Genomic DNA, 115,343 nt, shown 5'->3' with positions numbered 1-115,343 from the left:
CTGCTGCCCGGCGAGCGCGCCCTGGCCCTGGAGGAATGGAACGACACCGCCGCGCCGGTCGAAGGGCCGTCCCTGGTGGACCTGTTCGAGGAGCAGGCCGCCCGGACCCCGGACGCCGAGGCCGTCGTCTTCGAGGGCGAGCGCCTCACCTACGGGCAGCTGAACGCGCGGGTGAACCGGCTGGCGCGGGCACTGCGCCGCCGGGGCGCGGGCCCCGAGACGCGGGTGGCGGTCCTGCTGCCGCGCTCGGTGGACCTCGTCGTGGCGCTGTGGGCGGTGCTCAAGGCAGGCGCCGCCTACGTCCCCGTCGACCCCGGCCACCCGGCCGAGCGGATCGCCTACACCCTCACCGACTCCGGTGCGACCCTGCTGATCTCCGATCGGGACGTCGAGGGGTTCGAGCGGATCGGTCCCGACGCCGGGGCCGGCGAAGCGCCGGACAACCCCGAGGTCGCCGTCCACGACGACAACGCGGCCTACCTCATCTACACCTCCGGGTCCACCGGCCGGCCCAAGGGCACCGTCGTCACCCGGGCCGGGATCGCCCACACCCTCGCCTGGATGCAGGCCGACCACCGCCTCACCCCGGCGGACCGGGTCGTGCACAAGGCGCCCATCGGGTTCGACGTGTCGGTGCGGGAGATCTTCTGGCCCCTCACCCGCGGCGCGACGCTCGTCGTCGCCCGCCCGGACGGCCACCGCGACCCGGCCTACGTCGCCCGGCTGGTCCACGAGGAGCGTGTCACCGTCCTGTGCTTCGTGCCGGCCCTGCTCGGCCCGTTCCTGGACGAGTACCGGCCCGCCGGGTCACTGCGCCTGGTGATGTGCGGCGGCGAGGCACTGCCCGCCGCCCTGGCCGCCCGCTTCCACCGCGAGTGCGGCGCCCGGCTCGTCAACTCCTACGGCCCGACCGAGTTCTCCGTGACCGCGACCACCTGGGCCGTCGTCCCCGGCGAACCCGTACGGATCGGCGGCCCCGGCCCCCACACCCGCGCCTATGTGCTGGACGCGTGGCTGTCCCCGGTGGCGCCGGGAGTGGCGGGCGAGTTGTATCTCACGGGCGTCCAGACGGCGCGCGGCTACGCCGCCCGGCCCGCTCCGACCGCCGAACGCTTCGTCGCCGACCCCTACGGGCCGCCCGGAGCCCGGATGTACCGCACCGGCGACATCGTGCGCCGGACGCCGGACGGGGAGCTGGAGTTCCTCGGCCGCGCCGACGACCAGGTGAAGATGCGGGGCTTCCGGATCGAGCTGGGCGAGGTCGAGGGGGCCCTCGCGGACCATCCGGCGGTCGCCCAGGCCGCCGCGGCCGTGCACGGGCAGCGGCTGGTGGGCTACGTCGTCCCCGCCGGGGACCTCGACGACGAGGAGCTGCGGGCCCGGCTCGCCGGGCGGCTGCCCGAGTACATGGTTCCGGCGCGGCTGGTCCGGCTGGCGGAGCTGCCGTTGACGCCCAGCGGCAAGGTGGACCGCAGGGCCCTGCCGGCGCCCGACACCGCCCCGTCGGCGGGCAGGGCACCCCGGACGGTGCGGGAGGAGATCCTGTGCTCCCTGTTCGCCGAGGTGCTGGGCCTGCCCGCCGTCTCGATCGACGACGACTTCTTCGAACGGGGCGGGCACTCCCTGCTGGTGGCCCGGCTGGGCAACCGGATCCGGGCCGTGCTCGGGGTCGAGATCGAACTGTCGGCGCTGTTCGAGGCCACCACCGTGGCGAAGCTCTCGGCCCGGCTGGGATCGGCGCCCGCGCGGCGCGCCGAGATCGTGGCCCTCCCGCGCGGCGAGCGCGTCCCGCTGTCGTACGCGCAGCGGCGCCTGTGGTTCCTGCACCGTTTCGAGGGCCCGTCGGCCGCCTACAACATCCCGCACGCCCTCAGGCTGACCGGACCGCTGGACACCACCGCGCTCTCGGCCGCGCTGACCGATGTCGTCGCCCGGCACGAGATCCTGCGCACGGTGTTCGCCGAGGACGAGGACAGCGCGTACCAGGTCGTCCTCCCGGCCGACACCATCACGGTGCCGGTGACGGAGCACCGCACCGCCCCTGACGAACTGGACACCCGGCTCGCGGACGCGGCGGCGTACGCCTTCGATCTCACCACCGAGATCCCCATACGGGCCTGGGTGTTCCGGCAGGCGGCGGACGAGGCCGTCCTGCTGCTGCTCGTCCACCACATCGCCGGGGACGCGGAATCCATGCACCCGTTCACCGCCGACCTGGCCGGCGCCTACCGCGCCCGCCTCGCGGGCGAGGCACCCCAATGGGCACCTCTGAAGATCCAGTACGCCGACTACGCCCTGTGGCAGAACCAGGTCCTCGGAGACGCCGACGACCCCGGCAGCCGCGGCGGCAGTCAGCTCCAGTACTGGCGGAAGGCGCTCGAAGGGGCCCCCGAGGAGCTGAACCTGCCCACCGACCGGCCGCGCACCGCGTCCGCCGGGAACCGGGGCGCCGCGGTGCCCCTGGAGATCGGCCCCGAACTGCACCAGCGGCTCGCCGAGGTCGCCAAGGCCCAGGGCGCCACCGTGTTCATGGCGCTCCAGGCCGGTCTCGCCACGCTGCTCACCCGGCTCGGCGCGGGCACCGACCTGCCCATCGGCATCCCCGTCGCCGGCCGCGGCGACGAGGCCCTGGACGGGCTGGTCGGGTTCTTCCTCAACACCCTGGTCCTGCGGACCGACACCTCGGGCGACCCGAGCTTCACCGAACTCCTCGGCCGGGTACGCCGTACCGACCTGGACGCCTACGACCACCAGGAGCTGCCGTTCGAGCGGCTCGTGGAGGCGGTGAACCCCACCAGGTCCCCGGCCCGGCACCCGCTGTTCCAGGTGATGCTGTCGTTCCGCAACAACGCGGAGGCCCGCTTCGAACTGCCCGGCCTGACCGTGCGGCACCTCCCGGCGGGCCTGCCGTCCGCCAAGTTCGACCTGTCCTTCAGTCTCACCGAGTCGGTGGACGCGCAGGGCGCCCCGGCCGGAGTGCGCGGCGAGATCCAGTACGCCACCGCGCTGTTCGACGAGGAGACCGTCGCCCGCCTCGGCGAGCGGCTGCTGCTCCTGCTGGACGGGGCGGTGCGCCGACCGGGCACGCCGATCGGCGAGTTGGAGGTGCTGCTGCCGCAGGAGCGGCATGCGCTGCTCCTCGACCGGAACGCCACCCGCGTCGAGGAGCCGCCGGCCACGCTGGCGAGCCTGTTCGAGAGCGCGGTCGCCGCCCGCCCGGACGCCGTCGCGGTGATCGCCGGGGACATCTCGGTGACCTACGCCGAACTCAACCGCCGTGCCAACCAGTTGGCGCACCTGCTCATCGGTGGGGGGATCGGCCCCGAGTCGGTCGTGGCCCTGGCCCTGCCACGCTCCCTCGACCTGCTGATCGCCGCGCACGCGGTGACCAAGGCGGGCGCCGCCTACACCCCCCTCGACCCGGACAACCCGCCCCGGCGGACCGCCGGGATGCTGGAGGACGCCGAGGTGGCCGCGGTGATCACCACGGCGGGGCACGCCCCGGACCTTCCACCAGGAACCCCCCTGGTGGTCCTGGACGACCCGGCGACCGCCGCCCTCGTCGCCGCCGCCCGGGACACCGACCCGACCGACACCGACCGGCTCGCCCCGCTGCGGCAGGACAACGCCGCCTACGTCATGTTCACCTCCGGCTCGACCGGGCGGCCCAAGGGCGTGGTCGTCTCGCAGGCGTCGGTCGTCAATCACCTGCGCTGGCTTCAGCGCGCGTACGGGCTGACGCCCGACGACCGGGTGCTGCAGAAGACGCCCATCGCCTTCACGGTGTCCGTGTGGGAGCTGTTCTGGCCCTTCCAGGCCGGGGCGACCACCGTCGTGGCCGACCCGGACGGGCACCGCGACCCGGACTACCTGGCCCGCACGATCGCCCGGCACTCCGTCACGACGGTGCACTTCGTGCCGTCGATGCTGGAGATCCTCCTCGCCGAGGGCCGCCGGGAGGAGTTCGCGAGCCTGCGCCGGATCTTCGTCGGCGGCGAGGCCCTCTCCCGTGACCTGTACGAGCGGTGCACGGCCGCGTGGGGTGTCCCGCTGCACTACAAGTACGGCTCCACCGAGGTGACCTGCGACGCCACTGTGTGGGACCCGCGGACCGACCCCGGGAGCCGGCCCCTGGTGACCATCGGCCGCCCGATCGACAACACCCGTGCCTACGTTCTCGACGCGGCGCTCCGGCCCGTACCGCCCGGCGTACCCGGTGAGCTGTACATCGCCGGCCACCAGGTCACCCGCGGCTACGCGGGCCAACCGGTGCTGACCGCCGAGCGGTTCGTGCCGAACCCGTACGAGACCGGCGCCCGGATGTACCGCACCGGTGACCTGGTCATGTGGGACCGCGAGGGCCGGCTGCACTTCGTCAGCCGCGCGGACCAGCAGCTGAAGGTGCGCGGCATCCGCGTCGAGCCGGGCGAGATCGAGACGGTGCTCACCGAACAGCCGGGCGTACGCCGGGCCGTGGTCGTCCTGCGCGACGACACCCTGGTCGCCTACGTGACCGGCGAGGCGGACCGCCTCGACCCCGCCGAACTGCGCCGCCGGCTCGCGGCCCGGCTGCCCGCCCACCTGGTACCGGCGTTCGTCGTGCCGCTGCCGGAGCTGCCGTACAACTCCAGCGGAAAGGTGGACCGTGCCGCCCTGCCCGCCCCGGACCGGACACCTGCGGGTGCGGGCCGCGCCCCGGCCACGGAGGAAGAGCACGTCCTGTGCGGCCTGTTCGCGGACGCGCTCGGCCTGCCCGAGGTCGGGGTCGACGACGACTTCTTCGCCCTCGGCGGTCATTCACTGCTGGCCACCCGGCTCATCACCCGGGTGGCGCGGAAGCTCGGCGTCCATCTGACGGTACGGGCCCTGTTCGAGGCGCCCACCGTCGCGTCCCTGGCCGCGCGGCTGCGCTCCGGGGGCGGGGCGGAGCACGATCCGCTGGCGATGCTGCTGCCGCTGCGCACGGGCGGCACCGGCACCCCGGTGTTCTGCACTCACCCCCTGGGCGGGCTCAGCTGGATCTACGCCAACCTCGCCCGGCACCTCGACGACCGCCACCCGGTCTACGGCCTCCAGGCCGCCGGTCTCGACGGGCACGGCGAGCGGGCCCGCAGCATCCCCGACATGGCGGCGCAGTACGTGGCCCGGATCCGCGAGGTGCGACCGCACGGCCCGTACCGCCTGGTGGGGTGGTCGTTCGGCGGACTCGTCACCCAGGAGATGGCGGTCCAGCTCCAGGAGGCAGGGGAGGACGTCGAACTGCTCATGCTGCTCGACACCTACCCGAGGGACCTGGAGGCGCCGGGACGCACCGAGGCGGAACTCCTCGACGGCGTGACCCCGCCGGAGGAGCTGGCGACGCTCACCCCCGAGCAACTCCACTCGGTGCGGGCGGCGTTGGTGAACAACGACCGCATCGCCGCCCGCCATGTGCCCCGCGCCTTCCGGGGTGACCTCGTCTTCTGCCGGGCCCTGCGCCTGGAGGACGGCGAGACCCGGCGGGAGCCGGACCTGTGGCGGCCCCACGTCACCGGCCGCATCGACGTCCACCCGGTCGACGCCACCCACAACGGCATGCTCGCCGACCGCCCGGCCGCACGGATCGGGCGCCTGCTGAGGGACCTGCTCCGCACGGCCGACGACACCGACTGACGGGCCGACCGACCGGCCGACGACACCGACTGACGGGCCGACCGACCGGCCGACGACACCGACTGACGGGCCGACCGACCGGCCGACCGACCCGACCGGCCCACTGACCGACCCGCCGACCAGACCCACCAACCACACCCACCGACCGTACCGATCCAACCGCATCGACCCGGCAGGCCCGCCGAACGGGCCTGCCCACCCGAGAGGAAACAGCGATGACCAACCCCTTCGAGAACCCCGACGGCATCTACCGGGTCCTGACCAACGACGAGGGCCAGCACTCCCTGTGGCCCGACTTCGCCGACGTGCCCGCGGGCTGGACCACCGCCTTCGGCCCGGACGGACGGGCCGCCTGCCTGGAGTACATCGAGCGCGAGTGGACCGACCTGCGCCCGAAGAGCCTCGTCGAAGCCATGGGCGAGTGACGCGGGCGACGGCACGAGAGCAGAGGGAACACGCACGTGAGCAGCGTCGAAGTGATGCCGTCGGCGGCCGGCGCGGAACCGTCGTACGGCGAGGGGGACGGGGCGGTCCGCCTCGGCACCCATGAGTCGGCCGCGCTGGACCTGGTGACGCGGGGTCTGCTGGCCCGGGCGGGAGACCGGGTCGACGACCCCGAGTGGGTGGCCCGGGCCCGGCACGCCTGGGAGGACGCACCCGCCGAAGTACGCCGGTCGATACGGGAGTTCCGCAGGCACTCCGGCCCGGACGGCGCCCTGGTCCTGCGCGGGCTCCCCATCGGCGCCCCGGACCTGCCGCCCACCCCCATGGTGAAGGGCTCGGTGCAGCGGGTGCCGTCACTTCCGGCGGCGACCCTGCTGCTGTTCGCGGCCGGGCTCGGCGACCCGGCCGCGTTCGCCGCGGAGAAGTCCGGTGCCCTGGTCCAGGACGTCGTACCGGTGCCGGGCCAGGAGCAGGTGCAGGGCAACGTCGGCTCCGTGGAACTCACCTTCCACACCGAGAACGCGTTTCACCCCCACCGCCCCGACCATGTGCTGCTGCTGTGCCTGCGGTCCGACCACGAGGGCGTCGCGGAGCTGCGCACCAGCTGCGTACGCCGTCTCCTGCCGCTGCTCACGCCGGGCACCCGGGAGGCCCTCACCCGGCCCGAGTACGTCACGGACGCACCCCCGTCCTTCGGCCCGGCCGGCCAGGGCACCGCGCACGCGGTCCTCACCGGTGACCCGGAGGATCCGGATCTGCGCTACGACGAGGCGGCCACCCGGGCCGTGACCGACGCGGGCCGTGCCGCCCTCGCTGAGCTGAGCGAGGTCGCGCACAGGACGTACACCGGGGTGCTGCTGCGCCCCGGCGACCTGGCGATCGTCGACAACCGGGTGACGCTGCACGGGCGTTCGGCCTTCATGCCCCGCTACGACGGCCGGGACCGCTGGCTCCAGCGGACGTTCGCCTTCTCGGACCTGCGCCGCTCCCGCGACCACCGCCCCGGCGACGGAACGGTCCTGGTCAAGTGAGCGCCGGGGCGGGCGCGGACGAGTGCGGATGAATGACGGATGAGTGCCGACTACGAAAGGTACGTGCTGACATGACCGAGGCCGAGCGGGCCCGGCTCGCGGTGTGCGAGCGTCGTGAGTCGAACGTACGCAGCTACTGCCGCAACTTCCCGGTGGTGTTCGAGCGCGCGGCCGGGCACCACCTGTGGGACGTCTCCGGGCGCCGCTATGTGGACCTGCTGTGCGGGGCCGGCGCGCTGAACTACGGTCACAACCCGCCGGAGATCGTCGAACGGGTGACGGCCTATCTCGCGGCCGGCGGCCCCGTGCAGTCCCTCGACCTGCACACCGCGGCCAAGGCCGAGTTCCTCGAACGGTTCACGGAGGTGGTGCTGGAACCGAGGGGGTTCGGCGACCACGTGGTGCAGTTCCCCGGCCCGGCGGGGACACTCGCGGTCGAGGCGGCCCTCAAGCTGGCCCGCAAGGTCACCGGGCGCACGCGGGTGATCGCCTTCACGGGCGGCTTCCACGGAGCGTCGCTGGGCGCGCTGGCAGCGACCTCCTCCCCGCTGCTGCGCGGCGGGGCGGGGGTGCCCCTGCGGGACGTGACGATCCTGCCCTACGGGGACGCCCCGGACGCGATGACCGCGCTGGAGGAGGCGCTGGCCCCCGGCTCCGAGGTCCCCGCGCCCGCCGCGATCCTGCTGGAGACGGTCCAGGGCGAGGGCGGCCTCCATGTGGCGCCGGGCCCATGGCTGAGGCGGATCCGTGAACTGGCCGACGCGGTGGGCGCGTTGGTCGTGGTCGACGACATCCAGGCCGGCTGCGGCCGCACCGGCACCTTCTTCAGCTTCGAGGACACCCCCGGCCTGGATCCGGACCTGGTGTGCCTGTCGAAGTCGCTGAGCGGCATGGGCCTGCCCATGGCGGCCCTGCTGATCCGCCGTACCTACGACCGGTGGGCGCCCGGCGAGCACAACGGCACCTTCCGCGGGAACAACCTCGCCCTCGTCGGCGCCTGTGCCGCCCTCGACCTCTGGACGGACCCGCACTTCACCGCCCACGCCGCCGAGCTGACCGAGGCGATCCGCACGGGGCTCGAGTCCGTCACCGCCGCCCTACCGGCCCCGGCCGCGGAGGTCGTCGGCAAGGGTGCGATGAGCGGTCTGCGCTTCGAGGATCCCGCCCACGCCGCCCGGGTGCAGATGTCGCTGTACCGCGAGGGAGTCATCGCGGAGACCTCCGGCCACGGCCACGTCCTCAAGCTCCTCCCCCCGCTGACCATGCCCCTGCCCGACTGGAAGGAGGCCCTGGACATCCTCGCGACCGCGCTAGAAGAACACCCCCAGCGCACCACCTGATCACCGGACCGGAAAGCCGCCTGCACCCCGACGGGTGGGCATGCACGAACACATGCCCGCCCGTGGCGTCATCCCTCTCCTCCTCCGGCCGGTACACCGGGCTGCCCGCGCTTCCTGTCCCGTGGCCGTGATGGTGCTGCTCGGGCGGCAGGTCAGCCGCCGGAGGGGACTACGGGATGCCCGGCGCAGCGGTGACATCAGCAACGACTCGTCGCCGGGTTTCACCTCGTGCACATCGGCGTCCGCCCCCGGGCGCCTGCCGGGCCGCGGCTCAGGCGTCGATGATGACGGGGATGATGAGGGGCTTGCGACGGTAGGTACGGAACGCCCAGTTCGCCACGGCGCGGGCGATGAGCTGTTCGAGCTGGCGCGCGTCCCCGACGCCTTCCTCGGCCGCGCCGGCCAGGGTCTTCTCGATGACGGGGATGACCGGTTCGAAGGTGCTGTCGTCGTGCACGAAGCCCCGGGCCAGGAAGTCGGGGGCCTCGGCGAGGGCACCGGTGTCCGCGTCGACGATCGCCACCACCGTCACCACGCCTTCCTCCGCGAGGGTGAGGCGGTCCTTGAGGGACGCTTCTGTGGCGCCGCCGACTTCCATGCCGTCCACATAGACGTTGCCGGCGGGGACCTTGCCGGTGATGGATGCGCGTCCGTCGACCAGGTCGACGACGACCCCGTCCTCGGCGATGACGACCCGGTCGGGGTCGACGCCGGTACGGATCGCGAGGTCGGCGTTTGCCCGCAGGTGGCGCCATTCGCCGTGCACCGGCATGACGTTGCGGGGTTTGACGATGTTGTAGCAGTAGACGAGCTCGCCCGCGCTGGCATGCCCGGAGACGTGCACCTTGGCGTTGCCCTTGTGGACCACGTGGGCGCCCCACCGGGTGAGCCCGTTGATCACCCGGTAGATGGCGTTCTCGTTGCCGGGGATGAGGGAACTGGCGAGCAGGACGGTGTCGCCCTTGCCGATGCGGATCAGGTGGTCGCGGGTAGCCATCCGTGACAGCGCGGCCATCGGTTCGCCCTGGGAGCCGGTGCACACCAGCGTGACCTTGTGGTCCGGGAGCTTCTCCAGCTCCTTCGTGCTCACGACCAGACCGGAGGGGACCTGCAGGTAGCCCAGGTCACGGGCGATGCCCATGTTGCGGACCATCGACCTGCCGACGAAGGCGACCTTGCGGCCGTACTGGTGCGCGGCGTCCAGGACCTGCTGGATGCGGTGCACATGGCTGGCGAAGCTGGAGACGATGACCCGGCGCGGCGCGGTGCGCATCACCTGCTCGATCGCCGGGTTCAGCTCACGCTCAGATGTGGTGAAGCCGGGCACCTCGGCGTTGGTGGAGTCGGTGAGGAACAGGTCCACGCCCTCCTCGCCGAGGCGGGCGAAGGCGCGCAGATCGGTGATGCGGTCGTCGAGAGGGAACTGGTCCATCTTGAAGTCGCCGGTGTGCAGCACCAGACCGGCCCGGGTGCGGATCGCGACCGCGAGACTGTCGGGGATGGAGTGGTTGACCGCCACGAACTCGCAGTCGAAGGGACCGAAGCCGCGCCGGTCGCCCTCCCGCACCCGCACCGTGCGCGGCCGGATGCCGTGTTCCTTGAGCTTGGCCTCCAGGAACGCCAGCGTCAGCTTGGAGCCGACGACGGGAATGTCGGACCGCTCGCGCAACAGGTACGGCACGCCGCCGATGTGGTCCTCGTGGCCATGGGTGAGTACCAGGGCCACGATGTCGTCCAGCCGGTCCCGGATCGAGGTGAAGTCCGGCAGGATCACGTCCACGCCGGGCTGGGTCTCCTCGGGGAAGAGCACGCCGCAGTCGACGATGAGCAGCTTGCCCGCGTGCTCGAAGACGGTCATGTTGCGGCCGATCTCGCCCAAGCCGCCCAGGGCGGTGACCCGCAGCCCTCCTTCGGGAAGGGGCGGGGCGGCTTTCAGCTCGGGGTGCGGATGACTCATGCCCTGACGGTACCCGGAGAGCGGGACGGGATGATCCATTGCCTGTGTGATCTCTTCTTCCCGACGGAGCGGGGCACCGGCAGCGGCCGCTCCGGGATGACCGGGTGACGCCGGCGGCCGGACAGGGAGGGGTCAAGGCGGCGCCGCCTTCGGTGGAATTCCCCACCTGATCGCCGCCTCCCCTGCGCGGGCAGCCTCTTAGCATGATCGGATGATTGCCGATGATGCCCAGAAGAACGAGACAGGACGGGAAGCTGTTTCCGGGGACGCCGTAGCCGGTCTCCCCGGCGGATCACATCATGGCAATGCCGCGGAGGAGTTCCACCCGGTCGCCGACCTGGTCGAGTGGGCGGCCGACATGGTCGAGCCGGTCAAGCCGAAGCTGCGTGGCTGGCTCCATGCCGCGATGGTGCCTGCCTCGCTGAGCGTCGGCATCGTCCTCATCTGCCTGGCCCGGACCCAGCAGGCGGCCCTGGCCTGCACCGTGTACTCCGTCACCGCCTGGCTGCTGTTCGGGACGAGCGCCGTCTACCACCTGGGTACCTGGGGGCCGATGGGTGAGGCCGTCCTGCGTCGCTCGACCACGCCAACATCTTCCTGATCATCGCCGGGACCTGCACCCCTCTGGCCGTGCTCCTCCTCCCTCCTGACCGGCGCGACCTGCTGCTCGGGATCGTATGGACGGGCGCGCTGACCGGTATTGCCTTCCGCGTGCTGTGGATCAACGCTCCCCGCTGGCTGTACACCCCCTGCTACCTGGCCCTGGGATGGGCACCGGTGCGCTACCTGCCCGACTTCCTGCACACCGGCGGTACGGCCGTGGTCACCCTGACAGTGACCGGCGGTCTCCTCTACAGCGCGGGCGCGGTGGTCTACGCCGTCCAACGCCCCGACCCCTCGCCCCGCTGGTTCGGCTTCCACGAGGTGTTCCACGCCTTGACCGTGGCGGCCTTCACCGCGCACTACATCGCCATCGCCCTCACCGTCTACTGACCACGACAGCAGGCGCCTCCGCCTCCGGCACGGTCCTCTCGCCGGCACTCGCGGCTCGATCAACGGCTGGGGCCGTGTGGGGGGATGCCTGGAGGCGCGGCGGCGCCCGGGTAGTGAGCGTGCCAGCCGCCTCACCCGTTGCGGCGGCGCCGCGAGCGGGCCGGAGGTGAGCGGCATGCCGGTGGAGCCGTTCGGACACGAGCACCATCTCTCCGCGCAACCGCGGTCCTGCTCACGGCGGCCCCTCGTCACTTCGGGCACCCGGTCCGGTCGTCAGTCCCGTCGCCGTCGCACAGCAACCTGGCTTCGAAACTCCACGACCGTACCGTCATACGTGGACTGCGGCCCGGCAGTTCGGGTCTGCCGGGCCTGGCTCGATCCAGAACCGCCCGCGGAGCTTCCCGTGACGGCGCCGACCGGCGCGGCGCGCCGACCGCGCCCCTCCCTCCGGCGAGCACGACGGCTCGGGGGATCGGCGGGGCACAGGGTCGGGTGGGCAAGGGCCGGGCATGGACATGGACGATTCGCAGGCGAGCATGCCCCTGGCTCGCAGCCGCCGCACATATGCACCCCTGACCGGTGACGCGGCACCAGGCGAGCCGTATGCGCCCGTCTCGCCCGGTTGCACCACCGCTGCACTCCCGGGCGGTCCGGTGCATAGAATCTGATCCCATGTCGAAGCCTGACGAGCTGCTCGTTGCGATAGCGGCCCTCGTGGAGTCCGGACAGAGCAATCAGATGTCCCTGACCGCGGTCACCAGCGGTGCTGTCATCACCGGCCGGCTGGCCCCGGAAGCCATGTGGAGGCAGAGGGTGTCGGAGGTGCTGACGGACTCCGCCGACCTGCGCCAGTTCTCCGCCGCCTTCGACGCACCCGCGAGGAAGGACGGGCCGCCGACGCATCTGCATTTCCACGTCGCTCGGATCCTGCAGGGCACGGTGGGGATCCCGGAGACAGGCGGGATGTACCGCGTCGCGATCGACGACGTCAGTGCCTGGACCGTGGGCGACTTCAGCTACTCCGACCACTGACCCACCGGCCCACCGAACACACCGGTGGGGCTTCACTGGTCGGCTCACCCTGTCCGCAAGTCAGGCGGTCGGGGGGTGCCGAGCGTTGCGCTGGCCGGCCCGCAAGGGCCGGCCAGGGGCGCCGATGCCGCGGTGGGGCGGGTGCCGCCGGCGAAGCCGAGTCGGGTCATGGCCCTGAGGACTTCGCCGGTGCCACCTCGCGCCGGTCCTGGCGTGTGAGGACCTGGCCGCCCTGCTTGGCGGGGCAGTGTCCTCATCCGACGATGACGAACTCACCGGTGACCGGCTCAGGTGCAACGCCCGTCATCGATTCCGCCACACCGCTCTTGGTCAGGTCGAACCTGAAGCGGGCGATGACACGGCGCATGTGTTCGTCGACCGCGGGCGGCCCCCCGAGCCACCGACGATCCCGGGCGCGGGAAGACCTCCTGCTCTCCCGGTCGCAGGACGACCTCATGGACCGAGGCGGCGTCCACTCCGGCGACCACAAGGCGGCCCGCCTCCCCGCCCGGCGCGTGAACGAGTACACCGCCGAACCCACCCGCGAACACCCGGAACACTTCGGCAACTGCGTGTCGCTGCCGGTACAGGAACCAACGCCGAGAACGAGCCGGTCAGAGGCCCTTCTCGGCAGGCTCCAAAATCGCCACGCACTCCACATGATGCGTCATCGGAAACAGATCGAACGCCCGCAGCGTCCGCACCCGGTAGCCGCCCTCGCGGAAGTACCCGAGGTCGCGGGCCAGCGCGGCCGGGTCGCAGGCGACGTAGGCGATGCGGCGGGCGCCCAGCGTGGAGAGGTGCTCCACCGTCTTGCGGCCCGCGCCCGCGCGGGGCGGGTCGAGGACGACGAGGTCGACCTCGGTGATCCCGGTGCGCGGCAGCACCGCCTCGACCTTGCCCAGCTCGATCCGCACGCGGTCGAACTCCGCGAGGTTGTGCCGCGCGTCCTCGACCGCCCGCTTGCCGGACTCGATCCCGAGGACGGCCCCCTTCTCACCGACCCGGTCGGCGAGCGCGCCCGCGAACAGCCCCACCCCGCAGTACAGGTCGAGCGCGGTGTCCCCCTTGCGGGGCAGCAGGCCCTGCATGACGGCCTTGACGAGGGTGTCCGCCGCCTTGGGGTGGACCTGCCAGAAGCCTCCGCTGCCGACCCGGTACGTGCGGTCGTCGGCGCGCTCACGGACGAAGGGGCGTCCGTGGACGCGGTGCACACCCCGGTCCTTCTCCCCGACCCGCATCACCGACACCGGCTTGTCCAGCTCCACGATCGGCAGGCGCGCCCCCGGCTTCGGCGTGAGGATCACCTGGCGGTCCTGCGACCCCGTCGCCGCGATCGCGTCGACCGACTCCATGCCGGTCCAGTCCCGCTTCTCGATGCCCAGCTCGCTCACACCCGGTGCCGCGATCATGCAGTGGTCGATCGGCTCGACCTCGTGGGAGCGGTGGCGGCGCAGACCCGCGCGCCCGGACGCGTCCACCGCGTACTGCACACGCGTGCGCCACGCCGGGACCTCGCCCGCCGGGACCTTGTCGCCCTCGGCCGGCATGACCGTGCCGTCCCAGCCGGCCTCCTCGGGTGTGAGGCCCGCGAGCCGCCGCAGCTGCTCGGCGAGGACCTCGCCCTTGAAGCGCCGCTGCGCGCCCGGCTTGACGTGCTGCCAGTCGCAGCCGCCGCACCGGCCGGGACCGGCGTAGGGGCAGGGGGCCTCGATGCGGTCCTTGGCGGCGTCGAGCACCTCGACCGCGTCCGCCCTCAGGAAGCGCGCGCCCTCCTCGCCCTCGGTCACCCGGGCCACGACGCGCTCACCGGGCAGCGTGTGCCGGACGAAGAGGACCTGGCCCTCGGCCGTGCGCGCGATGCAGTGGCCACCATGGGCGACGGGGCCGATCTCGACCTCGTACTCCTCCCCCACCAGCGATTTCTTCGGTTCTGCCTGCATGGCGGGGTGACTCCAGGAGAGAGGGATGCGACAACGGCCGGACAACAGCCCACCAGTCTACGTGGGTGTCGTCCGGCCGCCGACCACGGGAGCGGCGCCCGCCTCACGCGGACACCGCCCCCGGCGCATCAGCTCCGGTTGCCCGAGGATCCGTTCGCCGGTGTCTTGGACCGGTCGGCCGCCGGACCTCGCCGCACGGAACCCGGCGCGTTCCACTCCTGACGCTTGCGTTCGCGCCGCTTGGCGACCTCGGAGGACTCCAGCTGGTACGGCACGGACGTCACCATCACGCCCGGCGTGAACAGCAGCCGTCCCTTGAGCCGGAGCGCGCTCTGGTTGTGCAGCAGATGCTCGTACCAGTGGCCGACCACGTACTCGGGGATGATGACCGAGACGGCGTCGCGCGGGGACTCCTTGCGCAGCCCCTTGACGTACTCGATGACCGGCCGGGTGACCTCCCGGTACGGCGAGTCGAGGACCTTCAGCGGTACGTCGATGCCGCGCCGGTTCCACTCCTCCTGGAGCGCCTTGGTCTCGGCCGGGTCGACGTTGACGCTGAGCGCCTCCAGGGTGTGCGAGCGCAGCAGCTTGGCGTAGGCGAGGGCGCGCAGGGTCGGGCGGTGGATCTTCGAGATCAGCACCACGGAGTGGACCCGGGACGGCCGTACGACGTCGTCGCTGGGCCCGTCGGGGGCGGCGATCTCGGCGGCGACCCGGTCGTAGTGCTTACGGATCGCGGTCATCGTCGCGTAGAAGATCACCATGCCGAGCAGGGCGACCCAGGCGCCGTGCGTGAACTTGGTGACGAGGACGACGATCAGGACGAGCCCGGTGAAGAAGGCGCCGAAGGTGTTGATGGCCCGGGAGCGGACCATGTGGCGCCGCTTGGCCTGGTCCTTCTCGGTACGCAGATGGCGGTTCCAGTGCCGGACCATGCCCGTCTGGCTCAGGGTGAAGGAGACGAACACACCGACGATGTACAGCTGGATCAGCCGCGTGGAGTCGGCGCCGTAGATCCACACGAGCAGCATGGCGGCACCCGCGAGGAGCACGATGCCGTTGGAGAAGGCGAGGCGGTCGCCGCGGGTGTGCAGCTGACGCGGCAGGTAGCGGTCCTGGGCGAGGATCGAGCCGAGCAGCGGGAAGCCGTTGTACGCGGTGTTGGCGGCCAGGAACAGCACCAGGGCGGTGGCGGCGGCCAGCACCACGAACAAGAACGTCCCGTCACCGAAGACGGCGGCCGCGACCTGCGAGATCACCGGGTTCTGGACGTAGGACTCGCCCACCGGGGTGCCGTCGCGCACCAGGTCGACGGCCGGGTTCTCGGCCATCCGCACATCGGTGGCCATGGCGAGGCCGATGATGCCGCAGAACATGGTGACGGCGAAGAAGCCCATCAGGGCGAGCGTGGTCGCCGCGTTCTTCGACTTGGGCTTGCGGAAGGCGGGGACACCATTGGAGATTGCCTCGACGCCGGTCAGCGCCGCACAGCCGGAGGAGAAGGCGCGCAGCAGCAGGAAGACCAGCGCGAAGCCGGCGAGGCCCTGGTGCTCGGGCTTGATCTCCAGGTCGGCGGTGGGCGCCCGCATCGTCTCGTCGAGGACGAGACCGCGGAAGGCGCCCCAGGCGATCATCAGGAAGACGCCGACGACGAAGATGTACGTGGGGATGGCGAAGAGCTTGCCCGACTCCTTCACCCCGCGCAGGTTCATCAGCGTGAGCAGCACGATGATGCCGATCGCGCACAGCACCTTGTGCTCGACGAAGAAGGGGATGGCCGAACCGAGGTTCTCCACGCCGGAGGAGATCGACACGGCGACGGTGAGGATGTAGTCGACGAGGAGCGCGCTCGCCACGGTCAGGCCGGCCTTGGGGCCGAGGTTGGTGTTGGCGACCTCGTAGTCGCCGCCGCCGCTCGGGTAGGCGTGCACGTTCTGCCGGTAGGACGCCACCACGGTGAACATCAGGACGACGACCGCGACGGCGATCCAGGGGCTGAAGTGGTAGGCCGACAGGCCCGCGATGGAGAGGACCAGCAGGACCTCACCGGGTGCGTACGCCACGGACGAGAGCGGGTCGGAGGCGAAGACGGGGAGAGCGATGCGCTTCGGCAGGAGCGTTTCACCGAGCCGGTCGCTGCGCAGAGCGCGCCCGATCAGAATCCGTTTGGGCAGGTCGGTCAGTTTGGACACGCAGAGGATCGTAAGCGCCCCGGCTGGTTCTGGGCACATCCGGGTGAAATCCCGGCGGGCCCCTGGGTGAAATCTCCACGGGCGTCACTGCGAGGTGCGTCACGTGACGCATCCTCAGGCCTAATGAGGGCGTCCTGATGTCTATATGACGAATCCCGTCCCCCCACATCTTGGAGGCCCCATGCAGGCCGCGACCGCGGAGCTGATCGGCGCGCTGGCGTCACTCGTCGGCCTCGGTGTCCTGACGATGATCAGCGTCCGCCGGATCAGCCGCCGGCGCTCGCCCACCTGACGGGTGCTGCACAGGGGTGCCCTTGGCCGACCGCGCGTGTGTAGCTTGGGCCACGGTCTGAGACCCTGTTTTTGCCGTTTCGGCTGAACACCAGCTATTGACACCGGAAGGACGGTCGTGCACATCGTCATCATGGGCTGCGGGCGAGTGGGGTCGACCCTCGCCCAGACCCTGGAGCAACAGGGGCACACGGTCGCCGTGATCGACCAGGACCCCACGGCCTTCCGTCGTCTGGGCTCGGGATTCGGTGGCCGCCGTGTCACCGGCGTCGGCTTCGACCGCGACACCCTGCGTGAGGCGGGCATCGAGGAGGCGGGCGCGTTCGCCGCCGTCTCCAGCGGCGACAACTCCAACATCATCGCCGCCCGCGTCGCCCGCGAGATGTTCGGCATCGAGAACGTGGCGGCGAGGATCTACGACCCCCGCCGTGCCGAGGTCTACCAGCGTCTGGGCATCCCCACGGTCGCCACCGTCCGCTGGACGGCCGACCAGATGCTCCGCCGGCTGCTGCCCGCCGGGTCCGAACCGCTGTGGCGCGACCCCACCGGGGGCGTCCAGCTCGCCGAGGTGCACGCCTCCTCGGCCTGGGTGGGCCACAAGATCAGCAAGATGCAGGAGGAGACGGGCGTCCGCGTCGCGTTCCTCACCCGCCTGGGCGAGGCCATCCTGCCCACCTCGCAGACGGTGCTGCAGGAGGGCGACCTGGTGCACGTGATGATGCGTACGGACGACGTGGAGAAGGTCGAGGCGTCCTTCGCCGAGGGTCCCGACGAGGAGGGCGGTCACTGATGAGGGTCGCCATTGCCGGAGCCGGGGCGGTGGGCCGCTCGATCGCGGGCGAACTGCTGGAGAACGGCCACGAGATCCTGCTCATCGACAAGGCGCCGACCGCGATCTCGGTCGAGCGCGTCCCCATGGCGGAGTGGCTGCTGGCCGACGCCTGCGAGATCACCTCGCTGGACGAGGCCGCGCTGCAGCGCTGCAACGTGGTGATCGCCGCGACGGGCGACGACAAGGTCAACCTGGTCGTCTCGTTGCTGGCGAAGACGGAGTACGGCGTCCCGCGCGTCGTCGCCCGTGTGAACAACCCCAAGAACGAGTGGCTGTTCAACGAGTCCTGGGGTGTGGACGTCGCCGTGTCGACGCCCCGTCTGATGTCGGCCCTGGTGGAGGAGGCGGTGAGCGTCGGCGACCTGGTGCGCCTGCTCCGCTTCAGCCACGGTGACGCCAACCTGGTCGAGCTGACCCTGCCGCCGGAGTCGGCGCTGGCCGGCACGCAGGTGGGCGACGTCGAGTGGCCGGAGGACACGTCCCTGGTCACGATCATCCGCGGCACCCGGGTCCTCACCCCGACCCAGGAGGACTCCCTCGAGGCCGGCGACGAGCTGCTCTTCGTCGCCGCTCAGGCCCGCGAGGAGCAGTTGGAGGATCTGCTGTCGGTGCGCCGCGAGGACGCGACGAGCTGACCCGGTCGGACACGGCGAAGGGGCGCCCGGAGGTCTCCGGGCGCCCCTTCGCGCGTGGTTCAGTCGCCCGTGTGGGCCGCCCGCTCGGCGGCCTTGCGCTCCTTCTCGGCCTGCTCGGCCGCCTCCATCTCCGCGAACACATCGATCGGCGCCGGTGCCTTGGCCAGGAAGACCCAGGTCAGCCAGACGGCCAGCAGGAACGGCGGGATCTTCAGCGCGACGAGCACCCAGCCGAGCTGCTCGGTGTCGGCCCACCAGTACAGCGGGAAGAGGATGGCGCACTTGCCGAGCAGGATCGCGCCCCAGGCGTAGCTCGCCTTCGCGTACGCCTTCTTGCGGCCGGGGTTGCGGGTCCGCCAGGAGAGGTTCTCCTTGAACACCGGTCCGAGCATCAGCCCCATCAGCGGCACGCCCGCGAGCGTGGTGATGATGTACGTCAGGCCCATGCCGAGCGTGTAGAGCATGCCCGGCAGATAGAAGTCCTTCGCGTTGCCGGTCATCATCGCGAAGACCACGCCGAAGGCGACGCCGAAGACACCGCTGAAGGCGTGCTTGACGGTGTCCTTCCTGACCAGCCGCACCACGACCAGCAGCAGGGAGACACCGAGGGCCGCGAGGGCCGACGAGTGCAGGTCCTTGTTGATCGTGTAGATGGCGACGAAGAGGAGGCCGGGCAGCACGGTCTCGACCATGCCGCGCACCCCGCCGAACGCCTCGAACAGCGCGGCCTCGGTCACCGCCCTGGAGTCCTGGGGGTCGTCCTGGACACCGGTCGTGTCCTGGGCGCCGCGGGCGGCGTCCTCCGTCGGCTTGTCGAGCGACGTCACCGGCTACTCCCGTCCGAGCGGTCTGAGTTCGTACTTCGGGTTGAAGAGCACCCTACGGCCCCGGCTCATCGAGATCCGCCCGGATGCGATCAGTTTGCGCCCCGGCTCTATCCCGACGATGGAGCGCCTGCCGAGCCACACCACGTCCAGGGCGGCCGAACCGTCGAACAGTTCCGCCTCCAGGGCCGGCACACCGGCCCGCGGGCGCAGCGTGACCGTGCGCAAGGTACCAGTAACCGTCACGATCTGTCGGTCGTGGCAGTCACAGATCCGCGTACAGCCCGCGGTGTCCGTGTCCTCCCGCAGCTCCTCGCTCTCCAGGTCCTCCTGGGACGAGGACAGCCGGTCGAGCATGCGCCGGAACCGGCCCGCCGGCTTCTCTGAACGAGGAACAGCACTCATGGCAAAAAGCCTACCGGGGAGCGCCGACAGACTCGCACCCCCGTACGAGCCGCCGCTGACCCCGCCAGGCCCGCGCACCCCGGGTGCCGTTCCCGGCATGACGAGGGGCCGCACCCCAAAGACGAAGGGCCGCACCCCAAAGGGGTACGGCCCGTGCGTCTGTGCGGTGGGTCAGCGGACCTCGGTGATCTCCGGGCCCCGCTGGAGCTGGCCCATGCCGCCGGAGAAGCGGGAACCGCTCTGCTCCTCCTGCTGCACGCCTTCCGGCACCATCTGCGCGTCGTTCGGGAGCTTCAGGACGATCGGGTCGCGCGGGGCCATGGGGCCCTCACCGCGGACCACGACCGTGTCCCGGAAGATCTGCTCCAGCAGGCCGGCGGTCTGCGGCTCGACCGCGCCCCGGCCGGAGATCACACCGCGCAGGAACCAGCGCGGCCCGTCCACGCCCACGAAGCGGACGACCTGGAAGCCGCCCGTGCCGTCCGGCAGCTGCACGGGCACCTGGGCCCGCAGCTCCCAGCCCAGCGGCCCCTCGACCTCGTCGATGACACCGCCCTGCTGGGTGATGCCTGTGGCGATCTCCTCGCGGACCTCGCCCCAGATGCCCTCGCGCTTGGGGGCGGCGAAGGCCTGCAGCTGGACCGCGCTGTCGCGCAGGACGACGGTCGCCGCGACGATCGCGTCACCCGCGACCTCGACCCGCAGCTCCATGCCCTCGACACCGGGCACGAAGAGGCCGCCGAGGTCGACCCGGCCCTCGCCGGGGTTGGAGACCTCGGAGCTGTCCCAGGGCCCGTCGGGCCGCGGCTCCGGTTCCAGCCGCACGCGCTCCCGCTCGACCTGGTCCGTCTCAGTGCCGACTGCGTCGACGACCTGCTCGGCCTCGCTCGCCGCGTCCGCCGCGTCCTCAGCGGAGCCCTTCTTCTTGCGACGTCCGAACACGTCACTGTCCTTCCCGGTCGGATACGACCGAAGCGTATCGATTCCCACCCGTTGTGCCGCCCACGGCGGCATGACCGCCGGTGGACCCGAAGCCCCCCTCGGCCCGCGCCGAGTCGGGAAGCTCCGCCACCTCCTGGAAGCGCACCTTCTCGACCTGCTGGACGACCAGTTGGGCAATCCGGTCGAAGCGCTCGAACACCACGGACTCCCGCGGGTCGAGGTTCACCACAATGACCTTGATCTCCCCACGGTACCCGGCATCAACCGTCCCTGGGGCATTCACCAGGGCGACACCGCAGCGGGCGGCGAGGCCGGATCGAGGGTGCACGAAGGCCGCGTACCCCTCCGGGAGCGCGATGGACACTCCCGTGGGCAGGACGGCCCGTTCGCCCGGCTTCAGTTCACGGCTCTCCGTGGTGCGCAGATCGGCGCCCGCGTCACCGGGGTGCGCGTACTCCGGAAGCGGAACGTCCGGGTCGACGCGCCGGATCAGCACGTCCACCGGGGTACGGCCGCCGCTCATGGGTTCACCTCGAAGGCCCGGGCCCGCCGGACCTGGTCCGGGTCGTTCATGGCCGCCTGGATCTCCTCCTGGCGGCCGTTGTCGATGAAGTGGTCGACCTTCACCTCGATGAAGAGCGCGTCGGCGCGGACGGCGAGCGGGCCGTCGGGGCCGCCCACGCGTCCGGTGGCGGTCGCGTAGATCTTCCGCCCGGCCACCGCCGTCGCCTCCGCCTGGAGGTGCAGCACGGCGCCGACCGGCACGGGCCGTACGAAGTCGGTCTCCAGCCGCCCGGTCACCGCGATGGTGCGCAGCAGCCAGGTGAGCGAGCCGAGGGTCTCGTCGAGGGCGGTGGCCAGGACCCCGCCGTGCGCCAGGCCGGGCGCGCCCTGGTGGGCGGCCTTGACCGTGAACTCGGCGGTGAGGGAGACCCCCTCGCCGGCCCGGGCCGCCAGGTGCAGCCCGTGGGGCTGCTGGTCGCCGCAGCCGAAACACTGCCCGTAGTGCGCGCCCAGCAGCTCGCCCGGGGCGGGCGCCTCGGGGTGCCGGACGGGCGCCGTGGCGTCCGCCGGGGGCTGCAGGGCCGCGGAAGTACCTCTCACAGCCGCAGACCTTACCCGTCCGTCAGCCTCCGGCCATCGTCCCGGCGGACAGGGTTTCCCCTCGGGCGCCCCCATTTACCGGGGCCGGCGCTCCCCATGCCAAGCTTGGCGCCATGCAGCTCTCCGCCACGCCGTACGAAGAACGCCTCACCGCGCCCCGTTCGTGGTGGCTGGTGTGCTTCCTGGTCGGCGTCTCCATGGCCCTGATCCTGCTGCCCTTCGGCACCCTGCCGCTGCTCGGCGGTCTGGCGGGCGGCACCGCCGCCGCGGCGGTGGTGGCCAGCTCGTACGGCTCCGTCCGCATCCGCGTGGTGGGGGACTCCCTGATCGCCGGCGAGGCGAAGATCCCGGTGAGCGCCCTCGGTGAGCCGGAGATCCTCGACGCCGAGGAGGCGCGGGCCTGGCGTACGCACAAGGCCGACACCCGGGCGTTCATGCTGCTGCGGGCCTACATTCCGGGCGCCCTGCGCGTCCCCGTCACGGACCCGGCCGACCCCACGCCGTATCTGTACCTGTCGACCCGGCAGCCCCAGCGGCTGATCGCCGCCCTGGAGGCGGCCAAGGCCAAGGCGTAGCCAGGCGTGGCCACGGCGTCGGCTTCCCCGCCGCGCCGATTTCTCGCCTGATTCTTACGGTCGGCGGGAGTCGTACGGACCCACGGCGGGGTCGTGGAGTTGCTCCGGGAGTCGGTGGGTTCCCGCGTATCGACGGGCCGGACCCCGGTCAGTGCTCGTCGGGGTTCGGCGGCGGCTCGGCCACCGCCACGGGGTCTGCCGGCTTCTCCAGTGCCGGGAGGTCCGGCAGGGCCTCCCAGGGCACCTGGGTCCGCCGCAGGTCCTTGCGGACGCGCTCCGCGAGGTGTTTGGTGTCCCGGCGGTTCATGACCGCGCCCACAGCGGCCCCGACCAGGAACGGCATCAGGTTCGGCAGGTTCCGCACCATGCGCTTCATGATCTGCTGGCGCAGCTGCCGCTTCAGCTGTCCGCCGAGCGCCGCGTCGATCGTCGTGGGCCTGGTGACGTCGATCCCGCGCTCACCTGACCAGGAGTCGAGGTAGGCGGTGCTGCGCTGACGGAGGGTTCCGGGCGGTCGCGCCCCGTACACCTCGTGCAGTTCGGCGATGAGCTTCAGCTCGATCGCGGCGACGCCGGTGATCTCGGCGGCCAGCTCCGCGGGCATGGCGGGCGGTGTGGGCAGCATGGCGGCGGCCCCGACTCCGGCGCCCACGGTGGAGGACGCCTTGGCGGCGCCCGCCACGAGCTTGTCGGCCAGCTGTTCCGGCCCGAGACCGGGGAACTGGGCACGCAGGGTCGCGAGGTCCCGGACGGGGATCCTCGGGGCCATGTCGATGATCCGGTCGGTGAGGTACGCGAGCCCGGCCCGCGCGCGGTCACCGCTCCTGCGGGCCCCGACGCTCAGGCCCTGTCTGATGCCGGCCCGGACGGCCGCCGTGCGCTTTCTGGCGACCGGCGCCGGAGTGTCCACCGGTACGGGCAGGCGGCCCTGCTCATCCGTGGCGCCCCCCGACGCCGTGTCCGACGCACGTTCGAGCGAGGCCGCTCCGGGATCGGAGGAGCCCCGCTCGTCGTCACGCACGCCGTCAGAGCCGCTGTACGGCCCGTGGTCCGCCCCCTTGCGGAGGCGGCGCTTCCAGGGAGGGGTCGAGCCAGTCACGGCCGACCCTGCCTCAGTCGCAGTCGCGGCAGATCGGCTGACCGTTCTTCTCGCGGGCCAGCTGGCTGCGGTGGTGCACAAGGAAGCAGCTCATGCAGGTGAACTCGTCCTGCTGCTTCGGCAGGACGCGGACGGCCAGTTCCTCGTTCGACAGGTCGGCGCCCGGCAGCTCCAGGCCCTCCGCGGCCTCGAACTCGTCGACGTCCACCGAGGAGGTCGACTTGTCGTTCCGGCGCGCCTTGAGTTCTTCCAGGCTGTCCGAGTCGACGTCGTCGTCGGTCTTGCGTGGGGTGTCGTAATCCGTTGCCATGTCGCTCTCCCCCTCTGGGTGTCTGTGGTGTCTCCAGCGCACGTAACGCGTGAGAGGCCGGACTTGTGCCCGACCTGAGGCGGAGATTTTGCCTCACATCAAGGTCTGTTACTCAATCGACACCCAACCGGACCCCTCAAGAGTGATCGGCTTGGATGGCGAACGGGACCGTACACGGTCCTCGGGCTGCATTTCAAAGGCGCCTCAGCATGTACTTCCCGTGATCTCAACCCCCGAAAACCCGGATTTTCCCGGCGTTCCGACGGGCACATGATCACGCTCAGTAGATGGCTGGAAAATCGCCCATGTGATCGATCACACATTGGTCGTGCGCGACCGTTCTGATCAGAACCCATGGGCACCCCGGGAAATTCCGCGTGAAGCGAACATGTCCCGGAAGGCGGCACATCTTCTCAGACGGGCAGGGTCACACGCATCACCAGACCGCCCCCCTCACGTGGCTGGGCGGCGATGTGGCCGCCGTGCGCGCGGGCCACGGACCGGACGATCGACAGGCCGAGGCCCACGCCCTTGTCGCTTCCCGTGCGCTCCGTCCGCAGCCGCCGGAACGGCTCGAAGAGGTTGTCGATCTCGTACGCCGGCACCACGGGGCCGGTGTTCGTGACCACGAGGACCGCCTGCCCCTGCTGGAGCTCCGTCGTCACCTCGACCCAGCCGCCCGGTCCCGGCACGTTGTACCGGACGGCGTTCTGGACGAGGTTCAGCGCGATCCGCTCCAGCAGGACGCCGTTGCCCTGGACCACCGCCGGGGCCCGCTCGCCGCGGATCTCGACCTTCTTGGCCTCGGCCTCGCCGTGCACCTGGTCGATGGCCTGGGAGGCCACCTCGGCGAGGTCCACGGGCTTGCGCTCGACGATCTGGTTGTCGCTGCGGGCGAGCAGCAGCAGGCCCTCGACGAGTTGCTCGCTGCGCTCGTTGGTGGCCAGCAGGGTCTTGCCCAGCTGTTGCAGTTCGGGGGGCGCGTCGGGATCGGAGAGGTGCACCTCCAGCAGCGTGCGGTTGATCGCCAGGGGTGTTCTCAGCTCGTGCGAGGCGTTGCCGACGAAGCGCTGCTGGGCCGTGAAGGCCCGTTGGAGCCGCTCCAGCATGTCGTCGAAGGTGTCCGCCAGCTCCTTCAGCTCGTCGTCCGGACCGTCCAGCTCGATACGGCGGGAGAGGTCCGACCCGGCCACCGCGCGCGCGGTGCGTGTGATGCGGCCGAGCGGCGCGAGCACCCGGCCCGCCATCGCGTAGCCGAAGGCGAAGGCGATCACGGCCAGCCCGAGCAGGGCCAGCAGCGAGCGGCTGAGCAGGGCGTCCAGGGCGGCCCGGCGCTGGTCGTCGATGCAGTTGGCGATCGCCGCGTTGAAGTCGGTGAGCGGGACGTTGACCGAGGAGTCGGCGTCGACGGCGGGGCACTGCTCGCTGGAGACGCTGATGCGATCGCCGCCGACGATCTTGAACAGCGGCTGGTTGCCGGTGTTGATCGCCTGGGCGGCCAGCAGATAGATGATCGACAGCAGCAGGATGCCCGCGATCAGGAACATGCCGCCGTACAGCAGCGTGAGCCGTATGCGGATGGTCGGGCGCAGCCACGGGAACGGGGCCTGCGGCCGCTGGGGGTCCCAGGTCGGCTTGGGCGGAGCTGCGGGCGGTGCGGGGGTCGCGGCCATGGCGGATCAGATCCGGTATCCGGAGCCGGGCACCGTGACGATCACCGGTGGCTCGCCGAGCTTGCGCCGCAGCGTCATGACGGTGACCCGGACGACGTTGGTGAACGGGTCGGTGTTCTCGTCCCAGGCCTTCTCCAGGAGCTGCTCCGCGGAGACGACGGCGCCCTCGCTGCGCATCAGCACCTCCAGGACCGCGAACTCCTTGGGCGCGAGCTGGACCTCCTTGCCGTCGCGGAAGACCTCGCGGCGGTTGGGGTCGAGTTTGATGCCGGCGCGCTCCAGGACCGGCGGCAGGGGCACACTGGTCCGCCGGCCGAGGGCCCGCACGCGCGCGATCAGCTCACTGAAGGCGAACGGCTTGGGCAGATAGTCGTCGGCGCCGATCTCCAGGCCCTCGACGCGGTCGCTGACGTCGCCGGACGCGGTGAGCATCAGCACGCGCGTGGGCAGGCCCAGCTCGACGAGCTTGCGGCAGACGTCGTCGCCGTGCACGAGGGGGAGGTCGCGGTCGAGGACGACCACGTCGTAGTCGTTGACGCCGATGCGCTCCAGGGCGGCCGCACCGTCGTACACGACGTCGACGGCCATGGCCTCCCGGCGCAGTCCGGTGGCCACCGCATCGGCGAGCAGCTGCTCGTCCTCGACGACGAGTACGCGCACGTCGCTTGTCCTTCCTGTGTCCCCCCGCGTAGCACGCCGAAGGCGCACACGGGCAGGGTGTTCGTGGGTGTGTGACCTCCATCCTGCCTTTTTCGGCCGTAAGTCGGCGGTAAGGCGATCTCCTGCCCGGAGGCGACCGGGAATGCGGGATTTTTTCGCGGGGTTGAGGTTTCCGTCGAAGACGGCGAGGGGAGGACAGGCTTTACACCCCGCGATCACGCTCTGCTTGTGCCGCACCACCATGCGGTACGCGGCGATCCGCTTTCCGCAGAGCGGGCGTGGGTGTCCGGCACCGACGCCGCCCGGCACGGGTGGCGCTGGGCATCCACAAGAAGCGTGATCGTCCCTTCCGAACCGGCACACCCCCGTGCCATCGACCCACGACCAGGACGAGGGGGCGCAGCATGGACGCATTCACCGCAGGACTTCTGCAGCGCATAAGGGCGACCGAGTCCGACCTGACCAGGGCTCGTGACGAGGGCGACGACTTCCTCGTCGAAGTGGAGCAGGCCGAGCTCGACGACCTGCACCGCCTCGCCGCCGACCACGGTGTGGAGGTCGGCGCGTTCAGCGTCTGATCCGGAGCCACGCGCACGGACAGCGGGACCCCAGGCAGCCGGCCTGGGGTCCCGCTGTTTCGCGTGCGCGCCGCTTTCTTGCGTGCGCCGCCGCCCCGCTCAGTCGTGCCAGGCGCCGAGTTCCTCCAGGCGGGCCTGGAGGGCCTCGAAGAGACCGGGCGGGGCGGCGACGGTCAGGTCGGGTGAGAGGGGCTGTGCGGGGCGGCCACCGGTCAGGGCGCCCGCCTCCCGGGCGATGAGGTCGCCCGCCGCGTAGTCCCAGGCGTTCAGTCCGCGCTCGTAGTACGCGTCCAGGCGGCCCACGGCGACGTCGCACAGGTCGATCGCGGCCGAGCCGCCGCGGCGGATGTCGCGGACCTGGGGGATCAGCTCGCGCAGTACGTCGGCCTGCCGGGCGCGGCGCTCGGCGCGGTAGCCGAAGCCCGTGCCGACCAGGGCCAGCTCCAGGTCGGGGGCGGGCCGTACACGCGCGCGGCGGTCGTTCACGTACGCGCCCTGCCCGAGGACCGCGCGGTAGGTCTCGCCGCGCACGGGCGCGTGGACCACGCCGACTACCGTCTCGCCGTCCACGCGGGCCGCGATGGACACGGCCCAGCTCGGCATGCCGTACAGGTAGTTGACGGTGCCGTCGATCGGGTCGATCACCCACTGGACGCCGCTGGTGCCCTCGACGCAGGCCCCCTCCTCGCCGAGCACGCCGTCGTGCGGCCTGCGCTCGGCCAGCAGGCCGGTGATCAGCTTCTCGGAGGCGATGTCCATCTCGGTGACGACGTCGACCGCGCTGGACTTGGTGGCGGCCACCCCGAGGTCCTCGGGCCGGCCGTCCCGCAGGAAGGCCCCCGCGCGGTGGGCCGCCTCCAGGGCGATCTCCAGCAGTTCGGCCCCGAGGCCGTCCGGGTGGTTGGGCTGGTCGGTCACGGTGCTCCTCACGCGTACGGGCTGTCGGCGCCCGCGGCGGCGGGCTTCGGGGCGCGGGCCGGGCAGCAGCCGGCCGGGCAGAGGTGGTGGCTCGCGGCGAGTGCCCCGAGGGCGCAGGGCGTGACGTCCTGGCCCCGCTCGACGGCGGCCCGTTCCAGGACGAGGTCGCGGATCGCGGCGGCGAACCGCGGGTCGGCGCCCACGGTCGCCGAGCGGCGCACCGGCAGGCCCAGCTCCTCGCCCTTGGCCATGGCCTCGGTGTCGAGGTCGTACAGGACCTCCATGTGGTCGGAGACGAACCCGATGGGCGCCATCACGACGGCCGGGGCGCCGGACCCGCTCAGCTCCTCCAGGTGGTCGCAGATGTCGGGCTCCAGCCACGGGATGTGCGGGGCGCCGGAACGGGACTGGTAGACCAGCTTCCAGGGGTGCTCCACGCCGGTCCGCTCGCGCACGGCCTCCACGATGAGCCGGGAGACGTCCAGGTGCTCCTCCACGTACGCGCCGCCCTCGCCGTGTCCCTCGACCGGGCCGGAGGTGTCCGCCGACGCGTTCGGGATGGAGTGGGTGCAGAAGGCGAGGTGCGCGCCGTCGCGTACGTCCTCGGGGAGGTCGGCGAGGGACTCGACGACCCCGTCGATCATGGGTTCCAGGAAGCCGGGGTGGTTGAAGTAGTGCCGGATCTTGTCGACCTTCGGCAGCTCCAGGCCCTCGGCCTCCAGGGCGGCGAGCGAGTCGGCGAGGTTCTCGCGGTACTGGCGGCAGCCCGAGTAGGAGGCGTACGCGCTGGTGGCGAGGACCAGGATGCGGCGGCGGCCGTCGGCGACCATCTCGCGCAGGGTGTCGGTGAGGTAGGGCGCCCAGTTGCGGTTGCCCCAGTAGAGCGGCAGGTCCAGTCCGTGCTCGGCGAAGTCCTTGCGGAGGGCGTCGAGGAGGGCGCGGTTCTGGTCGTTGATCGGGCTGACCCCGCCGAACCGGAAGTAGTGCTCGCCGACTTCCTCGAGACGTTCCTTGGGGATGCCGCGCCCCCGTGTCACGTTCTCCAGGAACGGGATCACGTCGTCCGGGCCCTCCGGGCCGCCGAACGAGAGCAGGAGCAGGGCGTCGTAGGGGCTGGCGTCGTGCGCGTGTGGCATGACTCGATCCTGCCACCCGCCACTGACGGCCGGGATCCCGGCTCGTTTTCGGAGGTGACTGGGGTGTGCCCGACCCGTAAGCTGTATCGACACACTTCACGCCTTACAGCACCGGCCAGGGAACGGCTTCCTCCGCTTCCCGCACCTTTCGGAGACCCGCCGTGCCCAGCCCGTACACCGCTCTGTTCGCCGCGCCCGGCACCAAGGGCTTCACCGCCGCGGGCCTGATCGGCCGTATGCCCCTGTCGATGATGGGCATCGGCGTGGTCACGATGATCTCGCAGCTCACAGGGCGGTACGGCCTCGCCGGTGCCCTGTCGGCGACCATCGCGCTGTCCGCCGCCGTGCTCGGTCCGCAGATCTCCCGCCTGGTGGACCAGTACGGGCAGCGGCGGGTGCTGCGCCCGGCCACGCTGGTCGCGCTGACCGCGGCCGCGGGGCTGCTGTTCGCGGCGCACTTCCGGTGGCCGGACTGGGTGCTGTACGTGTGCTCGGCGGGCATCGGCTGCGTGCCGAGCCTCGGCGCGATGACCCGGGCGCGCTGGGCGGCCCTGTACCGGGGCACTCCGCGGCTGCACACCGCCTACTCGTTCGAGTCCGTGGTGGACGAGGTCTGCTTCATCTTCGGCCCGATCATCTCCATCGGCCTGTCGACGGCGTGGTTCCCGGAGGCCGGGCCGCTGCTCGCCGCCTGCTTCCTCGCGGTCGGCGTGTTCTGGCTGACCGCCCAGCGGGCCACCGAACCGGTCCCGCATCCGGGCGAGCAGCGGGGGCGCGGCCGTTCCGCGCTGCGCTCGCCGGGACTGCAGGTGCTGGTGGCCACGTTCGTGGCGACCGGGGCGATCTTCGGGGCGGTCGACGTGGTCACCGTGGCCTTCGCCGAGGAGCAGGGGCACAAGGCCGCCGCGAGCCTCGTCCTGGCCGTCTACGCGGCCGGATCCTGCCTCGCCGGCATCGTGTTCGGGCTGCTGCGGTTCTCCGGGGCGGCCGAGCTTCGCTGGCTGCTGGGCGTCTGCGGCATGGCCGTGAGTATGATCCCCCTCCTACTGGTCGGAAACTTGCCGTTTCTGGCCGTGGCGCTCTTCGTCGCGGGACTGTCCATCGCACCCACGATGATCACGACGATGTCCCTGATCGAAGAGCACGTACCACGCGCGCAACTGACCGAGGGCATGACCTGGGTGAGCACCGGACTCGCGGTCGGCGTCGCGCTCGGCTCCTCCGTGTCCGGCTGGGTGATCGACGCAGCCGGGGCCGACGCCGGGTACGGGGTTCCGGCGGTGTCCGGTGCCGTCGCGGTCGCGGTCGGTTTCCTCGGGTACCGCCGGCTGCGCAGGCCGGCACCGGAGCGGGGAGGGCCCCATGAGCACCACAGTGATCGGCAAGAGCGGCACGTGGCGTAACTGGGCGGGGAACGTGACCGCCCGGCCGGTACGGGAGGTCACCCCTGCCACCGTGGAGGAGCTCGCCGCGGAGGTGCGCCGGGCCGCCGAGGACGACCTCCGGGTGAAGGCCGTCGGCACCGGGCACTCCTTCACGGCCGCCGCCGCGACCGACGGCGTAGTGATCCGGCCTCAACTGTTGACCGGCATACGCAAGATGGACCGCGACGCCATGACCGTCACCGTGGGCGCCGGCACCCCGCTCAAGAGACTCAATGTGGCGCTCGCGCGCGAGGGACTGTCGCTCACGAACATGGGCGACATCATGGAGCAGACGGTCTCCGGCGCCACCAGCACCGGAACTCACGGCACGGGGCGTGAGTCGGCCTCGATCGCCGCCCAGATCAGAGGACTTGAGCTGGTCACCGCGGACGGCTCGATCCTCACCTGCTCCCCCACCGAGAACGCGGACGTCTTCGCCGCCGCCCGCGTCGGCATCGGCGCCCTCGGCATCGTCACCGCGATCACCTTCGCCGTCGAGCCGATCTTCCTGCTCACGGCCCGCGAGGAGCCGATGCCGTTCGAGAAGGTGCTGGCCGAGTTCGACGAACTGCACGCCGAGAACGAGCACTTCGAGTTCTACTGGTTCCCGCACACCGGCAACACCAACACCAAGCGCAACAACCGCAGCGCCGGCCCGGAGAAGCCCGTCCCCCAGCTGAACAGCTGGTTCGAGGACGAGTTCCTCTCCAACGGGGTCTTCCAGGTGGCCAACCTGGTGGGCCAGGCGGTGCCGGCCACCATCCCGACGATCGCCCGGATCTCCAGCCGCGCCCTGTCCGCGCGGACGTACACCGACATCCCCTACAAGGTCTTCACCTCTCCGCGCCGCGTGCGGTTCGTGGAGATGGAATACGCCGTTCCGCGTGAGGCCGTGGTGGACACCCTGCGTGAACTCAAGGCGATGATCGACCGCTCCCACCTGCGCGTCAGCTTCCCCGTCGAGGTCCGCACCGCCCCGGCCGACGACATCACCCTCTCCACCGCCTCCGGCCGCGACAGCGCCTACATCGCCGTCCACATGTTCCGGGGCACGCCCTACCAGGCGTACTTCACGGCCGCCGAGCGGATCTTCACGGCGCACGAGGGTCGTCCGCACTGGGGCAAGGTGCACACACGGGACACGGACTACTTCGCCAAGGTCTACCCCCGCTTCGGCGAGTTCACCGCGCTGCGCGACCGGCTCGACCCCGAACGGCGTTTCCAGAACGACTACTTGCGTCGCGTCCTGGGGGCGTAGCCGGACGACCCGCCCGGTGATCATGTGACGACCTCCCCCTACCCGGCGTGACGAAAGGGCCCGCTCCAGCGGCCGATTGCCATCTCTCGGCAGAAGTCGCGCGGCGTGCCGATCCACGCAAGTGGCCCGAATGGAGTACTGTTGCGAGCCCTGGGTCCGGACTCCCGCCAGGGTGTCCGGGGCCTTCGAGGACCGCCGGGAGGGGGATCGTTGCACAGGGTGATGAGGTTCGTCACTTAGCGTTGCGAATAGGTAACCGTGCCATAACGGCGGCCTCGGGCCCACGCCCGACACGCCGGGCAACTCGGCAAGGTTGTGGCAGGCTGCACCCGGGCAGGCCACACTCGACTAGCGGAAGCAGCGACGCACGTGACGTCGGCAGGCACCACCCGGGAGGTCCCCATGCCCGAACTGCGTGTCGTGGCCGTCTCCAATGACGGCACACGGCTGGTGCTGAAGGCTGCCGATTCCACGGAGTACACGCTTCCGATCGACGAGCGCCTGCGTGCCGCCGTACGCGGCGACCGTCCCCGTCTCGGTCAGATCGAGATCGAGGTCGAGAGCCATCTCCGCCCCCGTGACATCCAGGCGCGTATACGCGCGGGTGCCACGGCCGAGGAGGTCGCGCAGCTCGCCGGCATCCCTGTCGACCGGGTCCGCCGGTTCGAGGGTCCCGTCCTGGCCGAGCGCGCCTTCATGGCCGAGCGGGCACGCAAGACCCCGGTCCGCCGCCCGGGCGAGAACGCCGCGGGACCGCAGCTCGGCGAGGCCGTCCAGGAACGGCTGTTGATCCGCGGCGCCGAGAAGGACACCGTCCAGTGGGACTCGTGGCGCCGCGACGACGGCACCTGGGAGGTCCTGCTGGTGTACCGGGTCGCGGGCGAACCGCACTCGGCGAGCTGGACGTACGACCCGCCCCGGCGGCTGGTCCAGGCCGTCGACGACGAGGCGCGCTCCCTGATCGGCGAGTCCGACGATCTGGGGGCGCCCGAACCCAGCTTCCCGTTCGTGCCGAGGATCGCCCGGCTGCCCCGCGACCGTCAGGCGGAACGTCCCGTCCTGCCGGCCGTGACACCCGAGTCGGACGAGGAGGGCGTGAGCGAGCGGGACTCGCTCACGAGCATCCTGGAGGCCGTCCCCAGCTACCGGGGCGACTTGGTGGTGCCCGAACTGCCCGCCGCAGAACCGCAGGAGGAGTCCGTCGAGGAGGTGGACGAGGAGTCCGCTGCCCCGGCGGCCTCGGCCGGTTCCGCCTACGCGGACGTCCTCATGCCGCCGCGGTCGGTCAACGGCCACCGTGACCGGCTCATCGGCGCCACCGACCGGCAGGCCGAGGCGGACGGCGTACGGCCGGGTCGTCGCGCGGCGGTGCCCAGCTGGGACGAGATCGTGTTCGGCACGCGCCGCAAGAAACAGGAGTAGCGGGAACAGCTCGGTGGGGGGTCGGCGGCTACGAGCAGGAACGGTCGTGCAAGCCGATCCGTTTCCGTTTTCCTCTGCCTCCGGGGTTCTTCCTCCGTGGGTGGGGGTCGGTCTTTCATACGTGCGAGGGGCCCGTGTCGTTCAGACACGGGCCCCTCGGCGTGCTGTCAGCGGTGGATCACTGGGGGTCCGGCCCGGTGGCGACGGGGCGGCTGCCGTCCCGGGACCACTCCGACCACGAGCCGACGTACAGGGCGGCCGGGATGCCCGCCACGGCCAGGGCGAGCACCTGGTGGGCGCCGGAGACTCCGGAGCCGCAGTAGACGCCGACCTCCGTGTCGCCGGTCGCGCCGAGTGCCTTGAAACGGTCGGCGAGTTCGGCAGCCGAACGGAAGTGGCCGGACGCGTCCACGTTCTCGGTGGTGGGTGCGGACACGGCGCCCGGGATGTGGCCGCCGACCGGGTCGATGGGCTCCACGTCGCCGCGGTAGCGCTCGGCGGCCCGCGCGTCGAGGAGCAGACCCCGGCGGGCCAGCGCGGCGGCGCCGTCCGCGTCGAGCAGCGGAAGGGCGCCCGGGGCGGGGGCGAAGGTTCCCGGCTCGGGGTCGGGGAGTTCGACGGTCAGAGGGCCCTCCCACGCCGCGAGACCGCCGTCGAGGACACGCACGGAGGGGTGGCCCGCCCAGCGGAGCAGCCACCACGCGCGCGCGGCGGCCCAGTTGAGACCGCCGTCGTAGACGACGACCGCGCGGTCGGCGGACACCCCGGCCGCCCGCATCGCCGCGCCGAAGGTCTCCGGGTTCGGCAGCGGATGACGGCCGCCCGCGCCCGCCGGGCCGGCGAGTTCGGAGTCCAGGTCGACGAAGACGGCGCCCGGGAGGTGCGCCTTGTCGTACTCGGGCCGCAGGTTCGGGCCGCCCAGCTGCCAGCGGACGTCCAGCAGGACCGGCGGGCGGGGTCCGGCCAGCTCTTCCACGAGCTCGGATGCGGTGATGATGGCGTTCATGGCCCCATCCTCGCGCACGGGGTGGCCCCTTCGCCCGGGTCCGGCTACTCTGCCCGCCGGACGGTTCCGGTCACCGCACGTACGGGATCGGACACATGCCGTGCGAGGGGCGATCGCCACGCGTCAGCCCCGCGGAGAGCGGCGCCTCACCCTCGACCGCGCCTCGTTCGCGTACGTACGTGCGCCAGGGCGCGGCGGTGCGGCGCGGGCGCGCGGCAGCACCGGTGGTGCGAGCATCGGCACGGGGCGTGATCGCGGGTGGACGCGGTACACGTGTACGGAGGGGCGGACGGACGCGGCCGCGAGGGGCCGAGAAGAGAGTGACGATGACCGACGCACGGGAGTCGACCGGCCCGAACGACGGGGTGTACCCCCAGGGCACGCCCTGCTGGGTGAGCCTGATGGTGCACGGAATGGCCGCGACCCAGGAGTTCTACGCGGCACTGTTCGGCTGGGAGTTCCAGCCCGGTCCGCAGCAGCTCGGCCCGTATGTGCGGGCCCTGCTCGACGGGCGCGAGGTGGCGGGGATCGGGCAGCTGCCGCCGGACCGGCACCTGCCGATCGCGTGGACGCCGTACTTCGCCTCGGACGACGTGGATCTGACGGCCGCGACCGTGCGGCACTGCGGTGGGACCGTCGGGGTCGGGCCGCTGGACGCCGGGGAGGCGGGCCGCCTCGCGATCGCCTCCGACCCCACGGGCGCCGTCTTCGGTATCTGGCAGGCGGCGCGGCACCTCGGTACGGACCTCACCGGTGTGGCGGGCACCCCCGCCTGGGACGAGCTCCTCACGTACGACACCGAGAGCGTCGCCAAGTTCTACGAGGTGGCCTTCGGCTACGAGGAGAGACCCCTGGCCTCCCCCGACCCCGACACCGACCACGTCACCCTCCACATCGGCGGCCGCCCCGTCGCCGGCATCCACGGCGTCGGCACCGCCCTCCCCCGTGACCGGGGCCCGCACTGGCTGACGTACTTCGAGGCCGCCGACACCGACGAGGCGACCCGGCTGGTCCTCGACCTCGGGGGCCATGTCCTCACCTCGCCCCATGACACCGCCCAGGGCCGGGCGGCCACCGTGACGGACCCGGAGGGCGCCGTGTTCGCGCTGGTCCACATGGAGCGCTGAGGGCGGGCATCCTGGAGCGCCGAGGACCGGCCCCGCCCCGGGAGGCGGCGGTTCAGGCCGTCTCGACCGGGAGGACGTCCGGGGCGAGGGCTCCCGCGTGGGCCGTCGCGGCGGTCATACGACGGCGGTGGTGACGGCGGCAGAGCACCTCGTAGCCGATGTCGTCGGGCTGGTTGACGTCTCCGACGACGACCTGGGCGCCCTCGACGACCATGTGGCCGCGTATCGTGCGGGCGTTGTGGGTGGCGCGGGCGCCGCACCAGCAGAGGGCCTCGACCTGGAGGACCTCGACGCGGTCGGCCAGCTCGACCAGGCGCTGGGAGCCGGGGAAGAGCTTGGAGCGGAAGTCGGTGGTGATGCCGAAGGCGTACACGTCGAGGCCCAGGTCGTCCACGACGCGGGCGAGTTGGTCGATCTGCTCGGGGGCGAGGAACTGGGCCTCGTCGGCGATGACGTAGTCCGCGCGGCGCCCCTGGGAGAGGTGGTCGACGAGGTACGCGTAGAGGTCCTGGCCGTCCTCGACCTCGACGGCGTCGGTGACCAGGCCGAGGCGGGAGGAGAGCTTGCCCTGGCCCGCCCGGTCGTCCCGGGTGAAGATCATGCCCTGGAGACCCCGTGCCGAGCGGTTGTGCTCTATCTGGAGGGCCAGCGTCGACTTCCCGCAGTCCATGGTTCCGGAGAAGAACACCAGCTCGGACATGGTGAGATGAGCACCTTTCGGCAAGGACGGCGGCGGAGCGGTCGGGGTGCGGCACGGTGGCGCGGCGGGGTGGGGCCGCACGGTGGTGCCGCGGGGCGGGCGGCGGGACGTCAGGAGCGTACTTCGAGGAGCGGGACCAGTTGTTCCGCCGGGGTCATCGAACCGTGGTTGCCGACCATCGCCGACTCCTTGGGCTCCCGCTCGGAGGCGATGATCAGGACGTCGTCGCGGGCGGCCGCCACCACGTCACCGATCCGGCCGTACACCCTTTCGTCCACCGTCGGCCCGAACCAGCCCGCTTCGATCGCCTCGTCCCGCGAGGCGACCCAGAACTGCTCGCCGAGCACCTCGCGCCAGCAGGTCAGGACGTCCGCCTCGGCGCCCCGCACCGCGTACACATGGCGGGCGCGGCCCTCACCGCCCAGCAGGGCGACGCCGGCGCGCAGTTCCCAGTCCTCGTCGAAGTCGATGCGGTGCTGCTCGTCGAAGGGGATGTCGATCATGCCGTGGTCGGCGGTGACGTAGAGGGCGCTGCGCGGGGGGAGTTGCTCCGCCAGTCGCTGGACGAGCCGGTCGACGTGCATGAGCTGGCCGCGCCAGGTGTCCGAGTCGAGGCCGAAGCGGTGCCCAGCGCCGTCGACCTCGGAGTAGTACGTGTAGACCAGCGCACGGTCACCGGCGGCCAGTTGGGCGGCGGCCAGGTCCATGCGGTCCTCGCCGGACAGGCGGCCGTGGAAGGTGCCGCCGCTCAGCGCGACCTTGGTCAGGGGCGTGTGCTCGAAGGCGGGGGACGAGACCTGCGCGGTGTGCACACCGGCCTCGTGGGCGAGCTGGAAGACCGTCGGGTACGGCTGCCACACGTGCGGTGCCGTCCAGGGCTGCCAGCGGAGCTGGTTCATCAGCTCCTGGGTCTCGGGGTCGCGGACCGTGTAGCCGGGGAGCCCGTGCGCGCCCGGCGGCAGTCCGGTGCCCACGGAGGCCAGCGAGGTCGCCGTGGTGGCCGGGTAGCCGGCGGTGATGGGGCGGCCGGTGCCGCCGCGCGAGGACGCCAGCAGGGAGGTCATGAACGGCGCCTCGTCGGGGTGCGCCCGCAGCTGCTCCCATCCGAGCCCGTCGATCAGGAAGACACAGGCGCGGTCGGTCGGCGCCAGTTCCCGTATCGCGGCGGTCGTACCGGGGACGTCCATGCCCGCCGCGAGGGTGGGCAGGAGGTCGGCGAGCGAGCCGGCGCCGTATTCGGGGACGGGCGCGGAGCCGACGGCGAGGGGTTCCGGGTGGTCCCAGGTGGGCAGTGCCATCAGCGGGCGAGGTCCGCGGTCGCCTCGGAGAGGGACTGCGCGAAGGCGAGGGCCTGGCGTACGGTCTCCGGGCCGTCCCCGGCCTCGCTGACGCGCAGGCTGAGGTCGTCCGCCGTCGAGTTGCCCGTGTAGCCGTGGTCGGCCTCGCAGTTGGGGTCGCCGCAGGCGGCGGGCTCCAGGTCGATACGGGAGACGGCGCCCCAGCCGATGGTCAGGACGACCTCGCGCGGCAGGGTGCCCGGCGTGTAGGACTCGGGATTGGCGACGACCCGGCTGACCACGACCGACGAGATCCGGCCGAGCTTCACCGACTCGGTGGACGTCGTGGCGTAGGGCGTCGGCGACGTGCTGTCGGCGGCCTGCTCGTCGGTGTGGCTGACGATGAAGCGGTTGGCGGTGAGGACGAGCACCGTCACATGGCGGCGCACCTCGTTCGCGTCGAATGTCGTCTCCTGGTGGACCAGGTACGACTTGATGGCCTCGCCGCCGACGGCGGCCTCCACCGCCTCGGCCACGAGAGCCGGGTAGTAGCCGCTGCGCTCGATCGCCGCACGCAGCCCCTGGGTCGTCGTACTGGTCTTGGCCATGACGTCCATCCTAGTCCGTGGGCAAGGGCGGTCCGGTTCAGTCAAGGGCATCCGGGGGCGTTCGAACAGCAGGCCGTCACGTCGGCGCTTTCCGCGACGTGGAAGGCTCCCGATTACCTGCCGGTAGCGTCAGAACGGCCGCCGGTCGTCGCCGTCAGTAGACCGGGAGCGTTCTCGGGCCGAGGTCGTCGCGGGCGGGTGGGCGGGCGAGCCGTACGGTGGCGCCCAGGACGCTGAGCCCGTGCGGGGCCACGACGACCGGCTCCAGGGAGACGGCCACGACCTCGGGGTGGTCGTCCACCAGCCGGGAAACCCGCAGCAGCAGTTCTTCGAGGGCGTCGGTGTCGACCGGTGCCGAGCCCCGCCAGCCGAAGAGGAGGGGTGCCGTCCTGATCGACCGGACCAGTGAGGCCGCGTCCCGCTCGGTGGCCGGGATCAGCCGGTGCGCCATGTCCCCGAGGAGCTGCGACGCGGGCCCGGCGAGACCGAAGGAGAGCACTGCTCCGGCCGCCGGGTCGACGACCGTCCGTACGATCGTGTCGACGCCGCGCGGAGCCATGGCCTGGACGACCGGGCGCAGTTCCTCCGGCCCGCCGAACAGCTCCGTCAACTCCGCGTACGCCCGCCGCAGTTGTTCCTCGTCCGCAAGATCGAGCCGTACGCCGCCCAGGTCGGCCCGGTGCCGGAGGTGCGGGGCGGTCGTCTTGAGCGCGACGGGGTAGCCGATCGCCCCGGCCGCCGCCACCGCCTCGTCGGGGGTGGGCGCGGGCCGCGCCTCCCGGACCCGGATGCCGTACGCCGCGAGCAGGGCTCCGGTCTCCCGCGCGCCGAGGGTGTGCCCCTCACCTCGCGCGAGCAGTTCGTCGATCTGCCGCGCGGCGCCCTTCTCGTCGATGTCCTCGTATTCGGGCACCTTGCCGGGCTCCGCCGCCTCGCGCCGCCACTGCGCGTACTTCACGGCTTCGGCGAGAGCCCGGACGGCCCGCTCGGCGGCGGGGTAGGCCGGGATGAGCCGGGAGCCGGCGGCAGGGGCGGGCTCGGCGCCGGCCGAATCGCGCGGGGCGGGCGCGGTGGCGGCGGGCGTGGTTCCGGCGGGCGCGGTGGCGGGAGGGCGGGCGCCGGTGGAGAGGGGTGCCGCCTGCGCGCCCGTCGCCCCGGTGGACGAGTCCGCGGGTCGCCTCGCTTCCCCCTGGTCAGGGGCGGCCGAGGGCTCGGGGGCACCGCTCGCGGCGGCGGGCGCCCTGTCGCCGGCCTGGGGTGCGGTGCTCGCCGCGGCCGACAGGGCCTCGGCGAGGCCGCCCAGCTCGACGTGCACGACGAGCACCGGCTTCGAGGGGTTCGCCTCGGCCGCGGAGCGCAACGCCTCGGCGAGGGCCGCGTCGTCGGGGGACGTCTCCCCCAGTGCCGGTATGGCCGTCACGACGACCGCGTCGCACGCGTCGTCCGCCAGGGCGCCGGACAGCCCCCGGTGGAAGTCGTCCGCCGAGGCGGCGGTCGTCAGATCGATCGGCGGCAGCGGACGGAGCCCCTCCGCGAGGCAGGCGTCATAGGTGAGCAGCCCCAGCGACTCCGAGTTCCCGAGGATCGCCACCCGGGGCCCCGCCGGGAGCGGCTGCCGGGCCAGCAGCAGCCCGGCGTCCACCAGCTCCGTGATCGTGTCGACGCGGATCACCCCCGCCTGCCGCAGCACCGCGGACACGGTGGCGTGCGGCAGGCGCGTGGCGCGCACCGCGTGGCCCTGGGGTGCCGCCCCGTGGCGCGCTCCCTGGACGACGACGAGCGGTTTGACCGCGGCGGTCCGCCGGGCGAGACGGGTGAACTTGCGGGGGTTGCCGATGGACTCCAGGTACATCAGCACGACGTCCGTGTCGGGGTCCTCGTACCAGTACTGGATGACGTCGTTGCCGGAGACGTCCGCGCGGTTGCCGGACGACACGAACGTGGAGACGCCCGTCACGCCGGTCACCCCTCCCCCGCGGCGGTGCAGCCGGGAGAGCAGCGCGATGCCGATGGCGCCGGACTGGGCGAACAGGCCGATGCGTCCGGAGCGCGGCATCTCGGGGGCGAGCGAGGCGTTGAGCCGTACGTCGGGGGCGGTGTTGATGACGCCGAACGCGTTCGGCCCGATGATGCGCATGCCGTACGCGCGGGCCTGGCGGACGAGTTCACGCTGGCGGTCGTGTCCCTCGGGGCCGCTCTCGGCGTACCCGGCGGAGACCACCACCAGGCCCTGCACACCGTGTTCACCGCACTCGGCGACGACCTCGGGGACCTGAGCGGCGGGGACGGCCACGACGGCGAGGTCGACGGGACCCTCGATGTCACGGACGGAGGGGTACGCCGGGACCCCGTCCAGCTCCTTCTCCCGGAGAGCCTTGTTCACCGCGTAGAGCCGGCCCGCGAAGCCCGCGTCCCGGAGGTTGGCGAGCACACTGCGGCCCACTCCGCCCGGTGTGCGCCCGGCGCCGATGACGGCGACCGAGCCGGGGGCGAGGAGCCGCTGCACCGACCTGGCCTCGGCGCGCTGCTCCCGCGCGCGCTGCACGGCGAGGGAGCGGTCGGTGGGTTCCAGGCCGAACTCCAGGCGTACGACGCCGTCCTCGAAGCTGCGCTTCTGCTGGTACCCCGCGTCGGTGAACACCTTGATCATCTTGGTGTTGGCGGGCAGCACCTCGGCGGCGAAGCGCCGGATGCCGCGTTCGCGGGCGACGGCGGCGATGTGTTCGAGGAGGGCGGAGGCGACGCCGCGGCCCTGGTGGGCGTCCTGGACGAGGAAGGCGACCTCGGCCTCGTCGGCGGGGGCGGAGGCGGGCATCCCGTCGGCGCCGATGCGGTCATAGCGTACGGTGGCGATGAACTCGCCGCCGACGGTGGCGGCGAGACCCACCCGATCCACGAAGTCGTGGTGCGTGAAGCGGTGGACGTCCTTGGCGGACAGGCGAGGGTACGGCGCGAAGAAGCGGTAGTACTTCGACTCGTCGGAGACCTGCTCGTAGAAGCTGACCAGACGCTCGGCGTCATCAACGGTGATGGGCCGGATGCGTGCGGTGCCGCCGTCGCGCAGCACCACGTCGGCCTCCCAGTGGGCGGGGTACTCATGCCGGTCCGACGAGGTCTGCATGGGCCCCAGAGTACGGCTCGCGTCCGACAACGGCGCGGGGCAGTCTGGGGAGACACAACAGCCGGTGCGCGGTCAGGCCGTGGGCCCGCGCCGGTGACGCTTCACGTATGTGGGAAACTGGTCTAGACAACCCGGTCTAGACCTCTTCGAGGTACCCGAGACACACCTGAAGGGCAGCATCACATGGCTGAGCGCCGCGTCAACGTCGGCTGGGCCGAGGGCCTCCACGCCCGCCCCGCTTCCATCTTCGTCCGGGCCGCCACGGCCTCCGGTATCCCCGTGACGATCGCCAAGGCCGGCGGCAACCCCGTCAACGCCGCTTCCATGCTGGCGGTCCTGGGTCTGGGCGCCCAGGGCGGCGAGGAGATCGTCCTCGCCTCCGACGCCGAGGGCGCGGACGCCGCGCTCGACCGTCTGGCGAAGCTCGTCGCCGAGGGGCTCGAAGAGCTTCCTGAGACGGTCTGACCCACGCGACAAGGGCCTGAAAGGCCCCGCGCGGCAGCACTGAAGGGCTCGTCCGGTTCATCGGGCGAGCCCTTCGCATTTCCTTGGGCAGCGGCGTGGATAAATAGGTCTGCGACGTCGGAAATCCGTCCGCGGGCAGCAGAAATAACGCCCCTCGAAATTCACGCCCTCTTTGTATACGGCTCTCGTGTTAATGCCGCAGACTCGGCATGTTTACGGGGTGTTGCGAAGTCCTCACACGGTCCGGTCGCTCCGCCGGGGCGGGCTGGCCGGGAAAGCGCAGCCGGTGCGCCGAGGTCGCGCGCTCGGTGTGCAGCGCGGTGATCGTCCGCGCGCGCTCACCGTCGCCGCGGGCCACGGCGTCCACGATGGCGCCGTGCTCGGCCCAGGACTCCACGGGGTTGGCCGGCGCCTCGACCGCGTACATCCAGGCGATCTTGTGCCGCAGCTGGGCGAGCGTCGAGGTCAGGGCGGGGCTCCCGGACGCCTGGGCCAGCGTCTCGTGGAACCAGCCGCCCAGGGAGCGCAGATCCTCGCTGCTGCCCCGCCTGGCCCGCTCCTGGCCCAGTCTGACCAGGCCGCGCAGGACCTTCAGATGCGCCTCCGTGCGGCGCTGGGCGGCACGGGAGGCCCCGAGGGGCTCCAGCAGCATGCGCATCTCCAGCAGGTCGGCGGCCTCCTGCTCGGTCGGCTCGGCGACGCACGCGCCCGCGTGCCGGCGGGTCACCACGAAGCCCTCGGCCTCCAGCGTGCGCAGCGCCTCGCGCACGGGGACGCGGCTGACGCCGTACCGGCGGGCGAGCAGTTCCTCGGTGAGGCGGCTGCCGCGCTCGTAGACGCCCGCGACGATGTCATCACGAATCGCCGTGCATACCGAGTGCGCCGGAATACGCATGACCGACCTCCGCCTTAATCCCCGTGAAACGTCATTGATTGACGTGTGTTCAGGTGACTCTATTGCAGCGGGCCGGAATTTCCGATGGCGGGCCGGAATCCATGGATATTTTTTGGACAGCGCGTACCACGCAACAAGGAAAGCCCCGGCTCGGTGAGCCGGGGCCTCCTGAAGCGGTGAAGCTTTCGTCAGACGTTGACGCCGTGCGAGCGCAGGTACGCGACGGGGTCGATGTCCGAGCCGTACTCGGCCGACGTGCGGGCCTCGAAGTGCAGGTGCGGGCCGGTGACGTTGCCGGTCGCGCCGGACAGGCCGATCTGCTGGCCGGGGGTGACCGTCTGCCCGACGGAGACGCCGATGGACGACAGGTGGCCGTACTGGGTGTACGTGCCGTCGTTCATCTTGATCACGACGTTGTTGCCGTACGCGCCGCCCCAGCCGGCCTCGACGACGGTGCCGGCGCCCACCGCGTGGACGGGCGTGCCGGAGGCGGCGTGGAAGTCGACGCCGGTGTGGCTGCCGGAGGACCAGACGGCACCGCCGGACTTGTAGCCGGTGGAGATGTAGGAGCCCGCGATGGGAGAGACGTAGGAGTTGAGACGCTCACGCTCGGCCGCGCGGGCGGCGCGCGCCTTGATCTCCTCGCGCTCCTTGGCGGCGGCGCGCTCCTGCTCGGCCTTCGCGGCGGCGGCCTTGCGGGCCTCCTCCTGCGCCTTCTGCTTGACGGCGGCCACCTCGGCGGCCTGCTGCTGGGCGGCGGCCTGCGCGTCGACCTGCTCGGCGACCGTGTCACCGAGGACGATGACCTGGTTCAGCCCCGTCTGCTCGGGCGCGGGCTCCGCGGCGAGCGCCGGGACGGCGACGGTGCCGACGACACCGGTGGTGGTGAGAGCGGCGACGCCCACGGTCCTCGTGGTCGTGCGCTTCACGCGGCCGGGACGGCGGTGCTTCCCGGGAGCGCGGGTGAACGCCATGGAGTGGCTGGTCCTTTCCTTCCCTCTCGCCTACCGGGTTAGCTGACGGGTTCGGAGCAGGAAGGTCTCCTACGGACACCCCTCGTTTCGCGAAGCTCGCGAAGGGCACCCGATTCACCCCAGGGACTGCGGTTGGGTCCCCGGCTCCCCTGGCTCGCGCCATACGGGGACTCGGCGATGACTGTCCGGTGCCGCGGGTGCGGCGAACTGCTGACGAACAGCCGGACCGACGCTAAGCGGGCCGCCTCCGAAATAACAAACGCATCACGGGTTTTGAGGCATACGCCACAGGTCAGACGGGCAACCTCTCCCATCAATGCGAGCAATACGGGCAAACAGGGGCCCCGGTGACACTTCCGTCACCGGGGCCCCTCGGTGCGCACGCGCGCGTGCCGGTCCTACTCGGCGGGTACGACGGTGACTTCACCGATGCCGAGGGCCCTGACCGGCTCCTCGATCTGGGCGGCGTCCCCGACGAGCACGGTCACCAGACGGTCCACCGGGAAGGCGCTCACGACGGCCGCGGTGGCCTCGACCGTGCCGGTGGCGGCGAGCTGGCGGTACAGCGTCGACTGGTAGTCGTCCGGCAGGTGCTGCTCGACCTGGTCGGCCAGCGTGCTCGCCACGGCCGCCGCCGTCTCGAACTTGAGGGGGGCGACCCCGACGAGGTTCTGCACGGCGACGTCCCGCTCGGCGTCCGTCAGACCCTCGGCGGCGAGGGTGCGCAGCACCGTCCACAGGTCGTCGAGCGCCGGCCCGGTGTTCGGCGTGTCCACGGAACCGCTGATGGCGAGCATCGAGACACCGGAGCCGTCGGGCGCGGAGCGCAGCACCTGGCCGAACGCCCGCACGCCGTAGGTGTAGCCCTTCTCCTCGCGCAGCACGCGGTCCAGACGGGAGGTGAGGGTGCCGCCGAGGCAGTAGGTGCCGAGCACCTGGGCCGGCCACACCCGGTCGTGCCGGTCGACGCCCACACGGCCGATGAGCAGCTGCGTCTGGACGGCGCCGGGGCGGTCGACGATGACGACGCGCCCGGTGTCGTCGGCGCTCACCGCCGGCATGGGGCGGGGCTTGGCCGGGGAACCCGTCCAGGCGCCCAGGGTGTCGCCGAGCAGTGCGTCGAGGTCGACGCCGGTGAGGTCGCCGACGATCACGGCGGTCGCCGTGGCGGGGCGGACGTGCCGCTCGTAGAAGGCGCGTACGGCCGCGGAGTCGATGCCCGCGACGGTCTCCTCGGTGCCCTGGCGGGGGCGGGACATGCGGGAGTCCGCCGGGAACAGCTGCTTGGAGAGCTCCTTCGCGGCCCGACGGCCCGGGTTGGCGGTCTCGTGCGGGATCTCGTCGAGCCGGTTGGCCACGAGCCGCTCGACCTCGCTGTCCGCGAACGCGGGGGCTCGCAGGGCGTCGGCGAGCAGGCCGAGCGCCTTGCCCAGCCGCGACACGGGCACTTCGAGGGAGAGGCGGACGCCGGGGTGGTCGGCGTGCGAGTCGAGGGTGGCGCCGCAGCGCTCGAGCTCGGCGGCGAACTCCTCGGCGGAGTGCTTGTCGGTGCCCTCGGAGAAGGCCCTCGTCATGATCGTGGCGACGCCGTCCAGACCGGCGGGCTCGGCGTCCAGGGGGGCGTCGAGGAGGACCTCGACGGCGACGACCTGCTGGCCGGGGCGGTGGCAGCGGAGCACCGTCAGGCCGTTGTCCAGGGTGCCGCGCTCGGGCGCCGGGAACGCCCAGGGCCTGGCCTCGCCGGCCTGGGGCTGCGGGTGGAAGTCCATGGTCGCGGTCTCGGTCACTTCGCCGACTCCTCGTTCTCGTCGGTGGTCGCGTCGGCGTCCGCCGTCGCGGTCTCGTCCTCGGTGTCCTCGTCGGCTTCGTCGCCGGCGACGGGCTCGTAGACGAGCACCGCGCGGTTGTCGGGCCGCAGACGCGCCTTGGCGACCTCCTGGACCTCCTCGGCGGTCACGTCGAGCACCCGGTCGACGGCGGTCAGGGCGAGTTTGGGGTCGCCGAACAGGACCGCGAAGCGGCACAGTTCGTCGGCGCGGCCCGCGACCGTGCCGAGCCGGTCCAGCCACTCGCGCTCCAGCTGGGCCTGGGCGCGCTCCATCTCCTCGGCCGTGGGTCCCTCCGCGGCGAAGCGGGCCAGCTCCTCGTCGACGGCGGCCTCGATGACGGGCACCTCGACGTCGCCGGAGGTCTTCACGTCCATCCAGGCCAGGGAGGGGGCGCCGGCCAGGCGCAGCAGACCGAACCCGGCCGTGACCGCCGTACGGTCGCGGCGTACGAGCCGGTTGTAGAGGCGGGAGGACTCGCCGCCGCCGAGGATGGCGAGGGCCAGGTCGGCCGCGTCGCACGCGCGTGTGCCGTCCTCCGGGAGGCGGTAGGCGGCCATCAACGCGCGCGCGGGCACCTGCTCCTCGATGACCTCGCGCTTCTGCTCCCCGATGACGTCGGGCAGCCCGCCGTCGCGCGGCTGGGGCTTGCCGTCGTAGGACGGGATGGAGCCGAAGTACTTCTCGATCCAGGCGAGGGTCTGCTCCGGGTCGATGTCGCCGACGACGGAGAGGACGGCGTTGTTGGGGGCGTAGTACGTCCGGAAGAACTGGCGGGCGTCCTCCAGGCTGGCCGCCTCCAGGTCCTCCATGGAACCGATGGGGGTGTGCCGGTAGGGGTGGCCCTCCGGGTAGGCGAGCCGGAAGATCCGCTCGAAGGCGGTGCCGTACGGCACGTTGTCGTAGCGCTGCCGGCGCTCGTTCTTGACGACGTCGCGCTGGTTGTCCAGGTTCTTCTGGTCGAGCGCGAACAGCAGGCTGCCCATGCGGTCGGCCTCCAGCCACAGCGCGAGCTCCAGCTGGTGGGCGGGCATCGTCTCGAAGTAGTTGGTGCGCTCCCAGCTGGTGGTGCCGTTGAGCGAGCCGCCGGCGCCCTGGACCAGCTCGAAGTGGCCGTTGCCCGAGACCTGCTTGGAGCCCTGGAACATCAGGTGCTCGAAGAGGTGGGCGAGGCCGGTGCGGCCCTCGACCTCGTGGCGGGAGCCGACGTCGTACCAGAGGCACACCGCGGCGACCGGGGTCAGGTGGTCCTCGGAGAGCACCACGCGCAGGCCGTTGGCCAGGCGGTGCTCCTTCACTGTCAGGCCTTCGGAGCCTGCCTCGGCTGTGGCCGTGTGACCCATGGGCATGTACGTCCCTTCGATGGCGAGCGCGGTCGCTGGAACCGCGGTTGTCCTGCCGGTCCTGCCACTGTATGCAAGCGTGCGGACGCTCGGCGAAGTTCCCGGAGGCCGTACGCCGAGGGCGAGAACGCCTTACGCCGAGAGCGAGAACCCCGGATGCCGGGAGCGGGAGGGCCGGTGGCCGCCGACGGGCAGTGGTTAAGGTCGGCGCACGCGGTTGACGCGGCGGCGCCGGGCACCCGCCCCGGCGGGGAATGCCGGGTCGTGTCCGGGTTGTCAGTGCGGCAGTCCACAATGGTCCGCGTCAGAGTCCGTTCACTTGCAGCAAGGAGCCGGCAGCGATGGCCCGCCGCAGCACGAAGACCCCGCCGCCCGACGACGCGTTCGAGGAGCGGATCCTCGACATCGACGTCGTCGACGAGATGCAGGGCTCCTTCCTGGAGTACGCGTACTCGGTCATCTACTCCCGAGCCCTGCCCGACGCCCGTGACGGTCTGAAGCCGGTGCACCGCCGCATCGTCTACCAGATGAACGAGATGGGTCTGCGTCCCGACCGCGGCTATGTGAAGTGCGCCCGCGTCGTCGGCGAGGTCATGGGCAAGCTGCACCCGCACGGCGACTCGTCGATCTACGACGCCCTGGTCCGCATGGCCCAGCCCTTCTCGATGCGCGTCCCGCTGGTGGACGGCCACGGCAACTTCGGCTCCCTCGGCAACGACGACCCGCCCGCGGCCATGCGGTACACGGAGTGCCGCCAGGCCGCCGCGACGAGCCTGATGACGGAGTCGATCGAGGAGAACACGGTCGACTTCGCCCCGAACTACGACGGCCAGGAGCAGGAGCCGGTGGCGCTGCCCGCCGCCTTCCCGAACCTCCTGGTCAACGGCGCCTCGGGCATCGCCGTCGGTATGGCCACCAATATGCCGCCGCACAACCTGGGCGAGGTCATCGCGGCCGCCCGCCACCTGATCAGATACCCGAACGCGGACCTGGACGCCCTGATGAAGCACGTCCCGGGCCCCGACCTGCCCACGGGCGGGCGGATCGTCGGCCTCTCCGGGATCAGGGACGCGTACGAGACGGGCCGCGGCACCTTCAAGATCCGCGCCACGGTGGCCGTGGACAACGTGACGGCGCGCCGCAAGGGCCTCGTCGTCACGGAGCTGCCCTTCACCGTCGGCCCCGAGAAGGTGATCGCCAAGATCAAGGACCTGGTCGGCTCGAAGAAGCTCCAGGGCATCGCCGACGTCAAGGACCTCACCGACCGCCAGCACGGCCTGCGGCTCGTCATCGAGATCAAGAACGGCTTCGTGCCGGAGGCGGTCCTGGAGCAGCTCTACAAGCTGACGCCGATGGAGGAGTCCTTCGGCATCAACAACGTCGCGCTGGTCGACGGGCAGCCCCTCACCCTGGGCCTCAAGGAGCTCCTGGAGGTCTACCTCGACCACCGCTTCGACGTCGTGCGCCGCCGCTCGGAGTTCCGCCGCGGCAAGAAGCGGGACCGGCTGCACCTGGTCGAGGGTCTGCTCACGGCGCTGCTGGACATCGACGAGGTCATCCGGCTGATCCGCTCCAGCGAGAACTCCGCGCAGGCCAAGGAGCGCCTCATGGGGCACTTCTCCCTGTCGGACGTCCAGACGCAGTACATCCTCGACACCCCGCTGCGGCGTCTCACCAAGTACGACCGCATCGAGCTGGAGACGGAGAAGGACCGGCTCAACACGGAGATCGCGGAGCTGACGCGCATCCTGGAGTCGGACGCCGAGCTGCGCAAGCTGGTCTCGGGGGAACTGGCCGCGGTGGCGAAGAAGTTCGGCACCGAGCGCCGTACGGTGCTGCTGGAGTCCTCGGGCGCCCCGGTGGCCGCGGTCCCGCTCCAGGTCGCCGACGACCCGTGCCGGGTGCTGCTGTCCTCGACGGGGCTGCTCGCCCGTACCGCCGACGCCGAGCCCTTCGCGGCGGACGCCGACGCCAAGCGCACCAAGCACGACGTGATCGTGTCGGCGGTCCCGGCGACGGCCCGGGGCGAGGTCGGCGCGGTGACGTCCACGGGCCGTCTGCTGCGGCTGAACGTGATCGACCTGCCCCAGCTGCCCGACACGGCGGCCGCCCCGAACCTGGCGGGCGGCGCCCCGCTCGCGGAGTTCCTCACCCTCCAGGACGACGAGACCGTGATCTGTCTGACGACGCTCGACGAGTCGTCGCCGGGGCTCGCCATCGGCACCGAGCAGGGTGTCGTCAAGCGTGTGGTGCCCGACTATCCGTCCAACAAGGAGGAGTTGGAGGTCATCACCCTCAAGGAGGGCGACAGGATCGTGGGCGCGGTGGAGCTGCGCACCGGTGAGGAGGACCTGGTCTTCATCACCGACGACGCCCAGCTGCTGCGCTTCCAGGCCTCACAGGTCCGGCCGCAGGGCCGCCCCGCCGGCGGTGTGGCGGGCATCAAGCTCAGCGAGGGCGCGAAGGTCATCTCCTTCACGGCGGTCGACCCGGCCGTGGACGCGGTGGTCTTCACGGTGGCGGGCTCGCGCGGCACGCTGGACGACTCCGTCCAGACCACGGCCAAGCTCACCCCGTTCGACCAGTACCCGCGCAAGGGCCGCGCCACGGGCGGTGTCCGCTGCCAGCGGTATCTGAAGGGTGAGGACTGCCTGTCGTTCGCCTGGGCGGGCCCGACTCCGGCCCGCGCCGCCCAGAAGAACGGCACTCCGGCCGACCTGCCGGAGATGGACCCGCGCCGTGACGGCTCGGGCGTCTCCCTGGGCAAGCCGGTGGCGTCGGTGGCGGGCCCGGTCTGACCGAGGCGGACGGGACGGCCGCGGCTTCCCACCGGCAGACGCCGGGGATGCCGCGGCGGTCCGGTGATCTCAGAGGGGGTCGGTCCGGTGCCCTCAGAGGGTGTCGTAGGAGGGCTCCGGTTCGCCGTCCTCCTGGTCCCGCTCCGACTCCTTCTCCAGCTCCTGCTCGCTCTCCGGCTCCTTCTCCTGCACATAGCGGAGGACGCCCCACATGCTGTGCTCGTCGGCGTGGGGGGCGTCGTCCTTGCACGCCTCCAGCTCCTTGGTGAGCGCGGCGGCGTCGATGTCCGTCCCGATGAGGACGAGCTGGGTGAGCCGAGGCTCGTCGCCGGGCGGCCACGGTTCGGGGTAGAACCGGAGGAACCGTCCGACCGCGTGCACGGCGTAGCGGTTGCGGGTGTCGTGGGGCCCGAAGTCGACGTACCCCTTGATGCGGTAGAGCCCCTCCGACCTGCTGTCGAGGAGGTCCAGCAGCCGACGGGGGTTCATCGGCAGGTCGGAGACGAAGGCGACGCTGTCGTACGCGGTGTGCAGATGCCCGAGGTGGTCGCCGTGGGCGCCGCCGTCCTCGTCGTGCGGGTCGCCGTCCTCGTCGTGCGGGTCGCCGTCCTCGTCGTGCCGGTGGAGGTCGTCGAAGGAGAGCTGCCCGACGCGTTCCTCACTGGGGCGGCAGTCGAAGAGGAACGCGGGGTCGATACGCCCGTAGGTGGCGGCCACGACGGCGGCGCCGCCGCTGAGCGACCGGACGAGGCCCAGTACGGCCTCGCTGTCCTCGGCCCGGTCGACCTTGTTGACGACGACGAGGTCGGCGATGGCAAGGTGCCGGTCGATCTCGGGGTGCCGCTGCCGGGTGTCGGTGAACTCGGCCGCGTCGACGACCTCGATCAGCCCGCCGTACACCACCCGGCGGTTCTCGCTGGCGAGCACCATCCGTACGAGTTCCTGCGGCTCGGCGAGCCCGCTGGCCTCGATGACGATGACGTCGATCCCGGTGGCGGGGTGGGCGAGCCGCTCCAGGTAGACGTCCAGCTCACTGGCGTCGACGGCACAGCACAGACATCCGTTGCCCAGCGAGACGGTGGAGTCGCCGAGCGCCCCGGCGACCGCCATCGCGTCGATCTCGATGGCCCCGAAGTCATTGACGACGGCGCCGATCCGGGTGCCGCCGCTGCGGTGCAGAAGGTGATTGAGGAGGGTGGTCTTGCCGGAGCCCAGAAAGCCGGCGAGCACCACGACCGGGATCTGCTGAGGCCCTTGGGGACCCGGACTCGACGACTGGCTCAACACGCGCCCTCTCTCACACCGTTGCGTGCGCCGGCGCGGGGCCGGCCGCCCTACCGGGACGGCTCGCCGACCGGCGCTCGCCGGAACACCGCAGCTCTCGTACGGATTTGTCCTGCCGCCCCAGCATACGAGTGGTCACACCGCCCATATGAAGGGAACGATTGTCAGCGGCGCCCGTAGGGCACACGGTGGGCATGGCGCTGGTTTCTGACACCCGCACATCCTTCCGTGCGCCTCCTCTCCGCCTCCCGGACGACCAGGGCCGCTCGGCGACACTGGGAGACGGCAAGCGCGCCGCCCACCGCTCGCCGGTCCCCATCCTGTCGACCCGTACCCGACGACCGGCGGATGGACGCCTGAACCGGGGGTTGACATGGCCACACAGAACTTTGGGATACGGAGGCTGGGCTCCGCCGCCCGGGACCGGCTGACCTCGGCCGCACAGGCCCTGACGGAGAAAGGCACCCGGCAGCGCAGACACGCCGCGCTCGCCGAACAGCACCGGCTCCACTTCGACCTGCTGTGCAAGGCCATGGAGGACCCGGCCCTGGCAGCCGTGCTCGACACCTACGAGACCGAGGTCCCTCCGGAGCGGCAGCGTCAGTACCTCTTCGCGAACGCCCTGTACGTCAACGCGCTCTACTACCACCGCATCGGTGCCCTCAGCCTGAGCGAGCTGTACGGGCACCTGCGGGTGATGGCACGCAACACGATCTTCCGGGAGTACTGGGCGGCCACACGTCACCATCGGGACAGCCTGCCCGACACGTCGGAGGAGGCGGCGTTGGGCGACATGATGAACGGTCTCGTCGAGGAGATGGACCGTCTGGCCGAGGACCGGGACGACGGAGACGAGTGGTGGGTCATCGGGCAACCGCCGCACGAGTGATTCACCCTCAAGTCCTGTGAAGCGGAGAGACGTTGGACCACGGGGACCGGTAATCTCTGCGCATCCTGCTCGGGAAGATCCTCCTGCTCAGGTCCTTGCATGTGCGGCGTAGGGCTGCAGATCCCCACCCGAGGCAGCAGCCCGTTCATGAGCATCCTGGGCCCGCTCATGAACCGACCGGACGCACCATGGGTCATCAACTCGCGCGGCGCCCCGGTGGGCCCACTCGCTCGAATGCCTCTAGGACCGGACTTGAAGATCGTGCGTCGAGTTGGCGCCTCGCCCCGGGAGCGCGGCAGCGCCTCGGGCCAGACCTGCCCCGACATCTTCGAACTCAGCGACGGCAGCTTCGCCGTCATCGGCACCGAAGCCACCGCCGACCTCGACGGCGAGTTGCCGCCCGACGCGGCGCGCGCCCCCTACGAACGCATCGTGATCATCTCGCGCGAGACTCTCGTCCGCGCCAAATCCGACATCCCGGATGCGTGAGACGGTCGCGCTCCTGTGAGGGTGCGCACCAGACGAGCCCGGCACTCCCCCGTGGTGCCGGGCCCTCGTTCGTCAGGCCATCAGCGGTACGGCCGCCGGGGGCACCGGGCCCACATAGCGTGCCGCCGGGCGGATGATCTTCGAGTCCCGGGCCTGTTCGAGGATGTTGGCGCTCCAGCCGACGACGCGGGCGGCGGCGAAGGTCGGCGTGAACATCTCGCGGGGCAACCCGCACAGCTCCATGACCACGCCCGCGTAGAACTCCACGTTCGTGTGCAGTTCGCGGCCCGGCTTCAGCTCGGCGAGGATGGCCTCCACCTGCCGTTCGACCTCCACCGCGAAGGCGACGCGCGGTCCGCCGAACTGTTCGGCGATGCCGCGCAGCATGCGGGAGCGGGGGTCCTCCGTGCGGTAGACGGGGTGGCCGAAACCCATGATGCGGTCGCCGGCGAGGACGCGTGAGCGGATCCAGGCGTCGATGCGGTCCGGGCTGCCGATCGCGTCGAGCGTGTCCAGGGCGCGGCTGGGGGCACCGCCGTGGAGGGGGCCGGAGAGCGCGCCCACCGCCCCGACCAGACAGGCCGCGACGTCGGCGCCCGTCGAGGCGATCACTCGTGCCGTGAAGGTTGATGCATTGAATCCATGGTCAATGGTTGAGATCAAGTATTGCTCGATCGCGCGCGCATACGCGGGGTCGGGCTCCGCGCCCGTCAACATGTACAAGTAGTTGGCGGCGTACGGGAGATCGTCGCGCGGCTCGACGGGATCGAGTCCGCGGCCCAGCCGGTAGAGCGCCGTGAGCAGCGTCGGCACGGCCGCCGAGGCCGCGAGGGCGTCCGCGCGGCGCCGGTCCTCGTCGAGGTCGTACACCGGACGGAAGCCCTTCGAGGCGCCGAGCAGAGACAGCGCGCTGCGCAGCCCGGCGAGCGGTCCCGAGTGGACGCTCGCCGCAGCGATCGCGGGCAGGGCGACCCGTACGTCGTCGGGCAGCCTGCGCAGCGGGCGGATCTCCGCGGCGAACGCGGCCCGCCGCGCGGCGTCCGGCAGGTCGCCGTGGATCATCAGGTGCCAGACGTCCTCGAAGTCGCGGGTCTGCGCGAGTTCGACAGCCGAGTACTGGCGGTAGTGGTAGAAGCCCTCCTGCCCTCTGACGTCACCCAATGAGGTGTCGGTGACGACGGCGCCCGCGAGTCCTCGCGGAACGTCGACGGAGGTGGTCGCGGCCCTGTTGATCGGCATGTCTCCTCCTTGAACTTGATTCGACTGTCCATGCTTGACTAGATCCCTGTCAATGTTGATTGAATCAATGTCCCAGCTCTATGGATACGGTGACGCCCATGACGGAGCAAGGCGCGCACGCATCGACGAACCCGGCGAAGACCTCCGCCCGCCCCGGGCGGCGGCTCAGCACGAAGGAGACCGCCGAACTGCTCGGCGTGAAGCCGGAGACCGTGTACGCGTACGTGAGCCGCGGCCAGCTCAGCAGCCGCCGGGACGCGGCCGGACGGGGCAGCACCTTCGACGCCGAGGAGGTCGCGGCACTCGCGCGCCGCAACCGGCGGGCCAGCGGCGTCCCCTCGACCGGCGGCGGCGAGCTGTCCGTCCGCACCCGGCTGACTCTCATCGAGCACGACCGCTACTACTTCCGCGGCGTCGACGCGGCCGAACTCGCCGCGGGCCACTCCTACGAAGAGGTCGCCGAGTGGCTGTGGACGGGTGTGCCGCGGCCGGGCGCCGCCTTCACCGCCCCCAAGACCTCCGTGGCCGCCGCCCGCCGCGCGGTCGAGGCGCTGCCGGAGCACAGCGGCCCCGTCGACCGGCTGCGGGTCGCGGCGGTGGCCGCGGCTGCCGCCGACCCCCTGCGCTTCGACCTCTCCGAGGAGGCGGTGCTCGGCACGGCGCGCACTCTCATCCCCACCCTCGTCGCCGCCCTCCCCCTGTCCTCGCGCGGCCATCGCGACACCGGCCCACTCGCCCACCGCCTCTGGGCACGGCTCAGCGGCCGCGCGCCCGACGAAGCCGCCCTGCGGGTGCTCGACACGGCGCTCGGGCTGCTCGCCGACCACGACCTGGCCGCCTCCACCCTGGCGGTCCGCGTCGCCGCCTCGGCCCGCGCCCACGCGTACGCGGCCGTCTCCGCGGGGCTCGGCGCCCTGGAAGGCCCGCTGCACGGTTCGGCCAGCGCTCTCGCCCACCGGCTGCTCACCGATGTGCTGGACCAGGGCAGCGCCGTCCCGGTGATCGCGGAGGAGCTGCGGACGGGCCGCGGCATCCCGGGACTCGGTCACCGCCTCTACGCGGGCGAGGACCCACGCGCGCGTGCCCTGTTCGCGCTCCTGGCCGACATCCCCCAGGCGGCGCCCGCCCTCGCGGCCGCCCGCGACATCGTGTCGACCGCCGCCAGGCACACCCCCCTGCACGCCAACGTCGACCTGGCCCTGGCGGTCTTCACGGCCTCCTTCGGCATGCCCCCCACCGCCGGCGAGACGGTCTTCGCCATCGCCCGCACGGCGGGCTGGATCGCCCACGCGCTGGAGGAGTACGGCGAGCGCCCCCTGCGGATGCGCCCGAGCGGCCAGTACGTGGGGGTGCGACCACCCCAGCCGCTGCCGGAATGAGCACGGCCGGAACCGCGGGGGCGTGCGGTCCGCCGAATCAACCGGGGAGGGGCTCGCGGGCCCGGAGCACGCCCCTTCGGCCCGGCCGAAGGCGCTCGGGCCGAAGTCAGGTTAGGCTCACCTCTGTGAGTACGTGCACATCCGCGTCCCGACACCTCGCCGAGCCTCTCGCGGGGACCGCCGCCACGGCGAGGACATGGCTGCTGCTGGAACAGCCGGGCCCCTGGGGTGCCCAGGCGCTCACGTCGAGCCACCTGGACCCCGCGCTCGGCCGCGCCCTCGAAGCCGCCACCGCGGGCACCGGCGTGCGCGTGGCGCTCATCCGTCGCCCGGGCCGCCACGCGGACTGCCGCGAGGTCCATGAGCGCCGGGTGTACATGGCCCACACGGTCCCCGGGAACGTCTGGCTGCACAGCGCCACGACGACCGACCCGGAGCGCCTGCTCGACCTCGACTTCGCCGCGCTCGGCGACGGAGACCCCCGCACCTTCGAGGCGGCCCTGGACGGCCGGCCCCACACCGGCCACCCCCTCGCGCTCGTGTGCACCAACGGCAAACGCGACCGCTGCTGCGCCCTCCTCGGCCGGCCGCTCGCCGCCGAGCTGGCCGCCTCCGGTGTCGAGGGCACCTGGGAGGTCACCCATCTGGGTGGCCACCGCTTCTCGCCCACCCTCCTCGTCCTCCCCTCCGGCTACGTGTACGGCCGCGCCGAGGCCCACCACGTCAAGGAGGTGCTCCACGGCGTACGCGAAGGGCGCATCGTCACCGAGGGCTGCCGTGGGAACTCCGCCTGGGAGCGCCCGGGCCAGGCGGCGGAGCTGGCGGTGCGCGCGGCGACGGGCGAGGACGCGGCCGACGCCCTGACCGTCCTGCGCACGGACGGTGCCGCCCCGCGCTGGGAGGTCACCGTCGCCCACGTCGACGGCCGCCGCTGGAACGTCACCGTCGCCCAGGGCGCGGCCCAGCCGCCCCGCCCCGAGAGCTGCGGCTCTCCTCTCGGCTCCCCGGCCCGCATGGACGTGACGGCCGTACGCGAACTGGTGCCGGCGGCGCTCGCCGGTTAGACCGACCCGCGCCCGGCCCGCCCTTCGCGCCCCACCACGCCCCCGCGCCTCCCTGAGATACCCGCCACACCCCTCTACGTCCGGCGCGCGCCGTCCACGTACGGTCAGGTGTATGAGCCCCACTCCCCCCGCACGTCGCCTGCGTCTCGGTATGCCGCGGCGGGTGTTCTCGCAGGTCCTGCTGATGCAGGTGGCGATCGCCGCCGGTGTCGCCGTCCTCGCGACCGGGCTGTTCCTCGCACCGCTCAGCGACCAGCTGGACGACCAGGCGATGCGCCGCGCCCTCGCGATCGCCCAGACCACGGCGGCCCAGCCGCAGATCGCCGAGGACCTGGTCAGGACCGAGCCGTCCGTGAAGGGGCCGGTGCAGGTGGAGGCCGAGCGGATCCGCAGGGCCAGCGGCGCCGAGTACGTCGTGGTGATGGACGACCGCGGGGTGCGCTGGTCCCACCCCGACCCCACCGAGATCGGCGGCCTCGTCTCGACCGACCCGCGCCGCGCCCTCGCGGGGAACGAGGTCATGGAGATCGACTCGGGCACCCTGGGGCGGTCCGCCCGGGGCAAGGTGCCGTTGCGGGACGCCGACGGAAGGATCGTCGGCGCCGTCTCCGTCGGCATCGAGTACGACAATGTGCGCGCCCGGTTGATCCACGCGATCCCCGGGCTGCTCGCGTACGCGGGCGGGGCCATGGCGGTCGGCGCGCTGGCGGCGTACCTGATCTCCCGACGGGTTCACCGGCAGACCCGTGACCTGGCCTTCTCCGATATCGCGGCGCTCCTCGCGGAGCGCGAGGCGATGCTGCACGGCATCCGGGAGGGTGTGGTCGCCCTGGACCGCGCGGGCCGCGTGCGCCTCCTCAACGACGAGGCGCAGCGCCTCCTCGGGCTGGGCGACGAGGTGGTCGGCCGGTCGCTCGACGAGGCGCTCGGCCCGGGCCGCACGACCGATGTGCTGGCCGGCCGGGTCACCGGCACCGATCTGCTCACCGTCCGCGGGCGGCGCGTCCTGGTCGCCAACCGGATGCCCACGGACGACGGCGGCGCCGTGGCCACCCTGCGCGACCGCACCGAGCTGGAGCAGCTGGGGCGCGAGCTCGACTCCACGCGCGGACTGATCGACGCTCTGCGCGCCCAGGACCACGAGCACGCCAACCGGATGCACACCCTCCTCGGCCTGCTCGAACTGGAGATGTACGACGAGGCCGTGGAGTTCGTCGGTGAGGTGGTCGGCGACCACCGGGCGACCGCCGAGCAGGTCACCGAGAAGATCCACGATCCGCTGCTCGCCGCGGTGCTGGTCGGCAAGGCGACCGTGGCGGCCGAGCGCGGAGTGGCGTTGACGGTCACCGGGGGGAACCCGCTGCCGGACAGGTTGATCGATCCCCGTGGACTGGTCACCATCGTCGGCAACCTCGTCGACAACGCCCTCGACGCCGTCGCGGGCACCCTCCACGCGCGCGTGGAGGTCGAGTTGTGGGCCGAGGGACGCACCGCGATCCTCCGGGTACGCGACACCGGGCCCGGCGTCCCGCCCGAACAGCGGGAGTTGATCTTCACCGAGGGCTGGTCCACCAAGACTCCCCCGGCCCATCGCGAACGCGGCATCGGGCTGTCCCTGGTGCGCCGGCTCGCCGAGCGGCAGGGAGGCAGCGCCCGGGTCACCGAGGCCGAGGGCGGCGGCGCCGAGTTCACGGTCGTCCTGCCGGAGGCCCTGGCGGAGCCGGGGCTGGTGACGCAATCGTCCGCGTCGGCGCTTACGTCTACGGCCCCCGACGAGGGAGCCGGCCCGCACGACGAGCCGACGGCGGGCCGTGACGCGCGCCCGGGTACCCCGCTTGAGCCGGGAGCAGCCGTCCCGGCCACCGAGAAGGAGTCGTGATGATCGAGGTCCTGGTCGTGGACGACGACCTGAGAGTCGCCCGGGTGAACGCCGCCTACGTGGAGAAGGTCCCCGGCTTCCGGGTGGCGGGCGTGGCGCACAACGCGGCGGACGCGCTGGAGCAGTTGGAGAAGCTGCCCCGGGTGGACCTGGTGCTCCTTGACCACTACCTCCCGGACGAGACGGGCCTCATGGTCGTCCAGGAGATGCGCAGACGTGGCCACCAGACCGATGTGATCATGGTGACGGCGGCACGGGACGTCTCCACGGTCCAGGCGGCGATGCGGCAGGGCGCCCTGCAGTACCTGGTGAAGCCGTTCGCGTTCGCGGGGCTGCGGGCCAAGCTGGAGGCGTACGCGGAGCTGCGGCGCACCCTGGACGGAGGCGGCGAGGCCGAGCAGGCGGAGGTCGACCGGATCTTCGGCGCGCTCTCGGCGGGCGGTGAGCCGGACCTGCCCAAGGGGCACTCCGCCACCACGACCGAGGTCGTACGCCGGGCCCTGATGACGGCGGAACGCCCGCTGTCCGCGCAGGAGATCGCCGATCGGACCGGCCTGAGCCGCCAGACCGCCCAACGCTATCTGAAGCTCCTGGAACGCACCGGACGCGCCCGGCTCACCCTCAAGTACGGCGACGCGGGCCGCCCGGAACACCGTTACGAATGGGCGACGCGCCCCTGAGCCCTCGGGAGCCCGTCTCCCCCACCGGCCTCTCCCGCCTCGACCGAGCGCCCCACCGGACGCCCGCCGGACGCCCGCCGGACGCCCGCCGGACACCCCACCAGACGCCCGCCGGACGCCCCGAAAGGGCCGTCAGACCGCCCCGGCGCCCGTCAGCGACCTCACCTCGGTCTCCGCGTGCTTCGCCTCGTCCGGCGGTTCGGCGGAGGTGACCGTGCCCAGCCACCCCGCGGCGAAGCCCAGCGGGATGGAGACCACGCCCGGGTTCTGCAGCGGGAAGTACTGGAAGTCGACGCCAGGGAAGAGGGATTCGGGGCTTCCGGACACCACCGGCGACAGCAGCACCAGCACCACCGCCGGGACGAGCCCGCCGTACACCGACCACACGGCGCCGCGGGTTGTGAAGGAGCCCCAGAAGAGGGAGTACAGCAGGACGGGCAGGTTGGCCGAGGCGGCGACGGCGAAGGCGAGCCCGACGAGGAAGGCCACATTGAGGTCGCGGGCGAGCAGCCCGAGCGCGATGGCGACGGCCCCGATCCCGACGGCGGCCGTACGCGCCACGGCCACTTCGCTGTACGGCTTCGAGCGCCGGCGCCGCAGTGACGCGTACAGGTCGTGGGCCACGGAGGCCGACGAGGCGAGGGTGATGCCGGCGACGACCGCGAGGATCGTCGCGAAGGCGATGGCGGCGACAACCGCGAACAGAACCGTTCCGCCGGTGGAGCCCGCTCCGCCGCCCAGTTCGAGCGCGAGCAGCGGAACGGCCGTGTTCCCGGCCGCGTTCGAGGCTCGAACGGCTTCGGGGCCGACGATCGCGGCCGCGCCGAAGCCCAGCACGATCGTCATCAGGTAGAAGCCGCCGATGAGCCCGATCGACCACACGACCGAGCGACGCGCCGCGCGTGCGGTGGGCACCGTGTAGAAGCGCGACAGGATGTGCGGCAGCCCGGCCGTGCCCAGCACCAGGGCGAGTCCGAGGCTGATGAAGTCGAGCCGGGCGGTCCAGTCCCCGCCGTACTTCAGTCCCGGCGCGAGGAAGTCGGCCCCGTGGCCGCTGCGTTCGGCGGCCGTCCGCAGCAGATGGTCGAAGTCTCCGTGGAACCGCACCAGGACGAGCACGGTCAACGCGATCGCCCCGCCCATCAGCAGGACCGCCTTCACGATCTGAATCCAGGTGGTGGCCCGCATCCCGCCCAGCGACACATAGACGACCATGAGCGCGCCGACGCCGATGACCGTCCAGGCCCGCGCCGCCTCGCCCTCGCCGCCGAGCAGCAGCGCGACGAGGGTGCCCGCCCCCACCATCTGCGCCACCAGGTACAGAACGGACACGGTGACCGAGGAGGTGCCCGCCGCGATCCTGACCGGCCGCTCGCTCATCCGCGCCGCGACCACGTCGGCGAGCGTGAACCGCCCGCAGTTGCGCACCAGTTCGGCGACCAGGAACAGCACCACGAGCCAGGCCACCAGGAAGCCCACCGAGTACAGCAGTCCGTCGTACCCGAAGAGCGCGATGAGGCCGGAGATGCCCAGGAAGGACGCGGCGGACATGTAGTCGCCGGCGATGGCAAAACCATTCTCCATCGGCGAGAACAACCGCCCGCCGGCGTAGAACTCCTCCGCCGAACCATGCCGGTTGCGACTGACCCAGGTCGTGATCCCCAGGGTGACCGCGATGAACGCGCTGAACAGCAGCAGGGCCAGGGTCTGATGGTTCCCGGTCATCGGTCGCCCCCTACGGCTCCGCGCGTCAGCTCCTGGGTGTCCCACCGCAGATCGAGGGCCGCCCGGTCCCGCCGCAGCCGGGCGTGGCGGGCGTAGGCCCAGGTGAGCAGGAACGTCGTGAGGAACTGCCCGAGCCCCGCCAGCATCGCCACGTTGACCGCGCCCGCCACGGGCCGCGCCATCAGCCCCGGCGCGGTGGTCGCCGTGACCACGTAGCCCACGTACCAGCTGAAGAAGACCGCGACTCCGGGGACGACGAATCTCCGGTACCGGCGACGGACCTCCTGGAAGGCGGCGCTGCGCTGCACCTCCACGTACACATCGCCGGCGGCCCGTCCCTCCTCCCGGGCCGCGGGCACGGCGGACGGCGCCCCTCCCGTGCCGTCCACCTCTCCCCACCCGGAGGCCAACGCGTCATACCAGGGATCATCGAACCGCACGTCCGCCGGGGCCGCCCCCCGCCCCTCGACCACGCTCTCGGAACCACCCGCGCGACGGCGGGACCGGCCGGTACTTGACTGCATGCCCAAGCATGGACAGACCCCGACGACCCCCGCCGATGCCCTTCGCCAATCTTCACCCCATCAGGTGAAGCACAGGCCGACTCCGAAGCGCGAGGTCGACGCCCGGCGGAACGGCCGCACACCCCGGGACACTGCTCACCCTCGGCACGACGCGCGGCCGGGCGAGCGCAGCGCTCACGCGTCGATACGGGACCGGTCCAGCGTCGCCGCCGAGCTGGAGATGAACTCCTTGCGGGGGGCGACGTCGTTGCCCATCAGCAGGTCGAAGACCTGCTCGGCGGACTCCAGGTCCGAGAGGTTGATCCGCCGCAGTGTCCGGTGCCGCGGGTCCATCGTCGTCTCCGCCAGCTGGTCCGCGTCCATCTCGCCGAGGCCCTTGTACCGCTGGATGGAGTCCTTGTAGCGGACCCCCTTGCTCTGGAACTCCAGCAGCTTGTCGCGCAGCTCCCGGTCGGAGTACGTGTAGACGTACTTGTCCTGGCCCTTCTTCGGCTGGATCAGCTCGATCCGGTGCAGGGGCGGCACCGCGGCGAAGACGCGCCCCGCCTCGACCATCGGCCGCATGTACCGCTGGAACAACGTCAGCAGCAGGCACCGGATGTGGGAGCCGTCCACGTCGGCGTCGGTCATCATGATGATCTTGCCGTACCGAGCCGCGTCGATGTCGAACGTACGCCCGGACCCGGCCCCTATGACCTGGATGATCGCGCCGCACTCGGCGTTCTTGAGCATGTCCGTCACGGACGACTTCTGGACGTTGAGGATCTTGCCGCGGATCGGCAGCAGCGCCTGGAACTCGGAGTTCCGGGCGAGCTTCGCCGTACCGAGCGCCGAGTCGCCCTCGACGATGAACAGCTCGCTGCGGTCGACGTCGTCGCTGCGGCAGTCGGCGAGCTTGGCCGGCAGCGACGACGACTCCAGCGCGGTCTTCCGGCGCTGCGCGTCCTTGTGCTGACGTGCGGCGATGCGGGTACGCGCGGCCGCGACCACCTTCTCCATGACGACCCGCGCCTGAGCGGCGGCGTCCCGCTTGGTGGAGGTCAGGAACGCCTTGAGCTCCTTGGAGATCACCTGGGCGACGATACGGCGGGCCGCGGACGTCCCGAGGACCTCCTTGGTCTGGCCCTCGAACTGCGGCTCGGCCAGCCGCACGGTGACGACGGCGGTCAGACCTTCCAGGGCGTCGTCCTTGACGACGTCGTCCTCGGCGACCCGGAGCATCTTCTTGGCGCGCAGCACCTCGTTCATCGTGCTCGCCACGGCCTGTTCGAAGCCGGCGACATGGGTGCCGCCCTTGGGGGTGGCGATGATGTTCACGAACGACTTGACCGTCGTGTCGTAGCCGGTGCCCCAGCGCAGCGCGACGTCGACGCCGAGTTCCCGGGTGACCTGGGTGGGGGTCATCTGACCGTGCTCGTCCAGGACGGGGACGGTCTCCCTGAAGGTGCCCTCACCGGTGAAGCGGAGGATGTCGCAGACGGCCTTGTCGGTGGCCAGGTACTCGCAGAACTCGCTGATGCCGCCGTCGAAGCGGAAGGACTCCTCGCCCTTGCTTCCGCCCTCGCCGAGCCCGTACTCGTCACGGACGACGATCGTCAGGCCGGGCACCAGGAAGGCGGTCTGGCGGGCGCGCTGGTGGAGGTTCTCCAGCGAGAGCTTGGCGTCCTTGAGGAAGATCTGGCGGTCGGCCCAGTAGCGCACGCGCGTACCGGTGCGCGTCTTGGGGATCCGCTTGGTCTTGCGCAGCCCGCTCGTGGCCTCGAACTTCGCGTCCGGGCCGTTGGCCGCGAAGGCGCCGGGCACACCGCGGCGGAAGCTGATGGCGTGCGTGTGGCCGCTGCGGTCCACCTCGACGTCCAGGCGAGCCGAAAGCGCGTTCACCACGGAGGCGCCCACGCCGTGCAGACCGCCGGAGGCCGCGTAGGAGCCGCCGCCGAACTTGCCGCCCGCGTGCAGTTTGGTCATGACGACCTCGACGCCGGACAGGCCGGTCTTGGGCTCGACGTCGACGGGGATGCCGCGGCCGTTGTCCCGGACCTCCACGGAGGCGTCGTCGTGGAGGATCACCTCGATGTGGTCGCAGTAGCCTCCGAGGGCCTCGTCCACGGAGTTGTCGATGATCTCCCAGAGGCAGTGCATCAGACCGCGACTGTCGGTCGAGCCGATGTACATTCCCGGGCGCTTCCGCACGGCCTCGAGCCCCTCGAGGACGAGCAGGTGCCGCGCGGTGTAGTTGGAACCGTCCCGGTCTGCTCCGGTCAGCAGCGCAGTGGACGGCACGGACGTCTCGGCGGTCACGCGGTTCGCTCCTCGCTGAATTTCAGGTGAGGCCCTTTTGGGTAAGGGGCCCGGCTCTGTTGCCGGTCCGAGGGTACCGAGCCCTGGTAGAGCCGTTGTCACGCCACCCTCGCCGGAGACTCAGGGTAGTCCAGGCTCGCATGCGTGTTCGATCCCTCGATGGGGTGAAGTACATATCACGTTCCCTTCGAGGCATGAACCATTTAGGCTCCGGGCACGTCCTCATGAACAACCGGCAACCCAGCCGGGAGGACCGTACAACCGAGAGAGCAACCACCAGAACCACCGACAGACAGCGCGAACCCGTACGACACGAAGACACGCACTACGGCTCATTCGCCGCCAACCGGCAACAGACAGCCGGCCTGGAAAGATTTTTTCGAGGAAAAGCCGCGAGCGGGAACGTTTTCGGCCTGGTTGGATGTTGACCCTGGTACGACAGCTCGTCGAGCTAGAGAAGAGGCGACGTGACTACTGTTCTGACCCCCGCGACCCCGCTGACGGCCGCTGACCGATGCGACCGCTGCGGCGCCCAGGCATATCTGCGCGTCGTCCTGCTGAGCGGCGGAGAGCTGCTGTTCTGCGCCCACCACGGGCGTAAGTTCGAGCCTGAGCTCAAGAAGATCGCCGCGGAGATACAGGACGAGACGGAGCGGCTGACGTCCGTTCCCGCCACCGCGGAAAACGACGAACGCTGACGCTTCGCACCAACGACGAGCCGACACCGGCTCGAGGCCGGTGACCGGGCGGCCACTCCCGCACACACGGGGTGGCCGCCCGCTCTCGTTCCGCGGCCCGGCACGGCACCGTGGCGGTACTGCGCTTGGTGGCGATGCGCCGTACAGCCACGCGGCCCCACGGGGCAGGGCGTCAGCCCTCCCTCAGGCGTACGGCGCTCAGCAGATCCCTCAGCGGCTCTCCGCCAGCACCTGGGCCGCATAGGAGGCCCTGGTGTACACCCCCGGGCTTCCGGCCAGCCCGCAGCCGCTGCCCCACGACACGAGCCCGATCAGCTTCCCCTGGGCGACGAGCGGCCCCCCGCTGTCCCCCTGGCAGGCGTCCCGGCCGCCGTTCAGCTCCCCCGCGCACACCATGGAGTCGGCCCGGTACCGGCCCTCCGCTCCGCCGGGGTAGGCCCGCTCACACTCGGAGTCGGCGAGCACCCGGACTGTCGCGGCCCGCAGGCTCTGCGCGTAGTCCCCAGCGCCCGTGGTGTCGCCCCAGCCGTAGACCGCGGCGGCCGTGTCCGCCGCGTACGCCGGATCGCCGGCTCCCGCCAACGGGAGGACGGAACTCCCGGGGAGCGGCGTCGCCAGGGTGACCACGGCGAAGTCACCGGCGTTCGTGTCGGCGTCGTACAGCGGATTGACCCAGGTGTCGCTCACCGGGATCTCCTGCCCCGCGTTCGACTGAAGATCGGCGCGGCCCGCGATGACCTTCAGATCGGAGAGCCCTCCCGGCGGCCCCCCGAGCACGTCCTCGCTGAGACAGTGGGCGGCTGTCATGACCGTGGAGGGGCCCACCACGACGCCGCCGCAGAACTGCCCGGCTCTCGTACCCCCGAACCGGTCACGGCTGGACAGCGCCACCGTCCAGGGCGCCTGGGAGATCTCGACGGGATGACCGCCGATGACGACATCGGCGGACGCGGTCCGAGGTCCTGCCAGCGGTATGACGGCCGTGGCGGCCGTCAGGGCCAGCAGTCGGGCGATGGTTGGACGCATGCGCGCTCCTGACTCCGAGAGATGGATGGCACACCCAGAGTTATCCACCTGGCGGGCCGCCGCATGCCGCGCCCACGCCGAAGGCCCGGCTCCTTCGAGGGAACCGGGCCTTCGATGCTGTCGCGCGGGCGGGGCCGCTGGCGACTCAGTCGAGGTAGTCGCGCAGGACCTGCGAGCGGGACGGGTGGCGCAGCTTCGACATCGTCTTCGACTCGATCTGGCGAATGCGCTCACGCGTGACGCCGTACACCTTGCCGATCTCGTCGAGGGTCTTCGGCTGACCGTCGGTGAGACCGAAGCGCATGGAGACAACGCCCGCCTCGCGCTCGGAGAGCGTGTCGAGGACGGAGTGCAACTGCTCCTGGAGGAGCGTGAAGCTGACCGCGTCGGCCGGGACGACGGCCTCGGAGTCCTCGATGAGGTCACCGAACTCGCTGTCGCCGTCCTCGCCCAGCGGAGTGTGCAGGGAGATCGGCTCGCGGCCGTACTTCTGGACCTCGATGACCTTCTCCGGGGTCATGTCGAGTTCCTTGGCCAGCTCCTCCGGGGTGGGCTCGCGGCCCAGGTCCTGGAGCATCTGGCGCTGCACGCGCGCGAGCTTGTTGATGACCTCGACCATGTGCACCGGGATACGGATGGTGCGGGCCTGGTCGGCCATCGCTCGGGTGATCGCCTGACGGATCCACCAGGTGGCGTACGTGGAGAACTTGTAGCCCTTGGTGTAGTCGAACTTCTCGACGGCTCGGATCAGACCGAGGTTGCCCTCCTGGATGAGGTCCAGGAAGAGCATGCCGCGGCCGGTGTAGCGCTTGGCCAGGGAGACCACCAGACGGAGGTTGGCCTCCAGGAGGTGGTTCTTGGCGCGGCGGCCGTCCTCGGCGATGATCTCCAGCTCGCGCTTGAGCTTGGGGGCGAGCTTGTCGGCGTTGGACAGCTTGTCCTCGGCGAACAGACCGGCCTCGATGCGCTTGGCGAGCTCGACCTCCTGCTCGGCGTTGAGCAGGGGGACCTTGCCGATCTGCTTGAGGTAGTCCTTGACGGGGTCGGCGGTGGCACCGGCGGCGGCGACCTGCTGGGCGGGCGCGTCGTCCTCGTCCTCGTCGGAGAGGACGAAACCGGCGCTCTCGGCGCCCTCGGGCTCGTCACCGGGCTTGCCGCCGGGGGTCTCCTCGAGGACTTCCTCGTCGAGCAGCTCGACGTCGTCCTTCTTGGCGGTGGTCTTCTTCGCCGCCGTCTTCTTGGCGGCGACGGTCTTCTTAACGGGGGCCGCCTTCTTCGCGGTCGCCTTCTTGGCGGCGGCCTTCTTGGCGGGTGCGGCGTCCTCGGCGGAGGCTTCGGCCGCGGGTGCCGCCGGCGCGGTCGCGGCGGTGGCCTTCTTGGTGGTCACCGTCTTCGCCGCGACCGTCTTGGTGGCGGTGCGCTTGGCCGGACTCTTCGCTGCGACGCTCTTTCGGGTGCGCTTTGGCTCCGCGGCACTGACCATCAGCGTCACACCCTCTTCCTCGAGGATCTGGTTGAGGCTGCGCAGTACGTTTTTCCACTGAGTGGCCGGGATCTGGTCAGCTTCGAAGGCCCGACGCACATCGTCGCCGGCGATCTGCCCCTCAGCCTTTCCCCGCTCAATGAGCGCCATGACAGAGACGGACTCGGCGATCTCCGGCGGGAGCGTACGGGATGTGCTGGCCGACACGAACAACCTCTCGGAACGTTGGAAAACGGCTTCCGGCCCCGTCCACAGCGGACAGGAGCCGACCACCGGCTTGGGGATGGGCCGACGGTGCGGGCGGGGGCCGGGAAGATGCACAGCGCCCTGAACGGCGTCCGTATTCCCTCCGCGGCAGTCACCTCTTAGGTCATCGCGTTGTTCCCGCGAGCGTTACGCCCAATCTGCGTGGCCCGAGTCACACCCCGTAAGCGCTCAAAAGCGGTCAGACACGGCCAGAGGTGGTCGAGCAAGGCCACGACCGGTGCTAATGCCTTGTGTACCCGCACGATTGCCGAACGAACTCCACATCGGGGGTTCGCCGCTCTCGCGGAGGGTCACGGTCCTGTTTCGAGGGGTGGGGGCGACGGGCGACGGGCGGGGCCGACGCGATACGGGTGAGGGCGGCGGGCGACGGGCGACGGGCGACCAGGCCGCCGGGCTATGGGCTGGTCATCCTGAGATCCCTGCCGCGCCAGTCGGGGTGGTGGGCCGTGCGCCGTGGGTCGTCGGTCGTCGGTCGTCGGTCGTGCGGCCATGATCGCCTGGGGTCGTCTCGAGTTATCGGCGGCGACCAGGGCGCGGGCCCGCGTCCGACCCGGGTCCGTCGGCCCGTCGTGCCGCCCGACCCCGCCGAATCCCGGAAGGATCCGATGGGGTCCGGCGGCACACGGTTCGTCGGTCGACGAGGGTCACCGAGGGGGCGCACCACGGCCGTGCCGCACCTGGCGCGCTGGGCGTGCCCTCAGTGCTCGCGGGGCGCGGGCACCACACGTTCGACCTCGGGGTGGACCGTCAGCAGCTGCCGCATGGCCGTCTCGGCCGCCCCTCCATCGCCCGCGGCGAGGGCGTCGACGATCCGGGCGTGGTGCACGAGGGTCGACTCGCCCGGCCGGTCACAGCCGGTCGCGGGACCGCCGGAGACCTGGAGCGCCGCCGAGACGATGCCGGAGAGGTGCTCCAGCATGCGGTTGCCCGCGACCTGGATGAGCAGCGAGTGGAACTCGGCGTCCGCGCGGGAGAAGGTCAGCGCGTCGCCCTGCGCCATGGCGTGGCCCATCAGCTCGACCATGTCGCCGAGCCGCTGCTGGACGTCGTCGCGACCGTGCCCGGCGGCGAGGCGGGCGGCGAGGGGCTCGATCGTCCAGCGCAGTTCGCTGAGCTCGCGCCGCTGGTCGTCGCGCTGGGGGCCGAAGGCCCTCCACTCGATGATGTCGGGGTCGAGCAGGTTCCAGTCGCTGACCGGGCGGACGCGCGTGCCGACGTTCGGGCGGGCACTGACCAGCCCCTTCGCCTCCAGCACGCGGAGGGATTCACGGACGACGGTGCGGGAGACCTCGAACCGCTGACCGATCTCCTCGGGGACGAGGGGGCGGTCCGCCCCCAGGTCACCGGAGACGATCATCTGGCCGAGCTGCTGGACCAGTTGTCCGTGCAGCCCGCGTCCGCGGCTCCCGGCGGCGCGACGGCCCGCGCGCCCGAGCTCGGGGTCCGCGCCGTCCCACGAGGGGATGCCGACACGGTCGACGCCGGGGTGCTCGGCGAAGGGGTAGCGGTCGAGTTCGCCCGGTCCTGCGAGGCCGGAGTCGGCGGAGCGGGCGGCGGTCATCATGGTGTGCGCAAGGGTACTCACGCATCCTTTGTCGGCTGCGTTCTCAACTCCCTTGAGGTCTTTGGTGAAAAGCACACGAAAGGGTGATCGCTCACCCCGTCGCAATTGACGCCTTATCGGAAAGAAATGGGCGTTCTACGAGGAGTTGTGCACATTGCGGCGACGGAAGAGCACGGAGGGTGAGCACGAAAGAGTGAGGGTGATCATCATCGGACCCGGCTGCGCGCGGTGGTGAGCAGGTAGGCCCCCAGCAGAGCGGTCAGCGACAACAGCAGCGCCCCGCCCTCGGGTTGGACGAGCATCCGCGCCAGCGCCTCGACGTAGCGCTCGCCCCCGAACGGCCACTGCGCCAGCAGCAGCTCGCGCAGCCGCATCGGAAAGCCGACCGCATGCCGCACAGCCGGCCCCCCCAGTGCCTTCTGCAGCAGGGGTACGACGAGGAGGGGGACGGCGACCACGGCCGCCAGCCCTGCGCTCGCCGAACGGAAGACCCCTGCCCCCAGCACCCCGGCCCAGGCGCACCCCACGACGAGGCCGAGCCAACTCGCACCGAGTGGCAGCCAGTCGCCGGGGACGGAGATGAGTTCCGGGCCGTGCAGGAGGTAGAGCACCTCCAGGTCACACCCCACGGTGAGCAGCGCCATCAGCAGCCCGGTGACGGCCGAGACGAGGAGCTTCGCCGCGAGCAGCCCCAGACGGCGAGGTACGGGGCCGCCATGCACGGCCAGAGCGGGGTAGCGGAACTCGTCGCCGAAGGCGATCGCGCCGAGCAGCCCCGCCCCGAGGGCCGCGGGTGGCAGCGGAAGCTCACGCGGCCACGCGGCCAGCAGCCGCGGCTGGGGGGTGTGCCCGATCCTGGCGAGCACCACGGACATGACCGCGGACACGACGAGCACGACGGCGGCCGTCGCATAGCCGGTCGCGACCCCCGTGGCACGGCGCAACTCGTACCGCAGCGGACGCAGCGGGTTGGGCAAGGAGCGGACGGTGATGGGCGGCGGCAGCACGGGCAGCGCGTCGGCCTCGACCGAGCGGGGCGAGTGGGGGGCGGGACTCCGCCGAACCTCGGTGTTGTCACTGTGGTCGATGTTGTCGCCGTGATCGGTGCTGTCGGCCTGATCGGTGTTGTCGCCGTGACCGGTGCTGTCGGCGTGGCCGGTGTTCTCGTCGTGGCCGGTGTTCTCGTTGTGACCCGTGTTGTTCTCGTCGTGGTCGGTGTTCTCGTTGTGACCCGTGTTGTTCTCGTCGTGGTCGGTGTTGTTGATGTGGCCAAAGTGCCTAAAGGGGCTGGCGTGCTCAGTGGGTCCTGAGTGTCTGTTGGGATCCGGGAGCCCGGAGAGGTCAGGGTGCACGGCGGGGTCAGGGTGCCCGGAGGGGTCAGGGTGCCCGGAGGGGTTGCTTGCCACCGGCAACGGCCCCATGTCGCCGATCTCGTCGGCGAGTTGGTGGACGAGGATGCCGTTCCGGAACGCGGTCTCGCCGATCTCCGCGCACGTACTGCCGTACACCGAGAGCCGGTTGCCGCCCTCCCGGACGATCTCCACGGAACGTCGTGCCGTCCGTGCCTCCTTGGTCAGCAGAGCGGCCAGGCGGGCGGCATGCGGGGTGCGGACGGCGACTCGGGGGCGGAGGCGAGTGCGGGAGAAGTCGGCCACGTCCTGGTCGGCGACGAGTCGGCCCTGTTCGAGGGTGAGGACCCGGTCGGCGATCCGCGCGGCCTCCTTGGGATCGCCGGTGGTGAACAGGACGGTGCCGCCCTGGGTCGCGTGCGCCCGCATGATCCCGTGCACCCAACGGGCTTCCCGTACGGACAACCCGTGCGCGGGCTCGTCGAGGACGAGGGTGTGCGGGTCGGACAGCAGCGCGCAGGCAAGTCCGAGTCGGCGGTCCATGCCCCGTGAGAGGGTGCCCAGGCGGGCGTCACGCAGACTGACCAGGCCCACCACCTCCAGGACTTCGTCGGCCCGACGCACGGGCAGTCCCGCGGCCGCGCACAGCATCCGCAGATGACCGCGGACAGTGCGGGCCGGATGCCCGGGGACCTCGCCCAGCAGTACTCCCACCTCACGGTGGGGGTGCGCGATGCGGTGCAGGGGGCGGCCTCTGAAGTAGGTGATTCCGCGGCCCTTTTGGAGTTCGAGCATCAGCTTCAGCACGGTCGTCCTGCCCGCACCCGACGCGCCGAGGAGTGCGGTGACGCGGCCGGAGTGCGCCTCGAACGACACGTCGTCGACGGCGGGCGGGAGCTCCTTGCGGGGGATGCTGGTCAATCCGATGGCCTGGATCACCCGAAGCAAGATAGCGCGGTATGTCCGGTTTTCCGGGCACCTCGCGGCTCACTTCGAGGCAGCGGGCACAGCGGCCGGACACACCTCGGCTCCTTGGCGTGCGCCTCGTCAGACCTCGGGGCGGAGCATCGGCGGGTTGAGGAGAGTGGCACCGCCGGCGCGGAAGAGCTGGGCGGGACGGCCGCCCTGCCGGGTGGTCGTGCCACCGGTCGGCACCAGGAACCCGGGCGTGCCCGTCACCTTGCGGTGGAAGTTGCGCGGGTCGAGCGCCACGGCCCAGACCGCCTCGTAGACCCGGCGCAGCTCACCGACGGTGAACTCCGGCGGGCAGAAAGCGGTTGCCAGCGAAGAGTACTCGATCTTCGAGCGAGCACGCTCCACACCGTCCGCCAGGATCTGCGCGTGGTCGAAGGCCAGCGGGGCCACCGGCTCTCCGTCGTGCCCGTAACCCCCCTGCGCGAGCAACTCCTCGACGGGCGCCCAGCGCGCGCTGTTCGCGTCGCCGCCCGGGCGGGGCGCGGGCAGGTCGGGGGCTAGTGCGAGGTGGGCGACGCTGACGACCCTCATCCGCGGGTCGCGCTTCGGGTCGCCATAGGTCGCCAACTGCTCCAGGTGCGCTCCGTTGTCCTGCGCGGGGGTGGACGGGTCGTGAGCGGTCAGCCCCGTCTCCTCGGACAGCTCCCGCGCGGCGGCCTGTGCCAGATCCTCGTCGGGCCGTACGAAGCCGCCGGGCAGCGCCCATCGCCCCTGGAAAGGCTGTTCGCCCCGCCGCACGGTCAGCGCGCACAGCGCGTGGCGGCGGACGGTCAGCACGACCAGGTCGACGGTGACAGCGAAGGGCGGGTAGTCCGACGGGTCGTAGGGCATGCCGCGATCATAGTCGTCTTCCTGACGATAAACACTCCCTTCAGTGGTCGCTTCCCTTCTTGATCCGCTTCCGCCCCGCACCTGCCCCACGATCCGCCGGTCACCTCGGCGATATCCGCACAGGGCGCCGTCGATCAAGCGTCCGACGAGGTCACACCCCCAGCTGCAGACCGTCGGCCGCTTCCTCGACCATGGCGAGCCCCAGCCTGCTGACGCGTACGGCGAACGGGGCGCCGGCCACGCGCAGGCCCGTCAGGCCGATCTCACCCAGCGGCGCGCTGCTCACCGGACGCAGCGTGACCGTGCCGGCCGGGGCGTCCGGCCGGATGCCGACGAGGGTGGCGAGCAGCAGCACACCCGAGGCCGCCGCGGTCGCGGCCGGTCTGCAGGCGGCCGGATGCGGCAGTGGTGCGCCACCCGCCGTGCGCTGCTCTCCCGCGTACATCTCCGGGAGCCGGTGGCCGAAGCTCTCTGCCGCCGCCAGCACCCCCCGCACCAGCGAACTCGCCTCCTTCTCATAGCCCGCCGCCGCGAGCCCGGCGACCGCGATCGCCGTCTCCTGGACCCGCACGGCACCGCCACGATGCCCGAACGGGTTGTAGGCCGCCTCCTTCGCGCCGAGGCTCCGCAACCCCCAGCCGGAGTCCATGGCCGGGCCTCCGAGCAGCCGCGCGAGCTGTTCGGTCTGCACTTTGTCGAGCAGGCCCGGAGCCTGACGGCCGCCGCCGAGCAGCCCCGTGTCGAGAAGGTGGGCGGTGACCGCGCCCAGATACGGCACGAGGCGCCCGTCCGGGGTGCGGGCGGCGGCGGGTCTGCCGCCGCCACGGTCCTCGACCCAGAAGTCCGCCTGGAATCGGGAACGCAGCCGTATCGCCCATTCCCTCAACTCGTCCGCTCCGGGTCGGCCGTACGCGTCGAGCAGGTCGGCGCCCAGCAACGCCGCTCGGTGGGCGTGTGCCTGGGTCTCGCAGCGCAGCGGCCCGCCGGGGCGTGGGTCGGGCAGATAGGTCCCGTCTCCCACGGTGGTCCGCAGCCACCGCAGGCAGCGTTCGGCGGCCGGCAGCAGTTCCTCGGCCTCCTGCTCGGGAAGCCCCCAGCGCCGGGCCTCGGCCAGGAGGACGGGGAAGAGGAGGGTGGCCTCAGTGCCGGTGCAGCCCGGCGGCAGGTGAGGGCCCGCGTCCCTCCGTGGGCCGGGGATCATGCCCGACTGGGCCGCGCTGCCCGCGAGTTGGGTACGGGCAAGGGTGCGCAGGGTGCCTGCCGCCAGACGCGTACCCAGGGGCAGCGTCATGCGAGCCGCGATCAGCGCGTCGGCCGGCGCCATGCCGCAGCGCCAGGGTGCGCCCGCCGCGAGGTGGGTGTCGGACGGGTTCGCGGGGTCACGCAGCAGTAGGGCTTCCAGGTCTTCCAGACAGGTGCGCAGCAGCAGCCCGGCCCCAGGGTCGTCTCCCGCCGCCTCCGCCTGGGCGAGGGGACTCGTGGCGCCGCGTCCCACCGGTCTGATGGGGCCCGCGCCGTCCGGCCGTACCCGTAGCTCCACACTGCGCGAGCCGCCTGGGGGCAGTTCCAACTCCCACCGCAGTAGTCCGGCGGAGGCCAGCGCGTCGGCGGGGGGCGGGGAGGCGGTGACGGTCGAGTGACCGGAGGCGCAGGACCAGCGCAGGCCCGCGTCACGGACGCTGGCGGGCAGCTCGGGCCCGGCGCCGCCGGAGGCGACGGCGCCCAGTTCCGCGAGGTCCGTGCCGAGGGAGACCTCGACGGGCAGACGCAGTGGGCGGCGGGCCGTGCTGTGCAGGGTGATCCGCTCGGTGCCGTCGGCGTGGCGGGTGCGCTCGACCATGACATCCGGGTCGGGGCCGGCGTCGGCGGAGACGCGCAGCGTCCCCACGAAGCGGGCTCGGTCGGCCGCGACCATCCGTGCCTGAACGGGAAGGGGTTCCCGGCCGGCTACACGGATCTGACAGCGGGAGAGCATGCGCCGCCCCGCGCGGTAGAAGCCCTCCAGTCCTTCACCGGTCAGCTGACCGTGCTCACCGGAGATCGCGAGGCCGGGCAGAGCCACGCAGATCAACGAGGTGTGAGCAGGGGGCAACTCCACAGGGCGCCGTTGGCCAGGAAGAGACGGCTGGGTCGGAGCCTGGCTGCCCGCAGGAGTGAAGGCTGGTGGCTTGGGGGCAGCCGTGCCGGTCGCGGGGGATGTCGCGTCGCTCGGGAGCCTTGGGCGCACACCGACGGTGGGTGACGAAGGGCTGCGGATCTCCGGGCGCGCAGTCGCGCTGCCGTCGCCACCGCGGTTGCGGGGGGTGGGCTGACGGAGCCTGCCGAATGACGGGATGTCGTCGTAGGCGTCGGGCAAGGAAGGCAGGGACATGGAGTGGCTTCTTCTGCGGTCGGTGCGCGTGGAGTGCGCTCGGCACCTGGTGGAGAACGGCGGTGGCGGCACTGGCGGGGTGGCGGGACGGTGTGGCGGCGAGGGCAAGCCGGGGATACCGCCACTCAGGTGAACGGAGCGGCTCCACTCCGGGTCACGGCCGCTCATGGGGAAGCGTCTCCGGTCACGGCCGCTCATGAGGAAGCGTCTTCGGGGCACGGCCGCTCATGGGCAAGCGGACGGAACGGCGACCGGGAGCGTGGGTTCCGGGGCGGGGCGGCGTGTGGGCGCGTGCTGCCGGCGCGGGTGGCCTCGGGCCGGGCAGGTGTCCTCATGCCTCCCCCTCCGGCTTCGTGCCCTGGCCGTCGGCGGCCCGGCGGGCCCGGGATCGGCTGCCGGTGCCGTCGGCGGAACGCCCAGGGCGGCGGCCACCCGGGGAGGGCCCGTCGGTCGCACGCGGACGCCCTGCCTGGGCCGTACCACCAGGTGATCGCCGGCCGGCGGGCCTGTCCAAGCTCCGCTGCGACCGTGACCGGCGTCGACGCCGGGAGCCGCTGCCGCACGGCTTGTCCACGGATACCGCCTCACCGGGCGACGCCGCGCCTCCGCATGTCGCCTCACCGGGTGGCGTGGAGGCCAGGAGTGCCTCCTCACCGGAGAGCGTGCCAACAGAGGATGTTGCCCCGCCGCACTGTTCCGCGACCCCCAGTCCTCGTTCGGCGACCGAACCCGCCCCGGCCGTCGGCAACTGTCGCCCCTTGCGTTCCGCGCGGAGGCAGCGGCGGATCGACTCGGGGTCGAGGCCCTCGTTGCAGGCCTGGTGGAGGAGGCGGGCGAAGAGGTAGTCGCGGTCGGCGGCAAGGGCCATGGCCAGAGCTTCGCGCGCCTCCAGTTCGTCACCGGTGGACCACGCCACCCAGCCGGCCAGGGTGAGAGGAGCGGCGGCGTGTTCTCCGTAGGGGCCCACACAGCGGCGGGCGAGTGCGCGCCAGAGCCGGAGGGCGGGACCCGCTTCGTCGCCCTCCATCCACTCGGCGGCACGGTCCCGGGTCGCCCTGTCCTGGAGGCCCAGAATCATGGTCGCGGCGTCGGCGTGACCGATCAGCTCGTCGTCGCGCAGGTCCCCTTCGAGGGCGCCGGGCACGGTAGGTGCGGACGCGAGGCGTTCCATGGCTCGCTGGACCACCGCGAGCGTCTCCTCGGCCACGTCCGCGCGACTCTCCGCTTCCAGGATGCGCGGGACGAGGGCGGCCTGGGCGGCGTCGAGCGCGGTCTCCTGCTCCAACGCCGCCGCGGTCTCCCAGGGCATGAGCCGCGCCCGCAGCTCCCTCAGGGTGCCGCGCACCTGGAGGCCTGCGTAGGTCGCGGCGGCGGCCAGTACGGAGGTACCCGGCAGCCCCATCGCCTCGCCTTCCGGGGAGCAGCATCCGTTGCCCGGGCAGCAGTACGACCAGAAGCGGCCGTCGGAGATGCAGAGGGCCTCGACCACCGGGACGTCGAGGGCGCCGCAGGCCCTGCGCAGAAGCTGGGCCAGCGGCCGCAGGCGCTCCATGACATCGCGCGCCGACTCGCCGCCGACCGGGTCCTGGCACAGGAACGCGACCATGCTCTCCGGCTTGGCGCCCCGGCGCTCGCTGCCGGTCACCAGTCCGTGGGCCAGCTGCTGTGCCACGGACGGCCAGTCGTCCTGCTGGGGCGGAATGCCGAGCCGCGCCCGCCCGCCGAACCGCCCCTTCGCTTCGCGGTCGTGCAGCGCGACCAGGACGATGCTGTCCTCGGGGCGGTAGCCGAGCAGATACGGCAGGGCGTCGGCGAGCTCGGCCGGGGTTCGCAGCATGACCTGCTGCTCGCCGCCGGGGCCGGCAGCCGTGCCGTGTCCCGTGTACGCCCCGGATTCGCCGCGCCCCGAGAGAGGGGTGATGTCGTCGGGCACCGGCGCGTGCCGCATGAGCGCGCCCGCCGAGTCGGGCACCGGCGCGTGTCCCAAGGACTCGTCGTGCCCTGGCCGAGGCCGGCACTCCCAGTCGTCGTGCCTCGGGTGGGGCCGCCCCTCCCAGTCGTCGGACGCGGCGGTCCCTTCTCGCCCGAGCCGTCCCCTCTGCCCGCTGATGTCACCGTTACCGGGAGTCCCGGTCTGTTCGCCGTGATTCGTCATGCGGTGACCATCTCGCGGATCTCGAAATTCCGCTTTGCCCTGTGGATAAGTCCGACCATGACCACGTCAGAGGTTGTCCACAGACCTGCCCCGCCCCTCAACACGATGTCCGAGGCATCGGATTGCATGGGGCCATGAACAACGCGAGCAGCGGTCGGCCCCGAGCAGGCCAGGACGTCACTGTGCGGGGAACGGGCCCTGACCGGCGGGGCGACGGTCGGCGCCCTCGCTCGCGCCGTCGGACAGCACCTCCGCCTTCATTCACAGAAGCCGGTGCATACTCAGCCCGCCGTCGCCAGAACCAGGGGCAGGACCTGACCCGCGCCCGCGCGGCGCAGCAGGCGGGCGGAGACCGCGAGGGTCCAGCCGGAGTCGACGAAGTCGTCGACCAGCAGCACCGGACCCGAGGACTGTGCGAGGGCCCCGGCCAGTTCCTCGGGCACCGTGAGGGCGGCGGAGAGGGCCTGGAGGTGCCGGGCGGAGTTGCTGCGGCGCGCCGAGTGCCCGCCGCCCTGCGCGGTGTACGCGAGGCTGCCGAGGAAGGGCAGGTGCCCGATGGCGGCGACGCGTTCGGCGAGCGAGGCCACGAGTTGGGGACGCCGCGCGGAGGGCATGGCGACGACGCCCACCGGCCGCGCGGCGGAGCCGGGGCCGTCGGACGCCCAGCCCTCCGGGGAGCGCGCCCAGTCGGCGAGAACCGTCACCACGGCCTTGAGGACGTCGTCCGGGACGGGTGCGTCGGGCGCGTTCTCGGCCAGCAGGGGGCGCAGCCGGTTGCCCCAGCCGATGTCCGACAACCGCCCCAGGGCCCGTCCGGTCGAGCACTGCTCGGAGGCGGGGATACGGCCCTTGAGCTCCACCCCGAGCGCGGGCATCCCCGTCGGCCACATCTTGCGGGGCTCGACCTCCACGCCCGGTCGTGCCAGTTCCTGTGTCGCGCTGGTCAGCGTCTCCGTCGAGACGGTGGAGTCGAACCAGGCTCCCGCACAGTTGTCGCACCGGCCGCACGGGGCTGCCCCCTCGTCGTCGAGCTGCCGGCGCAGGAACTCCATCCGGCACCGGGAGGTGCTCACGTAGTCGCGCATGGCCTGCTGCTCGGCCGCCCGCTGCTTGGCGACCCAGGCGTACCGCTCGGAGTCGTAGAACCAGGGCTCGCCCGTGGAGATCCAGCCACCCTTGACCCGCTTGACCGCCCCGTCCACGTCGAGCACCTTGAGCATGGTCTCCAGCCGGGTGCGGCGGAGGTCGACGGACGTCTCCAGGGCCGGGACCGACAGCGGCCGTCCCGCGTCGGCGAGGGCCGTGAGGGTCTGCCGGACCTGCGCCTCGGGCGGGAAGGCGGTGTCGGCGAAGTAGCGCCAGATGGCCTCGTCCTCCTTGCCCGGCAGCAGGAGCACATCGGCGTGGGCCACACCGCGTCCCGCGCGCCCCACCTGCTGGTAGTAGGCGATCGGCGAGGACGGCGAGCCGAGGTGGACCACGAACCCCAGGTCCGGCTTGTCGAAGCCCATCCCGAGGGCGGAGGTCGCCACCAGCGCCTTCACCCGGTTCTCCTGGAGGTCGCCCTCGGCCTGGAGCCGGTCGGCGTTCTCCGTGCGCCCCGTGTAGGGCGCCACCTCGAAGCCGCGCTGCCGCAGGAAGGAGGTGGCCTCCTCGGCGGCGGCCACGGTGAGGGCGTAGACGATCCCGGAACCCGGCAGCTCCTGAAGGTGCTCCGCCAGCCAGGCCAGCCGGTGGGCCGCGTCGGGCAGGCGGACCACTCCGAGGCGGAGGCTCTCCCGCTCCAGCGGGCCGCGCAGCACCAGGGCCTCGCCGCCGCCGGTGCCCAACTGCTCGGCCACATCGGCCGTCACGCGCGCGTTCGCGGTCGCGGTGGTGGCGAGCACCGGGACGCCGGGCCGGAGTTCGGCCAGCATCGCCCTCAACCGGCGGTAGTCGGGCCGGAAGTCATGCCCCCAGTCGGAGATGCAGTGCGCCTCGTCGACCACCAGCAGGCCGGTGGTGGCGGCGAGCCTGGGCAGCACGTGCTCACGGAAGTCCACGGAGTTGAGGCGCTCGGGGCTGACCAGGAGGACATCGGCCTCCCCGCGCTCGACCTCGCCGTAGACGGTTTCCCACTCCTCAGGGTTGGCCGAGTTGATGGTGCGTGCCTGAATGCCGGCCCGCGCCGCGGACTCGACCTGGTTGCGCATCAGCGCCAGCAGCGGGGAGACGATCACCGTGGGGCCGGACCCGCGGCGGCGCAGCAGAGCCGTGGCGACGAAGTACACCGCGGACTTGCCCCAGCCGGTCCGCTGCACCACCAGGGCACGCCGCCGGTCCTCCACGAGGGCCGCCACCGCCTGCCACTGGTCCTCCCGGAGCCTCGCCGCCCCCGTGGGGTCGCCGACGAGCTCGGCGAGGATGGCGTCTGCTTCGGCTCGGAGCTTCACGGTGTCCATGCCCCCATGCAACCCGATACCTCGGACACTCAGCCACCTCACCCCACGCGACCCCTCCCTCACGAGCAGCCACGGCCGTGACTCCGCCCCGGACCGAGGCGTCAACAGCGCGTTGATCACTGCCACCCCGGGCGTTGCCGACGAGTCCCACGGGGCGGGGATATAAACGGTGGATCACCACAAAACCGCCAGTGGCCCCAATTGCTCGTTGCCGCAACCAAGTTCGGCAGGAAGAATTGAGGTCCGCTCCCCGCACGGCCCACCGGTGAACCGGTAGGGCTTCTGCTGCGGCGTGCGCTCCCCCAGTCCGACCCCGCCCGCAGTGTGGGCGCGTAGCCGAAGGGAGGATCGTGACCTTCGGATTCGCTCCGTCCTCGGCGGCCTCCATGTCGACGTCTGCCGACCTGTCCGCCGCTTCCGCCAACCGGTTGCTCGAACCCGCGGAGTGGGCCGCCGCGGGGATTCCGCTGCTGCGCAACCCCCGGGAGATCGTGAGCGGGCTGCACGCGCGCCACCAGCCCCGGCCCGCGACGGCGGTCATCGCCGTCCTGGACCCCGACGAACGGCTGCGGGCGAGCGCCTCGTTCATCCGGCGACCGGCCCCGGCGGACGGCTGGATGTTCCGTAACGCGCTGCTCGCCCAGCTGCGCCGGGTCATCCCGCACGACCTGCGCCGGCGCACGCCGGTGCGGACGGCCGTACTGCTGTACTGCCGTGACGGGGACGCGCGTTGGACGGAGGAGGACGGGGCGTGGATGTGGGGGCTGCGGGACGCCTGCACCCTGCACGGACTGCGCTGCGGGGCGTACATCACGCTGACACGTGACGGCTGGCAGGTCCTCGGCGAGGGCCGCGGCGGCCGTCGCCCCCACGCGGACTCACCGGCCGAGCCGTTCGCCACGGCCGTGGCACCGCCGCCGATCCCGCGCACCGGCGGGGTGGCCTCCGAGGTACTGCGCCGAGCGGCGGCCCGCTGACCCGAGGGCCTCCGGGCCCTCCGCTCACGTCGAACGGGCGGCGCCGGCACACCTCAGGCCAAGCACCCGTACTCCCGCTACGGGGCGCTCGCGCGTGCGCGCACCGCTGGGTGCGGGCACCGCGACCCTGCCCGCACCGGCACCGGCACCGGCACCGGCACCGGCACCGGCACCGGCACCGGCAGAGTCTTGCCCACCCTCGCCGCATCGTCCTTCGCGCGCGCACGCGAAACACCCCGCCGGCACGCCGAAGCGCCCCGTCGCGGGGTGTGGCCGTCGTGGCCCCGGAGGGCCGCGCCGGGCACGCGTCCCTCGCCGGTGAGCCCTGGCGGGCCTACCGGAAGGGTCCGCGGTCGTTCAGACGCCGGCGCCCAGCACCGCGTTGATCATCTGCGGGTCGCCGCAGACGATCAGCAGCGCACGAGCCCGGCCGAGAGCCTTCGGCAGTGTCTGCGCGGTGCGGGCATCGGCGCCGCCGTTGACGGCGACCACGACCACGGGACGCGGCGCGGCCCGCTCGACGGCGGAGGCGTCGGCGTAGAAGACGTCGTCGCCCGCGTCGTGCTGGGCCCAGTACGCGCTCTCCCCGAAGGACAGCTCGTGAGCGGCCCACGGATGCTGTTCACCGGTGGTGATCAGCAGCACGTCACCGGGGGCGCGCCCCGATTCCAGCAGCAGGTCGACGGCTTCCTCCGCGGCGTCCAGCGCGCCCTCGGCGGAGGCCGGGATCAGCTGGATCTGCGGGGTGGCGGCCGGAGCGGACGGCCCGGGCTTGGTCGCGGTGTGCGACGCGCGCTGGGCCGGCACCGGCCGGGCAGGACCCGGGCGGCCGGGACGCGGCGGGGCCGCGGGACGGGGTCCGGGTACGGGACGGGGGGTCGGCGCGACGCGGCCGCTGGCCGGAGTGGCGCGCGGACCCTGGGCACTCTCGTGAATCTGAGGCTCCTCGGGAATGAGAGGCATGAGCTGATGTTTATCAAACGCCGCTGCGACTCGCGTCGGCGGGTGGCACATGAGTGCGAACGAATCCGTCAGAAATCGAAGCCGAGCTGACCCTCGATCTCCGGAACGCTTCCGTCCGCCCAGTTGCGGGCCTTCTTGAGGTGCCGCCACTGGGGCAGCGCATCAAGATACGCCCACGACAACCGGTGGTGCGGGGTGGGTCCCCGCTCCGCCAGAGCGGCCTTGTGCACGGGCGACGGATAGCCGGCGTTGGCCGCGAAACCGAAGTCTGCATGCTCGACACCCAGTTCGGCCATCATTTTGTCGCGCTGAACCTTGGCGATCACCGAGGCCGCCGCGACGGCGACACAGGACTGGTCGCCCTTGATCACCGTACGGACGCGCCACGGCGACCCGAGGTAGTCGTGCTTGCCGTCGAGGATGACCGCGTCGGGACGCACCGGAAGCGCGTCCAGGGCCCGTACGGCGGCGAGCCGCAGCGCGGCCGTCATCCCCAGGTCGTCTATCTCCTCCGGGGAGGCGTGACCGAGGGCGTACGACGTCACCCACTTCAGCAGTTCCTCGGCAAGCGCCTCACGGCGCTTGATCGTCAGGAGCTTGGAGTCGGTGAGGCCCTCGGGCGGTCGACGCAGTCCGGTGATCGCCGCGCAGACGGTGACGGGACCGGCCCACGCACCTCGCCCCACCTCGTCGACACCGGCAATGACCTTCGCTCCGGTCGTGGCGCGCAGAGAGCGCTCGACGGTGTGAGTAGGTGGTTCGTACGGCATGGCGCCCTTAGCCTACGCCGCCCGTCAGGCCGCGCGACACCCAGGTCCCGGGGCGGCCGCGACCCTGCGGCGAGGCCGCCTCAGGCGACCCGCGAGCGCAGCAGCGGCACCATCAACTGGTCGATCATCTCAGCGATCTCGCGCTCGCCCCATTCGCTGCCGCACACCTTCGAGCGGTACATCATCATGGCGGGAATCGCGTCGAGGACATAGCCGTTGGCCGCGTCGGGACGCACCTCTCCGCGGCGGATCCCCCGCTCCAGGATCTCCCGCAACAGCTTCACGGTGGGCTCGATGACACCCTCGATGATCACTGTGTGGAAGCGCTCCGCCTGGAGGGTGTCGCATTCGTGAATCACCGAGCGCAGGGCGAACCCGGGGCGCGAGAACATCGCCTCACGAGCCTGCCGACACAGTTCCAGCAGGTCGTCGCGCACGTTTCCCCGGTCGGGCACCTCGTCGAAGCGCGGCAACCCGGCCTGGAGCGCGTCCGCGACGAGGTCCTCCTTCGACGGCCAGCGCCGGTAAACCGCCGCCTTGCCCGTCTGGGCGCCCGCCGCGACCCCCTCCATGGTGAGGCCGTTCCAGCCGACCGTGCTGAGCTGGTCCAGCGCGGCATCGAGGATCGCGCGTTCGAGTACGGCGCCGCGCCGGCGCGGGGAGGCCGTCTGAGCGGGAGCGGCCGTCCAGCGCGAAGTGACCATCTGTGTTTCTCCGTTGAGCCTGGGGTGGGGATCTCGGCGAGTGCGAGCGGGCGGTAGGGGCGTACGACGGCGGCGACTTCGGTGAACGCTTGCGTTCACTAAGGGGGACTCACTACCGTTGACGCGACAGTGAACGCGAGCGTTCACTAAGGCATTTGTGGGGGACCCATAGTGACGACCTCTCCGTTGATTCAGGATCAGAAGCCGGGAGCTGCCCGCCGGGAGGGGCGTCCCGGCATCGCGCTCACAGTCATCGCGGCCTGCCAACTCATGGTGGTACTGGACGCGACGATTGTGAACATCGCGCTCCCGCACATTCAAGAGTCGCTCAAGTTCAGCACCACCGACCTGACATGGGTGGTCAGCGCGTACACGCTGACGTTCGGCGGTCTGCTGCTCCTGGGTGGCCGGGCCGGGGACATCCTCGGTCGCCGCCGTGTCTTCATGACCGGCATTCTCGTCTTCACGCTCGCCTCACTCCTCGGCGGTCTCGCCCAGGAGCCCTGGCAGTTGCTGGCCGCGCGCGCTCTCCAGGGGGTGGGTGGCGCGATCGCGTCGCCGACCTCGCTGGCGCTGATCACCACGACGTTCCCGGAGGGGCCCGAGCGGAACCGGGCGTTCGGGGTGTTCGCCGCGGTCTCGGCGGGCGGTGGCGCCATCGGTCTGCTGGCGGGCGGCATGCTCACCGAATGGCTGGACTGGCGCTGGGTGCTCTTCGTCAACGTCCCGATCGGTGTGCTGATCGCCGTGCTCGCGCCGATGTACATCAATGAGTCGGAGCGGCACCCCGGGCGGTTCGACATCGCGGGCGCGCTCACCTCGACGGCGGGTATGGCCTCCCTCGTGTACGGCTTCATCCGCGCGGCGGAGGAGGGCTGGCGGGACGGTCTGACCATCGGTTCGTTCGCGGCGGCGGTGGTCCTGCTGCTGGCGTTCGGGTACATCGAGAGCCGGGCCAAGGAGCCGATCACTCCTCTGAGGATGTTCGCCGACCGCAACCGCTCGGGCACGTACGTGATCATGCTGAGCCTGGCCGCGGCGATGTTCGGCATGTTCTTCTTCATCGTGCTGTTCGTGCAGAACGTGCTGCGGTACACGCCGATCGAGGCCGGTCTGGCCTTCCTTCCGGTCACCGTCGCGATCGTCACGGGAGCGGGTCTGTCGCAGAGGTTCCTGCCGGTGCTGGGGCCGAAGCCGTTCATGCTGGGCGGCTCGACGCTGGTCGCGCTCGGCCTCGCCTGGCAGACCCTGATCACCCCCGACAGCTCCTACCTCAGCGGTGTGCTCGGCCCGATGCTGCTGTTCGGCTTCGGTATGGGGCTGAACTTCGTGACGCTCACCCTGACGGCCGTCTCCGGGGTCGCCCCGCACGAGGCGGGAGCGGCGTCCGGTCTGCTCAACGCCACACAGCAGGTGGGCGGTTCGCTGGGTCTGTCCATCCTCACCACGGTCTTCGGTACGGCCAGCCGTGAGGAGGGGGAGAAGCAGGTGCAGCTGTTCATGGCGCAGGCGTCGGCCGAGCAGAAGGCCGAGTTCGCCAGGACGCAGCAGCTTCCGGCTCCCTGGAGCCACGAGGTGCTCTCCCACGGCATCGCGACGGCGTTCGTCCCCGCCATCGCGATGGCCGTTCTCGCCCTGGTCACCGCCGCGGTGGTCATCAGGGTCCGCAAGAGCGACCTGGACGCTCTCGCGGGAACGGCAGGCCCCGCCGGAGGCTGACCACCACCCTCGAACGACGCCGGACCACGCCCCGAAGCCCGAGACAGGGGGCGCGGTCCGGCCAGGGAGCCCTGCCTCAGCGCCGTCCCCGGCTGGGACACACTCCCGGGGCGAGCCTCAGTGGACACCGGCGCCGCAGGAGAACCTCGAGGGACGCGCCAGGACGGGGATCTCAGCGGACCAACGGCTCCGGCTCTCGCTCCGACTCGCCGCACGCAGGCCCGCTCGCCGCCCCGCTCGCCTCCGGCAGCAGCGGCCGCTCCGCGAGGGCGCGCCGGGCCTTTGCCTCTCCCCAGCTCGTGGCGTACCAGGGAGTGTCTCGCTCCTCGTCCAGTTCGGCGGCGATGTCCCGCAAAGCGCACGAGCGCAGGGGCTCCTCCAGCCGGTCAAGGACGGGTACGGCGTCGGCGGACAGCCCTCTGGCGTACTCCAGGTCGAACCGGCCCGTCGCCGCGTACCGTTCGAGATTGCGCTCGGCGATCAGCGCGTCCGGCGACCCGAACCCGAACGTGAGCACCGCGGCGACCGCACTGGCGGCGACGGCGCGCGGAAGCCAGCGGGCGCCCCACACCCCGGCCGCCATGATGAGCACGATGACCAGGCCGAGCCACAGCTCCATGGCCACCACCGAGATCCTCAGTCGCGTCAGCCCATACGCCTCCACATACATGTCCATACGACGCACAGCGGATGCCACGACAACGAGGGCCAGAGCGCACAGGGTTCCCAGCACCGCGCGCACGAGCGTGCGGTCACTCGATCGGGTGCGCGGAGCCCAGCGCAGCGCCACGACGATGACCACCAGGGTGAGCAGGGTGGCCATCAGCAACTGCCAGAAGCCCTGACGTGCGTACTGGGCGTACGTCAGCCCGGTTTCCGCCAGCACGGCGTCGTACCCCCCGAAGAGCACGGCGAGCTGGACGGCGTTGAAAGCGGCGAAGAGGGCGATGAGCCCCACCAGGGGAAGCGCCCACTCGACACGGCCGCGGGCCTGCCCGGCGGGGACCTGGACCCGGTCCCAGCGGGTCGGCGCCGCAGCGGTGCGGGCCGCGGCGAGCGTCCCGAAGAGGCCCAGCATGAGGAGCAGGACCCGCCATGGCCCGTCCTCCGTGGAGAGGTCGGGCACCAGGGCGCCCAGGAGGTCGGCGAAGGCGGCGTCCGCCGAGGCGAACAGCATCCCGAAGACCAGCAGCAGCCCCGCCGCCACCGCCAGCGCCCGCAGCACTGGCCCCGCCTTGCTCCGGTCGCCGCCCGCGCGTTCCCGTACCCCCTGCCAGGCCCAGGCCGGGCCGGTGACCACGGCCGTCAGCACACCGACGGGGCCGAGCAGGACGGCCGGCCAGGTGCGGCCGCCGTGCAGGGCGAGCGAGCCCGCCGCGAGCGCGGTGACGACCGCGAGGAACGAGGGCCACTCGGCGGCCCGCACCGCGGGCACGACCAGCAGGGCGAGCCCTCCCCCGCCCCAGACCAGCGCCCAGTGGCGCGGCCGCCGACCGGCCCGTCGCCCGGCGAAGTAAACGGCCAGCGTCGCGGGTACAGCGACGATCAGCAGGTTGACCGCCATCCCGTCGCCAAGCAGCACCATGCTGAGCAGCCCGGTGGCCAGCGCGGCCCAGAGCGTCGCCGTACGGATCGGCGCGGGCTCCCGGACGCCGAGCCCGACCGACCCCAGCGTCGAGGACGGCACCCCTCCGGACGCCGTCCCGACGGTCGCCGCCTTGGCAGCAGCCACGCTGGCAGACGCGGCCTGGGTGAACGCCGTCCCGGCTGACGCGGTGCCATCAGACGCCGTCTCGGCGGACGCCGTATCGGCCCCGGCGACCGATTTCGTCGGCTCAGGCCCATGGGCCCGGCGCTCTCCCCCGACATCCGCCGGCGGCGCTTGCGCCTCCGAGCCGGACTGTCCGGCCGAAGCTCGCGCCCTGGGCGTCCGCCCGTCGGATCCGTCCGGGGCCGGCGTGGACGGTGGCGTGGACGGTGGTTCGGACACGGGACCCCCTCCCCCGACCGGCCCTCACCGTCCGCCGCCGCGGGCAGCGTGCCGCGCGGCGGAAGGCTCGTGACCGGTGTGTCGGCACCGCTGTCGTCAAGATCGACAGCGGCGTGCCGGACAGGCTATGCGGCGGGACGAGCCCTCACCGAGGCCGAGGAGCACTCTGTGGCACGCCTGTGACAGTCGGGGAGGTTGCGCCCTCTGGGACAAGGGAAACGCGCCCGCGGCACCTGAGACCCAGGAACGCGCGGACTCCGCGAGCGCCCGGACACCGACCGCCCGCTGCTGCGGGCCCCTCCGGCCGCCGACCGCCGGACTACCGGACGGGCGCCCAGTCCGGCAGTGCCTCCGTCTGTTCCACCCAGCTCTCCGGAGGCGCCCCGCCCTTGCCGCCGGCTGCGACCACTCCGCCGACGATCGCGCAGGTCGTGTCGACGTCGCCGCCCGCCTGGGCGGTGGTCCAGAAGGCCGTCTCGTAGTCCCCGAGGGCGCGAGCGGCCGACCAGAGCGCGAACGGCACGGTGTCGTGCGCCGTCGTACGCCGGCCACACCCCAGTACGGCCGCGACGGTGTCCGCGTCGCCGTAGTCCAGCATGTCCCGGGCACGCCGCAGCCCCGCGGCGACGGCACTCTTGGGGACGAGCGCGATGACGCCGTCGAGCAGCGCCTGGGCGGTCGGGGGCCCCGCCGGGTCGGCCGCCAGCGCGGCGGCAGCGGCGACGGCCATGGCGCCGACGACGGCCTCGCGGTGCTGGTGCGTGGGATAGGCGGAGATCTCCGCCTGGTGCGTCGCCTGCTCGGGGTCGCCCGCGTACCAGGCGCCCAGCGGAGCGATCCGCATGGCCGCGCCGTTGCCCCAGGATCCCTGACCGTTGAAGAGCGCGGCGGACAGTTCACGCCAGTCGCCGCCCTCGCGGACCAGCCGCAGCAGGCGGTTGACCGCAGGCCCGTAGCCCCGGTCGAAGTCGTGGTGGACGGCGAAGGAGCGGGCCAGTTCGTCCTGGTCGATCCGGTGGTGGGCGGCGAGGACGGCCACGACGGAACAGGCCATCTCGGTGTCGTCGGTCCACTGCCAGGGACCGGCCGGGGTCTCGCGCCGCTTGAGCAGCGGATAGTTCACCGGCACGAAGTACTGCGAGCCCAGCGCGTCCCCCACCGCGAGGCCGCGCAGGCTGGCGAGGGCACGCTCCAGGCGGCCGTCGGGAGAGGAGTCAGCGGTCATCGCCCTGCCACTCTAACTGGTGGCACCGTACGATTCCGGGTCCCGCCAGCGGTCGAACGGCCGGTCGAGGGTGTACTTGCCGTCCTCCCCGAGAACGAGCATCCGCATCTCCGCGTTCCCCGGGTTCGACAGGGACTCGAACTCGGCGACCGTCCAGTGGAACCAGCGCATGCAGAACAGGCGCATGGCGAGCCCGTGGGTCACTATCAGGACGTTCGGCGGGTGGTGGGGGTCCTCGAAACTGCGGAAGAGGCTCTCCAGGAAATTGCCGACCCGGTCGTAGACGTCCGCCCCGGACTCCCCCTGCGCGAAGCGGTAGAAGAAATGGCCGTACGCGTCCCGGTACGCCTTCTGGAGTCGCACGTCCGCGGGGTCCTGCCAGTTGCCCCAGTCCTGCTCCCGCAGCCGGGGTTCCTCCCGGACGCGCACCTGTTCCGGGTCCAGATGGAACGCCTGGAAGGTCTCGTGCGTCCGGCGGTAGGGGGAGACGTAGACGCTGACACGCTCCCGGCCGAACAGCTCCCGGAGCCGTTTGCCGGTCTCCTCGGCCTGCTGCCAGCCCAGCTCGGTGAGCGCCAGAGCGTGGTCGGGCTCGCGCTCGTACACGGTGTCATCAACATTGCCGGTTGACTCGCCGTGCCGGACAAGGACGATGCGCCGTGGTCGTGCCATGCCAAAACCCTAAAGGGGGCGACGCCGTATCGAGCACCCGTCGGGTCCCGTACGGCGTAGATCACACGGATCAGGGGAGTCCGTTTTCCGGACCCACCCGAGTTCGGATTTCCAACCTAGCAGGTCGGATCGCATTGACGCAGCGTTCTTCGTCAGACCGTCCAGCTCGGTTCCAACTCCACGATGTCGCCCGCGAGGGCGGCGACATCCGCTTCGATCTGGGCTCGCAGGGCGAGGCGCTCGATGCGTTCGACGCGGTACTTGCCGTGCTCGGCGGCCGAGTGCCACATGGAGAGGATCAGGAACTCATGGCCCGGCGCCTCACCGAACAGCCCCCGCAGCATCCCCGGGGAACCCGCCATCGCCGGGTTCCATACCTTCTCCTGCATCAGCGCGAAGTGCTCGGCCCGCTCCTCGTGCACACGGCAGTGCGCCACCCGCACCAGGTCGGCGTCCGCGAAGCGGGGCTCGAAGCCGGTCTTCACATCGAAGCGGTGGTCGAACAGCTTGACCTGCGAGTCCTTGTAGGTACCGGACTGCGAGGCGGCGAGGCGGTCGTGGGAGCGGGCCATGAAGGAGTCGTAGAAGGCGCGGCTCTCCCAGAACGAGAAGATGTGCGCCACCCCCGGTCGTGCCCGGCTCCAGCCCCCACCCTGTCCACGGAATCCCGGCTCCCCCAGAAGCCCCGCCCACTTTCGCTGCCCCCGCTCGAAACCGCGGCGGTCGACCACGGTGCAGCGAATCCACTTGACCAGCACCGCGCCATGGTAAGGCCACGGAGCGTGGCGCTGGTCACTCTCCGACGGGTTGTGGCCCGACGAGCGTCGGCGTACGCATGCGAGGATGGGCAACTGGCCTGGACTGGGGAGCAGTTCGGCCAGCCAGTACCGGAGAACGGGGAGGAGAGTTCTGTTGAACGGCCTCAACAAGGGCATCCGCAAGGTCGAGGTGTCACTGAAGTGGGACCCGAGCCCTGCCGGGCAGCCGCCCACGGACCTCGACATCGTCGCGGCGACCTACCCGGCGGCCGACCCGAGCGGCGATCCCGCCTACGTCGTGCACTTCGACAGCCGTTCGCCCGACGGCACCATCACCCTCAACCGCGACAGCAAGACCGGCCAGGGCTTCGGCTGGGACGAGGTCATGACGGTGGAGCTGAACCGCCTCGACAGCCGGTACGGACGCGTGGTGATCGGTGTCGCCATACAGCAGGGGGCGAGCCCGAAGACCTTCGGCGACGTCAGCAAGCCGGCCCTGCGCATCCGCGAGGACTACACCGTCCTGGCGGAGGACGACTTCGCGGGGGTCCGGGGCGCCACGGCCGCGGTCATCGCCGAGTTCGTTCGGGACGACTCCGGAGCCTGGAACTTCCTGCCCGGCCTGCACGGCTACGACGAGGACCCGGCGACCTTCGCCCGCGTCATGGGCGCCCCGCGCCAATCCTGACGCACCGCGCCCGTCCTGACAGATCGCGCTCGTCCTGGCGGATCGCGCCCGTCCTGACGGATCGCGCCCGTCCTGACGGATCGCGCCACGCACCTCGAAGGGCGGCACAGCCACCGGCCGCGCCGCCCTTCAGTGTTCCAACCGTCAGCTGATCTCAGCTGGTCACAGCCGACTCAGCCGGTGTCAGCTGCACCCGCTGGTCGAGCCGCAGCCCTCGCAGATGTAGCAGGAGCCGGCCCGCTGCATCTTCGTACCGCAGGAGAAGCAGAGCGGGGCGTCGGCGTGGATGCCCAGCTGCATCTCCACCAGCTCGGCGCTGGTGTGCGCCTGCTTCGGGGCGGGCTTGGCCGCCTCGACCTCGGCCCTCGGCGTGGCCACGGCCTTCAGGTCCGTCTGCCGCGGGGCCGACTGGGCCAGGCCCTCGACGTCCACGTCCTCTTCCGCGGGCTCGTACGAACCCGTCTCCAGGTGACGCTGGCGCTCCTCGGCGGAGTGGATGCCGAGCGCGGAGCGCGTCTCGAAGGGCAGGAAGTCCAGCGCCAGACGGCGGAAGATGTAGTCGACGATCGACTGGGCCATCCGCACGTCCGGGTCGTCCGTCATACCGGCCGGCTCGAAGCGCATGTTGGTGAACTTCGAGACGTACGTCTCCAGCGGCACGCCGTACTGGAGACCGACGGAGACCGCGATGGAGAAGGCGTCCATCATGCCGGCGAGGGTGGAACCCTGCTTGGACATCTTCAGGAAGACCTCGCCGAGACCGTCGTCCGGGTAGGAGTTGGCGGTCATGTAGCCCTCGGCGCCGCCGACGGTGAAGGACGTGGTGATGCCGGGACGTCCCTTCGGGAGGCGCTTGCGGACCGGGCGGTACTCGACGACCTTCTCGACCGCGGTCCGGATCGTCTCCTCGGCCTTCTCGGTGATCTCCGCCTTCTCCGACTCCTTGGTCTTGGCGGAGAGCGGCTGGCCGACCTTGCAGTTGTCGCGGTAGATCGCCAGCGCCTTGACGCCGAGCTTCCAGGCCTCGAAGTAGATCTCCTCGACCTCCTCGACGGTCGCCGTCTCCGGCATGTTGACCGTCTTGGAGATGGCGCCCGAGATCCACGGCTGGATCGCGGCCATCATGCGGACGTGCCCCATCGGGGAGATGGCGCGCTCGCCCATGGCGCAGTCGAACACCTCGTAGTGCTCGTGAGCGAGACCGGGCGCGTCGATCACGTTGCCGTGGTCGGCGATGTGGGCGACGATCGCCTCGATCTGCTCCTCCTGGTAGCCCAGGCGGCGCAGGGCCTGCGGGACGGTGCCGTTGACGATCTGCATCGAGCCGCCGCCGACCAGCTTCTTGAACTTGACCAGCGCCAGGTCCGGCTCGACACCGGTGGTGTCGCAGGACATCGCCAGGCCGATGGTGCCGGTGGGGGCGAGCACGGACGCCTGCGAGTTGCGGAAGCCGTTCTTCTCGCCGAGGCGGACCACGTCCTGCCAGGCCTCCGTGGCGGCGGCCCAGACCGGGGTGTCCAGGTCGTCCATGCGCACGGCGGTGCCGTTGGCGTCGGAGTGCTGCTTCATGACGCGGTTGTGGGCGTCGGCGTTGCGGGCGTAGCCGTCGTAGGGGCCGACGACCGCGGCCAGTTCGGCGGAGCGGCGGTAGGCCGTACCGGTCATCAGGGAGGTGATGGCGCCGGCGAGGGCGCGGCCGCCGTCGGAGTCGTACGCGTGGCCGGTCGCCATGAGCAGGGCGCCGAGGTTGGCGTAGCCGATGCCGAGCTGGCGGAAGGCGCGGGTGTTCTCGCCGATCTTCTGGGTGGGGAAGTCCGCGAAGCAGATGGAGATGTCCATCGCGGTGATGACCAGCTCGACGACCTTCTGGAAACGCTCGACGTCGAAGGACTGGCTGCCCTTGCCGTCGTCGTTCAGGAACTTCATCAGGTTCAGCGAGGCCAGGTTGCAGGACGTGTTGTCCAGGTGCATGTACTCGCTGCACGGGTTCGACGCGGTGATCCGGCCGGACTCGGGGCAGGTGTGCCAGTTGTTGATGGTGTCGTCGTACTGGATGCCGGGGTCGGCGCAGGCCCAGGCGGCCTCGGCGATCTTGCGGAAGAGCGCCTTGGCGTCGACCTGCTCGATGACCTCACCGGTCATCCGGGCGCGCAGACCGAAGTCGCCGCCCGCCTCGACGGCCTTCATGAACTCGTCGTTCACGCGGACCGAGTTGTTGGCGTTCTGGTACTGGACGGAGGTGATGTCGTCACCACCGAGGTCCATGTCGAAGCCCGCGTCGCGCAGGACGCGGATCTTCTCCTCCTCCTTCACCTTGGTCTCGATGAAGTCCTCGATGTCCGGGTGGTCCACGTCGAGGACGACCATCTTGGCGGCGCGGCGGGTGGCACCGCCCGACTTGATCGTTCCTGCGGACGCGTCGGCGCCGCGCATGAAGGAGACGGGACCGGAGGCGTTGCCACCGGAGGAGAGCAGTTCCTTGGAGGAACGGATACGGGAGAGGTTCAGGCCGGCGCCGGAGCCGCCCTTGAAGATCATGCCCTCTTCCTTGTACCAGTCGAGGATCGACTCCATGGAGTCGTCGACGGCCAGGATGAAGCAGGCGGAGACCTGCTGGGGCTGCGGGGTGCCCACGTTGAACCAGACGGGGCTGTTGAAGCTGAAGATCTGGTGCAGGAGGGCGTACGCCAGTTCGTGCTCGAAGATCTCGGCGTCGGCGGGCGAGGCGAAGTACTTGTAGTCCTCACCGGCCTTCCGGTACGTCTTCACGATGCGGTCGATGAGCTGCTTCAGGCTCACCTCGCGCTGCGGGGTGCCGACGGCGCCCCGGAAGTACTTGCTGGTGACGATGTTGACCGCGTTCACCGACCAGAACTCGGGGAACTCGACGCCACGCTGCTCGAAGTTGACCGAGCCGTCGCGCCAGTTGGTCATGACGACGTCACGGCGCTCCCAGGCCACCTCGTCGTACGGGTGCACGCCGGGGGTGGTGTGGATGCGCTCGATACGCAGGCCCTTGCTCGCCTTGGTGCCCTTGGCGCGGGAACTCCGTGCCGGACCGCTCGCCGTCTCTGTCATGCCGCCTCCCTGTATCGGGCTGAAACGCCCTGAAGTGCCACTTTGTTCCTGTGACACGGTGTTCTGTCTTGTGTCGCGATCCGGCTCGCACAGCCGTCCGCGACAGGTCTCGATCGCCGCCGACCACCCGGCCCTGACGGTCCGGTGGTGCGGCCCGCCCTCAGTCGGCGGCGTTGGCGGGCACGGGGACCTGGGCAGCCCCTCCGGACCCGCGGTCGTTCTCCCGGCACCCCTCGACCACGCTGTCGACGTCATCGTCCGCGTCGGGGCGCTTCCCCTGCTCTTCCCTGAGTTCCGCGATGGCGGCCTCGAAGTCCTCCAGCGAATCGAACGCCCGGTAGACCGAGGCGAACCGCAAGTAGGCGACGAGGTCGAGTTCCTGCAGCGGGCCGAGTATGGCCAGACCCACGTCGTGGGTGGTCAGCTCGGCACTCCCGGTGGCACGCACCGCCTCCTCGACCCGCTGGCCGAGCTGGGCGAGCGCGTCCTCGGTGACAGGCCGCCCCTGGCATGCCTTGCGGACGCCGTTGATGACCTTGGTACGACTGAAGGGTTCGGTCACACCGGACCTCTTGACCACCATCAGCGAGCACGTCTCCACCGTCGTGAACCGACGGGAGCAGTCCGGACACTGGCGGCGCCTGCGGATCGACGTGCCGTCGTCCGTCGTACGACTGTCGACGACACGACTGTCGGGGTGCCTGCAGAAGGGACAGTGCATAACTCCAACCCTCCTCACAGCACGACTCAATAGCCCCACGAGCCTCTTGGACCCCGCGGAAGCAGCCCCAAGCATAGGGGATGACCATGAGCCCTCAGTCCGGGGGGACCACAACTTCTGGGCTGTTGCCGCAATCCAAGCACTAGATGTAGGGCTTGGCACGTAAATCCCCACACGACGCGCGTGTCGCACACGTACTGGCAAGTGCCGGACGGACCGGCCGTCGCGGAGCGCGTCCACCCGGTCGCGGAGCGGACCGGAAGGCGCCCGGAACGCGAGCGGCGCCACAGAAAATCGGGTCCCGGTACCAGGCGGAAGAAGCGGGGAGTGGCAGACTGTGCCGCGCGGCGACAGCGGCCCACGAAGCCTCCGCCCCGGCGGTGAAGAGTACAGCAATAAGCGGTTTTGTCCGTCGGGAACAGCCGAGCCATACACCTGCACACATGGTCACGTCAGGTAATCCACGGTTTTTCACTCGAACGTGTGTTTGGCGCAACCTTTCGAAAGCAACTACCGTTGTGCTGCACGGGAGACCATCGAGAGGGGCCGACGTGACCACGACCGCAGACAGCGCCACCATCACTGCCCAGGACCGCTCCCAGGGCCGACTCGAGCCGGTGCACGCGATGAACGAAGTTCCGAACCATGAAGGGCCCAAGCGGGCCCTGCCCGGCCGACCTCCAGGCATCAGGGCGGACAGCTCCGGACTGACCGACCGGCAGCGCCGGGTGATCGAGGTCATCAGGGACTCAGTGCAGCGGCGCGGGTACCCGCCGTCGATGCGGGAGATCGGTCAGGCGGTCGGCCTGTCGAGCACGTCCTCCGTGGCGCACCAGCTGATGGCCCTGGAGCGCAAGGGCTTCCTGCGCCGCGACCCGCACCGCCCACGTGCTTACGAGGTGCGGGGCTCCGACCAGGCGGCGGCGCAGCCGACCGACACCGCGGGCAAGCCGGCCGCCTCTTACGTGCCGCTCGTCGGCCGGATCGCGGCCGGTGGCCCGATCCTGGCGGAGGAGTCGGTGGAGGACGTGTTCCCGCTTCCGCGCCAGCTGGTCGGTGACGGTGAGCTGTTCGTCCTGAAGGTCGTGGGTGACTCGATGATCGAGGCCGCGATCTGCGACGGTGACTGGGTGACGGTCCGCCGCCAGCCGGTCGCTGAGAACGGCGACATCGTGGCCGCCATGCTGGACGGCGAGGCCACGGTCAAGCGCTTCAAGCGCGAGGACGGCCATGTGTGGCTGCTGCCGCACAACGCCGCCTACGAGCCCATCCCGGGTGACGACGCGACCATCCTCGGCAAGGTGGTGGCGGTCCTGCGCCGCGTCTGACCCCTCGCGGCGGACGGCTCCCGTGCCCGTCCGCGCCCCTGATCCGGGCCCCGGAATCCACTGCGCCGGTTCCGGGGTCCTGGGCTTTCCGTGCCCGGCGGCCCGTCCCCTGTGGGTGGCGGGCCACCGGCGTTCCTACGCTTCTTCGAGCGCCTTCGCCGCCTGGTCGATCGCGGCGAGCGACTTCCGTACCTGGTTACGGTCCGTCGTGTACCAGAAGTCGGGCAGTGACGCCTTGAGATAGCTGCCGTAGCGCGCTGTGGCCAGCCTCTGGTCCAGGACGGCGACGACGCCCCGGTCGCCCTGCGCCCGCACGAGGCGGCCGGCGCCCTGGGCCATCAGCAGGGCCGCGTGGGTGGCCGCCACGGCCATGAAGCCGTTGCCGCCCGCTTCCTCGACGGCCTTCTGGCGGGCGCTCATCAGCGGATCGTCGGGGCGCGGGAACGGGATCTTGTCCATGACGACCAGCTGACAGCTGGGGCCGGGCACGTCGACGCCCTGCCACAGCGAGAGCGTGCCGAACAGACAGGTCTTCGGATCGGCAGCGAAGCCCTTGATCAGCTCGCCCAGCGTCTCCTCGCCCTGGAGGAGGATCGGGAACTCCGGGATACGGACGCGCAGTTCCTCCGCCGCCAGCTGGGCCGCCCGCATCGACGAGAACAGACCGAGGGTCCGGCCGCCGGCCGCCTGGATCAACTCCGTGAGCTCGTCCAGCATGTCCGCCCGGTCACCGTCCCGCGCGGGACGCGACAAGTGCTTGGCGACGTAGAGGATGCCCTGCTTCGGATAGTCGAACGGCGAGCCGACGTCGACACCCTTCCACTGCGGGAAGTCGTCCCCCTCGGTGCCCTCGGGCGCCAGTCCCAGGGACGCCCCCACACCGTTGAAGTCGCCGCCCAGCTTCAGAGTGGCCGAGGTCAGGGTGACGGAACGGTCCGCGAAGAGCTTCTCCCTGAGGAGGCCCGACACGGACATGGGGGCCACCCGCAGGGAGGCGCCGAAGCGGTCGTGCCGCTCGTACCAGACGACGTCCCACTCGGAACCGTGGCTAATTCGCTCCGCCACGTCGTGCACGTTCTCCACGGCGGCCAGGGCCTGCTTGCGGACGGCGTCCTCGTCCTGAACGGACTTGTCGCGGGTGTTGCCGAGCGCGGTGATCACCGTACGGGCGGCGTCACGAAGCGCCATCAGGGCGTACGCCAGGTCCTCCGGAATCTCCTCCAGGCGCCCGGGCAGGGCCAGCTCCATCAGCCGTTCGAAGCCCTCGGCGGCGGTCTGGAGCTGGTCGGCGGCCTTCTCGTTGACGAGTTTCGCCGCTCGCTTCACCGCGCGGTTGACCTGGCCCGGGGTGAGCTCGCCCGTCGCCACGCCGGTCACCCGCGAGACCAGTTCATGGGCCTCGTCGACGATCAGGACCTCGTGCGGCGGGAGGACCGGGGCGCCCTCGATGGCGTCGATCGCGAGGAGGGCGTGATTGGTGACGACCACCTCGGCGAGCTTGGCCCGCTCCCGGGCCATCTCGGCGAAGCACTCGGCGCCGTACGCGCACTTCGAGGCGCCCAGACACTCCCGCGACGACACGGAGACCTGGGACCAGGCGCGGTCGGACACACCGGGAGTGAGGTCGTCCCGGTCGCCTGTCTCGGTCTCCTGGGACCAGTCCCGCAGCCGCAGCAGGTCCTGGCCCAGCTTGCTGGACGGCGCGGCCGCCTCGAACTGGTCGAAGAGGCCGTCCTCCTCGTCCTGCGGCACGCCCTCGTTGAGACGGTGCAGACACAGGTAGTTCGACCGGCCCTTGAGCATCGCGAACTCCGGACGGCGGCGCAGCAGCGGGTGCAGCGCGTCGACCGTTCTCGGCAGGTCCCGTTCCACGAGCTGCCGCTGCAGGGCCAGGGTCGCCGTGGCCACGACGACGCGCTCTCCCTGCGCGAGGGCGGGCACCAGGTAGCCGAGCGACTTACCGGTGCCGGTGCCCGCCTGGACCAGCAGATGAGAGCCGTCGTCGATCGCCTCCGCGACGGCTTCGGCCATGGTCACCTGGCCGGGGCGCTCCATCCCGCCGACGGCGGTGACGGCGGCGTGCAGGAGTTCGTGCAGTGAGGGCTTCGTCATAGCGCGACCACCCTACGGGGCGGCACTGACAAACGGGTGATCAAGGCGGAGAGGACGGGCGTGATCACGGCGAAGGACCCGGGGGTGGGAGCGGGGGCGGGGGCGGCGGAGAAGACGGGGGTGGGACAGGGGGTGGGACAGGGAGTGGGGAGCGGGATCAAGAGCGGTTCTCTTCGATGGAGGAAGGAGACGCGGGCTTGGGTCGGCGCACCTGAAAATCTCGTCCGGCCGGATCGGGAACCGGACCGGGCCGGGCGGTGTACCAGGAATGACGGCGTCACAGCAGGTGCACATCGGATCTACATGAGGCACATCAGTACCTGAGCCACATCAGTACGTGATCTACATCAGATCGCGCAGCAGCCGGTCCCGGATCATGAGGGCGGCCCGCTTGTCGGGCAGGTCGACCTCCGCCGAGAACCGGAAACCAGCGCTGAGGAAAGCGGAGACGGAGGGGAAGTTACGAAGGTCGGGTTCCGCGACGACGCGGGCACAGGAAGGACGTTTGTCCAGGACGAGATCGGCGACGGCGCGCAGCAGGGCGGAGCCGAGACCTCTCCCCCGGTCGGCCACCGGACCGATGAGGAGGTGGATGCCGGTGTCATGGGGGCGGGCCGGGTAGTGGCGGGCGATGGGGTCGAGGTCCGCCCGGTAGATCTCCCAGTAGCTCGTCGGGGTGCCGTCCAGCATGCCCAGGCAGGGCACGCTGCGGCCGTCGCCGTCGAGCTGGGCCCGGAGGTGGTTCGCGGTCACCTCCTCGGATCCGGCGAGGTTCCAGGAGGAGGCCACGGCGGAGTCGTTCATCCAGCGGGTGATCAGCGGGAGGTCTCGTTCGAGGCGGACGGGTAGGAGGCGCAGCGTGCCGACGGGAGTGACCGCGGGCCCCCAGCCAGGGAGGTGATCCAGCAGTTCCCCCTCTTTCGTGAGTGCCTCCCGGCTCGGATCGGCACCCTCGCCGCCGGTGTCGGCGTCCTCGGCGAGGAACGCGGCCAGGTCGTCGGGCAGGCGCAGTTCGAGCGTGTCCTCGGTGCTGTCGGCCTGGGTGGTGCCGGCCTGGGTGGTGCCCGTGTCGGTGCCGGAAGTGGTGCTCGCATCGGTGGGAGGCACGCGACGCTCCTCTCAGGGGATGGGGTGGGTCATGTTCCTCGGGACGTGAAGTGAGTAGTCGGTGATCGGGGCGATCGGGTCAGGTGTGGAGGGGGTTGGCGATGGTGACGTAGACGGACTGGGTGTCGACGGGGCCCACGAGTTCGTCGAGGCCGTTCAGCCGGGTCAGCAGATTGGCCTTGCAGCGCAGGACGGGTGAGTCGAGCAGCAGGGCCGGGAGGGGGGTGGCCAAGCGGGCGGGGCCGGTGGCGACACCGGTGAGGAAGCGGCGGAAGGCGGCGAGCAGCAGCCGTTCGTCGGCGAGGCCCTGCGAGCCGAACGCGCCGATGAGGCCGAGCACGTTGTTGATGCCGAGGTAGTACGCGAACCGTTCGTCGGTGACCTCGTCGGGGACGAACGTGTCGCTGTGCTCGCCGATACCGGGCAGCCGGGCGTCGAGGTCCGCACGACGGGACTCGCGGAAGTAGTAGCCCTGGTTGTCGCGGTACCGCCCGCCCTTGGGCCAGCCGTCGGGGTCGAGCAGGAGGACCGTGTTCTGCTGGTGGGCTTCGAGGGCGATCCCGGCCTCGCTGTCCAGCCACAGGATGGGCCGCACGACCTGCTCCAGATAGCGCAGGAACCACTCGGCGGCGACGGCGCCTGTGGGGCGACCGGTGCGGCCGGCGAGCCGGGCGACGACCTCGGCGAGCCGGGACCGCATGGCGGGAGCCTCCTGGAGACGGTCGCCTTGGGTGGGTGGCTGCGGGGCGGGGAGAGGGTGCGGCGCTCGGCTGGGCACGGACGCCCGCTGCCCGGGAATGTGGCTCGCCCGGTGCTCGCCGTCTTCGTGCGGGCCGTCCTCCGACACCCCGTCCATTGACCGCCCCGTCGTGTACGGCCACCCGTCCGCATATGGCCTCGGTGACACGAGCCCCGCCACACAGCAGGCGTCGTCCGCCGGGCCGAAGGGGTTGTGCCGGATCACGACGTCGAGGCCGGGCACGGGGTCGCCGTCCGGCGCGGTCACCGCCAGCCAGGCGGGGTCGCGGACGATGTCGAACCCGGGGTGGGCGGCCTGCCAGTGCTTGGCCAGGCCGGTGCGCAGCAGGCGGTGTACCTCGACGCCTCGGTGGAGCTCCTTGCGGAGGTTCTCGCGGCGGGAGTTGGTGATCCGCAGGCCCAGAGACAGCTTCAGCATCGCGGGGGCAGCGGTGCGGTAGACGGTACGGACGGAGGAGGTGGGGTGCCAAGGGGAGCCGTGGGGGCCGAGGTCCAGCAGCAGCCCGGCGTCCAGCAGGGCGGCGACGGCCGGGTGGTGTCGGACCTCGCGCAGTTGCCAGGGATGGAGGGGCAGGGCGGCGTAGCCGTCGGGCAGGGGCAGACCGGCGCCGGCCAGCCGTGCGGTCAGCTGCGCGGCGGGAACGACCCGGCCGCGCTCCGTCCACGCCGAGTCGGCCGACAGGACGGACGGTGCGACGGCCAGCCAGTGCAAGGGAAAGGAGCCACGACACTCGGGCGAGTACCGCTGTGCTTCCGCCTCGGACAGCCCTTCCCGGCTCTTGGGGGTGGGGTGCAGCGGATGACCGAGCACGAGGGCCTGCTCGGCGGCGAGGAACGGATCCGCCACGTCGTCCGGCCGCGCCCGCCGCTCGGCGATGAAACCGGCGACCCGTCGAGCGGAGTCAGCGACCCTGCCGACGAGGTCGAGCGGGTCGAGTGATGCGGGTGGGGGGTCTTGGACGAGCGGGTTCGGGGCCGTGCCCTCGCCCGCCGTGGCTTCTCTGGACAGCAGGGCCGCCACCGTCGCCGCGTCGGCGGGCGGCGCCGTCTCGGGAGCGCCGGCGAGGCGGGGGAGGCCGAAGCGGTGCCATCCGGTCGGGGACCAGTGGTGGATCGGGACGAGGAGGGCCGTACCGGTGGCGGTGAGGGGGATGCGGAGAGTGGCGTCGTCGGGGCGGGTGAGGTCGTGCTCGCGTACCCAGCAACGCAGCAGGTTCTCCACGGCCGCGACCTGCGCCGCGATGTGCGGGTCGGGATGGTCCAGCAGGTCGGCGGCCGGGAGGGGAGGGCGCCCGGAGTTCGGGGGGCCGGGATGTGCGTCCTCCGGCATGGCATCGGGCGCCGCTGGGGCGATGGACGCTCGGGGGGAGTGGGTGTCGTCCTGGGACGCGTCGGTGCGGCCTTCGGAGGCGGGGGTCGCGGTCAAGGGGATTCCTGGATGTGGTGGTCCGGGCGGGGTGGTCGTGTGGTGGGAGGGAGGTACGGGCTGATGGGGAGGAAGCGCGTGGCGGGGACGAGGTCGGTGCGGGACGTCGTCGTTGTCCGAGCGGGCCGACTGCTGAGGGGGGCGCTGCTGGGGGAGGCGTTGGTGCGGTGGCGCGGGGGTGACCGCTGCGGCTGGATCCTGGAGGCGTTCGGACGGAGGCCCGGGGCGCCCGGACGGATCCCGGGGGCGTCCGGCTGGGTCCTCGGGCCGCCCGGACGGAGCCTCGGGCCGCCTGGCCAGTCAACCGCCGGGGACGTGCCCCAGGCGCCCGCCCTCTTCGGGCGGCGTGGCTCCCGGTCCCCGCGCTGCGGCGGCGGCCACGGAGGTGATCGCGTCCGTGAGGCGGTCGAGTACGGCGTCGGCCTGCTCGTCGGTGATCGTCAGCGGAGGGAGGAGGCGTACGACGCCGGCGTGGCGGCCGCCCAGTTCGACGATCAGGCCGCGGCGGAGGCACTCGCGCTGGACGGCGGTGGCGAGGGACGGGGCGGGAGGATGCGGGCCGGTGGCGCCGGAGGGCGGGGCCGCGGCGGGGTTGACCATCTCGATGCCGATCATCAGCCCTCGCCCTCGTACGTCACCGACACAGGGGAACTCCCCGGTGAGCCGGTGGAGGTGGGCGAGCATCCGGGCGCCCAGGGTCTCGGCGCGCTCGGCGAGGAGGTTCTCCCGGACGTAGGCGAGCGTGGCGGTACCGGCGGCCATGGCGAGCTGGTTGCCGCGGAAGGTGCCGGCGTGGGCGCCGGGCTGCCACACGTCGAGGTCGTCGCGGTAGACCACGACGGCCAAGGGGAGGCTGCCGCCGATGGCCTTGGAGAGGACCATGACATCCGGGACGACCCCGCTGTGTTCGACCGCCCAGAAGCGGCCCGTGCGCCCCACGCCCGTCTGGACCTCGTCGGCGATCAGCGGGATGGAACGTGCCTGTGTGATCGTGCGCATCCGGCGGAGCCAGCCGTCCGGCGCGGGGATGACACCGCCCTCGCCCTGGACGGGTTCGAGGATCATCCCGGCGGGCAGCGGGACACCGGACTTGGTGTCGTCGAGGACGGACTCGATCCAGCGGGCGGCGAGTTCGGCACCGCGTTCGCCGCCGACACCGAACGGGCAGCGGTAGTCCTGGGGATAGGGCAGGCGGGCGACCCGTACGTCGCCGGCGCCCCCGGACGCTTCGAGCGCCCCGGCGGTCATGCCGTGGTAGGCGCCGGTGAAGGCGAGCATCCCGGTGCGGCCGGTCGCCGCCCGCACCAGCTTGAGGGCGGCCTCCACGGCATCCGTGCCCGCGGGCCCGCAGAACTGCACCCGGGCGCGGTCGGCGAGACCGGGAGGCAGGGTGCGGAACAGCTCGGTGGTGAAGGCGTCCTTGACGGGCGTGGCCAGATCGAGGATGTGCAGCGGGGCTCCCGAGTCGAGCACCTTGCGGATCGCCTCGAGGACGACCGGGTGATTGTGCCCGAGGGCGAGGGTGCCGGCGCCGGACAGGCAGTCGAGATAACGGCGGCCGTCCGCGCCCTCGATGGTCAGCCCCCGTGCCCGCACCGGCACGATCGGCAGAGCACGCGCGTAGGTGCGCGCCGCCGACTCGCGCGCCGCCTGCCGCCGCAGGATCCCCTCGTGCGCCGAGCGCGCCCCCTCGTACTCCCGCCGTGCGGGCGCCCGTTCGTCCTCGTGTCCCGCACGCGCCCGCCCCGGCTCGCTCTCGACAGGTGCCACCGCAGACTCGGTCACCGCCACGACTACACTTCCTCCCGCTGCTCAGAGGCGAGTTGGCAGGGGTCACCGAGCACCGGCGGGTCCCCGCCCGTACCAACGACGCGGCACGCACTCGGAAGCGGGTGAGGCGAAGATCCTTGCCGTGACGGAACCGTTGCCGTTCCATCGGATGTCCCTCACAGGCACCGCATAGTGTGTGGTGCCGTTCCGGAGGGACGCCCGGCTCGGCGGATCCGCACCAAGCCGCGCGTACGGCGACCACGTCCGAAGAAACAGACGTGCGGAGCCGAGCACGAGTCGTGTCGGAGCCGTACGAGGAGGCGGCGGGCGTGCGGCAAAGCCGTGCGCGCACCGCTTCGGCAGCACAGAGTTCTTCGACGCCCCAGGGGAGTTCAGACCATGCGACCCATACGCCCGCTCTTCGCCGCTCGTCGTGGAAGGAGCGCGCGCCGCAGAACCTCCCCCGTCCTGGCAGCGGTCGGTCTCGTCACGGCCCTGTCGTTGACCGCGACCGCCTGCGGCTCGGGGGAGACCACGGCGAACGCGGAGGCATCGGCGTCCGCCCAGGACAGCGGCGGCGACGGCAAGATCCGGATCCCGGACAACATCAAGGAAAAGCTCAAGGAACACGGGATCGACCTCGACAAGTGGCGGGGCGGGGCCTGGAAGAACTGGGACAAGGACGACTGGCTGCGCGAGGCCGAGGACTACGTCAACCCGATCATCAAGGACCTGTGGAACCCGGACCGGATGCGGGACGCCGAGGAACCGGAGAAGGAGGTCGACGAGAACGACCTCACCGGCGACCAGGGCGTCACCGACCCGACCCCGCAGGCCGTGCAGGCGGAGGCGGTGTCGACGAAGTACCACGCGAACGTGCCCGAGGCGGGCAAGGTCTTCTTCGACGCACCCGAGGGCACGATGGTCTGCTCGGCGACGGTAGTGCAGGACCCGGCCAATCCGGGCAAGTCCAACCTCGTCTGGACGGCCGGTCACTGTGTGCACGCCGGCAGGTCGGGCGGCTGGTACCGCAACATCGCCTTCGTCCCCTCCTACAACGACAGCGGTCTGCCGGCTTCGCAACTGTCCACGGCCACCAAGGAGGAGGTCGCCCCGTACGGGGTCTGGTGGGGTGACTGGGCACAGACCTCGGACCAGTGGATCGAGCAGGGCGGCCAGAAGGGCGGCGACGGAGCGCCGTACGACTTCGCGGTCATCCATGTGACGCCGGAGGCGGGCAGCGGCGGCAAGTCCCTGGAGGAGATGGTCGGGTCGGCGCTGCCGGTGGACTTCGACGCGCCCGCCGTGCCGGACGTCGACAGCATCACCGCGACGGGTTACCCGGCCGGCGCCCCGTACGACGGCGAGACGATGTACCAGTGCACGGACGCGCCGGGGCGGCTCTCGCTGGTGAAGTCCGACCCGACGATGTACCGCATCGGCTGCACCATGACCGGCGGTTCGTCGGGCGGCGGCTGGGTGGCGACCGGCTCGGACGGCAAACCGGCGCTGGTGTCCAACACCTCCATCGGCCCGGTGAGCGCGGGCTGGCTGGCCGGGCCGCGGCTGGGCGAGGAGGCGCAGGGCGTCTACGAGGCGGTGAGCGAGAAGTTCGCCCAGCGGTGATGTCCGGCACGCGGTGACGACCGCGCGACGACGGTTCGGCGGCTGTCGGAAGGCGGCCGCCGAAGTGTTGTCCGGGAGGAGCCGACGGGTTGTCCGGGAGGAGCCGACGGGTTGTGCGGGAGGAGCCGACGTATGGGGCCGGAGGAGGCGCGCGGAAATGTTCGCCGCGCGCTCTGCGTGTGTCCCCCAGCGCCCCCGCATAGTGGGCGTGACACAAGGAGCAGTTCCGACGGGGGTCGAGAACCATGCGCTTCTCATTTCGGCGGCATCCCCTCCTCGCCGCCACCGGACTGGTCGTGGTCCTCACTCTGACGGCGACCGCCTGCGGCTCGGCCGGCGGGGGCACGAGCGACAGGCCCAGCGCCGCCGCCTCCCGCACCGCCGACAGAGACGGTGACGGTATCCCCGACGTCATCGCCGACAGACTCCGGGAGCACGGCGTCGACGTCGACGACTGGAAGGACGGCGGCTGGGAGGACTGGGACGAGGAGCAGTGGCTCGGTGAGGCCGAGGAGTTCTTCAACCCGGTGATCGACGGCCTGTGGGACGCGGAGCGGATGCGCGAGGCCGACGACCCCGCGAAGACGGTCTCCCCGCAGGACGCCTCCCTCGACCAGGGCATCAGCGACCCGCCCCCGGCACCGGTCGAGGCCACGGCCGAGAAGACGCCGTACCACGTGAACGCCGGTCCCGTCGGCAAGATCTTCTTCGACTCGCCCGAAGGCTCGATGGTCTGCTCGGGCACGGTCGTCTCGGACGAGAACCGTCCGGGGAGGTCCAACCTGGTGTGGACCGCCGGCCACTGTGTGCACGCGGGCAGCGGCGGCGGCTGGTACCGGAACATCGTCTTCGTGCCGGCCTACAACGACCTCGGCAGGTCCGAGGATGAGCTGGCCGCGGGCGCCCCGGCGGAGGAGGTCGCGCCGTTCGGCCAGTGGTGGGCGGACTGGGCCGCCACCTCGGACGAGTGGATCGCGGGCGGCTCCCAGGAGGGCGGCGCCGGCGCGGCGTACGACTACGCGGTGCTGCATGTGAAGCCCGAGTCGGGCTCCGCGTCGCTGGAGGAGACCGTCGGTTCGGCCCTGGACGTGGATTTCTCGGCGCCCCCTGTGTCCGGGATCGACACGCTCGGCGCCTGGGGCTACCCGGCGGCACCGCCGTACAACGGTCTGACGATGTTCCGTTGCATCGACAGGCCCGGGCGGCTCTCCCTCGATCCGTCGCTGCCGACGATGTACCGCATCGGCTGCACGATGACGGGCGGTTCGTCGGGCGGCGGATGGTTCCGGATGGTCGACGGGGCGCCTCGGCTCGTCTCCAACACGTCGATCGGCCCGACCGACAACACCTGGCTCGCCGGGCCCCAGCTGGGCAAGGGCGCCAAGGCGCTGTACGACGACCTGAGTCTGTCGTACGGCGATCGGTGAGTGGTGTCCGGGGGCCCGGGCGGACCCGTCGTCGAAGACCGGCCATGGGCGAAGGCCCGCCCCTCGGGAGAGGGGCGGGCCTTCCTCGCGTGAGGCGTCAGACCGTCGGCGCCGGTACGTACGGTGCCAGGTCCGCCGCCAGCTCCTCGTGTACCCGGGCCTTGAGCAGGGTGCCCTCCGGGGTGTGCTCCTCGGAGATCACCTCGCCCTCGGTGTGGGCACGGGCGACGAGCTTGCCGTGGGTGTACGGCACGAGCGCCTCGATCTCGACCGACGGGCGCGGCAGTTCGCTGTCGATGAGCGCCAGCAGCTCCGCGATGCCCTCACCGGTGCGGGCCGAGACCGCGATGGAGCGCTTCTCGATCCGCAGCAGCCGCTGGAGCGTCAGCGGGTCGGCCGCGTCCGCCTTGTTGATCACCACGATCTCGGGGACGTTCGTCGCGCCCACGTCACGGATGACCTCGCGCACGGCGGCCAGCTGCTCCTCCGGCGCCGGGTGCGAGCCGTCGACCACGTGGAGGATCAGGTCGGAGTCGCCGACCTCCTCCATCGTGGAGCGGAACGCCTCGACGAGGTGGTGCGGCAGGTGCCGTACGAAGCCGACGGTGTCCGCCAGCGTGTACAGCCGCCCGCTCGGGGTCTCGGCCCGGCGCACGGTCGGGTCGAGGGTGGCGAAGAGGGCGTTCTCGACCAGGACGCCCGCGCCGGTGAGGCGGTTGAGCAGGGACGACTTGCCGGCGTTGGTGTAGCCGGCGATGGCGACCGAGGGGACCTTGTTGCGTCGGCGCTCCTGGCGCTTGATCTCGCGGCCGGTCTTCATCTCCGCGATCTCCCGGCGCATCTTCGCCATCTTCTCGCGGATCCGTCGCCGGTCCGTCTCGATCTTGGTCTCACCCGGACCACGGGTGGCGAGGCCGCCGCCCTTGCCGCCGCCCATCTGCCGGGACAGCGACTGACCCCAGCCGCGCAGTCGCGGCAGCATGTACTGCATCTGCGCGAGCGCGACCTGGGCCTTGCCCTCTCGGGACTTGGCGTGCTGGGCGAAGATGTCGAGGATCAGGGCCGTGCGGTCGATGACCTTGACCTTGACGACGTCTTCGAGGTGGATGAGCTGACCCGGGCTGAGCTCACCGTCGCAGATGACGGTGTCGGCGCCCGATTCGAGGACGATGTCCCGCAGCTCGTCTGCCTTGCCGGAGCCGATGTAGGTGGCCGCGTCCGGCTTGTCGCGGCGCTGGATCACGCCGTCGAGCACGAGCGCGCCCGCCGTCTCCGCGAGGGCGGCCAGCTCGGCCAGGGAGTTCTCCGCGTCCTGCGCGGTCCCCGTGGTCCAGACACCGACGAGTACGACGCGCTCCAGTCGGAGCTGGCGGTACTCGACCTCGGTGACGTCCTCGAGCTCGGTGGAGAGGCCCGCGACACGGCGCAGGGCCGCGCGCTCGGAGCGGTCGAACTGGTCGCCGTCCCGCTCGCCGTCGATCTCGAAGCTCCAGGCGACGTCCTCTTCCATCAGGGCATCGGCCCGAAGACCTTCGGGGTTGTTCTGCGCGAAGGCGCGCTGTGCGGCCTGGGAAGGGGATGAAGAGGAGGTCATTGGATCCTTACGTCGATGGGGGTACCGATGGGTGACGGACCACGATCCGTCATGGGTGACAACGCCCGGGGCTGCCGGGAGATTCCCGGTCGCGGCCCCGGACCGACCCTGAGACAGCCCCTAGGGGCCGGTCCCGGCCGACCGCAGTGGGCCGTGCCGCCGACTCGAAGATGGTCGCACGGCACGCCTCGTCTCGTCACGCGGGTTATTTTCCCGTGTTCCGCTGCGCCGAAGCCTCCGCCGGGGCCGTCCTCCACTCCGGGTGCCCCGGCATCGGCGGCGTCCGCTCCTCGTGGAGCCAGCCCTGGAAGAAGGCGTCGAGGTCGCGCCCGGCGATCCGGGACGCGAGCCGCTGGAAGTCGGCGGTGGACGCGACGCCGTCGCGGTGGACGGCGACCCAGGCCCGCTGGAGCCGTGCGAAGGCGGGGCGCCCGATCTCCTCGCGCAGGGCGTACAGGACGAGCGCGGCCCCGTCGTACACGTTCGGCCGGAAGATACCGATCTTGTGGCCGGCCTTGGGCACCCTGGGTGCCGCAGGCGGCCCTCCGGCGGCCCGCCAGCGGTCGGAGGCGCTGTAGGCGGCCTTCATCCGGGCCTCCATGGGCCTGCCCGCCGTCTCCTCGGCGTAGAGGGCCTCGTACCAGGTGGCGTGCCCCTCGTTCAGCCACAGGTCGGACCAGGTGCGGGGGCTGACGCTGTTGCCGAACCACTGGTGGGCCAGCTCGTGCACCATGATCGACTCGACGTACCACTTCGGGTACTCGGCGCGTGTGAACAGCTCCCTCTCGAAGAGGGAGAGGGTCTGTGTCTCCAGCTCGAACCCGGTCTGCGCCTCGGCGATGAGCACCCCGTACGTCTCGAAGGGGTACCGGCCGACCTTGCGCTCCATCCACGCGATCTGCGCCGGGGTCTTCGCCAGCCACGGTTCGAGCCGCTCGCGGTCCTTGGCGGGGACCACGTCGCGGACGGGCAGACCGTCCGGCCCGGAGCGGCGCACGACGGCGGAGCGGCCGATGGACACCTGGGCCAGTTCGGTGGCCATGGGGTGGGCGGTGCGGTAGGTCCAGGTGGTGGTGCCGGGGCCGCGCCGCGTTCCGGCGTCCAGACCGTTGGAGACGGCCGTGTAGCCGTCGGGCACGGTGACGCGGACGGTGAACATGGCCTTGTCGGACGGGTGGTCGTTGCAGGGGAACACCACGTGGGCCGCGTCGGCCTGGTTGGCCATGGCGAGGCCGTCGGCGGTCCGCACCCAGCCGCCCTCCTCGTCCCCGGTGTAGACGGGGTCACTGGTGTGCCGCACGGTGATGCGGGTCCGGCTGCCCGCGGGGAGCGGCTCCCCGGGGGTGATCACCAGGTCCTCGCCGGCGGTGGTGAAGGCGGCGGGTGTCCCGTCGACCTCGACGGAGCTCACCTTCCCGTGGGTGAAGTCGAGGTTCACCGAGTCCAGCGGCGAGGTCGTCAGGGCGTCGATCGTGGTGACGGCCGTCAGGGGCCTGCGGTTGTCGCCGGGGTAGGTGAAGGCGAGGTCGTACGACCGCACGTCGTAACCGGGGTTGCCGAGGTGCGGGAAGAGGCGGTCGCCGACGCCGAGGGGACGGGCGGGCGAGGGCGCGCTCGCGGCGATCAGGCAGACGGAGACGGCGGAGGTGAGCAGCGCCGCCTTGGTGCGGCGGGCCCTGGGGCGTGGGGTGAGCGGCATGGACCACCGCTACCAGCGCGCCCGGGCTCCACGCCGCCGACTCGCAGCCGTCCCACCCGAACGAGCGGCCCCGCGGTCGGCTGAGCCGCCCGGCCCGCGGGTGGCTACTGGGCGGCCGCCTGGTGCTGGGGCCGGGCCACGTCGTACACGCCCGCCACGTTCCGCATGGCCCGCATCAGGTTCGGGAGCAGGGCCGCGTCCGGGAGCTGCACCGTGTACGTGTGCCGGACGCGCTGCTGGGTCGGGGGTTCGACGGTGGCGGAGACGATGGCGACGCCCTCCAGCGCGATGGCCTCGGTGAGGTCGGCGAGGAGGTGCGGCCGCTGGAACGACTCGGCGACGAGGGTGACCCGGAACTCGGTGGTGTCCCCCCAGTGCACGGCGATCTCCCCGCGGCCCAGGCCCTTCATACGGGTCACGGCGGCGCACTCGACGCGGTGCACGGTCACCACTCCCCCGCGCACGGCGAAGCCGGTGACCTCGTCGGGCGGTACGGGGGTGCAGCAGCCGGCGAGGCGGACGTTCGCGTCGGGCTGGTCGGCGACGACCACGGCGTTCGCGGTGTCCGAGGGCACGGCGGGCTCGTCATGGGCGGGGCGGGGGGCGGGCGCCTCGTCCTGGCGTTCGTCGAGCGCGTCCGGTCCGTCGTCGGCGGTCGACGGGTGGGTGGCGAGCCAGCGCTGGATGGCGATGCGGGCGGCGGGGGTGTGGGCGTGCTCCAGCCACTCCCTGGAGGGTTCGGAGGCGGGGTCCTGGCCCATGAGGAGCTGGACGGTGTCGCCGTCCTTCAGGACCGTGCTCAGCGTCGCCAGACGGCCGTTGACGCGGGCGCCGATACAGGCGTGCGCGTCCTCGCCGTACTGCGCGTACGCGGCGTCCACGCAACTGGCGCCCTCGGGGAGGCCCAGGGTGCCCCCGTCGGGCCGGAACACGGTGATCTCGCGGTCCTGGGCGAGGTCCTCGCGCAGGGTGGACCAGAACATGTCGGCGTCGGGCGCGGCCCGCTGCCAGTCGAGGAGGCGGGAGAGCCAGCCGGGGCGGGTGGGGTCGACGCGCTCACCCTCGCCCTCGGAGCGCTCACCCTCGCCGGTGGCGCGCTCGCCGTCGGTCTGGTCCTCGACGGGGGCGGCGTAGGGGTTGCCGAGCGCGACGACGCCCGCCTCGGCGACCTTGTGCATCTGGTGCGTGCGGATGAGGACTTCGGCGACCTGTCCGTCGCCGCGGGCGACGGCCGTGTGCAGCGACTGGTACAGGTTGAACTTCGGTACGGCGATGAAGTCCTTGAACTCCGAGACCACCGGGGTGAGACAGGTGTGCAGTTCGCCGAGGACGGCGTAGCAGTCGGCGTCCTCGTTGACGAGGACGAGGAGCCGTCCGAAGTCGGTGCCGCGCAGCTGGCCCCGTTTGCGCGAGACCCGATGCAGGGAGACGAAGTGGCGCGGCCGGATGAGGACTTCGGCCTGGATGCCGGCCTCGCGCAGGACCGCGCGCACCTCTTCGGCGATCTCGGCGAGTGGGTCGCTCTCCCGGGCGGCGTTGTCCGCGATCAGCTCTCGGGTCTGGGCGTACTCCTCGGGGTGGAGGATCGCGAAGACGAGGTCCTCCAGCTCGGTCTTGAGTGCCTGGACGCCGAGGCGTTCGGCGAGCGGGATCAGGACGTCCCGGGTGACCTTGGCGATGCGTTCCTGCTTCTCGGGGCGCATCACGCCGAGGGTGCGCATGTTGTGCAGCCGGTCGGCGAGTTTGATCGACATCACGCGGACGTCGTTGCCGGTGGCGACCAGCATCTTGCGGAAGGTCTCGGGTTCGGCGGCGGCGCCGTAGTCGACCTTCTCCAACTTGGTGACGCCGTCGACGAGGTAGCGCACCTCCTCGCCGAACTGCTCGCGCACCTGATCGAGCGTCACGTCCGTGTCCTCCACGGTGTCGTGGAGCAGAGAGGCCGTCAGGGTCGTCGTCTCCGCGCCGAGTTCGGCGAGGATCAGCGTCACGGCGAGCGGGTGGGTGATGTACGGCTCGCCGCTCTTGCGCATCTGGCCGCGGTGCGAGGACTCGGCGAGGACGTACGCCCGGCGCAGCGGTTCCAGGTCGGCGTCGGGGTGGTGGGCGCGGTGGGCCTCGGCGACGTGGCTGATCGCGTCGGGCATCCGGTCACGGGTGGCCGGCCCCAGCAGTGCGGCACGGCCCAGACGGCGCAGGTCGATGCGGGGCCGGCCCTTCCTGCGGTGCGCTGTGGGCGGCGCAGGGGCGGGCGATACGGCGGGGTTCGTGGCCTCCGCGCTCATGGGCACCTCCGGCTGCGTGGACCGGCGGACGGGTGCCCCATGGCGTGCGGCGGCTCAGGGATCGTGTCGTTCCCCCGTCCGTGCCGGTGCTTGATGCTACCGAGCCCACCACGCCCACCTGACCGCCTCTCGCCGAGCGTGAAACGGATCACCCATTCGAGCGACGGTTCAGGGGTTTACGGTTTCGAGCCACTCGACCCCGGCCCTGCCTGGGATTCGCACCTCTGAGCAGCCCTTCAACTCGTACACCTGTGGCATGCGGGAGCCGTGCACCACTGTGTCGAGCCTCACACGGCTCAACGCACGGCGGATTCGAGCCAGTTGGCGTCGAGTTCTCCTTCGGCGACGATCACCGCGGGGCCGGTCATCTCGACCTCGCCGTCGGGCCGTTCGGTGATGACGAGGGTTCCGCCGGGCACGTCGACGGTGTACGTGACCGGGGTGCCCGTCACCGCGGGGTCGGTGCCGTCCCGGCGTGCGGTGGCCACGGCGACGGCGCACGCGCCCGTGCCGCACGACCGGGTCTCCCCGGAGCCGCGCTCGTGGACGCGCATCGCCACGTGGCGCGGGCCCCGGTCGACGACGAACTCCACGTTGACCCCGTCCGGGTAGGCGGCGGCCGGGCTGAACGGCGGCGGGGTGTACAGGTCGCCGGCCTGGGCGAGGTCGTCGACGAAGGCCACCGCGTGCGGGTTGCCCATGTTGACGTTGCGCGCGGGCCAGCTGTGCTCGCCGACGCTCACCGTGACGTCCCCTTCGGGCAGGCGCGCCCTGCCCATGCCGACGGTGACGTCACCGTCCTTGGCGATGTGGACGTTCTTCACGCCCCCGCGCGTGGCGACGGCGAGGTCGCCCTCGGTGACATGACCGGCGTGCTGGAGGTAGCGCGCGAAGACCCGGACGCCGTTCCCGCACATCTCGGCGACCGAGCCGTCGCCGTTGCGGTAGTCCATGAACCACTCGGCCTCGGCCGCCATCCCCCGGGCCTCGGGGTGCGCGGCCGACCGTACGACGTGCAGCACGCCGTCGCCCCCGATGCCCGCGCGCCGGTCGCACAGGGCGGCGACGGCGGCGGGGGTGAGGTCGATGAGGTTCTCGGGGTCAGGGACGATCACGAAGTCGTTCTCGGTCCCGTGACCCTTGAGGAAGGCGATCCGCGTGCTCATTCCTCGATCGTACGGGGTGGAGGGGCCGTCCCCCCCGGGCACGGGTTCAGGGGGGTGCCCGTGCGCGGACGCGCCTAGCGCAACCGGGCCACGCGCCACACGGCCAGGACGACCACGGCGGCGAGCACCAGGGCGTACCCGAGGACGACCCGCCAGTCCGGGCGGCGTCCGGAGCCCCGCGCGGGCAGACCGGGCCACGTGTAACCCACACGGCGTGCGGCCATCATGCCCCAGCCGCCCGCCATGGAGCAGATCAGCAGACCGAGCATGGCGACCACGGCACCGCCGTCGCCGAACTCGAAGGCGAGCGGGAAGGCGAACATCAGGGAGCCGACCGCGCCGAGGCCCACGATGGGCGCGAGCTGCCACAGACGCAGCCGGCGCTGGGGGCGGAGTTCGACCTCGACCTCCGGAGCGGACATCTCGTCCGGTTCCGGTCCGTCGTCGGTCACGCCGTCCGGAGTCTGGTCGTCCGGCCCGTCGGGGCTCAGCGGACCGCCATCGAGGTCCAGTGCGTACCCCTCGGTAACCAGCTGGTCCGCGTCTTCCGCGGTGCCGTGCTCCGCGCCTTGCGCGGTGTCGCGAGGGCCGGCCTCCATCGCCACGCGCCCTCCCAACTCGGACTCCACTTGGTCGATCGAAGCTCGATGATGGCACGCCCCCGGAGGCCGGGATGACCGCCGGGGCGACCCGATGCCATGACGTGATCAGGCTGTAACCGGTCGTTCGATCAACGCCAGTGCGAGCTGCGGGAGTTCCGTGAGGTCCGCGGCACCCCCCTTGAGCCAATGCACCCGGGGGTCGCGTCTGAACCATGAATCCTGACGGCGCGCGAAGCGCTTGGTGGCACGGACGGTCTCGGCGCGCGCCTCGTCCATGGTGCACTGCCCGGCGAGTGCCGTGAGGACCTGCTGATAGCCGAGCGCCCGCGAGGCCGTACGCCCCTCGCGCAACCCCTGCGCCTCCAGTGCGCGCACTTCCTCGACGAGTCCGGCGTCCCACATCCGGTCGACGCGGGCGGCGATGCGCTCGTCCAGCTCGGGGCGGGCCACGTCGACACCGATCTGCACGGTGTCGTAGACCGAGTCGTGGCCCGGCAGGTTGGCGGTGAAGGGCTTGCCGGTGATCTCGATCACCTCGAGGGCCCGGACGATGCGGCGGCCGTTGCTGGGCAGGATGGCGTGGGCCGCCTCGGGGTCGGCGGCGGCGAGCCGGGCGTGCAGGGCGCCGGAGCCGCGCAGGGTGAGTTCCTCCTCCAGACGGGCCCGGACCTCGGGATCCGTACCGGGGAACTCCAGGTTGTCCACGGCCCCCCGGACGTACAGACCGGAGCCGCCCACCAGGACGGGCCAGCGCCCCTCGGCGAGGAGCGCGTCGATCCGGGCCCTGGCGAGCCGCTGGTACTCGGCGACGCTGGCGGTGACCGTGACGTCCCAGATGTCCAGGAGGTGGTGCGGGACTCCGTCGCGCTCTTCGGGGGTCAGCTTGGCGGTGCCGATGTCCATCCCCCGGTAGAGCTGCATGGAATCGGCGTTGACGACCTCGCCGCCGAGGCGTTGGGCCAGAAATACGCCCAGATCGGACTTGCCCGCCGCGGTCGGGCCGACGACGGCGATGACCCGCGGGGCGGGAACTGCGCTACTCACCGCCCCAGTCTCGCAAACCTCGGGGCCTCATCTCGAACGAGCTACGTGACGCGACGCGGGCGGGGTCGTTGCGTGTTGCGTGTTCTGATGCGCCGGCTTCGAGTGCCGGCGACCCGGTCGACGCAATCGGACGCTCCGGGAAGGCGCGGGAATTAGCCCGCATGAGTAGCATTGAGGTTGATATGGGCGTTTTTTCGTTGTTCCGTCGCAAGGCGAAGGGCTCGGAGGAGGCCGCCGAGACGACCCCCGCGGCGACCGCCGAGGCCGGGACGGAAGAGTCGGACGAGGCGAAGGGATCTGCTGAGGCCGCCCAGCCGGAAGCCGGCACCGAGGACGAGGCGAAGGACGCCGTGGCGGAGGTGGTCGACGCGGCGGACGACGTCGAGATCCCCCAGCAGCAGACCGCCGAGAAGGCCGCCGACAACGAGGCCAGTGAGGGCGCCCGCAAGTGAGGTCCGCGCGGGAAGGTGAACCATGCATCTTCTGCACAGTATGAAAACCAGACTCTCCCCGGCCAAGGAGAAGGTCTCGCACCTCGCACAGAAGCACGAGGGCAAGATCCATCACGGTCTCGACAAGGCCGCCCACGCGGTCGACAGGAAGACCAAGGGCAAGTACAGCGAAAAGATCCACTCAGGCACCGGCAAGGCGAAGCACGCCATGGACCGGCTCGCGCACAAGGAAGACCACGGCGGCACCCCTCCTCCACCTCCGGCCGGCGGGGTCACCCCGCCTCCGGCCGGTGGGGCGGCACCACCACCGCCTCCGACTTCCTGACCACCTTCACATCGACGGACGGCCGCGGAGCACCTCGCTCCCGGCCGTCCGCCGTGTCACGACCAGGTCGCCACGAGGTAGCCCACGCCGTAGGGCGCGTCGTCGTACAGCAGGCCGCCGCTCAGGGACGCCTCCTCGGCGGCGCCGGCGAGCACCTGCCAGGGGGCGCGGCCGGAGACCTTCAGCTCCGCCGCGAGCCCCGTGTCCAGCGTCTTCAGGGCGGTCAGGTCCACCGCGGCGAGGGCGTGCGCGACCACCGCGTCGAAACCGGCCGCGCGGTCGTCCAGGTACCCCGGCGCCTTGAGGGTCCGGCAGGCGCTGGCGTCGCCCATCACCAGCAGGGACACCCGCTCGGCACGCCCGGCGATGTCCCGACCGACCTGAACACACCGCTCGGGTTCGAGAGGGTCCGCCACGGCGACACCCTCGACGGGGGCGGACAGGTCGGCGCGGTCCAGCAGCCAGGCAGCCACCGCGAGGGAGGCCGGGAGCACCCCTTCCGGTGCCTCCTGTCCACCCTCAACCCGCCCCAGCCGGACGTCGAGATCCACGCCGAACCCGCGGAACGACCCGCGTGCGCCCGGGGCGTACCACCCGTCCCGCTCGGCGGGCCCCACGACGACCAGGCGGTCGGGGCGGGCGGCCGCGAGCACGCCGAGCGCGTCCGCGCACGCCTCCCGCGCACGGTCCAGCTCGGGCGCGGCCCCCGCGGCCACCTCGGGCACGAGCAGCGGAGGACAGGGACAGACAGCGGCGGCGACAAGCATGATCCGCAGGGTAACCGCCACCACCGCCGGACGCGCGGGGCGCCGCCGAGGGGCGCGGATCGGCGCCGCCGGGGCGCGTGATCGGCAACGTGGGGCGCGGGCCGACGCCGTGGGGCACAGGGCGCGGGCCGACGCCGTGGGGCGCGGCCGGCAGCCGGGAGGGGTCGCGGGCCTGCGGCGGTCACCGTGGACGGCTCGTCCAGAGCAGCCGACCGGCCTGGCGGCAGCGGGCCGTCAGTGCCCCCCGCACCCGCCCGTCGTCGCCACCGGCAGCGGATCCGGAACGCCGATCTTCGGCAGCCCGAGCAGCACCCCCGCCGGCTTGGCCTCGGGCGCGGCGTTCCGCTTCTCCCAGGCGTCCCCCGCGCGGGTCCGGCGCACATCGAGGACGGCGCCCTCGGCGAGCAGGTGGTGCGGAGCGGCGTACGTGATCTCGACGGTCACGACGTCACCGGGGCGCACCTCCTGGTCCGGCTTGGTGAAGTGGACGAGGCGGTTGTCGGGGGCGCGGCCGGAGAGCCGGCGGGTGGCGCCGTCCTTGCGGCCCTCGCCCTCGGCGACCATCAGCTCCAGGGTGCGGCCGACCTGCTTCTTGTTCTCCTCCCAGGAGATCTCCTCCTGGAGGGCGACGAGACGCTCGTAGCGCTTCTGCACGACCTCCTTGGGGATCTGGTCCTCCATGGTGGCCGCGGGCGTGCCGGGGCGCTTGGAGTACTGGAAGGTGAACGCCTGAGCGAAGCGGGCCTCGCGCACCACGTGCAGCGTCTGCTCGAAGTCCTCCTCGGTCTCGCCGGGGAAGCCCACGATGATGTCGGTGGTGATCGCGGCGTGCGGGATGGCGGCGCGGACCTTCTCGATGATCCCCAGGTAGCGCTCCTGGCGGTACGAGCGGCGCATCGCCTTCAGCACCGTGTCGGAGCCGGACTGGAGCGGCATGTGCAGCTGCGGCATCACGTTCGGCGTCTCGGCCATGGCGGCGATCACGTCGTCGGTGAAGTCACGGGGGTGCGGTGAGGTGAACCGGACGCGCTCCAGGCCCTCGATCGTCCCGCAGGCCCGCAGCAGCTTGCTGAACGCCTCGCGGTCGCCGATGTCGGAGCCGTACGCGTTGACGTTCTGCCCGAGGAGCGTGATCTCGGAGACGCCCTCGCCGACCAGCGCCTCGATCTCGGCGAGGATGTCGCCGGTGCGGCGGTCCTTCTCCTTGCCGCGCAGCGCGGGGACGATGCAGAACGTGCAGGTGTTGTTGCAGCCGACGGAGATCGACACCCAGGCCGCGTACGCGCTCTCGCGGCGGGTCGGCAGCGTCGAGGGGAACGCCTCCAGGGACTCGGCGATCTCGACCTGCGCCTCTTCCTGCACGCGCGCGCGTTCCAGCAGGACCGGCAGCTTGCCGATGTTGTGCGTACCGAAGACGACGTCCACCCAGGGCGCCCTCTTGACGATGGTGTCGCGGTCCTTCTGGGCCAGACAGCCACCGACGGCGATCTGCATGCCGGGCCGGGACGCCTTCATGGGGGCGAGGCGGCCGAGGTTGCCGTAGAGGCGGTTGTCGGCGTTCTCGCGTACGGCGCAGGTGTTGAAGACGACGACGTCGGCGTTGCCCTCGCCGGCGTCCTCGGGCGCGCGCACGTACCCGGCCTCCTCCAGGAGACCGGACAGCCGCTCGGAGTCGTGGACGTTCATCTGGCACCCGTAGGTGCGTACTTCGTATGTCTTGACGCCCACTGCCTGGCTCCGGTCGCTGCTGGTCATGTCACCAGGGTAGGCGCTCCGCGGAGTACGCCCCGCCCCTCACCCCGTGCACGCCCGTCCCAGCGGGTCCGTCCCCGCCGGTCAGCCGGTCCACCCCGCTCGTCAGCCGGTCCAGCCCTGCGCGCTCAGGACCGCGGCGATGTCGGGCGCCCGGTAGTGGTCGCCCTTGAGGACCTTGCCGTCGGCGCGGCGGGCGACGCGGCCGTCGGGGCCCAGCTTGGTCATGTTGGAGCGGTGGATCTCGGCGATCACCGCGTCCAGGCCCTGTCGTCACATTCCCGCCGTCGCCCGCGGGGTAGGTGGGAATTTGACGACAGGGCCTAGTAGTGCCTGGTCAGGTTCACTCGCCGGTGGCGTGTCCGTTTGATCGCTTGTTCCGTTGGCCTGTTGTGATGGGTGGGGAGCTGGCCGCGG

At 71.6% G+C, this 115,343-nt stretch carries 87 protein-coding genes, 3 pseudogenes and 1 riboswitch (1 of these 91 running past the window's edge); of the genes and pseudogenes, 31 read left to right on the top strand and 59 right to left on the bottom strand.

Annotated features, from left to right (window positions below; all coding sequences use genetic code 11):
• The 4 genes from ACZ4Z2_RS06675 to ACZ4Z2_RS06660 all read left to right on the top strand — a co-directional run.
• Window positions 1–5,652 carry the 3' end of a non-ribosomal peptide synthase/polyketide synthase gene (locus ACZ4Z2_RS06675; RefSeq protein ID WP_468073056.1) on the top strand. The gene continues 16,548 nt to the left of window position 1, outside the view, so the window shows 5,652 of its 22,200 coding nt (coding positions 16,549–22,200); its start codon lies off the left edge, out of view; it ends in the stop codon at window positions 5,650–5,652.
• A gap of 215 nt (window positions 5,653–5,867) precedes the next feature.
• Window positions 5,868–6,077, top strand: coding sequence for an MbtH family protein (locus ACZ4Z2_RS06670; RefSeq protein WP_099969990.1), 210 nt, complete (start codon window positions 5,868–5,870; stop codon window positions 6,075–6,077).
• Between the two features lie 54 nt (window positions 6,078–6,131).
• The gene (locus tag ACZ4Z2_RS06665) at window positions 6,132–7,127 is read left to right on the top strand and encodes a TauD/TfdA family dioxygenase (protein WP_468073358.1); all 996 of its coding nucleotides are present in this window, start codon (window positions 6,132–6,134) and stop codon (window positions 7,125–7,127) included.
• 71 nt (window positions 7,128–7,198) lie between these two features.
• A complete protein-coding gene (locus ACZ4Z2_RS06660) occupies window positions 7,199–8,467 on the top strand; it encodes a diaminobutyrate--2-oxoglutarate transaminase (RefSeq protein ID WP_468073054.1) in 1,269 nt (422 codons plus the stop codon).
• 271 nt (window positions 8,468–8,738) lie between these two features.
• On the opposite strand, the gene ACZ4Z2_RS06655 is transcribed toward ACZ4Z2_RS06660, so the two are convergent.
• Complete coding sequence (locus ACZ4Z2_RS06655; protein WP_468073052.1) at window positions 8,739–10,424, bottom strand: ribonuclease J; 1,686 nt, start codon at window positions 10,422–10,424, stop codon at window positions 8,739–8,741.
• Between the two features lie 358 nt (window positions 10,425–10,782).
• On the opposite strand from ACZ4Z2_RS06655, the pseudogene trhA reads away from it, so the two are divergent.
• Together trhA and ACZ4Z2_RS06645 are read left to right on the top strand one after the other, a co-directional pair.
• Window positions 10,783–11,417, top strand: a pseudogene (gene trhA / locus ACZ4Z2_RS06650) (PAQR family membrane homeostasis protein TrhA).
• A gap of 672 nt (window positions 11,418–12,089) precedes the next feature.
• Window positions 12,090–12,449 carry a hypothetical protein gene (locus ACZ4Z2_RS06645; RefSeq protein ID WP_468073050.1) on the top strand — a complete coding sequence of 120 codons (360 nt, stop codon included), beginning with the start codon at window positions 12,090–12,092 and terminating at the stop codon, window positions 12,447–12,449.
• 44 nt (window positions 12,450–12,493) lie between these two features.
• Here the strand turns inward: ACZ4Z2_RS06645 and ACZ4Z2_RS06640 are convergent.
• From ACZ4Z2_RS06640 to ACZ4Z2_RS06630, 3 genes and pseudogenes are all read right to left on the bottom strand, one after another.
• Window positions 12,494–12,816 (bottom strand): annotated as a pseudogene (locus tag ACZ4Z2_RS06640) (SCO5918 family protein).
• Between the two features lie 247 nt (window positions 12,817–13,063).
• The gene (locus ACZ4Z2_RS06635; RefSeq protein WP_468073048.1) at window positions 13,064–14,392 is read right to left on the bottom strand and encodes a class I SAM-dependent RNA methyltransferase; all 1,329 of its coding nucleotides are present in this window, start codon (window positions 14,390–14,392) and stop codon (window positions 13,064–13,066) included.
• A 128-nt stretch (window positions 14,393–14,520) separates the two neighbouring features.
• Window positions 14,521–16,584, bottom strand: coding sequence for an APC family permease (locus tag ACZ4Z2_RS06630; protein ID WP_468073046.1), 2,064 nt, complete (start codon window positions 16,582–16,584; stop codon window positions 14,521–14,523).
• Between the two features lie 409 nt (window positions 16,585–16,993).
• Here ACZ4Z2_RS06630 and ACZ4Z2_RS06625 point away from each other — a divergent pair, with 409 nt between their 5' ends.
• Window positions 16,994–17,665 carry a potassium channel family protein gene (locus ACZ4Z2_RS06625; RefSeq protein ID WP_055520747.1) on the top strand — a complete coding sequence of 224 codons (672 nt, stop codon included), beginning with the start codon at window positions 16,994–16,996 and terminating at the stop codon, window positions 17,663–17,665.
• Window positions 17,665–18,342 carry a potassium channel family protein gene (locus tag ACZ4Z2_RS06620; protein ID WP_468073044.1) on the top strand — a complete coding sequence of 226 codons (678 nt, stop codon included), beginning with the start codon at window positions 17,665–17,667 and terminating at the stop codon, window positions 18,340–18,342. Before ACZ4Z2_RS06625 ends, ACZ4Z2_RS06620 begins: the two co-directional genes overlap by 1 nt.
• A 59-nt stretch (window positions 18,343–18,401) precedes the next feature.
• On the opposite strand, the gene ACZ4Z2_RS06615 is transcribed toward ACZ4Z2_RS06620, so the two are convergent.
• The 5 genes from ACZ4Z2_RS06615 to ACZ4Z2_RS06595 form a co-directional block, all read right to left on the bottom strand.
• Entirely contained in the window at window positions 18,402–19,169 is a 768-nt protein-coding gene (locus tag ACZ4Z2_RS06615; protein ID WP_468073042.1) for a DUF3159 domain-containing protein, read from the bottom strand.
• Between the two features lie 3 nt (window positions 19,170–19,172).
• On the bottom strand, window positions 19,173–19,571 hold the full coding sequence (locus tag ACZ4Z2_RS06610) for an OB-fold nucleic acid binding domain-containing protein (RefSeq protein WP_079054818.1): 399 nt from the start codon (window positions 19,569–19,571) through the stop codon (window positions 19,173–19,175).
• Window positions 19,572–19,742: 171 nt separating this feature from the next.
• Window positions 19,743–20,513: a DUF3710 domain-containing protein gene (locus ACZ4Z2_RS06605; protein ID WP_468073040.1), complete on the bottom strand. Its 771-nt coding sequence runs from the start codon at window positions 20,511–20,513 to the stop codon at window positions 19,743–19,745.
• Window position 20,514: 1 nt separating this feature from the next.
• A complete protein-coding gene (gene dut / locus ACZ4Z2_RS06600; RefSeq protein ID WP_468073038.1) occupies window positions 20,515–21,036 on the bottom strand; it encodes a dUTP diphosphatase in 522 nt (173 codons plus the stop codon).
• Window positions 21,033–21,617: a PaaI family thioesterase gene (locus tag ACZ4Z2_RS06595; RefSeq protein ID WP_468073036.1), complete on the bottom strand. Its 585-nt coding sequence runs from the start codon at window positions 21,615–21,617 to the stop codon at window positions 21,033–21,035. Before ACZ4Z2_RS06595 ends, dut begins: the two co-directional genes overlap by 4 nt.
• Before the next feature lie 113 nt (window positions 21,618–21,730).
• Here ACZ4Z2_RS06595 and ACZ4Z2_RS06590 point away from each other — a divergent pair, with 113 nt between their 5' ends.
• Window positions 21,731–22,192: a DUF3093 domain-containing protein gene (locus ACZ4Z2_RS06590; protein WP_468073034.1), complete on the top strand. Its 462-nt coding sequence runs from the start codon at window positions 21,731–21,733 to the stop codon at window positions 22,190–22,192.
• A 148-nt stretch (window positions 22,193–22,340) separates the two neighbouring features.
• On the opposite strand, the gene ACZ4Z2_RS06585 is transcribed toward ACZ4Z2_RS06590, so the two are convergent.
• The 4 genes from ACZ4Z2_RS06585 to ACZ4Z2_RS06570 all read right to left on the bottom strand — a co-directional run bounded on the left by ACZ4Z2_RS06585 (window position 22,341) and on the right by ACZ4Z2_RS06570 (window position 25,934).
• A complete protein-coding gene (locus tag ACZ4Z2_RS06585; protein WP_468073032.1) occupies window positions 22,341–23,291 on the bottom strand; it encodes a hypothetical protein in 951 nt (316 codons plus the stop codon).
• A gap of 13 nt (window positions 23,292–23,304) precedes the next feature.
• Window positions 23,305–23,601, bottom strand: coding sequence for a DUF4193 domain-containing protein (locus ACZ4Z2_RS06580; RefSeq protein WP_003997302.1), 297 nt, complete (start codon window positions 23,599–23,601; stop codon window positions 23,305–23,307).
• A gap of 413 nt (window positions 23,602–24,014) precedes the next feature.
• Window positions 24,015–25,274 carry a sensor histidine kinase gene (locus ACZ4Z2_RS06575; protein ID WP_468073030.1) on the bottom strand — a complete coding sequence of 420 codons (1,260 nt, stop codon included), beginning with the start codon at window positions 25,272–25,274 and terminating at the stop codon, window positions 24,015–24,017.
• A gap of 6 nt (window positions 25,275–25,280) precedes the next feature.
• On the bottom strand, window positions 25,281–25,934 hold the full coding sequence (locus tag ACZ4Z2_RS06570; protein ID WP_009340866.1) for a response regulator transcription factor: 654 nt from the start codon (window positions 25,932–25,934) through the stop codon (window positions 25,281–25,283).
• A 404-nt stretch (window positions 25,935–26,338) separates the two neighbouring features.
• Between ACZ4Z2_RS06570 and ACZ4Z2_RS06565 the strand changes: the two genes are divergently transcribed.
• On the top strand, window positions 26,339–26,512 hold the full coding sequence (locus tag ACZ4Z2_RS06565; RefSeq protein WP_167738856.1) for a hypothetical protein: 174 nt from the start codon (window positions 26,339–26,341) through the stop codon (window positions 26,510–26,512).
• Between the two features lie 99 nt (window positions 26,513–26,611).
• Here the strand turns inward: ACZ4Z2_RS06565 and ACZ4Z2_RS06560 are convergent, their stop codons facing one another.
• Window positions 26,612–27,430 (bottom strand): inositol monophosphatase family protein, encoded by an 819-nt coding sequence (locus ACZ4Z2_RS06560; protein WP_468073027.1) that lies wholly within the window; start codon window positions 27,428–27,430, stop codon window positions 26,612–26,614.
• 8 nt (window positions 27,431–27,438) lie between these two features.
• Window positions 27,439–28,566, bottom strand: a complete 1,128-nt coding sequence (locus tag ACZ4Z2_RS06555) for a ferrochelatase (RefSeq protein WP_468073025.1) — start codon at window positions 28,564–28,566, stop codon at window positions 27,439–27,441.
• A gap of 161 nt (window positions 28,567–28,727) precedes the next feature.
• Between ACZ4Z2_RS06555 and ACZ4Z2_RS06550 the strand changes: the two genes are divergently transcribed.
• From ACZ4Z2_RS06550 to sepH, 3 genes are all read left to right on the top strand, one after another.
• The gene (locus ACZ4Z2_RS06550; RefSeq protein WP_468073023.1) at window positions 28,728–29,969 is read left to right on the top strand and encodes an MFS transporter; all 1,242 of its coding nucleotides are present in this window, start codon (window positions 28,728–28,730) and stop codon (window positions 29,967–29,969) included.
• Window positions 29,929–31,248: a D-arabinono-1,4-lactone oxidase gene (locus ACZ4Z2_RS06545; RefSeq protein ID WP_468073021.1), complete on the top strand. Its 1,320-nt coding sequence runs from the start codon at window positions 29,929–29,931 to the stop codon at window positions 31,246–31,248. The genes ACZ4Z2_RS06550 and ACZ4Z2_RS06545 overlap by 41 nt, the downstream gene beginning before the upstream one ends.
• Before the next feature lie 402 nt (window positions 31,249–31,650).
• Window positions 31,651–32,670: a septation protein SepH gene (gene sepH, locus ACZ4Z2_RS06540; RefSeq protein ID WP_468073019.1), complete on the top strand. Its 1,020-nt coding sequence runs from the start codon at window positions 31,651–31,653 to the stop codon at window positions 32,668–32,670.
• Window positions 32,671–32,848: 178 nt separating this feature from the next.
• On the opposite strand, the gene ACZ4Z2_RS06535 is transcribed toward sepH, so the two are convergent.
• Window positions 32,849–33,676: a sulfurtransferase gene (locus ACZ4Z2_RS06535; RefSeq protein WP_468073017.1), complete on the bottom strand. Its 828-nt coding sequence runs from the start codon at window positions 33,674–33,676 to the stop codon at window positions 32,849–32,851.
• A gap of 326 nt (window positions 33,677–34,002) precedes the next feature.
• On the opposite strand from ACZ4Z2_RS06535, the gene ACZ4Z2_RS06530 reads away from it, so the two are divergent.
• On the top strand, window positions 34,003–34,803 hold the full coding sequence (locus ACZ4Z2_RS06530; protein ID WP_468073015.1) for a VOC family protein: 801 nt from the start codon (window positions 34,003–34,005) through the stop codon (window positions 34,801–34,803).
• A 52-nt stretch (window positions 34,804–34,855) separates the two neighbouring features.
• Here the strand turns inward: ACZ4Z2_RS06530 and ACZ4Z2_RS06525 are convergent, their stop codons facing one another.
• From ACZ4Z2_RS06525 to ACZ4Z2_RS06510, 4 genes are all read right to left on the bottom strand, one after another.
• Window positions 34,856–35,503, bottom strand: a complete 648-nt coding sequence (locus tag ACZ4Z2_RS06525) for a thymidine kinase (RefSeq protein ID WP_468073013.1) — start codon at window positions 35,501–35,503, stop codon at window positions 34,856–34,858.
• 110 nt (window positions 35,504–35,613) lie between these two features.
• Entirely contained in the window at window positions 35,614–36,801 is a 1,188-nt protein-coding gene (locus tag ACZ4Z2_RS06520; protein ID WP_468073011.1) for an alkaline phosphatase family protein, read from the bottom strand.
• Window positions 36,801–37,388, bottom strand: coding sequence for a DUF5998 family protein (locus tag ACZ4Z2_RS06515; RefSeq protein WP_468073009.1), 588 nt, complete (start codon window positions 37,386–37,388; stop codon window positions 36,801–36,803). Before ACZ4Z2_RS06515 ends, ACZ4Z2_RS06520 begins: the two co-directional genes overlap by 1 nt.
• A gap of 154 nt (window positions 37,389–37,542) precedes the next feature.
• On the bottom strand, window positions 37,543–40,509 hold the full coding sequence (locus ACZ4Z2_RS06510) for a bifunctional acetate--CoA ligase family protein/GNAT family N-acetyltransferase (RefSeq protein WP_468073007.1): 2,967 nt from the start codon (window positions 40,507–40,509) through the stop codon (window positions 37,543–37,545).
• Between the two features lie 183 nt (window positions 40,510–40,692).
• On the opposite strand from ACZ4Z2_RS06510, the gene ACZ4Z2_RS06505 reads away from it, so the two are divergent.
• Entirely contained in the window at window positions 40,693–40,974 is a 282-nt protein-coding gene (locus ACZ4Z2_RS06505; protein ID WP_234513693.1) for an HPr family phosphocarrier protein, read from the top strand.
• 190 nt (window positions 40,975–41,164) lie between these two features.
• Here ACZ4Z2_RS06505 and ACZ4Z2_RS06500 read toward each other — a convergent pair whose 3' ends face one another.
• The 4 genes from ACZ4Z2_RS06500 to ACZ4Z2_RS06485 form a co-directional block, all read right to left on the bottom strand.
• Window positions 41,165–41,869 (bottom strand): GntR family transcriptional regulator, encoded by a 705-nt coding sequence (locus ACZ4Z2_RS06500; RefSeq protein ID WP_468073005.1) that lies wholly within the window; start codon window positions 41,867–41,869, stop codon window positions 41,165–41,167.
• Between the two features lie 188 nt (window positions 41,870–42,057).
• The gene (locus ACZ4Z2_RS06495) at window positions 42,058–42,843 is read right to left on the bottom strand and encodes a M23 family metallopeptidase (protein ID WP_468073003.1); all 786 of its coding nucleotides are present in this window, start codon (window positions 42,841–42,843) and stop codon (window positions 42,058–42,060) included.
• A 12-nt stretch (window positions 42,844–42,855) separates the two neighbouring features.
• Window positions 42,856–43,030, bottom strand: a riboswitch (cyclic di-AMP (ydaO/yuaA leader).
• 211 nt (window positions 43,031–43,241) lie between these two features.
• Window positions 43,242–44,630 (bottom strand): M16 family metallopeptidase, encoded by a 1,389-nt coding sequence (locus ACZ4Z2_RS06490; protein ID WP_468073001.1) that lies wholly within the window; start codon window positions 44,628–44,630, stop codon window positions 43,242–43,244.
• Complete coding sequence (locus tag ACZ4Z2_RS06485; protein WP_468073356.1) at window positions 44,627–46,012, bottom strand: M16 family metallopeptidase; 1,386 nt, start codon at window positions 46,010–46,012, stop codon at window positions 44,627–44,629. The genes ACZ4Z2_RS06490 and ACZ4Z2_RS06485 overlap by 4 nt, the downstream gene beginning before the upstream one ends.
• 341 nt (window positions 46,013–46,353) lie before the next feature.
• Here ACZ4Z2_RS06485 and ACZ4Z2_RS06480 point away from each other — a divergent pair, with 341 nt between their 5' ends.
• A complete protein-coding gene (locus tag ACZ4Z2_RS06480) occupies window positions 46,354–48,810 on the top strand; it encodes a DNA gyrase/topoisomerase IV subunit A (RefSeq protein ID WP_468072999.1) in 2,457 nt (818 codons plus the stop codon).
• 93 nt (window positions 48,811–48,903) lie between these two features.
• Here the strand turns inward: ACZ4Z2_RS06480 and ACZ4Z2_RS06475 are convergent, their stop codons facing one another.
• The gene (locus ACZ4Z2_RS06475; RefSeq protein WP_468072997.1) at window positions 48,904–50,094 is read right to left on the bottom strand and encodes a CobW family GTP-binding protein; all 1,191 of its coding nucleotides are present in this window, start codon (window positions 50,092–50,094) and stop codon (window positions 48,904–48,906) included.
• A gap of 373 nt (window positions 50,095–50,467) precedes the next feature.
• On the opposite strand from ACZ4Z2_RS06475, the gene ACZ4Z2_RS06470 reads away from it, so the two are divergent.
• A complete protein-coding gene (locus ACZ4Z2_RS06470; protein ID WP_468072995.1) occupies window positions 50,468–50,983 on the top strand; it encodes a DUF6082 family protein in 516 nt (171 codons plus the stop codon).
• A gap of 252 nt (window positions 50,984–51,235) precedes the next feature.
• Window positions 51,236–51,472: a hypothetical protein gene (locus tag ACZ4Z2_RS06465; RefSeq protein WP_468072993.1), complete on the top strand. Its 237-nt coding sequence runs from the start codon at window positions 51,236–51,238 to the stop codon at window positions 51,470–51,472.
• A gap of 72 nt (window positions 51,473–51,544) precedes the next feature.
• Here ACZ4Z2_RS06465 and ACZ4Z2_RS06460 read toward each other — a convergent pair whose 3' ends face one another.
• Window positions 51,545–52,711, bottom strand: a complete 1,167-nt coding sequence (locus ACZ4Z2_RS06460; protein ID WP_468072991.1) for a citrate synthase/methylcitrate synthase — start codon at window positions 52,709–52,711, stop codon at window positions 51,545–51,547.
• 98 nt (window positions 52,712–52,809) lie between these two features.
• On the opposite strand from ACZ4Z2_RS06460, the gene ACZ4Z2_RS06455 reads away from it, so the two are divergent.
• The 4 genes from ACZ4Z2_RS06455 to ACZ4Z2_RS06440 all read left to right on the top strand — a co-directional run bounded on the left by ACZ4Z2_RS06455 (window position 52,810) and on the right by ACZ4Z2_RS06440 (window position 57,713).
• The gene (locus ACZ4Z2_RS06455) at window positions 52,810–54,090 is read left to right on the top strand and encodes a citrate synthase (protein ID WP_468072989.1); all 1,281 of its coding nucleotides are present in this window, start codon (window positions 52,810–52,812) and stop codon (window positions 54,088–54,090) included.
• 125 nt (window positions 54,091–54,215) lie between these two features.
• The gene (locus tag ACZ4Z2_RS06450; RefSeq protein WP_468072987.1) at window positions 54,216–55,154 is read left to right on the top strand and encodes a sucrase ferredoxin; all 939 of its coding nucleotides are present in this window, start codon (window positions 54,216–54,218) and stop codon (window positions 55,152–55,154) included.
• Between the two features lie 112 nt (window positions 55,155–55,266).
• Window positions 55,267–57,033, top strand: coding sequence for an ATP-binding protein (locus tag ACZ4Z2_RS06445; protein WP_468072985.1), 1,767 nt, complete (start codon window positions 55,267–55,269; stop codon window positions 57,031–57,033).
• A complete protein-coding gene (locus tag ACZ4Z2_RS06440) occupies window positions 57,033–57,713 on the top strand; it encodes a response regulator (RefSeq protein WP_468072983.1) in 681 nt (226 codons plus the stop codon). Before ACZ4Z2_RS06445 ends, ACZ4Z2_RS06440 begins: the two co-directional genes overlap by 1 nt.
• Window positions 57,714–57,845: 132 nt before the next feature.
• On the opposite strand, the gene ACZ4Z2_RS06435 is transcribed toward ACZ4Z2_RS06440, so the two are convergent.
• The 3 genes from ACZ4Z2_RS06435 to ACZ4Z2_RS06425 form a co-directional block, all read right to left on the bottom strand.
• Window positions 57,846–59,438, bottom strand: a complete 1,593-nt coding sequence (locus ACZ4Z2_RS06435; RefSeq protein WP_468072981.1) for a solute symporter family protein — start codon at window positions 59,436–59,438, stop codon at window positions 57,846–57,848.
• Window positions 59,435–59,962, bottom strand: coding sequence for a DUF485 domain-containing protein (locus ACZ4Z2_RS06430; RefSeq protein WP_468072979.1), 528 nt, complete (start codon window positions 59,960–59,962; stop codon window positions 59,435–59,437). The genes ACZ4Z2_RS06435 and ACZ4Z2_RS06430 overlap by 4 nt, the downstream gene beginning before the upstream one ends.
• Before the next feature lie 174 nt (window positions 59,963–60,136).
• Window positions 60,137–62,260 (bottom strand): DNA gyrase/topoisomerase IV subunit B, encoded by a 2,124-nt coding sequence (locus tag ACZ4Z2_RS06425; protein ID WP_468072977.1) that lies wholly within the window; start codon window positions 62,258–62,260, stop codon window positions 60,137–60,139.
• Window positions 62,261–62,727: 467 nt separating this feature from the next.
• On the opposite strand from ACZ4Z2_RS06425, the gene ACZ4Z2_RS06420 reads away from it, so the two are divergent.
• Window positions 62,728–62,958 (top strand): DUF7455 domain-containing protein, encoded by a 231-nt coding sequence (locus ACZ4Z2_RS06420; RefSeq protein WP_468072975.1) that lies wholly within the window; start codon window positions 62,728–62,730, stop codon window positions 62,956–62,958.
• Between the two features lie 210 nt (window positions 62,959–63,168).
• Here the strand turns inward: ACZ4Z2_RS06420 and ACZ4Z2_RS06415 are convergent, their stop codons facing one another.
• From ACZ4Z2_RS06415 to ACZ4Z2_RS06380, 8 genes are all read right to left on the bottom strand, one after another.
• Window positions 63,169–63,984: a serine protease gene (locus ACZ4Z2_RS06415; RefSeq protein WP_468072973.1), complete on the bottom strand. Its 816-nt coding sequence runs from the start codon at window positions 63,982–63,984 to the stop codon at window positions 63,169–63,171.
• Window positions 63,985–64,129: 145 nt separating this feature from the next.
• Window positions 64,130–65,674 (bottom strand): RNA polymerase sigma factor, encoded by a 1,545-nt coding sequence (locus ACZ4Z2_RS06410; protein ID WP_468072971.1) that lies wholly within the window; start codon window positions 65,672–65,674, stop codon window positions 64,130–64,132.
• Window positions 65,675–66,431: 757 nt separating this feature from the next.
• Window positions 66,432–67,319 (bottom strand): FadR/GntR family transcriptional regulator, encoded by an 888-nt coding sequence (locus ACZ4Z2_RS06405; RefSeq protein ID WP_468072969.1) that lies wholly within the window; start codon window positions 67,317–67,319, stop codon window positions 66,432–66,434.
• 185 nt (window positions 67,320–67,504) lie between these two features.
• Window positions 67,505–69,586, bottom strand: a complete 2,082-nt coding sequence (locus ACZ4Z2_RS06400) for an ABC transporter ATP-binding protein (RefSeq protein WP_468072967.1) — start codon at window positions 69,584–69,586, stop codon at window positions 67,505–67,507.
• A 108-nt stretch (window positions 69,587–69,694) separates the two neighbouring features.
• Window positions 69,695–70,453, bottom strand: a complete 759-nt coding sequence (locus ACZ4Z2_RS06395; RefSeq protein ID WP_468072965.1) for an NUDIX hydrolase — start codon at window positions 70,451–70,453, stop codon at window positions 69,695–69,697.
• A 151-nt stretch (window positions 70,454–70,604) separates the two neighbouring features.
• A complete protein-coding gene (locus ACZ4Z2_RS06390; RefSeq protein WP_468072963.1) occupies window positions 70,605–72,515 on the bottom strand; it encodes a glycogen debranching N-terminal domain-containing protein in 1,911 nt (636 codons plus the stop codon).
• A gap of 640 nt (window positions 72,516–73,155) precedes the next feature.
• Window positions 73,156–74,979, bottom strand: coding sequence for a DUF4192 domain-containing protein (locus tag ACZ4Z2_RS06385; protein ID WP_468072961.1), 1,824 nt, complete (start codon window positions 74,977–74,979; stop codon window positions 73,156–73,158).
• A 281-nt stretch (window positions 74,980–75,260) separates the two neighbouring features.
• Window positions 75,261–77,420 (bottom strand): DEAD/DEAH box helicase, encoded by a 2,160-nt coding sequence (locus ACZ4Z2_RS06380; RefSeq protein ID WP_468072959.1) that lies wholly within the window; start codon window positions 77,418–77,420, stop codon window positions 75,261–75,263.
• 350 nt (window positions 77,421–77,770) lie between these two features.
• Here ACZ4Z2_RS06380 and ACZ4Z2_RS06375 point away from each other — a divergent pair, with 350 nt between their 5' ends.
• Window positions 77,771–78,397 carry a hypothetical protein gene (locus ACZ4Z2_RS06375; RefSeq protein WP_468072957.1) on the top strand — a complete coding sequence of 209 codons (627 nt, stop codon included), beginning with the start codon at window positions 77,771–77,773 and terminating at the stop codon, window positions 78,395–78,397.
• Window positions 78,398–78,754: 357 nt separating this feature from the next.
• Here the strand turns inward: ACZ4Z2_RS06375 and ACZ4Z2_RS06370 are convergent, their stop codons facing one another.
• From ACZ4Z2_RS06370 to ACZ4Z2_RS06360, 3 genes are all read right to left on the bottom strand, one after another.
• Entirely contained in the window at window positions 78,755–79,360 is a 606-nt protein-coding gene (locus ACZ4Z2_RS06370; protein WP_468072956.1) for a hypothetical protein, read from the bottom strand.
• Window positions 79,361–79,428: 68 nt separating this feature from the next.
• A complete protein-coding gene (locus tag ACZ4Z2_RS06365; protein WP_468072954.1) occupies window positions 79,429–80,130 on the bottom strand; it encodes a ribonuclease HII in 702 nt (233 codons plus the stop codon).
• An 80-nt stretch (window positions 80,131–80,210) separates the two neighbouring features.
• The gene (locus ACZ4Z2_RS06360; RefSeq protein ID WP_468072952.1) at window positions 80,211–80,834 is read right to left on the bottom strand and encodes a TetR/AcrR family transcriptional regulator; all 624 of its coding nucleotides are present in this window, start codon (window positions 80,832–80,834) and stop codon (window positions 80,211–80,213) included.
• A 171-nt stretch (window positions 80,835–81,005) separates the two neighbouring features.
• Between ACZ4Z2_RS06360 and ACZ4Z2_RS06355 the strand changes: the two genes are divergently transcribed.
• On the top strand, window positions 81,006–82,553 hold the full coding sequence (locus tag ACZ4Z2_RS06355; protein WP_468072950.1) for an MFS transporter: 1,548 nt from the start codon (window positions 81,006–81,008) through the stop codon (window positions 82,551–82,553).
• 172 nt (window positions 82,554–82,725) lie between these two features.
• Here ACZ4Z2_RS06355 and ACZ4Z2_RS06350 read toward each other — a convergent pair whose 3' ends face one another.
• The 4 genes from ACZ4Z2_RS06350 to ACZ4Z2_RS06335 form a co-directional block, all read right to left on the bottom strand.
• Window positions 82,726–84,240 carry a DUF4153 domain-containing protein gene (locus tag ACZ4Z2_RS06350; protein ID WP_468073354.1) on the bottom strand — a complete coding sequence of 505 codons (1,515 nt, stop codon included), beginning with the start codon at window positions 84,238–84,240 and terminating at the stop codon, window positions 82,726–82,728.
• 622 nt (window positions 84,241–84,862) lie between these two features.
• On the bottom strand, window positions 84,863–85,768 hold the full coding sequence (locus ACZ4Z2_RS06345; RefSeq protein WP_468072948.1) for an ADP-ribosylglycohydrolase family protein: 906 nt from the start codon (window positions 85,766–85,768) through the stop codon (window positions 84,863–84,865).
• A gap of 12 nt (window positions 85,769–85,780) precedes the next feature.
• On the bottom strand, window positions 85,781–86,440 hold the full coding sequence (locus tag ACZ4Z2_RS06340; RefSeq protein WP_468072946.1) for a histidine phosphatase family protein: 660 nt from the start codon (window positions 86,438–86,440) through the stop codon (window positions 85,781–85,783).
• Between the two features lie 152 nt (window positions 86,441–86,592).
• Window positions 86,593–87,198 carry a YdbC family protein gene (locus ACZ4Z2_RS06335; RefSeq protein ID WP_468072944.1) on the bottom strand — a complete coding sequence of 202 codons (606 nt, stop codon included), beginning with the start codon at window positions 87,196–87,198 and terminating at the stop codon, window positions 86,593–86,595.
• Window positions 87,199–87,352: 154 nt separating this feature from the next.
• On the opposite strand from ACZ4Z2_RS06335, the gene ACZ4Z2_RS06330 reads away from it, so the two are divergent.
• Window positions 87,353–87,886 (top strand): TerD family protein, encoded by a 534-nt coding sequence (locus ACZ4Z2_RS06330; protein WP_468072942.1) that lies wholly within the window; start codon window positions 87,353–87,355, stop codon window positions 87,884–87,886.
• 183 nt (window positions 87,887–88,069) lie between these two features.
• Here the strand turns inward: ACZ4Z2_RS06330 and ACZ4Z2_RS06325 are convergent, their stop codons facing one another.
• Window positions 88,070–90,964, bottom strand: a complete 2,895-nt coding sequence (locus tag ACZ4Z2_RS06325) for a vitamin B12-dependent ribonucleotide reductase (protein WP_468072940.1) — start codon at window positions 90,962–90,964, stop codon at window positions 88,070–88,072.
• A gap of 160 nt (window positions 90,965–91,124) precedes the next feature.
• The gene (gene nrdR, locus ACZ4Z2_RS06320; RefSeq protein WP_468072938.1) at window positions 91,125–91,685 is read right to left on the bottom strand and encodes a transcriptional regulator NrdR; all 561 of its coding nucleotides are present in this window, start codon (window positions 91,683–91,685) and stop codon (window positions 91,125–91,127) included.
• A gap of 551 nt (window positions 91,686–92,236) precedes the next feature.
• On the opposite strand from nrdR, the gene lexA reads away from it, so the two are divergent.
• On the top strand, window positions 92,237–93,013 hold the full coding sequence (gene lexA, locus ACZ4Z2_RS06315; protein WP_055512494.1) for a transcriptional repressor LexA: 777 nt from the start codon (window positions 92,237–92,239) through the stop codon (window positions 93,011–93,013).
• 135 nt (window positions 93,014–93,148) lie between these two features.
• On the opposite strand, the gene ACZ4Z2_RS06310 is transcribed toward lexA, so the two are convergent.
• The 4 genes from ACZ4Z2_RS06310 to ACZ4Z2_RS06295 all read right to left on the bottom strand — a co-directional run bounded on the left by ACZ4Z2_RS06310 (window position 93,149) and on the right by ACZ4Z2_RS06295 (window position 100,208).
• The gene (locus ACZ4Z2_RS06310; RefSeq protein WP_468072936.1) at window positions 93,149–95,125 is read right to left on the bottom strand and encodes an ATP-dependent DNA helicase; all 1,977 of its coding nucleotides are present in this window, start codon (window positions 95,123–95,125) and stop codon (window positions 93,149–93,151) included.
• A gap of 342 nt (window positions 95,126–95,467) precedes the next feature.
• Complete coding sequence (locus tag ACZ4Z2_RS06305) at window positions 95,468–96,232, bottom strand: GNAT family N-acetyltransferase (protein ID WP_468072934.1); 765 nt, start codon at window positions 96,230–96,232, stop codon at window positions 95,468–95,470.
• A gap of 79 nt (window positions 96,233–96,311) precedes the next feature.
• Entirely contained in the window at window positions 96,312–98,417 is a 2,106-nt protein-coding gene (locus tag ACZ4Z2_RS06300; RefSeq protein ID WP_468072932.1) for an IucA/IucC family protein, read from the bottom strand.
• A gap of 300 nt (window positions 98,418–98,717) precedes the next feature.
• Window positions 98,718–100,208 carry a diaminobutyrate--2-oxoglutarate transaminase family protein gene (locus ACZ4Z2_RS06295; protein WP_468072930.1) on the bottom strand — a complete coding sequence of 497 codons (1,491 nt, stop codon included), beginning with the start codon at window positions 100,206–100,208 and terminating at the stop codon, window positions 98,718–98,720.
• 378 nt (window positions 100,209–100,586) lie between these two features.
• On the opposite strand from ACZ4Z2_RS06295, the gene ACZ4Z2_RS06290 reads away from it, so the two are divergent.
• Together ACZ4Z2_RS06290 and ACZ4Z2_RS06285 are read left to right on the top strand one after the other, a co-directional pair.
• Window positions 100,587–101,813 carry a trypsin-like serine peptidase gene (locus ACZ4Z2_RS06290; RefSeq protein ID WP_468072928.1) on the top strand — a complete coding sequence of 409 codons (1,227 nt, stop codon included), beginning with the start codon at window positions 100,587–100,589 and terminating at the stop codon, window positions 101,811–101,813.
• A 245-nt stretch (window positions 101,814–102,058) separates the two neighbouring features.
• Window positions 102,059–103,240, top strand: coding sequence for a trypsin-like serine peptidase (locus tag ACZ4Z2_RS06285; RefSeq protein WP_468072926.1), 1,182 nt, complete (start codon window positions 102,059–102,061; stop codon window positions 103,238–103,240).
• A gap of 97 nt (window positions 103,241–103,337) precedes the next feature.
• Here ACZ4Z2_RS06285 and hflX read toward each other — a convergent pair whose 3' ends face one another.
• The 6 genes from hflX to miaA form a co-directional block, all read right to left on the bottom strand.
• Window positions 103,338–104,834 carry a GTPase HflX gene (gene hflX, locus ACZ4Z2_RS06280; protein ID WP_468072924.1) on the bottom strand — a complete coding sequence of 499 codons (1,497 nt, stop codon included), beginning with the start codon at window positions 104,832–104,834 and terminating at the stop codon, window positions 103,338–103,340.
• Between the two features lie 205 nt (window positions 104,835–105,039).
• Window positions 105,040–106,533 (bottom strand): M1 family metallopeptidase, encoded by a 1,494-nt coding sequence (locus tag ACZ4Z2_RS06275; RefSeq protein WP_468072922.1) that lies wholly within the window; start codon window positions 106,531–106,533, stop codon window positions 105,040–105,042.
• A 104-nt stretch (window positions 106,534–106,637) separates the two neighbouring features.
• Window positions 106,638–108,818 carry a RelA/SpoT family protein gene (locus tag ACZ4Z2_RS06270; protein ID WP_468072920.1) on the bottom strand — a complete coding sequence of 727 codons (2,181 nt, stop codon included), beginning with the start codon at window positions 108,816–108,818 and terminating at the stop codon, window positions 106,638–106,640.
• A 296-nt stretch (window positions 108,819–109,114) separates the two neighbouring features.
• On the bottom strand, window positions 109,115–109,984 hold the full coding sequence (gene dapF / locus ACZ4Z2_RS06265) for a diaminopimelate epimerase (RefSeq protein ID WP_468072918.1): 870 nt from the start codon (window positions 109,982–109,984) through the stop codon (window positions 109,115–109,117).
• 74 nt (window positions 109,985–110,058) lie between these two features.
• Window positions 110,059–110,589, bottom strand: a complete 531-nt coding sequence (locus ACZ4Z2_RS06260) for a hypothetical protein (protein WP_468072916.1) — start codon at window positions 110,587–110,589, stop codon at window positions 110,059–110,061.
• Window positions 110,590–110,691: 102 nt separating this feature from the next.
• The gene (gene miaA, locus ACZ4Z2_RS06255; RefSeq protein ID WP_468072914.1) at window positions 110,692–111,630 is read right to left on the bottom strand and encodes a tRNA (adenosine(37)-N6)-dimethylallyltransferase MiaA; all 939 of its coding nucleotides are present in this window, start codon (window positions 111,628–111,630) and stop codon (window positions 110,692–110,694) included.
• Between the two features lie 182 nt (window positions 111,631–111,812).
• On the opposite strand from miaA, the gene ACZ4Z2_RS06250 reads away from it, so the two are divergent.
• Together ACZ4Z2_RS06250 and ACZ4Z2_RS06245 are read left to right on the top strand one after the other, a co-directional pair.
• Window positions 111,813–112,082, top strand: a complete 270-nt coding sequence (locus tag ACZ4Z2_RS06250) for a hypothetical protein (RefSeq protein WP_468072912.1) — start codon at window positions 111,813–111,815, stop codon at window positions 112,080–112,082.
• Between the two features lie 22 nt (window positions 112,083–112,104).
• Complete coding sequence (locus ACZ4Z2_RS06245) at window positions 112,105–112,407, top strand: antitoxin (RefSeq protein WP_468072910.1); 303 nt, start codon at window positions 112,105–112,107, stop codon at window positions 112,405–112,407.
• 56 nt (window positions 112,408–112,463) lie between these two features.
• On the opposite strand, the gene ACZ4Z2_RS06240 is transcribed toward ACZ4Z2_RS06245, so the two are convergent.
• The 3 genes and pseudogenes from ACZ4Z2_RS06240 to ACZ4Z2_RS06230 form a co-directional block, all read right to left on the bottom strand.
• Window positions 112,464–113,174, bottom strand: a complete 711-nt coding sequence (locus tag ACZ4Z2_RS06240; RefSeq protein WP_468072908.1) for a class III extradiol dioxygenase subunit B-like domain-containing protein — start codon at window positions 113,172–113,174, stop codon at window positions 112,464–112,466.
• Between the two features lie 234 nt (window positions 113,175–113,408).
• Window positions 113,409–114,929, bottom strand: coding sequence for a tRNA (N6-isopentenyl adenosine(37)-C2)-methylthiotransferase MiaB (gene miaB / locus ACZ4Z2_RS06235; protein WP_468072906.1), 1,521 nt, complete (start codon window positions 114,927–114,929; stop codon window positions 113,409–113,411).
• A gap of 102 nt (window positions 114,930–115,031) precedes the next feature.
• A pseudogene (locus ACZ4Z2_RS06230) lies at window positions 115,032–115,190 on the bottom strand (pyrophosphohydrolase domain-containing protein); the annotation flags it as partial.
• Window positions 115,191–115,343: the final 153 nt, after the last annotated feature.

Source organism: Streptomyces sp. NPDC030183 (genome assembly GCF_055573455.1).
The sequence above is the reverse complement of the archived record's forward strand: the minus strand, read 5'-3'. Positions and strand labels throughout refer to the sequence as shown.

Bases quoted from the DNA above. Each gene is read 5' to 3' on its own strand.
- ACZ4Z2_RS06620 (WP_468073044.1), top strand. From the start codon at position 17,665: ATGAGGGTCGCCATTGCCGGAGCCGGGGCGGTGGGCCGCTCGATCGCG.
- ACZ4Z2_RS06360 (WP_468072952.1), bottom strand. From the start codon at position 80,834: ATGGTCACTTCGCGCTGGACGGCCGCTCCCGCTCAGACGGCCTCCCCG.
- ACZ4Z2_RS06635 (WP_468073048.1), bottom strand. From the start codon at position 14,392: ATGCAGGCAGAACCGAAGAAATCGCTGGTGGGGGAGGAGTACGAGGTC.
- ACZ4Z2_RS06530 (WP_468073015.1), top strand. From the start codon at position 34,003: ATGACCGACGCACGGGAGTCGACCGGCCCGAACGACGGGGTGTACCCC.
- ACZ4Z2_RS06270 (WP_468072920.1), bottom strand. From the start codon at position 108,818: ATGAGCGCGGAGGCCACGAACCCCGCCGTATCGCCCGCCCCTGCGCCG.
- ACZ4Z2_RS06510 (WP_468073007.1), bottom strand. From the start codon at position 40,509: ATGCAGACCTCGTCGGACCGGCATGAGTACCCCGCCCACTGGGAGGCC.
- ACZ4Z2_RS06385 (WP_468072961.1), bottom strand. From the start codon at position 74,979: ATGACGAATCACGGCGAACAGACCGGGACTCCCGGTAACGGTGACATC.
- ACZ4Z2_RS06345 (WP_468072948.1), bottom strand. From the start codon at position 85,768: ATGACCGCTGACTCCTCTCCCGACGGCCGCCTGGAGCGTGCCCTCGCC.
- ACZ4Z2_RS06575 (WP_468073030.1), bottom strand. From the start codon at position 25,274: ATGGCCGCGACCCCCGCACCGCCCGCAGCTCCGCCCAAGCCGACCTGG.
- ACZ4Z2_RS06245 (WP_468072910.1), top strand. From the start codon at position 112,105: ATGCATCTTCTGCACAGTATGAAAACCAGACTCTCCCCGGCCAAGGAG.
- ACZ4Z2_RS06645 (WP_468073050.1), top strand. From the start codon at position 12,090: ATGTCGAAGCCTGACGAGCTGCTCGTTGCGATAGCGGCCCTCGTGGAG.
- ACZ4Z2_RS06655 (WP_468073052.1), bottom strand. From the start codon at position 10,424: ATGAGTCATCCGCACCCCGAGCTGAAAGCCGCCCCGCCCCTTCCCGAA.
- ACZ4Z2_RS06240 (WP_468072908.1), bottom strand. From the start codon at position 113,174: ATGCTTGTCGCCGCCGCTGTCTGTCCCTGTCCTCCGCTGCTCGTGCCC.
- ACZ4Z2_RS06515 (WP_468073009.1), bottom strand. From the start codon at position 37,388: ATGGCCAAGACCAGTACGACGACCCAGGGGCTGCGTGCGGCGATCGAG.
- ACZ4Z2_RS06485 (WP_468073356.1), bottom strand. From the start codon at position 46,012: ATGGGTCACACGGCCACAGCCGAGGCAGGCTCCGAAGGCCTGACAGTG.
- ACZ4Z2_RS06250 (WP_468072912.1), top strand. From the start codon at position 111,813: ATGGGCGTTTTTTCGTTGTTCCGTCGCAAGGCGAAGGGCTCGGAGGAG.
- ACZ4Z2_RS06565 (WP_167738856.1), top strand. From the start codon at position 26,339: ATGGACGCATTCACCGCAGGACTTCTGCAGCGCATAAGGGCGACCGAG.
- ACZ4Z2_RS06395 (WP_468072965.1), bottom strand. From the start codon at position 70,453: ATGCCCTACGACCCGTCGGACTACCCGCCCTTCGCTGTCACCGTCGAC.
- ACZ4Z2_RS06435 (WP_468072981.1), bottom strand. From the start codon at position 59,438: ATGACCGGGAACCATCAGACCCTGGCCCTGCTGCTGTTCAGCGCGTTC.
- ACZ4Z2_RS06365 (WP_468072954.1), bottom strand. From the start codon at position 80,130: ATGCCGTACGAACCACCTACTCACACCGTCGAGCGCTCTCTGCGCGCC.
- dapF (WP_468072918.1), bottom strand. From the start codon at position 109,984: ATGAGCACGCGGATCGCCTTCCTCAAGGGTCACGGGACCGAGAACGAC.
- ACZ4Z2_RS06660 (WP_468073054.1), top strand. From the start codon at position 7,199: ATGACCGAGGCCGAGCGGGCCCGGCTCGCGGTGTGCGAGCGTCGTGAG.
- ACZ4Z2_RS06440 (WP_468072983.1), top strand. From the start codon at position 57,033: ATGATCGAGGTCCTGGTCGTGGACGACGACCTGAGAGTCGCCCGGGTG.
- ACZ4Z2_RS06415 (WP_468072973.1), bottom strand. From the start codon at position 63,984: ATGCGTCCAACCATCGCCCGACTGCTGGCCCTGACGGCCGCCACGGCC.
- ACZ4Z2_RS06310 (WP_468072936.1), bottom strand. From the start codon at position 95,125: ATGACGAAGCCCTCACTGCACGAACTCCTGCACGCCGCCGTCACCGCC.
- ACZ4Z2_RS06325 (WP_468072940.1), bottom strand. From the start codon at position 90,964: ATGACAGAGACGGCGAGCGGTCCGGCACGGAGTTCCCGCGCCAAGGGC.
- ACZ4Z2_RS06480 (WP_468072999.1), top strand. From the start codon at position 46,354: ATGGCCCGCCGCAGCACGAAGACCCCGCCGCCCGACGACGCGTTCGAG.
- miaB (WP_468072906.1), bottom strand. From the start codon at position 114,929: ATGACCAGCAGCGACCGGAGCCAGGCAGTGGGCGTCAAGACATACGAA.
- ACZ4Z2_RS06580 (WP_003997302.1), bottom strand. From the start codon at position 23,601: ATGGCAACGGATTACGACACCCCACGCAAGACCGACGACGACGTCGAC.
- ACZ4Z2_RS06340 (WP_468072946.1), bottom strand. From the start codon at position 86,440: ATGGCACGACCACGGCGCATCGTCCTTGTCCGGCACGGCGAGTCAACC.
- ACZ4Z2_RS06460 (WP_468072991.1), bottom strand. From the start codon at position 52,711: ATGCCGATCAACAGGGCCGCGACCACCTCCGTCGACGTTCCGCGAGGA.
- hflX (WP_468072924.1), bottom strand. From the start codon at position 104,834: ATGACCTCCTCTTCATCCCCTTCCCAGGCCGCACAGCGCGCCTTCGCG.
- sepH (WP_468073019.1), top strand. From the start codon at position 31,651: ATGCCCGAACTGCGTGTCGTGGCCGTCTCCAATGACGGCACACGGCTG.
- ACZ4Z2_RS06590 (WP_468073034.1), top strand. From the start codon at position 21,731: ATGCAGCTCTCCGCCACGCCGTACGAAGAACGCCTCACCGCGCCCCGT.
- dut (WP_468073038.1), bottom strand. From the start codon at position 21,036: ATGAGCGGCGGCCGTACCCCGGTGGACGTGCTGATCCGGCGCGTCGAC.
- ACZ4Z2_RS06505 (WP_234513693.1), top strand. From the start codon at position 40,693: ATGGCTGAGCGCCGCGTCAACGTCGGCTGGGCCGAGGGCCTCCACGCC.
- ACZ4Z2_RS06525 (WP_468073013.1), bottom strand. From the start codon at position 35,503: ATGTCCGAGCTGGTGTTCTTCTCCGGAACCATGGACTGCGGGAAGTCG.
- ACZ4Z2_RS06545 (WP_468073021.1), top strand. From the start codon at position 29,929: ATGAGCACCACAGTGATCGGCAAGAGCGGCACGTGGCGTAACTGGGCG.
- ACZ4Z2_RS06275 (WP_468072922.1), bottom strand. From the start codon at position 106,533: ATGCCGCTCACCCCACGCCCCAGGGCCCGCCGCACCAAGGCGGCGCTG.
- ACZ4Z2_RS06380 (WP_468072959.1), bottom strand. From the start codon at position 77,420: ATGGACACCGTGAAGCTCCGAGCCGAAGCAGACGCCATCCTCGCCGAG.
- ACZ4Z2_RS06455 (WP_468072989.1), top strand. From the start codon at position 52,810: ATGACGGAGCAAGGCGCGCACGCATCGACGAACCCGGCGAAGACCTCC.
- ACZ4Z2_RS06500 (WP_468073005.1), bottom strand. From the start codon at position 41,869: ATGCGTATTCCGGCGCACTCGGTATGCACGGCGATTCGTGATGACATC.
- ACZ4Z2_RS06520 (WP_468073011.1), bottom strand. From the start codon at position 36,801: ATGGCACTGCCCACCTGGGACCACCCGGAACCCCTCGCCGTCGGCTCC.
- ACZ4Z2_RS06285 (WP_468072926.1), top strand. From the start codon at position 102,059: ATGCGCTTCTCATTTCGGCGGCATCCCCTCCTCGCCGCCACCGGACTG.
- ACZ4Z2_RS06290 (WP_468072928.1), top strand. From the start codon at position 100,587: ATGCGACCCATACGCCCGCTCTTCGCCGCTCGTCGTGGAAGGAGCGCG.
- nrdR (WP_468072938.1), bottom strand. From the start codon at position 91,685: ATGCACTGTCCCTTCTGCAGGCACCCCGACAGTCGTGTCGTCGACAGT.
- ACZ4Z2_RS06535 (WP_468073017.1), bottom strand. From the start codon at position 33,676: ATGAACGCCATCATCACCGCATCCGAGCTCGTGGAAGAGCTGGCCGGA.
- ACZ4Z2_RS06430 (WP_468072979.1), bottom strand. From the start codon at position 59,962: ATGCAGTCAAGTACCGGCCGGTCCCGCCGTCGCGCGGGTGGTTCCGAG.
- ACZ4Z2_RS06445 (WP_468072985.1), top strand. From the start codon at position 55,267: ATGAGCCCCACTCCCCCCGCACGTCGCCTGCGTCTCGGTATGCCGCGG.
- ACZ4Z2_RS06555 (WP_468073025.1), bottom strand. From the start codon at position 28,566: ATGCCACACGCGCACGACGCCAGCCCCTACGACGCCCTGCTCCTGCTC.
- ACZ4Z2_RS06610 (WP_079054818.1), bottom strand. From the start codon at position 19,571: ATGAGTGCTGTTCCTCGTTCAGAGAAGCCGGCGGGCCGGTTCCGGCGC.
- ACZ4Z2_RS06470 (WP_468072995.1), top strand. From the start codon at position 50,468: ATGGCCACACAGAACTTTGGGATACGGAGGCTGGGCTCCGCCGCCCGG.
- ACZ4Z2_RS06495 (WP_468073003.1), bottom strand. From the start codon at position 42,843: ATGGCGTTCACCCGCGCTCCCGGGAAGCACCGCCGTCCCGGCCGCGTG.
- ACZ4Z2_RS06670 (WP_099969990.1), top strand. From the start codon at position 5,868: ATGACCAACCCCTTCGAGAACCCCGACGGCATCTACCGGGTCCTGACC.
- ACZ4Z2_RS06370 (WP_468072956.1), bottom strand. From the start codon at position 79,360: ATGCCTCTCATTCCCGAGGAGCCTCAGATTCACGAGAGTGCCCAGGGT.
- ACZ4Z2_RS06665 (WP_468073358.1), top strand. From the start codon at position 6,132: ATGCCGTCGGCGGCCGGCGCGGAACCGTCGTACGGCGAGGGGGACGGG.